General features: G+C 44.8%; 118 protein-coding genes, 1 tRNA gene, 1 other RNA gene and 3 riboswitches (1 of these 123 only partly in view). Of the genes, 28 read left to right on the top strand and 92 right to left on the bottom strand.

Annotated features, from left to right (window positions below; genetic code table 11):
* The 13 genes from sufB to SFC25_RS12450 form a co-directional block, all read right to left on the bottom strand.
* Positions 1 to 1386, bottom strand: a 1386-nt coding sequence (gene sufB, locus SFC25_RS12510) for a Fe-S cluster assembly protein SufB (protein WP_411215593.1), incomplete at its 3' end; no start/stop codon positions are given.
* A gap of 53 nt (positions 1387 to 1439) precedes the next feature.
* Complete coding sequence (gene sufU / locus SFC25_RS12505) at positions 1440 to 1874, bottom strand: Fe-S cluster assembly sulfur transfer protein SufU (RefSeq protein WP_411215592.1); 435 nt, start codon at positions 1872 to 1874, stop codon at positions 1440 to 1442.
* Positions 1864 to 3090 carry a cysteine desulfurase gene (locus SFC25_RS12500; protein ID WP_411215591.1) on the bottom strand — a complete coding sequence of 409 codons (1227 nt, stop codon included), beginning with the start codon at positions 3088 to 3090 and terminating at the stop codon, positions 1864 to 1866. The genes sufU and SFC25_RS12500 overlap by 11 nt, the downstream gene beginning before the upstream one ends.
* Positions 3090 to 4394, bottom strand: coding sequence for a Fe-S cluster assembly protein SufD (gene sufD, locus SFC25_RS12495; RefSeq protein ID WP_411215590.1), 1305 nt, complete (start codon positions 4392 to 4394; stop codon positions 3090 to 3092). The genes SFC25_RS12500 and sufD overlap by 1 nt, the downstream gene beginning before the upstream one ends.
* A gap of 17 nt (positions 4395 to 4411) precedes the next feature.
* Complete coding sequence (gene sufC / locus SFC25_RS12490) at positions 4412 to 5191, bottom strand: Fe-S cluster assembly ATPase SufC (protein WP_095224341.1); 780 nt, start codon at positions 5189 to 5191, stop codon at positions 4412 to 4414.
* A gap of 232 nt (positions 5192 to 5423) precedes the next feature.
* Positions 5424 to 6251 (bottom strand): MetQ/NlpA family ABC transporter substrate-binding protein, encoded by an 828-nt coding sequence (locus tag SFC25_RS12485; protein ID WP_411215589.1) that lies wholly within the window; start codon positions 6249 to 6251, stop codon positions 5424 to 5426.
* A 14-nt stretch (positions 6252 to 6265) separates the two neighbouring features.
* Complete coding sequence (locus tag SFC25_RS12480; RefSeq protein ID WP_411215588.1) at positions 6266 to 6934, bottom strand: methionine ABC transporter permease; 669 nt, start codon at positions 6932 to 6934, stop codon at positions 6266 to 6268.
* Positions 6927 to 7949, bottom strand: a complete 1023-nt coding sequence (locus SFC25_RS12475; protein ID WP_411215587.1) for a methionine ABC transporter ATP-binding protein — start codon at positions 7947 to 7949, stop codon at positions 6927 to 6929. The genes SFC25_RS12480 and SFC25_RS12475 overlap by 8 nt, the downstream gene beginning before the upstream one ends.
* 95 nt (positions 7950 to 8044) lie before the next feature.
* Positions 8045 to 8146: riboswitch (SAM riboswitch) on the bottom strand.
* 59 nt (positions 8147 to 8205) lie between these two features.
* Positions 8206 to 8535 carry a hypothetical protein gene (locus tag SFC25_RS12470; RefSeq protein WP_411215586.1) on the bottom strand — a complete coding sequence of 110 codons (330 nt, stop codon included), beginning with the start codon at positions 8533 to 8535 and terminating at the stop codon, positions 8206 to 8208.
* A gap of 86 nt (positions 8536 to 8621) precedes the next feature.
* Positions 8622 to 8867: a thioredoxin family protein gene (locus SFC25_RS12465; RefSeq protein ID WP_411215601.1), complete on the bottom strand. Its 246-nt coding sequence runs from the start codon at positions 8865 to 8867 to the stop codon at positions 8622 to 8624.
* 72 nt (positions 8868 to 8939) lie between these two features.
* Complete coding sequence (locus tag SFC25_RS12460; protein WP_411215585.1) at positions 8940 to 9290, bottom strand: toprim domain-containing protein; 351 nt, start codon at positions 9288 to 9290, stop codon at positions 8940 to 8942.
* Positions 9291 to 9433: 143 nt separating this feature from the next.
* Positions 9434 to 9823, bottom strand: coding sequence for a glycine cleavage system protein GcvH (gcvH, locus tag SFC25_RS12455; RefSeq protein WP_175074628.1), 390 nt, complete (start codon positions 9821 to 9823; stop codon positions 9434 to 9436).
* Positions 9824 to 9906: 83 nt separating this feature from the next.
* On the bottom strand, positions 9907 to 10266 hold the full coding sequence (locus SFC25_RS12450) for an arsenate reductase family protein (protein WP_411215584.1): 360 nt from the start codon (positions 10264 to 10266) through the stop codon (positions 9907 to 9909).
* 110 nt (positions 10267 to 10376) lie between these two features.
* Between SFC25_RS12450 and SFC25_RS12445 the strand changes: the two genes are divergently transcribed.
* The 8 genes from SFC25_RS12445 to SFC25_RS12410 all read left to right on the top strand — a co-directional run bounded on the left by SFC25_RS12445 (position 10377) and on the right by SFC25_RS12410 (position 15100).
* Positions 10377 to 10616 carry a hypothetical protein gene (locus SFC25_RS12445; RefSeq protein ID WP_411215583.1) on the top strand — a complete coding sequence of 80 codons (240 nt, stop codon included), beginning with the start codon at positions 10377 to 10379 and terminating at the stop codon, positions 10614 to 10616.
* A 12-nt stretch (positions 10617 to 10628) separates the two neighbouring features.
* Positions 10629 to 10952 carry a spore coat protein gene (locus SFC25_RS12440; protein ID WP_411215582.1) on the top strand — a complete coding sequence of 108 codons (324 nt, stop codon included), beginning with the start codon at positions 10629 to 10631 and terminating at the stop codon, positions 10950 to 10952.
* Positions 10953 to 11081: 129 nt separating this feature from the next.
* The gene (locus tag SFC25_RS12435) at positions 11082 to 11504 is read left to right on the top strand and encodes a MarR family winged helix-turn-helix transcriptional regulator (RefSeq protein WP_411215581.1); all 423 of its coding nucleotides are present in this window, start codon (positions 11082 to 11084) and stop codon (positions 11502 to 11504) included.
* 53 nt (positions 11505 to 11557) lie between these two features.
* Positions 11558 to 12628 carry a YhgE/Pip domain-containing protein gene (locus tag SFC25_RS12430; RefSeq protein ID WP_411215580.1) on the top strand — a complete coding sequence of 357 codons (1071 nt, stop codon included), beginning with the start codon at positions 11558 to 11560 and terminating at the stop codon, positions 12626 to 12628.
* A 269-nt stretch (positions 12629 to 12897) separates the two neighbouring features.
* Positions 12898 to 13626: a metal ABC transporter ATP-binding protein gene (locus SFC25_RS12425; RefSeq protein ID WP_411215579.1), complete on the top strand. Its 729-nt coding sequence runs from the start codon at positions 12898 to 12900 to the stop codon at positions 13624 to 13626.
* On the top strand, positions 13623 to 14489 hold the full coding sequence (locus SFC25_RS12420) for a metal ABC transporter permease (RefSeq protein WP_411215578.1): 867 nt from the start codon (positions 13623 to 13625) through the stop codon (positions 14487 to 14489). The genes SFC25_RS12425 and SFC25_RS12420 overlap by 4 nt, the downstream gene beginning before the upstream one ends.
* A 1-nt stretch (position 14490) precedes the next feature.
* Positions 14491 to 14907 carry a Fur family transcriptional regulator gene (locus SFC25_RS12415; protein WP_411215577.1) on the top strand — a complete coding sequence of 139 codons (417 nt, stop codon included), beginning with the start codon at positions 14491 to 14493 and terminating at the stop codon, positions 14905 to 14907.
* 13 nt (positions 14908 to 14920) lie between these two features.
* Positions 14921 to 15100 carry a 2-hydroxymuconate tautomerase gene (locus tag SFC25_RS12410; RefSeq protein ID WP_411215576.1) on the top strand — a complete coding sequence of 60 codons (180 nt, stop codon included), beginning with the start codon at positions 14921 to 14923 and terminating at the stop codon, positions 15098 to 15100.
* A gap of 37 nt (positions 15101 to 15137) precedes the next feature.
* Here SFC25_RS12410 and SFC25_RS12405 read toward each other — a convergent pair whose 3' ends face one another.
* Positions 15138 to 15932: a VLRF1 family aeRF1-type release factor gene (locus SFC25_RS12405; protein WP_411215575.1), complete on the bottom strand. Its 795-nt coding sequence runs from the start codon at positions 15930 to 15932 to the stop codon at positions 15138 to 15140.
* A 150-nt stretch (positions 15933 to 16082) separates the two neighbouring features.
* Here SFC25_RS12405 and SFC25_RS12400 point away from each other — a divergent pair, with 150 nt between their 5' ends.
* Positions 16083 to 16520 carry a GtrA family protein gene (locus tag SFC25_RS12400; protein WP_411215574.1) on the top strand — a complete coding sequence of 146 codons (438 nt, stop codon included), beginning with the start codon at positions 16083 to 16085 and terminating at the stop codon, positions 16518 to 16520.
* 28 nt (positions 16521 to 16548) lie between these two features.
* On the opposite strand, the gene SFC25_RS12395 is transcribed toward SFC25_RS12400, so the two are convergent.
* A complete protein-coding gene (locus SFC25_RS12395) occupies positions 16549 to 17991 on the bottom strand; it encodes a SulP family inorganic anion transporter (RefSeq protein WP_411215573.1) in 1443 nt (480 codons plus the stop codon).
* A 127-nt stretch (positions 17992 to 18118) separates the two neighbouring features.
* Between SFC25_RS12395 and SFC25_RS12390 the strand changes: the two genes are divergently transcribed.
* Positions 18119 to 18565: a DUF2512 family protein gene (locus tag SFC25_RS12390; protein WP_095224362.1), complete on the top strand. Its 447-nt coding sequence runs from the start codon at positions 18119 to 18121 to the stop codon at positions 18563 to 18565.
* Between the two features lie 48 nt (positions 18566 to 18613).
* Here SFC25_RS12390 and SFC25_RS12385 read toward each other — a convergent pair whose 3' ends face one another.
* From SFC25_RS12385 to SFC25_RS12345, 9 genes are all read right to left on the bottom strand, one after another.
* A complete protein-coding gene (locus SFC25_RS12385; protein WP_411215572.1) occupies positions 18614 to 19600 on the bottom strand; it encodes a ketoacyl-ACP synthase III in 987 nt (328 codons plus the stop codon).
* A gap of 71 nt (positions 19601 to 19671) precedes the next feature.
* Positions 19672 to 20811, bottom strand: coding sequence for an acyl-CoA dehydrogenase family protein (locus SFC25_RS12380; protein WP_411215571.1), 1140 nt, complete (start codon positions 20809 to 20811; stop codon positions 19672 to 19674).
* Between the two features lie 89 nt (positions 20812 to 20900).
* On the bottom strand, positions 20901 to 21221 hold the full coding sequence (gene qoxD / locus SFC25_RS12375; RefSeq protein ID WP_038564835.1) for a cytochrome aa3 quinol oxidase subunit IV: 321 nt from the start codon (positions 21219 to 21221) through the stop codon (positions 20901 to 20903).
* A gap of 1 nt (position 21222) precedes the next feature.
* Positions 21223 to 21834 carry a cytochrome aa3 quinol oxidase subunit III gene (gene qoxC / locus SFC25_RS12370; RefSeq protein WP_095218366.1) on the bottom strand — a complete coding sequence of 204 codons (612 nt, stop codon included), beginning with the start codon at positions 21832 to 21834 and terminating at the stop codon, positions 21223 to 21225.
* A gap of 16 nt (positions 21835 to 21850) precedes the next feature.
* Positions 21851 to 23800: a cytochrome aa3 quinol oxidase subunit I gene (gene qoxB, locus SFC25_RS12365; RefSeq protein ID WP_411215570.1), complete on the bottom strand. Its 1950-nt coding sequence runs from the start codon at positions 23798 to 23800 to the stop codon at positions 21851 to 21853.
* Between the two features lie 20 nt (positions 23801 to 23820).
* Complete coding sequence (gene qoxA, locus SFC25_RS12360; RefSeq protein ID WP_411215569.1) at positions 23821 to 24843, bottom strand: cytochrome aa3 quinol oxidase subunit II; 1023 nt, start codon at positions 24841 to 24843, stop codon at positions 23821 to 23823.
* Between the two features lie 364 nt (positions 24844 to 25207).
* On the bottom strand, positions 25208 to 25768 hold the full coding sequence (locus SFC25_RS12355; RefSeq protein WP_411215568.1) for a GNAT family N-acetyltransferase: 561 nt from the start codon (positions 25766 to 25768) through the stop codon (positions 25208 to 25210).
* Between the two features lie 65 nt (positions 25769 to 25833).
* Positions 25834 to 27018: an MFS transporter gene (locus SFC25_RS12350; protein ID WP_411215567.1), complete on the bottom strand. Its 1185-nt coding sequence runs from the start codon at positions 27016 to 27018 to the stop codon at positions 25834 to 25836.
* Positions 27019 to 27252: 234 nt separating this feature from the next.
* A complete protein-coding gene (locus SFC25_RS12345; RefSeq protein ID WP_411215566.1) occupies positions 27253 to 28317 on the bottom strand; it encodes a methyl-accepting chemotaxis protein in 1065 nt (354 codons plus the stop codon).
* A gap of 138 nt (positions 28318 to 28455) precedes the next feature.
* On the opposite strand from SFC25_RS12345, the gene SFC25_RS12340 reads away from it, so the two are divergent.
* A complete protein-coding gene (locus tag SFC25_RS12340) occupies positions 28456 to 29523 on the top strand; it encodes a nitric oxide synthase oxygenase (protein WP_411215565.1) in 1068 nt (355 codons plus the stop codon).
* 43 nt (positions 29524 to 29566) lie between these two features.
* On the opposite strand, the gene SFC25_RS12335 is transcribed toward SFC25_RS12340, so the two are convergent.
* The 4 genes from SFC25_RS12335 to SFC25_RS12320 form a co-directional block, all read right to left on the bottom strand.
* A complete protein-coding gene (locus SFC25_RS12335; protein WP_411215564.1) occupies positions 29567 to 30508 on the bottom strand; it encodes a siderophore ABC transporter substrate-binding protein in 942 nt (313 codons plus the stop codon).
* Positions 30509 to 30602: 94 nt separating this feature from the next.
* The gene (locus tag SFC25_RS12330; protein ID WP_411215563.1) at positions 30603 to 31358 is read right to left on the bottom strand and encodes an iron ABC transporter ATP-binding protein; all 756 of its coding nucleotides are present in this window, start codon (positions 31356 to 31358) and stop codon (positions 30603 to 30605) included.
* A complete protein-coding gene (locus tag SFC25_RS12325) occupies positions 31355 to 32305 on the bottom strand; it encodes an iron chelate uptake ABC transporter family permease subunit (protein ID WP_411215562.1) in 951 nt (316 codons plus the stop codon). Before SFC25_RS12325 ends, SFC25_RS12330 begins: the two co-directional genes overlap by 4 nt.
* Positions 32298 to 33248 (bottom strand): ABC transporter permease, encoded by a 951-nt coding sequence (locus SFC25_RS12320; RefSeq protein ID WP_411215561.1) that lies wholly within the window; start codon positions 33246 to 33248, stop codon positions 32298 to 32300. The genes SFC25_RS12325 and SFC25_RS12320 overlap by 8 nt, the downstream gene beginning before the upstream one ends.
* Positions 33249 to 33402: 154 nt before the next feature.
* Here SFC25_RS12320 and SFC25_RS12315 point away from each other — a divergent pair, with 154 nt between their 5' ends.
* Both SFC25_RS12315 and tlp read left to right on the top strand, forming a co-directional pair.
* Positions 33403 to 34137 carry a YqcI/YcgG family protein gene (locus SFC25_RS12315; protein WP_411215560.1) on the top strand — a complete coding sequence of 245 codons (735 nt, stop codon included), beginning with the start codon at positions 33403 to 33405 and terminating at the stop codon, positions 34135 to 34137.
* Positions 34138 to 34192: 55 nt separating this feature from the next.
* Positions 34193 to 34426 (top strand): small acid-soluble spore protein Tlp, encoded by a 234-nt coding sequence (gene tlp / locus SFC25_RS12310; protein WP_411215559.1) that lies wholly within the window; start codon positions 34193 to 34195, stop codon positions 34424 to 34426.
* Positions 34427 to 34455: 29 nt separating this feature from the next.
* On the opposite strand, the gene SFC25_RS12305 is transcribed toward tlp, so the two are convergent.
* The 6 genes from SFC25_RS12305 to SFC25_RS12280 all read right to left on the bottom strand — a co-directional run bounded on the left by SFC25_RS12305 (position 34456) and on the right by SFC25_RS12280 (position 37288).
* Positions 34456 to 35070 carry a spore coat protein gene (locus SFC25_RS12305; RefSeq protein WP_411215558.1) on the bottom strand — a complete coding sequence of 205 codons (615 nt, stop codon included), beginning with the start codon at positions 35068 to 35070 and terminating at the stop codon, positions 34456 to 34458.
* Between the two features lie 67 nt (positions 35071 to 35137).
* A complete protein-coding gene (locus SFC25_RS12300) occupies positions 35138 to 35305 on the bottom strand; it encodes a YfhD family protein (RefSeq protein WP_411215557.1) in 168 nt (55 codons plus the stop codon).
* Positions 35306 to 35318: 13 nt separating this feature from the next.
* On the bottom strand, positions 35319 to 35540 hold the full coding sequence (locus tag SFC25_RS12295) for an alpha/beta-type small acid-soluble spore protein (protein WP_411215556.1): 222 nt from the start codon (positions 35538 to 35540) through the stop codon (positions 35319 to 35321).
* Complete coding sequence (locus tag SFC25_RS12290) at positions 35537 to 35707, bottom strand: hypothetical protein (protein WP_176465816.1); 171 nt, start codon at positions 35705 to 35707, stop codon at positions 35537 to 35539. Before SFC25_RS12290 ends, SFC25_RS12295 begins: the two co-directional genes overlap by 4 nt.
* Before the next feature lie 96 nt (positions 35708 to 35803).
* Entirely contained in the window at positions 35804 to 36655 is an 852-nt protein-coding gene (locus tag SFC25_RS12285; RefSeq protein WP_411215555.1) for an undecaprenyl-diphosphate phosphatase, read from the bottom strand.
* 12 nt (positions 36656 to 36667) lie between these two features.
* The gene (locus SFC25_RS12280; RefSeq protein WP_411215554.1) at positions 36668 to 37288 is read right to left on the bottom strand and encodes a DedA family protein; all 621 of its coding nucleotides are present in this window, start codon (positions 37286 to 37288) and stop codon (positions 36668 to 36670) included.
* 234 nt (positions 37289 to 37522) lie between these two features.
* On the opposite strand from SFC25_RS12280, the gene SFC25_RS12275 reads away from it, so the two are divergent.
* From SFC25_RS12275 to katA, 4 genes are all read left to right on the top strand, one after another.
* The gene (locus SFC25_RS12275) at positions 37523 to 38650 is read left to right on the top strand and encodes a conserved virulence factor C family protein (protein WP_411215553.1); all 1128 of its coding nucleotides are present in this window, start codon (positions 37523 to 37525) and stop codon (positions 38648 to 38650) included.
* 1 nt (position 38651) lies between these two features.
* Positions 38652 to 39080: a BrxA/BrxB family bacilliredoxin gene (locus SFC25_RS12270; protein ID WP_411215552.1), complete on the top strand. Its 429-nt coding sequence runs from the start codon at positions 38652 to 38654 to the stop codon at positions 39078 to 39080.
* A gap of 156 nt (positions 39081 to 39236) precedes the next feature.
* Entirely contained in the window at positions 39237 to 40640 is a 1404-nt protein-coding gene (locus tag SFC25_RS12265) for a GGDEF domain-containing protein (RefSeq protein ID WP_411215551.1), read from the top strand.
* 327 nt (positions 40641 to 40967) lie between these two features.
* Positions 40968 to 42419 carry a catalase KatA gene (gene katA, locus SFC25_RS12260; protein ID WP_411215550.1) on the top strand — a complete coding sequence of 484 codons (1452 nt, stop codon included), beginning with the start codon at positions 40968 to 40970 and terminating at the stop codon, positions 42417 to 42419.
* A 120-nt stretch (positions 42420 to 42539) separates the two neighbouring features.
* Here the strand turns inward: katA and murB are convergent, their stop codons facing one another.
* Both murB and SFC25_RS12250 read right to left on the bottom strand, forming a co-directional pair.
* Positions 42540 to 43457 (bottom strand): UDP-N-acetylmuramate dehydrogenase, encoded by a 918-nt coding sequence (murB, locus tag SFC25_RS12255; RefSeq protein WP_411215600.1) that lies wholly within the window; start codon positions 43455 to 43457, stop codon positions 42540 to 42542.
* Between the two features lie 152 nt (positions 43458 to 43609).
* Positions 43610 to 44227: a nuclear transport factor 2 family protein gene (locus SFC25_RS12250; RefSeq protein ID WP_411215549.1), complete on the bottom strand. Its 618-nt coding sequence runs from the start codon at positions 44225 to 44227 to the stop codon at positions 43610 to 43612.
* A 189-nt stretch (positions 44228 to 44416) separates the two neighbouring features.
* Here SFC25_RS12250 and SFC25_RS12245 point away from each other — a divergent pair, with 189 nt between their 5' ends.
* Complete coding sequence (locus SFC25_RS12245) at positions 44417 to 44578, top strand: hypothetical protein (protein WP_367544459.1); 162 nt, start codon at positions 44417 to 44419, stop codon at positions 44576 to 44578.
* Between the two features lie 125 nt (positions 44579 to 44703).
* Here the strand turns inward: SFC25_RS12245 and map are convergent, their stop codons facing one another.
* From map to smpB, 3 genes are all read right to left on the bottom strand, one after another.
* Positions 44704 to 45444 carry a type I methionyl aminopeptidase gene (gene map / locus SFC25_RS12240; RefSeq protein WP_411215548.1) on the bottom strand — a complete coding sequence of 247 codons (741 nt, stop codon included), beginning with the start codon at positions 45442 to 45444 and terminating at the stop codon, positions 44704 to 44706.
* A 167-nt stretch (positions 45445 to 45611) separates the two neighbouring features.
* Positions 45612 to 45977, bottom strand: a transfer-messenger RNA (tmRNA) gene (ssrA, locus tag SFC25_RS12235).
* A 95-nt stretch (positions 45978 to 46072) separates the two neighbouring features.
* Positions 46073 to 46537: an SsrA-binding protein SmpB gene (gene smpB, locus SFC25_RS12230; RefSeq protein ID WP_095224394.1), complete on the bottom strand. Its 465-nt coding sequence runs from the start codon at positions 46535 to 46537 to the stop codon at positions 46073 to 46075.
* Positions 46538 to 46656: 119 nt separating this feature from the next.
* On the opposite strand from smpB, the gene SFC25_RS12225 reads away from it, so the two are divergent.
* Complete coding sequence (locus tag SFC25_RS12225) at positions 46657 to 47517, top strand: GNAT family N-acetyltransferase (protein ID WP_411215547.1); 861 nt, start codon at positions 46657 to 46659, stop codon at positions 47515 to 47517.
* 35 nt (positions 47518 to 47552) lie between these two features.
* Here the strand turns inward: SFC25_RS12225 and rnr are convergent, their stop codons facing one another.
* The 3 genes from rnr to secG all read right to left on the bottom strand — a co-directional run bounded on the left by rnr (position 47553) and on the right by secG (position 50995).
* The gene (gene rnr / locus SFC25_RS12220; RefSeq protein WP_411215546.1) at positions 47553 to 49841 is read right to left on the bottom strand and encodes a ribonuclease R; all 2289 of its coding nucleotides are present in this window, start codon (positions 49839 to 49841) and stop codon (positions 47553 to 47555) included.
* Positions 49842 to 49885: 44 nt separating this feature from the next.
* Positions 49886 to 50641 carry an alpha/beta hydrolase gene (locus SFC25_RS12215; protein WP_411215545.1) on the bottom strand — a complete coding sequence of 252 codons (756 nt, stop codon included), beginning with the start codon at positions 50639 to 50641 and terminating at the stop codon, positions 49886 to 49888.
* 120 nt (positions 50642 to 50761) lie between these two features.
* A complete protein-coding gene (gene secG, locus SFC25_RS12210) occupies positions 50762 to 50995 on the bottom strand; it encodes a preprotein translocase subunit SecG (RefSeq protein WP_038564772.1) in 234 nt (77 codons plus the stop codon).
* 213 nt (positions 50996 to 51208) lie between these two features.
* Between secG and SFC25_RS12205 the strand changes: the two genes are divergently transcribed.
* From SFC25_RS12205 to ptsP, 5 genes are all read left to right on the top strand, one after another.
* Positions 51209 to 51961, top strand: a complete 753-nt coding sequence (locus SFC25_RS12205) for a DeoR/GlpR family DNA-binding transcription regulator (protein WP_411215599.1) — start codon at positions 51209 to 51211, stop codon at positions 51959 to 51961.
* Complete coding sequence (gene pfkB, locus SFC25_RS12200; RefSeq protein WP_411215544.1) at positions 51958 to 52869, top strand: 1-phosphofructokinase; 912 nt, start codon at positions 51958 to 51960, stop codon at positions 52867 to 52869. Before SFC25_RS12205 ends, pfkB begins: the two co-directional genes overlap by 4 nt.
* Positions 52870 to 52883: 14 nt before the next feature.
* Positions 52884 to 54794, top strand: coding sequence for a PTS fructose transporter subunit IIABC (locus SFC25_RS12195; RefSeq protein WP_411215543.1), 1911 nt, complete (start codon positions 52884 to 52886; stop codon positions 54792 to 54794).
* 74 nt (positions 54795 to 54868) lie between these two features.
* Entirely contained in the window at positions 54869 to 55135 is a 267-nt protein-coding gene (locus SFC25_RS12190) for a phosphocarrier protein HPr (RefSeq protein ID WP_038564763.1), read from the top strand.
* 5 nt (positions 55136 to 55140) lie between these two features.
* Positions 55141 to 56856: a phosphoenolpyruvate--protein phosphotransferase gene (ptsP, locus tag SFC25_RS12185; RefSeq protein ID WP_411215542.1), complete on the top strand. Its 1716-nt coding sequence runs from the start codon at positions 55141 to 55143 to the stop codon at positions 56854 to 56856.
* Positions 56857 to 56994: 138 nt separating this feature from the next.
* Here ptsP and SFC25_RS12180 read toward each other — a convergent pair whose 3' ends face one another.
* The 17 genes from SFC25_RS12180 to metX all read right to left on the bottom strand — a co-directional run bounded on the left by SFC25_RS12180 (position 56995) and on the right by metX (position 77330).
* Complete coding sequence (locus SFC25_RS12180; RefSeq protein ID WP_411215541.1) at positions 56995 to 57825, bottom strand: sugar phosphate isomerase/epimerase family protein; 831 nt, start codon at positions 57823 to 57825, stop codon at positions 56995 to 56997.
* A 55-nt stretch (positions 57826 to 57880) separates the two neighbouring features.
* On the bottom strand, positions 57881 to 58921 hold the full coding sequence (iolG, locus tag SFC25_RS12175; RefSeq protein ID WP_411215540.1) for a bifunctional inositol 2-dehydrogenase/D-chiro-inositol 1-dehydrogenase: 1041 nt from the start codon (positions 58919 to 58921) through the stop codon (positions 57881 to 57883).
* A 206-nt stretch (positions 58922 to 59127) separates the two neighbouring features.
* Entirely contained in the window at positions 59128 to 59841 is a 714-nt protein-coding gene (locus SFC25_RS12170) for a 3-ketoacyl-ACP reductase (protein ID WP_411215539.1), read from the bottom strand.
* A gap of 265 nt (positions 59842 to 60106) precedes the next feature.
* Complete coding sequence (locus SFC25_RS12165) at positions 60107 to 60850, bottom strand: alpha/beta hydrolase (protein WP_411215538.1); 744 nt, start codon at positions 60848 to 60850, stop codon at positions 60107 to 60109.
* 145 nt (positions 60851 to 60995) lie between these two features.
* Positions 60996 to 62282 carry a phosphopyruvate hydratase gene (gene eno / locus SFC25_RS12160; protein ID WP_411215537.1) on the bottom strand — a complete coding sequence of 429 codons (1287 nt, stop codon included), beginning with the start codon at positions 62280 to 62282 and terminating at the stop codon, positions 60996 to 60998.
* A gap of 16 nt (positions 62283 to 62298) precedes the next feature.
* On the bottom strand, positions 62299 to 63837 hold the full coding sequence (gene gpmI, locus SFC25_RS12155; protein WP_411215536.1) for a 2,3-bisphosphoglycerate-independent phosphoglycerate mutase: 1539 nt from the start codon (positions 63835 to 63837) through the stop codon (positions 62299 to 62301).
* Positions 63834 to 64592: a triose-phosphate isomerase gene (tpiA, locus tag SFC25_RS12150; RefSeq protein WP_366247541.1), complete on the bottom strand. Its 759-nt coding sequence runs from the start codon at positions 64590 to 64592 to the stop codon at positions 63834 to 63836. Before tpiA ends, gpmI begins: the two co-directional genes overlap by 4 nt.
* Before the next feature lie 23 nt (positions 64593 to 64615).
* Positions 64616 to 65797: a phosphoglycerate kinase gene (locus SFC25_RS12145; protein WP_411215535.1), complete on the bottom strand. Its 1182-nt coding sequence runs from the start codon at positions 65795 to 65797 to the stop codon at positions 64616 to 64618.
* Between the two features lie 351 nt (positions 65798 to 66148).
* Positions 66149 to 67156 carry a type I glyceraldehyde-3-phosphate dehydrogenase gene (gene gap, locus SFC25_RS12140; protein WP_411215534.1) on the bottom strand — a complete coding sequence of 336 codons (1008 nt, stop codon included), beginning with the start codon at positions 67154 to 67156 and terminating at the stop codon, positions 66149 to 66151.
* Positions 67157 to 67195: 39 nt separating this feature from the next.
* Complete coding sequence (locus tag SFC25_RS12135; protein ID WP_411215533.1) at positions 67196 to 68218, bottom strand: sugar-binding transcriptional regulator; 1023 nt, start codon at positions 68216 to 68218, stop codon at positions 67196 to 67198.
* A 228-nt stretch (positions 68219 to 68446) separates the two neighbouring features.
* Entirely contained in the window at positions 68447 to 69811 is a 1365-nt protein-coding gene (locus tag SFC25_RS12130; RefSeq protein ID WP_411215532.1) for an MATE family efflux transporter, read from the bottom strand.
* 286 nt (positions 69812 to 70097) lie between these two features.
* On the bottom strand, positions 70098 to 71783 hold the full coding sequence (acsA, locus tag SFC25_RS12125; RefSeq protein WP_411215531.1) for an acetate--CoA ligase: 1686 nt from the start codon (positions 71781 to 71783) through the stop codon (positions 70098 to 70100).
* A complete protein-coding gene (locus tag SFC25_RS12120; protein ID WP_411215530.1) occupies positions 71743 to 72495 on the bottom strand; it encodes an ABC transporter ATP-binding protein in 753 nt (250 codons plus the stop codon). Before SFC25_RS12120 ends, acsA begins: the two co-directional genes overlap by 41 nt.
* Positions 72496 to 72511: 16 nt before the next feature.
* The gene (locus tag SFC25_RS12115; RefSeq protein WP_411215529.1) at positions 72512 to 73288 is read right to left on the bottom strand and encodes an ABC transporter permease; all 777 of its coding nucleotides are present in this window, start codon (positions 73286 to 73288) and stop codon (positions 72512 to 72514) included.
* Between the two features lie 6 nt (positions 73289 to 73294).
* Positions 73295 to 74296: an aliphatic sulfonate ABC transporter substrate-binding protein gene (locus tag SFC25_RS12110; protein ID WP_411215528.1), complete on the bottom strand. Its 1002-nt coding sequence runs from the start codon at positions 74294 to 74296 to the stop codon at positions 73295 to 73297.
* Positions 74289 to 76079, bottom strand: a complete 1791-nt coding sequence (locus SFC25_RS12105; protein WP_411215527.1) for a PLP-dependent aspartate aminotransferase family protein — start codon at positions 76077 to 76079, stop codon at positions 74289 to 74291. Before SFC25_RS12105 ends, SFC25_RS12110 begins: the two co-directional genes overlap by 8 nt.
* A 73-nt stretch (positions 76080 to 76152) precedes the next feature.
* Positions 76153 to 76261, bottom strand: a riboswitch (SAM riboswitch).
* A gap of 1 nt (position 76262) precedes the next feature.
* On the bottom strand, positions 76263 to 77330 hold the full coding sequence (gene metX, locus SFC25_RS12100; RefSeq protein ID WP_411215526.1) for a homoserine O-acetyltransferase MetX: 1068 nt from the start codon (positions 77328 to 77330) through the stop codon (positions 76263 to 76265).
* A gap of 74 nt (positions 77331 to 77404) precedes the next feature.
* A riboswitch (SAM riboswitch) is annotated at positions 77405 to 77516 on the bottom strand.
* Between the two features lie 649 nt (positions 77517 to 78165).
* Here metX and SFC25_RS12095 point away from each other — a divergent pair.
* Both SFC25_RS12095 and SFC25_RS12090 read left to right on the top strand, forming a co-directional pair.
* The gene (locus SFC25_RS12095; RefSeq protein WP_411215525.1) at positions 78166 to 79377 is read left to right on the top strand and encodes an ammonium transporter; all 1212 of its coding nucleotides are present in this window, start codon (positions 78166 to 78168) and stop codon (positions 79375 to 79377) included.
* 20 nt (positions 79378 to 79397) lie between these two features.
* Entirely contained in the window at positions 79398 to 79748 is a 351-nt protein-coding gene (locus SFC25_RS12090) for a P-II family nitrogen regulator (RefSeq protein WP_411215524.1), read from the top strand.
* 187 nt (positions 79749 to 79935) lie between these two features.
* Here SFC25_RS12090 and SFC25_RS12085 read toward each other — a convergent pair whose 3' ends face one another.
* Entirely contained in the window at positions 79936 to 80232 is a 297-nt protein-coding gene (locus SFC25_RS12085; RefSeq protein ID WP_411215523.1) for a hypothetical protein, read from the bottom strand.
* 19 nt (positions 80233 to 80251) lie between these two features.
* Positions 80252 to 80608 (bottom strand): hypothetical protein, encoded by a 357-nt coding sequence (locus SFC25_RS12080; protein WP_411215522.1) that lies wholly within the window; start codon positions 80606 to 80608, stop codon positions 80252 to 80254.
* Between the two features lie 130 nt (positions 80609 to 80738).
* Here SFC25_RS12080 and SFC25_RS12075 point away from each other — a divergent pair, with 130 nt between their 5' ends.
* The gene (locus SFC25_RS12075) at positions 80739 to 81296 is read left to right on the top strand and encodes a GNAT family N-acetyltransferase (RefSeq protein ID WP_411215521.1); all 558 of its coding nucleotides are present in this window, start codon (positions 80739 to 80741) and stop codon (positions 81294 to 81296) included.
* Positions 81297 to 81324: 28 nt separating this feature from the next.
* On the opposite strand, the gene SFC25_RS12070 is transcribed toward SFC25_RS12075, so the two are convergent.
* From SFC25_RS12070 to SFC25_RS11995, 16 genes are all read right to left on the bottom strand, one after another.
* Entirely contained in the window at positions 81325 to 81651 is a 327-nt protein-coding gene (locus tag SFC25_RS12070) for a hypothetical protein (protein ID WP_411215520.1), read from the bottom strand.
* A gap of 59 nt (positions 81652 to 81710) precedes the next feature.
* Positions 81711 to 81995 (bottom strand): holin, encoded by a 285-nt coding sequence (locus SFC25_RS12065; protein ID WP_366247555.1) that lies wholly within the window; start codon positions 81993 to 81995, stop codon positions 81711 to 81713.
* Between the two features lie 110 nt (positions 81996 to 82105).
* Positions 82106 to 82942 (bottom strand): manganese catalase, encoded by an 837-nt coding sequence (locus SFC25_RS12060; protein ID WP_411215519.1) that lies wholly within the window; start codon positions 82940 to 82942, stop codon positions 82106 to 82108.
* Positions 82943 to 83035: 93 nt separating this feature from the next.
* Positions 83036 to 84241, bottom strand: coding sequence for an MFS transporter (locus SFC25_RS12055; RefSeq protein WP_411215518.1), 1206 nt, complete (start codon positions 84239 to 84241; stop codon positions 83036 to 83038).
* A 165-nt stretch (positions 84242 to 84406) separates the two neighbouring features.
* Positions 84407 to 85600, bottom strand: coding sequence for a CaiB/BaiF CoA transferase family protein (locus SFC25_RS12050; RefSeq protein ID WP_411215517.1), 1194 nt, complete (start codon positions 85598 to 85600; stop codon positions 84407 to 84409).
* Positions 85601 to 85616: 16 nt separating this feature from the next.
* Complete coding sequence (locus SFC25_RS12045; RefSeq protein ID WP_411215516.1) at positions 85617 to 87380, bottom strand: thiamine pyrophosphate-binding protein; 1764 nt, start codon at positions 87378 to 87380, stop codon at positions 85617 to 85619.
* 32 nt (positions 87381 to 87412) lie between these two features.
* A complete protein-coding gene (locus tag SFC25_RS12040; protein ID WP_411215515.1) occupies positions 87413 to 88840 on the bottom strand; it encodes an aldehyde dehydrogenase family protein in 1428 nt (475 codons plus the stop codon).
* A 6-nt stretch (positions 88841 to 88846) separates the two neighbouring features.
* Positions 88847 to 89674, bottom strand: a complete 828-nt coding sequence (locus SFC25_RS12035) for a citryl-CoA lyase (RefSeq protein WP_411215514.1) — start codon at positions 89672 to 89674, stop codon at positions 88847 to 88849.
* 26 nt (positions 89675 to 89700) lie between these two features.
* Positions 89701 to 90531 (bottom strand): sugar phosphate isomerase/epimerase family protein, encoded by an 831-nt coding sequence (locus SFC25_RS12030; protein ID WP_411215513.1) that lies wholly within the window; start codon positions 90529 to 90531, stop codon positions 89701 to 89703.
* 62 nt (positions 90532 to 90593) lie between these two features.
* A complete protein-coding gene (locus SFC25_RS12025) occupies positions 90594 to 91868 on the bottom strand; it encodes a TRAP transporter large permease (RefSeq protein WP_411215512.1) in 1275 nt (424 codons plus the stop codon).
* Positions 91869 to 91899: 31 nt separating this feature from the next.
* The gene (locus SFC25_RS12020; RefSeq protein WP_411215511.1) at positions 91900 to 92415 is read right to left on the bottom strand and encodes a TRAP transporter small permease; all 516 of its coding nucleotides are present in this window, start codon (positions 92413 to 92415) and stop codon (positions 91900 to 91902) included.
* A 19-nt stretch (positions 92416 to 92434) separates the two neighbouring features.
* The gene (locus SFC25_RS12015) at positions 92435 to 93436 is read right to left on the bottom strand and encodes a TRAP transporter substrate-binding protein (RefSeq protein WP_411215510.1); all 1002 of its coding nucleotides are present in this window, start codon (positions 93434 to 93436) and stop codon (positions 92435 to 92437) included.
* 36 nt (positions 93437 to 93472) lie between these two features.
* Positions 93473 to 94519 carry a Gfo/Idh/MocA family protein gene (locus tag SFC25_RS12010; protein ID WP_411215509.1) on the bottom strand — a complete coding sequence of 349 codons (1047 nt, stop codon included), beginning with the start codon at positions 94517 to 94519 and terminating at the stop codon, positions 93473 to 93475.
* 59 nt (positions 94520 to 94578) lie between these two features.
* Positions 94579 to 95280, bottom strand: coding sequence for a GntR family transcriptional regulator (locus SFC25_RS12005; protein ID WP_411215508.1), 702 nt, complete (start codon positions 95278 to 95280; stop codon positions 94579 to 94581).
* A gap of 184 nt (positions 95281 to 95464) precedes the next feature.
* A tRNA-Arg gene (locus tag SFC25_RS12000) sits at positions 95465 to 95540 on the bottom strand.
* Between the two features lie 98 nt (positions 95541 to 95638).
* Positions 95639 to 96445 (bottom strand): manganese catalase, encoded by an 807-nt coding sequence (locus SFC25_RS11995; protein ID WP_411215507.1) that lies wholly within the window; start codon positions 96443 to 96445, stop codon positions 95639 to 95641.
* A gap of 298 nt (positions 96446 to 96743) precedes the next feature.
* On the opposite strand from SFC25_RS11995, the gene clpP reads away from it, so the two are divergent.
* On the top strand, positions 96744 to 97331 hold the full coding sequence (gene clpP / locus SFC25_RS11990; RefSeq protein WP_038564644.1) for an ATP-dependent Clp endopeptidase proteolytic subunit ClpP: 588 nt from the start codon (positions 96744 to 96746) through the stop codon (positions 97329 to 97331).
* 25 nt (positions 97332 to 97356) lie between these two features.
* Here clpP and SFC25_RS11985 read toward each other — a convergent pair whose 3' ends face one another.
* From SFC25_RS11985 to ppaX, 15 genes are all read right to left on the bottom strand, one after another.
* Positions 97357 to 97992: an RDD family protein gene (locus tag SFC25_RS11985; RefSeq protein ID WP_411215506.1), complete on the bottom strand. Its 636-nt coding sequence runs from the start codon at positions 97990 to 97992 to the stop codon at positions 97357 to 97359.
* Positions 97993 to 98005: 13 nt separating this feature from the next.
* Complete coding sequence (gene sppA, locus SFC25_RS11980) at positions 98006 to 99013, bottom strand: signal peptide peptidase SppA (protein ID WP_411215505.1); 1008 nt, start codon at positions 99011 to 99013, stop codon at positions 98006 to 98008.
* Between the two features lie 121 nt (positions 99014 to 99134).
* Positions 99135 to 99401 (bottom strand): HPr family phosphocarrier protein, encoded by a 267-nt coding sequence (locus SFC25_RS11975; RefSeq protein WP_411215504.1) that lies wholly within the window; start codon positions 99399 to 99401, stop codon positions 99135 to 99137.
* A gap of 109 nt (positions 99402 to 99510) precedes the next feature.
* On the bottom strand, positions 99511 to 100461 hold the full coding sequence (whiA, locus tag SFC25_RS11970; RefSeq protein ID WP_411215503.1) for a DNA-binding protein WhiA: 951 nt from the start codon (positions 100459 to 100461) through the stop codon (positions 99511 to 99513).
* 30 nt (positions 100462 to 100491) lie between these two features.
* Positions 100492 to 101436 carry a gluconeogenesis factor YvcK family protein gene (locus SFC25_RS11965; protein WP_411215502.1) on the bottom strand — a complete coding sequence of 315 codons (945 nt, stop codon included), beginning with the start codon at positions 101434 to 101436 and terminating at the stop codon, positions 100492 to 100494.
* Positions 101436 to 102317: an RNase adapter RapZ gene (gene rapZ / locus SFC25_RS11960; RefSeq protein WP_411215501.1), complete on the bottom strand. Its 882-nt coding sequence runs from the start codon at positions 102315 to 102317 to the stop codon at positions 101436 to 101438. Before rapZ ends, SFC25_RS11965 begins: the two co-directional genes overlap by 1 nt.
* A gap of 13 nt (positions 102318 to 102330) precedes the next feature.
* Entirely contained in the window at positions 102331 to 102798 is a 468-nt protein-coding gene (locus tag SFC25_RS11955; RefSeq protein ID WP_411215500.1) for an NUDIX hydrolase, read from the bottom strand.
* 291 nt (positions 102799 to 103089) lie between these two features.
* Positions 103090 to 104043: a thioredoxin-disulfide reductase gene (gene trxB / locus SFC25_RS11950; RefSeq protein ID WP_411215499.1), complete on the bottom strand. Its 954-nt coding sequence runs from the start codon at positions 104041 to 104043 to the stop codon at positions 103090 to 103092.
* A gap of 92 nt (positions 104044 to 104135) precedes the next feature.
* Positions 104136 to 105143, bottom strand: coding sequence for a tetratricopeptide repeat protein (locus SFC25_RS11945; protein ID WP_411215498.1), 1008 nt, complete (start codon positions 105141 to 105143; stop codon positions 104136 to 104138).
* 123 nt (positions 105144 to 105266) lie between these two features.
* Positions 105267 to 106949, bottom strand: coding sequence for a glycerol-3-phosphate dehydrogenase/oxidase (locus SFC25_RS11940; protein ID WP_411215497.1), 1683 nt, complete (start codon positions 106947 to 106949; stop codon positions 105267 to 105269).
* A gap of 198 nt (positions 106950 to 107147) precedes the next feature.
* Positions 107148 to 108638 carry a glycerol kinase GlpK gene (gene glpK / locus SFC25_RS11935; protein WP_411215496.1) on the bottom strand — a complete coding sequence of 497 codons (1491 nt, stop codon included), beginning with the start codon at positions 108636 to 108638 and terminating at the stop codon, positions 107148 to 107150.
* Entirely contained in the window at positions 108638 to 109480 is an 843-nt protein-coding gene (locus SFC25_RS11930; protein WP_411215495.1) for an MIP/aquaporin family protein, read from the bottom strand. Before SFC25_RS11930 ends, glpK begins: the two co-directional genes overlap by 1 nt.
* A 275-nt stretch (positions 109481 to 109755) precedes the next feature.
* The gene (locus SFC25_RS11925) at positions 109756 to 110298 is read right to left on the bottom strand and encodes a glycerol-3-phosphate responsive antiterminator (protein ID WP_411215494.1); all 543 of its coding nucleotides are present in this window, start codon (positions 110296 to 110298) and stop codon (positions 109756 to 109758) included.
* Positions 110299 to 110329: 31 nt separating this feature from the next.
* A complete protein-coding gene (locus SFC25_RS11920) occupies positions 110330 to 110839 on the bottom strand; it encodes an acyltransferase (protein ID WP_411215493.1) in 510 nt (169 codons plus the stop codon).
* Positions 110811 to 111310, bottom strand: the 3' portion of a protein-coding gene (gene ppaX / locus SFC25_RS11915) for a pyrophosphatase PpaX (RefSeq protein WP_411215492.1). It continues 172 nt past the right edge of the window; the window shows 500 of its 672 coding nt (coding positions 173-672); its start codon lies off the right edge, out of view; it ends in the stop codon at positions 110811 to 110813. The genes SFC25_RS11920 and ppaX overlap by 29 nt, the downstream gene beginning before the upstream one ends.

The raw sequence follows: 111310 nt of genomic DNA, 5'->3' as shown, positions 1-111310 counted from the left end.
ACCTTCCATTTCGAACTTGATCAGACGGTTCATTTCAACGGCATATTCCATTGGAAGTTCTTTCGTAAATGGCTCGATGAAGCCCATTACGATCATTTCTGTAGCTTCTTCTTCAGAGATACCACGGCTCATCAAGTAGAACAATTGCTCTTCGGATACTTTGGAAACTTTCGCTTCGTGTTCCAAAGAGATGTTCTCATTGAAGATCTCGTTGTAAGGAATCGTATCGGAAGTGGATTTGTTATCCAGGATCAGCGTATCACACTCGATGTTAGAACGAGCGCCGTCTGCTTTCTTACCGAAGTGGACGATTCCGCGATACGTTACTTTACCACCTTGTTTAGAGATGGATTTAGAAACGATCGTTGAAGAAGTGTTTGGTGCCAAGTGAAGCATTTTCGCACCAGCATCCTGATGCTGTCCTTTACCTGCAAGTGCGATGGACAATGTCATACCGCGAGCGCCTTCGCCTTTAAGGATGACTGCTGGGTATTTCATTGTAAGCTTGGAACCGATGTTACCATCGATCCATTCCATCGTACCGTTAGCGTCCACTGTCGCACGTTTTGTTACTAGGTTATAGACATTGTTCGCCCAGTTCTGGATAGTCGTGTAACGGCAGTAAGCATCTTTTGCTACGAAGATTTCGACTACTGCACTGTGCAGGGAGTTCGTTGTATATACAGGAGCTGTACAGCCCTCTACATAATGTACAGACGCGCCTTCATCAACAATGATAAGCGTACGCTCGAACTGACCCATGTTTTCAGAGTTGATTCGGAAATATGCTTGCAGCGGAGTATCAGTCTTAACGCCCTTCGGTACATAGATGAAGGAGCCGCCGGACCATACTGCCGAGTTCAAAGCTGCGAATTTATTATCGGAAGGCGGAATAAGCTTACCGAAGTATTCGCGGAACAAGTCTTCATTTTCTTTAAGTGCAGTATCTGTATCCTTAAAGATGATACCCATCTCTTCCAGGTCTTCTTTCAGGTTATGATAAACAACCTCGGATTCGTACTGTGCGGAAACACCGGCAAGGTATTTCTGTTCAGCTTCCGGAATACCTAGTTTATCGAATGTGTTCTTGATTTCTTCCGGCACCTCGTCCCAAGAACGCTCAGAACGCTCGGATGGTTTCACGTAATATGTGATTTCATCGAAGTCAAGCTCAGCAAGGTCTCCACCCCACTGCGGCATTGGTTTCTTATAGAATTGCTCTAAGGATTTAAGACGGAAGTCCAGCATCCATTGTGGTTCTTCTTTCAATTTAGAGATTTCTTCAACGATTCTAGGTGTAAGGCCTTTTTCCGTACGGAAAATGGATACATCACGATCGCTGAAGCCATACCGGTAATCTCCAATTTCAGGCGCTTTTTTAGCCATGGTAAAACCTCCTTGTAGGATTACATCTATTTCACACGACAGTGTTCAAAGTCTTAGTTCTTTTCGACGCCTTGCTCCATTGCCTTCCAAGCGAGTGTTGCACATTTGATACGTGCCGGGAATTTCGCAACCCCCTGGAGTGCTTCCACATCGCCCATTTCCAGATTGCCAGGATCGATTTCCTTACCTAGCATCATGTCGGAGAACAGCTGAGACATCCGGAGTGCATCTTCAATGGATTTACCTTTGATGGCTTGTGTCATCATAGAGGCAGAGGACATGCTGATAGAGCAGCCCTCTCCTTCGAATTTCGCATCCTTCACCTTGCCATCCTCCACCTGGAGCTGCAGCTGGATACGGTCTCCGCAAGTCGGATTATTCATATCGACTACAAGTGCGCCTTCTTCCAGCTTACCACGATTCCTCGGATGTTTATAGTGATCCATGATCACTTGCCGGTAGAGTGTATCAAGGTTATTAAAAGACATTTCCGAAAAACTCCTTCGTTTTTGCCAGTCCGCTGACAAGTTTGTCGATATCGTCTTCGGTATTGTAAACGTACATGCTTGCACGGGCAGTAGCTGTCACGTCCAGCCAGCGCATAAGCGGCTGAGCACAATGATGTCCGGCACGGACAGCGATACCTTCTGTATCGAGTGCAGTCGCTGTATCATGCGGATGGACACCATCAATATTGAAAGTGACCACTGCAGAGCGTTTGTCCTTTGAAGGACCATAAATAGTCAATCCTTCTATCTCGCTCATCCGTTCCATCGCATATGCAGTCAGCTTCTTATCATGTGCTTCAATATTATCCAGACCGATTTCAGTCAAGAAGTCAATCGCAGCGCCAAGACCAATTGCTCCTGCAATGATCGGAGTTCCTCCCTCAAATTTCCAAGGAAGCTCCTTCCATGTCGAATCATAAAGATGTACGAAATCAATCATTTCACCGCCGAATTCAACAGGTTCCATATTTTCCAGCAGTTCCTGCTTACCGTAAAGGACACCGATTCCGGTCGGTCCGCACATCTTATGACCGCTGAAGCAATAGAAATCACAATCAAGATCCTGCACATGCACCTTCAAATGCGGAGCGCCTTGTGCTCCGTCTACGAGAACGACAGCATTCTGCCGATGAGCAAGCTCGACGATTTCTTTTATAGGGTTAATGGTTCCCAGCACATTGGAGACATGCGTCAAAGCGACGATCTTCGTTTGCGGACCGATCGATTTTTTCACATCTTCCATGTTCAGTGTACCATCTTCATTCAGTTCAAAGTATTTCAGTGTTGCTCCGGTCGCTTTGACCGCCTGCTGCCACGGGATGATATTACTATGGTGCTCCATCGGTGTGATGATCACTTCATCACCAGGCTCCAAGTTTGCGCGGGCGTAACTATTCGCAACCGTATTGATTGCCGTTGTTGTGCCGCGTGTGAAAATCACTTCCTTGGTGCTTCTGGCATGGATGAATTGCTGCACCTTTTCTCTTGCACCTTCATACTTGTCCGTAGCCCGGGTTCCCAGCGTATGCACACCGCGGTGTACATTGCTGTTGTCATTCCGGTAGTAGGCATCCACAGCTTCCAATACCTTGATCGGCTTATGGGAAGTTGCAGAGGAATCCAAGTAAACAAGCGGATGTCCGTTGACTTCCTGATGCAGGATCGGGAACTGTTCACGGATAGAGCGGGCATCCATTAGTTTACTTTCCCTTCGATTACCTGAGTCAGCTGATTTTTTACCGTTTCAATCGGAAGCTGATTTACAACAGGTGCAAGGAATCCATGGATGATCAAGCGTTCAGCTTCATGCTTCGTGATTCCGCGGCTCATCAAGTAATAAAGCTGAAGCGGATCAACACGGCCTACAGAAGCTGCGTGTCCTGCCACTACATCATCTTCATCAATCAAAAGAATCGGGTTCGCGTCACCGCGTGCACCTTGGCTAAGCATTAAGACACGTGTTTCTTGCGTTGCATCCGATTTGCTGGCACCATGTTCGATTTTACCGATACCGTTGAATACAGAGCTCGCCTGGTCTTTCATGACACCATGGGACAAGATGCTTCCGACGGAATTCTTACCGAAGTGAACGATATTCGTAGTGAAGTTCTGGATTTGTTTTCCGCGTCCAACAACTACACTTTTCGCTTCGGAACCGGAGTTATCACCGATCAAGTGTGTGATATGCTCACTGATTGTATTGCCATCGTTCATTTGGCCGATCGCCCAGTCAATGCGAGCATCACGGTAAGCTACACCGCGGCGTTTTGCATAAACAGTCGTACCTGCAGCATAGTTATCAACCGCACCATAAGAAACGTTGGCATTATCCGCTGCAATGACTTCTGTCACCACGTTGGCGAATGTTGCTTGGTCTGCGTTATGGGAGATACTGTTTTCAACGTATGTTACAGCACTATTCGCTTCAGCAACGATCAAAATATGATTGAAGGAAGCTACTTTATCATCTTCCTGCCAGAAGATGGTTTGAAGCGGCTCATCCACTACAACGTTTTTCGGAACATATACGAATACGCCGCCGTTCATCAATGCTGCATGAAGAGCAGTCAAACGATCTTCATCGATGTTTACAGCATCCTTCATATAGAACCGTTTCACCAAGTCACCATGCTGCTGCAGGGCAGTGAAGATATCTGTGAAGATAACACCTTGTTCGCTCCATTTTTCGCTTAGGGCAAGGTATGCTGCACTATTATTGCGCTGAATGTAAAGGTTTGGAGCATTATCCGCATCGATTAGCGCAGCCACGCTTGCCGGCAGGCTGTCCAATGCAGTGATTTTCTCCCCTTCCACTTCATGCACGTACGTATCGAAATCCCAGTTCTTGATCCCAGTTTTATCGGGTTTTGGCATGTCCAAAGATTCCGATTGGGAAAGAGCTTGCTGGCGAAGTTCCTTCATCCATTCAGGCTCATTGCGGGAACTGGAAAAACGGCTGATATATTCATCATTATATTGTTGCTTCGTTTCAACAGTCATAAGATCCCTCCTCCAGTTTACGCGTTAATTGTTTCGTCTTCGATGTTCAGCTCTTGTTTGATCCAATCGTAGCCTTCTGCTTCCAAACGCTGGGAAAGCTCGGAACCGCCGGATTTTACAACACGGCCTTGCATCATAACGTGTACGAAGTCAGGCTCGATGTAGTTTAGCAAACGCTGATAGTGGGTAATAATTAGGCAACCAAAGTTTTCGTCGCGCAGTTTGTTGATACCTTTTGCAACAACTTTCAGTGCATCGATATCAAGACCGGAGTCGATCTCGTCAAGGATACCAATTTCAGCTTTCATCATTAGAAGCTGAAGGATTTCATTACGCTTTTTCTCCCCACCGGAGAAACCTTCGTTCAAGTAACGCTGTGCCATGTTCTTATCCATTTCAAGGAAGTCCATCGCTTCGTCCATTTCTTTGATGAATTTCATCAATGGAATCTCATCGCCCTCTTCACGGCGGGCATTGATGGAAGAACGAAGGAAGTCAGAGTTAGTTACACCGCTGATTTCACTTGGATACTGCATTGCAAGGAACAGACCAGCACGAGCGCGCTCGTCCACTTCCATCTCCAACACATCTTCTCCATCCAAAGTGATGCTTCCGCTTGTCACTTCGTATTTAGGATGTCCCATGATCGCTGATGCCAGTGTGGATTTACCAGTACCGTTTGGCCCCATAACCGCGTGGAATTCCCCGCTCTTTATCGTAAGGTTTACACCTTTTAGAATTTCCTTATCTTCAATCGAAACATGTAGGTCTTTAATTTCTAAAACTGAACCTGCCATTTATAAACCCTCCGATAGCTGCTATTTTATAAGTTTCGATAACACGTTATTTAAACACATTATCAATTTATTCTCATTACAATCTTAAAGCATTATTCGACCATTATCAACTTTTTTACTGGATAAATACACAGTTTTAACATGATCTTTTCCTATTGTATCACACATCCATTTCAAGCCAAAAACAAAGCCTCTGCTGAGAATTCCAGCAAAGGCATGAGAATACTGCTTCTTATTTATCGACAGGAAGGATTGCTCCGTCGTAATTGTCTTCGATGAACTGTTTGATTTCATCTGAATGAAGGACATCCATCAATTTTTTCAATGCTTCATTATCTTTATCTTCTGCACGAGCAGCTACGATGTTTCCGTATGGAGAATCCGTACCCTCAAGGATCAATGCGTCCTCAGAAGGTGTAAGACCCGCTTGCAATGCATAGTTCGTGTTGATGACAACAAGTGCATCTTCTTCTGATTCATACGTATCAGGAAGGAATGCTGGGTCAACATCCATGCTGAATTTCAAGTTTTTCGGGTTATCGCCAATATCCTCCAACGTAGCATCTACAGGTTCTACACCATCTTTGATCGTGATAAGACCAGCTTCTTGGAAGATGGATAGGATACGTCCTTGCTCTGCTACGTTACGACCCATGATCACTTCTGTACCATCCTTGATATCATCGACTTTCTTGATATTTTTAGAATATACACCCATTGGCTCCAAATGAACTGCTCCAAGACTGATCAGGTCATAGCCAGTATCTGCGTTTGAAGTTTCTAGGTAAGGGATATGCTGGAAGTAGTTCGCATCCAAGTCTCCGCTTGCCAAGTCATCGTTCGGAAGAACATAATCCTGATATTCTTCGATCTCAAGATTCACGCCCTCTTTTTCAAGAATCGGTTTTGCTTCTTCAAGAATTTCCGCGTGCGGTGTGCTGGAAGCACCAACTTTGATTGTTGTTGTTTCTTCGTCTCCTGAGCCGCTGCCAGATGAACCGCAAGCTGCCAGGAAGATCATGAAAGCTGCTGATAGAATAACTAATAATGTCTTTTTCAAATGAATCCTCTCCTTTATCGTTTATCTAATTTGTTTGAAATCAAGTCTCCAATGAATTGGAAGACGAATACCACAATAACGATCAATAGCGTACAGATGAATACAACATCAAATTGACGGCGCTGGAAGCCGTAGAAGTAAGCAAAGTCACCTAAGCCGCCCGCTCCGATAACACCTGCAACTGCCGTAGAGCCGATAAGGGCGATTGCTGTTACCGTAAGTCCAGAAACAAGTGCTGGCATGGATTCTTTCAGCAGTACTTTGAACATGATTGTACTGTTTTTAGCACCCATTGCCTTCGCAGCTTCCACTACGCCATTGTCCACTTCCTTCAATGCAATCTCGACTAATCGTGCATAGAAAGGTGCTGATCCGATGATAAGCGCAGGCAATGCTGCCTCCGGGCCGCGGATCGTACCGACTACAAAATCGGTGAATGGGAACAAAAGCAATATCAGGATGATAAACGGTATTGCCCTGAATATGTTGACGACTGCTGCCACTATGCCGTAGACCACTTTATTTTCCCACAGCTTTCCTTTACTGGTCAGATAAAGCAAAAGACCAAGGATTATACCGATGATGAATGTACCAATCAAGGAAAGAATCGTCATATAGAATGTCTCATAGATGGCTGTATTCAAATCTGCAATATCTACATTCGGGAACCACTTCTCAAACAAGTTCCTGCACCTCCGCTCTTACGTTCGCCGCGCGGATGAAGTCCAGTGCCTTCTCCACTTCCGTTTCACTGCCTACCAGCTGCAGGAACAGATTACCGACTGCTCCGGTTTGTGTCTGCAGCACATTTCCTTGCAGGATATTGATATCAACATCAAATTTTTTCGCGGTCTGGCTGACAACAGTCTGATTCACGTTTTCTCCAGAGAAGGAAAGCTTCACGATGGTGCCTGTACCTTCTTTTACTACTGCTGCAGACAAAGAGTCATACTGTTCGCTTCCATCCAGCTGCTGTACGAATCGCTTCGTAATTTCCTTCTGCGGGTTTTGGAACACATGGGCTGCATCGCCTTGTTCCACAACCTTACCTGTATCCATAACTGCTACACGGTGGCAGATTTTGCGGATTACATTCATCTCATGCGTAATCAATACAATAGTCAGACCGAGTCGTTTGTTGATGTCCACCAGCAAATCAAGGATGGAATCTGTTGTTTCCGGATCCAGTGCGGATGTTGCTTCATCACAAAGCAGCACTTTCGGATCGTTAGCCAATGCCCTCGCAATGCCGACACGCTGCTTCTGACCACCACTCAGCTGGGAAGGATAGGCATTTTCGCGTCCCTTCAATCCAACTAGTTCGATCAGACGATCAACTTTTGCTTTTCTTTCTTTCTTCGGCACACCTGCAATCTCCAATGGGAAAGCAATATTTTGGTGCACAGTACGGGACCATAGCAGGTTGAAATGCTGGAAGATCATCCCGATTTCTTGTCTGGCAAGTCGAAGTTCATTTTTTCGCTGTTTGACGATATCCTTGCCATTGATTATTATTTCACCAGCAGTCGGTTCTTCGAGACGGTTCAGCAGTCGTACGAAGGTACTTTTCCCAGCACCGCTGTAGCCGATCACGCCGAAGATTTCACCTGAATCGATCGTAAGATTAAGCTGATCGACCGCTGTAATATTCTGCTTTTTCGTGCGATATGTCTTGGAGAGGTTTTTGATAGTGATCAATTTCCGCTCCTCCTTCCTCGTGTTGCTTTATAAGCATAAAAAAAGCGTCTTCTTGTCCAGAGAACAAAAAGACGCAGCTGCGTTCGATAATTGTTCTCTCATCTGTACAGGTTTCCCTGCAGGAATTGGCACCATACAGGAAAACCTGTGGTTGCCGGGCTTCATCGGGCCAGTCCCTCCGCCACTCTTGATAAGAGTTAGATATATGATTGCTAAAAGGAGTTTAGCATCTAGTCAATATTTTTGTCAACATATTTTACATACTTCCTTGAGCTCCCAGAAACAGAAGAGCCTCAACAAGCAGGATATGCTGATAATCGCCGTCCACGACTTGTCTGTTGCGGATACTGCGAAGCTGTACCTCGCCGGTAAGGAGCCCTTCCAGTGTCTGCTCATCGGTGCGTATATGTAAAATGCCATAAGGCTTGGAAGCTGGTGTCGTGAGGCTGCTTTTATCTATATGCAAATCAAAATGGGCATCTTCCCATTCAATGAAAACTTTCAGCCGCTTGTCATTGCATAAAGGCAGCAAATCCTCCCTCACCTCGATCTGATGCTTGAGCTTTGCCAGTTTTTCGATGATCATCCGCCATCCCCTCCCTACACTGTATTTAGCTCTTCTTGTTCAGATTTCCTGCAAGAAAAAACAGCTTTCCAAATTGGAAAGCTGTTTTATTCACTCAGGGCCTTCGCCAGCATATGCTGGACAGAATGAAACGCATATATTTTTTCCTGAACTTCCCCATCCTTGAAAATGATGAGGCAAGGTACACTTTCTATCTGATTTTCCTGCATAAAATCAGGAAAAAGAGAGGCGTTCAGTTTATGATAAAATTCCTGGTCTGTTATGGCCTCCACTGCAAGAAGCATTTTTTCGGCAAGCTGGCATGTACCGCAAAAAGGTGTATGCACGAATATGCTTGCTTGCTCCTGCTGTGTTACTGACTTGACCGCTGTTTTGATAACGTTGATAATTCATCCCTTCTTTCTTCAGACAAGGAAGAATGGATGCACCATGATACTTCTGCTAAGCAGGGCTGTGGCCAATTCCGGAGCCGGGGTCGCCGCTACCTCTCGATAGGTTCTGTCTACGTAAATATGCTGGGCATGCGGCAGCTCCCGGGCCAACTGTTTTCGCAGCTTATGACCAGCACTGTCCTCATCCACCATAATATATACTTGCTTGTGATCTAAGTCATAGTCATACAACAGCTGTTCCAGCCGCTCGATGCCCAATGTACCATTGGTGCAGATGATCGTTACTTCCTCATCGATGATCTTCTTAATCTGCTCTTTATCCGAGCGTCCTTCTACGATAATGACCTTTTCTTCATCACCCATACTGGCATCACCTATTCTGATCGATATTTGATTGCTTCCTTGCCCGCGCCCCTATTAAGGCAGCTTCGCAATGAACGCTTGCCATAGTATATGAAAAGAGACCGCCGCCCTTGCTAACAGATATCAACAAGGACATAAATAAATTAGTCCTCTTTAATCCGTCCTTCGTAATCCTCTACAGATAGCAAGCTTTCATACGCCGCTTCATCGTCTGCCTCCACTACGATCATCCATGCTTTCTCGTATGGGGATTCATTTACGAATTCAGGGCTGTCGTCTAAGTCTTCGTTCACCGCTACGACTTTACCACTGATCGGAGCATACAGCTCAGACACTGTTTTGACAGATTCGACGCTTCCGAATGGCTCGTCTGCTTTCAGTTCGTCACCGACGGATGGAAGTTCCACGAATACGATGTCCCCGAGTTCATCCTGGGCGAAGTCGGTAATACCGATCCGGTACTGATTGCCATCTTCTTTTTTAATCCATTCATGTTCCTCAGTGTAACGTAGATCTTTCGGTAAGTTGCTCATTATTATTCCTCCACCTATTTTCTACAAGAATAGCTAACATATTTACTATAAGAGGTAATAGATAAAATTACCACTGTTTCAGCTTAATTTGAAGCAGTTGCAGCCTCGTATGCTTCTGGCTTGTAACCGACCGCTGCTGACTTCTCTCCAATTAAAAGCGGGCGCTTGATCAGCATCCCATTTTCGGATAGCCATGTCTTGAGCTGGGCATCATCCGCCTCTTTGATTTTCTCCTTATAGCCGCCCTCCCGGTATACCTTTCCGCTTGTATTGAACAGCTTGGTAAGCGGTAATCCGCTTTTATCCGCGGCTTCCTGCAGCGTCTTTGGACTAGGCGGGTTCTCTACGATATGTATCGCTTCATAGGATACGTCATTCGCATCCAGCCATTTCTTTGCATTTTTACATGTACTGCAATTCGGGTACCAATAAAATCGGAACATAGAGATCTCCTTCCTTTTCATACTGCTATTTTAGCATAGTCCTTTACATCTTTCGCACAGAATAATCAGCAGGATCCCGGGTACGATAAAAAGGAAAAAGGAGGGATCCCATGTCAGCAGAAAATCCGCAAAACGTTATGCTGCAGCCGCCAGAGATGATTTCAGGAAAAGATTTATTGTACTTGAGTGATATGCTGAACTGGAACTTGAATGCAGCTAAAAAAGCACAGCACGCAGCCGGTGAAGTGCAGCTGACAGATGCCCAAGAGGCGCTGCATACTATCGGACAGATGCATCAGCGCCATTATGATATGTTATTGGAGCACCTGAAGACAAAACCGCTCAATTAAGGAGGGAAAGCTATGCCAGAGAACCAAAAGATACAGAATCCGCAGACACCAGTCCCGACAACGCAAAGTATGAACGACCGGGATCATGTAACTGACCTGCTTGCTACCGAAAAGTATATGACCGCTTCGTACTCAACGGCGCTTAACGAAATGAGCAATCAGTCGTTATATGAAACAGTAGCGCGTATATTCAAGGAAACACAGGATTCCCAGCGTAATTTGTATAATCTGATGTTCCAGCATGGATGGTACAGCCTGGAACAAGCGCCGCAGCAAAAAGTGGACCAAGCTTATCAGCAATTCAGTAAAATGCGACAAGAACTTCCTTATACATGAGTCAAACGGACAATCAGCTGCTGGTTGTCCTTTTTTGTGTTATATCCAAAAAAAATATTGACGTGCCGATAACAAATCTGTAATATACTTGCATGTGCAACTATTTGAGCTATCTGAAAGGAGCGGACCATGAGCAGGACACAAGATGAACTAGGACTGCTTCTATCCCGGACCTACCTATCTCTGAAACGGGAAACATCCCGCATGCTTCAGGAGTTTGAGCTGACACCGGAACAATTCTCCCTTATTGCAGAGCTCGACAAGCAGGATGACATCACCCAAAAAGAGCTCGCCGACTTAACGGAAAGAGAACAGACTACCGTTACGAAGATAATTGACAAGCTTGTCAAAAAGGAACTGGTCACCCGCGGACATGATATACACGACCGCAGGGCAATCCGTTTGCAAATTACAGCAGAAGGACGGGAACTGGTCAAAGACATCAAACCAAAGATAGAAGAAATCGAAAATCATGCTTATCTAGGTTTTCAACCGAGAGATATAGAATTGCTGCATAATCTGATTCGAAAGCTGCATCAGAATTTGCAGTGATTTTTTTCGCTAAATACATGCACGTGCAACTAATATAGATAGGAGTTTTTATTTTGAATTTACAGCCTTTGCGGGAGATGTTCAAGATCCCGAATACGAAAGTCGGCATTGCCTTTGCCATTATTGTCCCGTTACTTTTTTCCATCATCTGGCTGACAGGCTATCATGATGCAACTGATCACCTGGACCGTTTGCAGGCTGCAGTTGTCAATGAAGATGGGGAGCAAGCAAATGCAGTAGCTGAACAGATGATCGACAATTTGCCATTCGATGCAGAACTTACCTCTTTTGAGGATGCGAAGAAGCAGCTTGATCAAAATGACATCACGATGCTGATTGTCATTCCTGATGCATTCACTGAAAGCTTAGCAAAACAAAGCGATACTTCCTTACAGTTTTATATGAACAGCTCTAATTCCCAGGTCGCTCTGTCCATAGCTGAAAGTACAGCAAGACAGATGACAGCTTCTATGAGCGGCTCGCATGTACAAGCGGACATCATCAAAGAAAATCATATCAGCAACTTCGCTACTTCCATGGTTCCCATGATTCTTGGTTTCATCGTATTCATCGCTGTCATGACCATGAATATCCAAATGAACATCGTTACACAAATCGTGAACCGTAAATTCAGCAAATGGCAGGTCTTTTGGAACAAACAGCTTCTATTGCTGATTATCGGGCTTGTCGTCTCGACAATCACTGTTACCATTCCCTATTTTGCTAATGATACAGCCGCTTCCTATATGCAGCTATGGGGATTCGAACTGCTAGTCGTTTTTGCCTGCATCAGTTTCACCCAAATGAGCTTCGCTATCTTCGGCAATGCTGGCGCTTTATTCAACGTTGCTATGATTCCGTTCCAATTGATGGCTGCAGGGAATATCATTCCGACAGATCTATTGTCTCCGGTATTCCGTGTCATAGGCGCTGCTCTGCCAGCTTCTAATGGAGTGCAAGGCTTCACTCAGCTAATCTATGCTGGAGAAAGTGTTTCATCAGCAATCCTTCATCTTGGATTGATTCTGGTTATTACATTCTTACTTACATGTGCAGCATTAATGCTCAAAAAACAGCAGCCTGTCCAATTCGTCAAAAAGGACGAAAAAGCTGCAGCAGTATAAATAAATCCTCCGCATTCAGAATGCGGAGGATTTTCTTATGCCATTACCTCATGGTCTTGTTCTTCTATTGCTTCTTTCATGTCATTTTTCGTGCCAAGCGCGTTATTATACACGATATCAACTCTGCCGCTTCATACCCTATACGGGTTAATGTGATGGATTAATTTTTCATCCATCTTTAAATCGAAACGATTATGATTTACAAATCGAAATGATTACGATAGAATAGTTCTTTGTGAAGAAGTACGTGATTAGAAAGGTGATAGAAAATGACATCTATCCTTCAAATAGATACTATTAATTTCTCATATGAACAGAAGGCTGCCTTGCGTGAGGTATCTCTTCAAGTTAAAAAAGGTGACTTCCTCGGTCTGATCGGTCCAAACGGCGGAGGCAAAACAACATTGATCAAGCTGGCTCTGGGGATGCTGCAGCCGAACAAAGGCTCCATCGAGCTATTCGGGCAGTCTATTTCTTCCTTTAAGGATTGGAATAAAGTCAGCTTTGTTTCCCAAAAGGCAAATGCCTTCAATAAAGGATTTCCAGCAACTGTTTTCGAAGTAGTCTCCATGGGGCTTACCCCAAAGATCGGTTATTTCCGCAGATTCTCCGCGAAGCACCGGGCTGCTGTAAAGCAAGCTGTTGCTCAAGTGGATATGAGTGATTATCTGCATGAAAATATCAGCAGTTTATCTGGAGGCCAGCAGCAGCGCGTTTTCATCGCCAGAGCACTTGTCAGCCAGCCGGAACTGATCATACTCGATGAACCGACTGTTGGAATCGACCATGCCAATGTAAAAGGCTTTTACGAATTATTGCAGCGGCTGAATGAGGAAAAAGGACTTACTTTGGTTATGATCACACATGATTTGGCCGGTATTGCACAATACGCATCCAAGCTGGTTTATTTGGATCAGCAAGTACAATACGAAGGCAGCCCGGACCAATTCAGCCTGCCTGAATCCGATTTACATGTATTGCGAGGTATTCATGCATGATTGCTGATTTTCTTCAATTTGAATTTTTACGAAATACACTATATACGGGTCTGCTAATCGGCTTGATAGCACCCTTACTGGGCTGTTTCATCGTTGTACGCAGACTGTCCCTGATTGCGGATGCACTATCGCATGTAACACTAGCCGGTATCGCATTCGGTCTCTTACTCGAGAAAAAGCTTGCAACACCTGTGATCTCACCGTTTTATGCAGGTCTTGGTTTCTCGGTTGTTGCTTCTCTGCTAATCGAGAAGCTTCGCAGTATGTTCCGAAATTTCCAGGAAATCGCGATTCCGATCATCCTTTCCGGAGGAGTCGGATTGAGTGTCATTTTCATATCATTGGCCAATGGCTTTACGACAGATCTGTTTTCTTATCTGTTCGGCTCTGTGTCTGCTGTCAGCAGTGAAGATTTGCGTGTTATCGTGATCATCTCGATTATTGTCCTGATCGTAATCGGAGTTCTTTATAAGCAGCTGCTCGTGCTTTCCTTTGATGAAGAGCATGCGCGTGTCAGCGGCTTGCATGCAAGAGCTATCCATTTCATTTTCATGCTGCTGACTGCCCTTGTCATTGCAGCAAGTATCCGGATCGTTGGTGTATTGCTCGTCTCTGCCCTGATGACAATACCTGTAGCTGCAGCAATCCGATTGGCTAAAGGATTCAAACAGGCAATGATACTGGCTATCCTCTTCGGAGAGACATCCGTTATTGTCGGCCTGTTCTCAGGTTATTATTTTGAAATACCGCCAGGTGGTACTATTGTAGTCGTATCTATCCTGATTCTTCTGTTAAGTTTCATCGTTCAAAAGCTGCTGCTTGCGAACAAACGAAAAACTGCATTCGAGAAAGGAGTTTCCTGATATGCAAGTAGATGAAGGCATTGCGATTCTGAAGGAAAATGGTCATAAATATACCGACAAAAGGGCGGATATCCTCTCCTATTTCATTCATGCCAAAGGCTATCGAAGTGCTAAAGCCCTCCTTGCATTCATGGAAACCAGCTATGCTGGTATCAGCTTGGATACGATTTACCGCAATCTCCGCCTTTTCGAACAGCTGGAGCTGCTCGAATCCCGTGAAAAAAATGGAGAGAAGCTGTTTAAGATCGCTTGTAAAAGTGGTACGCATCACCACCACTTCATCTGTGAAAGCTGCGGCTTGACCAAACCGCTCCAGAAATGTCCGCTCCCGGTTTACACAGAAGAGCTTGCGGATTATCATGTAAATACACACGCTTTCGAGCTTTATGGTCTTTGCCCGACGTGTCACAATAGCTAAGGAGTCGATATATATGCCAATCATCACAGTTAAAATGCTGGAAGGCCGTACGGATAAACAGAAAGAACAAATGATAAAGAAAATGACCGAGGTGATGGTCGAAACTACAGGCGCCCGTGCCGAAGCAGTCTCAATCGTCATCGAGGAAATGAACAAAGCAAATTACGGTGTCGCAGGAAAACGCCTATCCTAATGAAAAAGCAGCATGCCCGTGTGGCATGCTGCTTTTCTTATAGAATCACTTCCTCCAGCACTTTCCGTTCCTCCTGCTCGAAAAGATTCTTCCCTTCCGTCTGCTGGACCTGCTTTTGCATATAGCTTTCAATCAATCTTGCTTCCTCTTTATTTCCAACAAGGTGGATGCTCTTCCATTCATTCTCTTTTGCAAGCTTATCAAGATCTGGTGCAAGCGATTTATACCAGCGCTTCTGGTTGGCTTCCAAGCGGTTCTCGATCGTGTCCTTCTTCGATCCTTTCCCGCCCTTTCCCTTGATGGATAATGCTCGCTGCGGACTTGCCTGCACCTTCCATTTCTCTGTGTCCAAATCCATTTCATATAGCTTTGTATCATTTATTTTTCCTAAAACGGCATCAATTACTTTAACTTGATTTTTCTGAACGAGAATAACCCCTGATTCCGGGAATTTTTCATACAATGCCTGAAATTGCCCAAGCTTTGGTTCATCTTCCCAATGGAATTCTGTCGTCACTGGCATCTGGAGGCATTCCGCAAACCAAATGTCATCCGCTGATGCAAACACGACGCAGCTTTTCTTCATGCTCTGTCCGTTATCCTCAAGGAACGCTTTCACCTTTTCTTTCACTTTTAGGAATTGCTCCAGCTCCTGAGGGTCATTCTTAAGATATGTTTCGAAGTTCTTCAAACCATTCTTAACGTGAATCTTCCATTCGCCACCTGTTTGATCACGGTTGGCTGGATCCGTATTCACATACATGCTAAGTACTTTCTGAGGGTGGCTCTTGGCTTTTTGTGCGAGTTTCTCCATGTCCTTTGCGTAACACAAACTGCAATCACTCCTCTTCCAAATTTGCTTAGTAAAGTAAAACTAGCATATAGCACTACATACCACACATAAGCAGCTTGAAACGTTAAAAAAGAAGGAAATAAGGGAATGATGTTAAGATCGAACTATGTAACTTGAAGGCTGTGATAAATGATGTTAAAGAGGACCCGTACTCAAATCCTCCAATTTACGTCTATTGGCGTATTAAATGCGGCAGTGGACCTCGTCGTGCTCAATATATTACTACTTATCTGGCCGACAAAAAATAATCTTTTGCTGCTGCTTTTCAATACAATCAGTTATTTAGTATGTATATGGAACAGTTATTATTGGAACACGAGATTTACGTTCCGCAAGCAAAAAAGATCCAGTAAAGCTGAAAAAGGTCTGTTCTTCGCTCAAGCATTAGTTGCTCTAGTAATCAGCAATATTGTCTTTATAGCTGGTCTTGCAGTTTTGCGAGAAATGACATTTGTTACCATTCCGGCATATGTAGAAAATAATATAGCCAAAGGCGCAGCTATGTTCCTCTCGTCTGCAAGCAGCTTCCTGTTCATGAAGTACGTTGTGTTCAAACGAAAAAAATAGGCGTATACCAAATGGTATACGCCTATTTTCATGCCTGGGTATAAGCTGCACGCCGATCGACCAATGCCTGGCTTGCATGGTCGAGATTTCGAACATCCACCCGAATCCCATATTCCCGATATTTCATTACCAGTTTGTCCAATGCTCCCACAGCTGAATCGTCCCATAATCTTGCTTCTTGGAAATCCAGAACGATATGCTTGGCATTTTCCTGTTTCGGCTCAAAGGAAGCTAGGAAGTCGGTCACAGAAACAAAGAACAGCTGTCCTTTTACCATATATACCTTTTGTTCTCCTTGTGTTTCTTTGACATCCACCTTTGATATTTTAGCTGCAAAGAACACAGCGCTCATCAATACTCCAATAATAACACCGACAGACAGATTATGCGTCCAAAGCACAGCTGCTACGGTCACAATCATGACCGCTGCATCCGTCAATGGCATCCGATGCAGGTTACGTACCGATGACCAGTCAAACGTTCCGATACTGACCATGAACATAACCGCAACAAGTGCTCCCATCGGAATTTGGACCAAGACATCCTGGAAGACGATAATAAGCAGCATTAGGAAAGCACCAGCAATAAAGGTAGATAAACGTGTCCGGCCGCCAGCTTTCACATTGATGACAGATTGTCCGATCATAGCACAGCCAGCCATCCCGCCGAAAAAGCCTGCGGCAATATTAGCAATACCTTGCCCGCGTGCTTCACGGTTTTTATTACTGCTTGTATCTGTATACTCATCCAGCAGCTGTGCAGTCAGGAATGTCTCCATCAGTCCTACTATGGCTAAAGCGATAGCATAAGGAAAGATAATCTGCAGTGTTTCCATGTTGAATGGAACATCTGGGATAAAGAATGACGGCAAAGCCTGCTTCAGTTCTCCCATGTCACCCACTGTTTTTGTTGAACTATGTGTGACTGCGGCGATTATAGTCATAATGACAATTGCAACAAGCGGCGATGGGATAGCTTTCACAAAACGCGGCAGCACATAGATGATCACTAGTGCCCCCGCCACGAAAGCGTAGATTTGCCATGACTCGCCCTCGAAATGAACGAGCTGCGCAATAAAGATTAAAATAGCTAAACTATTAACAAAGCCTATCATGACCGGCCGCGGAATAAAGATCATCAACCTCGCTACTTTAAAGATACCGAATAAGATTTGGATGAACCCTGTCAGTATGGTTGTAGCGAAAAGATACTGCAATCCATGATCTGCAACAAGACTTCCCATCACAAGTGCCATCGCACCAGTGGCAGCAGATATCATCGCTGGCCGTCCTCCTGCAAACGCAATGACAACGGCGATACAGAAGGAGGCATATAATCCAACCATCGGATCGACGCCGGCAATAATGGAAAAAGCGATTGCTTCCGGAATAAGTGCTAAGGCTACTAAAACTCCTGATAAAACATCCTTTGGTACATTAGAAAACCATGCTTCTTTTATGTTTGTAATCATGTACGACATAAACTCCTATCTCTAAACTTACAGCAGGTTATTATACCATATTCTTTAGAACTGTTGCAGCTGTGTATACCAGTAACCGAAACTGGACATATTGTATAAAAAAAGCAGCAGGTGAACAATGATGAAACATGTCAAAGCCATACTTCTGAAAGGAATATTCGCATTCGCGATCCTTTATCTTTTCGCAGGTTTAATCTATCAATTATCCTTTACCAAGGTATTCCAGCTTACAATGATCCTCACTGTAATAGGCTATTTGATCGACATGCTATTACTGCCGAGCAAAGCAAATAAGACAACAGGATGGCTTGATTGCATTTTCTTCACCATTGTCAGCTGGATGCTTATCGTTCTGGCAACTGATGGTCCTGTACATCCATTGGTAAGTGCGATACCAGCAAGCTTGATTCTTGCATGGTTGGATGGGACGTTTTTGCATGCTTACGTACGTAAATATGTGATCCGAAATGGCAAAGATCAGTATTATAATGTTATTTTTTTGGATCAGTTTCGTGCGAAGATCGCTGGGGATTTGCCGATACGCGGACCTCATAAGGATTCCTGAAGCCATTGCATGAAGAAAGCCCGTGGAGATTTCTCCACGGGCTCTTTTTTATGCTTTTGGATCCCATTTGATGATGATACCGCATTCGGTCAGTCCGCCGCCGAATCCATAAAGCAGCATTGTATCGCCATCTTTGACCTTGTTTTCCTGTAAAGCGAAATCAAATGCCAATGGTATTGTCGCTGAAGATGTATTGCCGGCATAAGCCATGCTTGTCAGTGTTTTCTCGACTGGATAGTCCAAACGATCACAAATAGATTCAACCATCCGCATATTGGCACTGTGCGGGATGAACCAATCGATATCATCCAGTGACATATTTGCTTCTTCCACTAGTTTCTTAACGCCTTTTGGCACACCAGAAACAGCCCATTTATACACTTCGCGACCGTTTTGAACCAGTTTTCCTGGGTTGGTAAGCTCTTCCCCGTTCAATGTAGTGGACAAACCTGTTTGGTAGAGATGACGGCCGCCTTCTCCTTTTGTACCCATATGGAAACCAAAGAAGCCTGGATTTTCAGCATCATATTCTACTAGTGCAGCTCCTGCACCGTCACCAAATAGAATACAGCTTGTACGATCCGTATAGTCGGTGATTTTGGACAAAGTCTCTCCGCCCAAAACAAGTACTTTCTTATGCAAACCAGATGAAACCAATCCGTTTGCCATATGCAGACCGTAAACAAAGCCTGCACATGCGCCTCCCAAATCGAGTGCACCTGTTTTTTTCAATCCAAGTCTTGCTTGAAGCTGACTGGATACACTTGGGAATTTGTATTCACCTGTCACTGTAGCGACAAGAATCAAATCCACATCATCCAGGGATTTGTTGAAGTTCTTCGCAAGGTTTCTTGCAGCATTCTCACATAGATCTGTTACATACTCATCTTCAGCAGCGATTCTTCTTTCTTTGATACCTGTACGCTGCACAATCCACTCATCGGAAGTGTCGACCATTTTCTCAAAATCTGCATTGGTCAATACCTTTTCCGGGATATATGTTCCAATCGCTGTTACACGTGCTTTGGATTCCATATTATCTGCCTCCTTCACATCTGCCTCCATTATACCATCTAGTTTTAATACCTGGTACTAAAAAGAGAAATTTAATTATCTTTTTTCTCGGCATGGGAAGCCAGCAGTTCCAAGACAGCATCGTCCATCGGCGGGTTATGCAAGCCTGCACGTACGTCCCTATAATGCTGTTCAAAGGGTTGAGTCTTTGAAAGTCCTCTGCCCCCAGCAATCCGCATTGCCAGATCAACTACTTTAGCAGCCGCTTTTGTTGCGTTCACTTTTACTGCTGCAAGCTCCGGCCCCATAAGTTGCCGCTTCTCAGGATAGCTATCCCACAAGCTGGCAACATGATACATAAAATGTCTTGCTTGCATTAGCTCCAAGTCCATTTCACCAATTTTTTCCCGGATATGAGCTACACTGATAATCGGTTTATCCAATGTGTTTGGCTGAAAGTCTTTAGCAAACGACACAGCTTCTTCACGTGCACTTTTAGCAATGCCTAAGTAGCAAGCAGGAATATGCAGCAATGACCCCTTTGGTCCGGTTTTCTTACGAGCTCTTTCCACGTAACAATCTGCTGGTACCCTTACTTGGTCCAGAATTAGATCGTCACTCCCAGTTGCACGCATACCCATCGGGTTCCAAGTTTTTTCGACATGTACTCCATTTATTTCCCTGGCAATTAAAAAGCTTCCGACCGTCTCGTCTTCTTCCACATATGCTGTAACGAGATAATAATCCAAATCAGCAGCCATGGATGTAAATGTCTTACGCCCAGTAAGTATATAATCATTGCCGTCCCGCACAGCTTTTGTTTCAGGAACACCGCCTCGAGTAGGACTTCCCGTTTTTGGCTCAGATGCTGCACGATTGACAATTTTACGCGCTTGAATAACTTCGTTCAAGAATGTATCGAACATACCCTCTGGCCAATCTGCACTTTCGCATAAGTCCTGCATCGTACTCAAGTGCCACCCTATCGACAATGCAGCTGCTCCATCACCAGCGGCTACAATTTCCTGCGCCATTAAGAAATCATGGAGATTCGCTCCGTCTCCTCCTTGTGCTTTCGGTACAGTAAGCAATGTATAAGCTGTCGTTCGAAAAGCATCTACTACTTGCGGCGCCAAACGTGCCTGTTCATCACCAAGCTGTTTGTATTTTTTTGCAACCTCAGATACTTGTTTCGCTTTTGTAAGAATATGTTCATCATTTGCAATAATCATGCCGAACCTCCTCTTCTATCTTCTTTATTTTAGTGAAAAGAAGAAAAGAATACAAAAAAACCCGCTCAGGAGAGCGGGTTTTATGTGTGTTACATACTCATACCCATGTGCATATGACCAGAAGTCATCAGCCAGTAAGTACCGACAATGATGACGATAGCGATAAAGAATCCGAAAAGTGTGTTCCCGGAAATCAAACCGCCGTCTTCTCCTTCCGTCATGTGCATGAACATAACGAGCTGCAAAGCAGCCTGGATTACAGCGAAAATCAAGATGATGATGAAGATCGTTGTTGATGACCAGTCTGTCCACAGCGCTGTTGCGAAGGCTACAAGTGTCAACGCGATTGAGATCAAGAATCCGATGATATGCTTCCAAGGGAAATGTCCTTTTTTCGTTTGTTGACTCATATTAATTCACCATCCCCATCAAGTAAACGCATGTGAAGATAAAGATCCACACAACATCTAAGAAGTGCCAATAGAGACTAGAGATAAAGACCTTTGATGCCGTTTTTGGTGTAAGTCCTCTTCTTGCAAGTTGGATCAGAAGAAGAATGATCCAGCCGATACCAATTGATACGTGAAGACCGTGTGTACCAAGCAAGATGAAGAACATAGACCAGTGTGCACTAGTTCCTAGTGTAACACCTTCGTGTACATAATGTACGAATTCGTATAGCTCATAGCCGATGAATCCTGCACCTAGGATAAGTGTGATGATCATCCAGCCAATAACACCTTTTACATTGTTCGCACGCATTTCGTGAATCGCAAGTCCGCAAGTGAAGCTACTTGTAAGAAGCAGCATTGTCATAATCATGACTAGGCCAGCTTCGAACATCTCGATGGATGTTGGTCCGTCGCCTACACGTGATTGTAATGCGAAATAAGACGCGAATAGTGTCGAGAACAAAGCGATCTCTGCACCAAGGAAGGTCCAGAAACCGGTGATGTTCAACCGGCCGGCTTCTGATTGGTATTCCAATGGCGCGTTGGGGTTCACATTGTGATCATGTGCCATTTCTTCACAACCTCCTTTATTTATTCGCTTTCGCTTCTGTTTCTTTTATTTCTTCTACGCTGACGTAGTAGCCGTCATTGTAATCGAATGAACGAACGATCATAGTAATGAAGATACCGACAGCACCTACAATACCGATCCAGTACCATTGGAATACAAGTCCGAATGCTGCCATACCCATCAATACTGACATGATTGCCGGTATGGAAGAGTTGCTAGGCATGTGAATTGGTTTATAATCCGTGTTCTTCTGTTGATCAAGACCTTTTTCCTTCATATCCCAGTAAGGATCAAGACCTGTTACTTCAGGAAGAACAGCGAAGTTGTAATGCGGCGGGATAGACGAAGTTGTCGCCCATTCCAAGTTACGTCCAAGACCCCAAGCGTCACCAGTTTTCTCTCTTGGTGAATATCTCCAGCTATAATAGATGTTGTAAACGAAGATGATGAATGCAAGACCCATCAAGAACGCACCGATTGTGGAGATCATGTTCAGTCCTGTCCAGCCATCTTCCGGCAAATAAGTGGAAATACGTCTTGGCATACCGTCCAACCCTAGGAAATACTGAGGGAAGAAACATACGTTGAAGCCGATAACGAAAATCCAGAAAGCCCATTTGCCGATTTTTTCGTTCAATTTATGTCCGAACATTTTCGGATACCAGTAAATCAGACCTGCGAAACAAGCAAATACAGTACCCGAGATCAGCACATAGTGGAAGTGAGATACTAGGAAGTACGTATTGTGATACTGATAGTCAGCCGCAGCCATCGCAAGCATTACCCCTGTTACACCACCGATTACGAAGTTCGGGATGAAAGCGAGGGACCAAAGCATCGGAGTCGTAAAGGTAATACGCCCTCGATACATCGTGAATAACCAGTTGAATATCTTAACCCCGGTTGGAATCGAGATAGCCATTGTTGTAATAGAGAAGAAGCTGTTCGCTTCAGCGCTATTACCCATTGTGAAGAAGTGGTGAACCCATACAAGGAAGCTCAATACAGAAATCGTCACAATGGACACAACCATCGCTTTATAAGCAAATAGCTGTTTTCTTGCAAATGTCGAGATAATCTCAGAGAAGATCCCGAATGCAGGAAGAATAACGATATATACTTCAGGGTGACCCCATACCCAGAATAGGTTGACCCAAAGCATTGGGTTACCATCACCTTGCAAGGTGAAGAGTACGGAACCGAATAGACGGTCAAATGTCTGCATAGCAAGTGCAACTGTAAGCACTGGGAATGCGAAGATGATAATCAGCATTGTGATCAAAGTAGTCCATGTGAACATGGACATTTTCATTAGTGTCATACCTTTCGTACGCATCTTAAGGATGGTAACGAAGAAGTTGATACCTGTCATCAATGTACCGATACCAGCAATCTGGATTGCTAGCAAGTAGTAGTTCTGACCAGGACCTGGGCTGAATTCATTTGTCGCAAGCGGCGTATAACCAGTCCAGCCAGCGTCAGGTGAACCACCGATGATGAAGGAGATGTTGAATAGAGCCATACCGACAAAGAATGTCCAGAAGCTCAAGTTGTTCAAATACGGGAATGCAACGTCACGTGCACCGATTTGCAAAGGTACGATATAGTTGATCAAACCGATCAAGAATGGCATCGCCATGAAAAGGATCATGATAACACCGTGTGTCGAGAATACCTCGTTGTAGTGTTGCGGATCCAGGAATTCCATTCCTGGCTTAGCAAGCTGCGTACGGATCATCAAACCATCGATACCGCCGCGGAAAAGCATTAATAGGGCACTAAGGATATACATGATACCCAGTTTCTTATGATCAACAGAAGTCAGCCATTCTTTCCATAGCCAGCTCCATTTTTTAAAGTAAGTAAGGGCAGCTACAACGGCGATTCCACCGAGCAAGATGCTGATCTGTGCGCCCAGGATCAATGGATCGCCGGTAATGATAAACTCATTCCATTTTAAGTCCAAAACTCTTCCCCCTCTCTCTGTTACTCATGACCCGCATGTGCATGTTCTTCAGAGTCCATGTCTTCATCCGAGTTGTCTACAGTATTGTCTTGCTGATAGTACGGAATTTCGTCTTCAGGCAAGATGTTTTGAGATTTGTCTTTCGCATGCGGATTTTTCGGCTCATAGCCTAGTCGATCCCATGCTTCCAATGTGTAGTCTGCATTTTGTGAATGGTCGATCCATTGCAAATGCGTACCATTGAATTCAGCTGTTCCGTCATAAACACCAGGAATCAGAAGATTGTCATACTCGTATTGTGTCAGTTCTGGAGCGGAGTTTTGTACGTCTTCCACCCACTGTTGGTAATCAGCTTCTTCATCGGCGTAGACTTTGAATCGTTGTTCATTGAAGCCTTCACCTGTGAAGTTAGCGTTTCGTCCATCGTACGTGCCAACGTGGTCTGCTTGCAGATAAAGCGTTGTCTGCATGCCTGCCATGTTATATTTCTGACCGCCTAGGCTTGGTATCCATAGAGCAGCCATGGAATCAGCAGATGTCAATTTGAATTCCACCGGACGGTGAATCGGAATGTGCAGATAGTTCACTGTTTCGATGTCTTCCTCTGGATAGGTGAATACCCATTTCCAGTTGATGGATGTTGCATGTACTACTAGAGGATCTTCATTCGCTGCTTCAGCGGTTTTCGGCTGAGGCGCTTCCTCTAATGAATAGATCGTTCTGACAGTTGGAACAGCCAAAATGACTACGATGATGATCGGGATGATCGTCCAGATCGTCTCAAGCAGCATGCTGCCGTGTAGCTCAGGGCTGTACTTGTCGTGATCCTTTCTTTCTCTGTACTTGACAAGGATAATCGTCAAAAGTACGAATACAACCGCAACGATTGTAAGCATAAAGATGATTGATAGAATAATAAGGTCACTCTGCTGACTTGCCACTGGTCCTTTCGGATCAAGCACTTCCGGTGTAGAACAGCCGGCGAGCATTAGCGGCAGGGCAAGGAACAATAGAAGACTTAAGGGTTTCAATTTTTTAAGCATGCGCCTGCTTCCCTTCCTTTCTTTACCTGAATTCACGAAAACGCTTGTTTTCCCTCTGCATAGGAAAACAACCATATCCGCTATAATAGGGTTTTGATAAGTATTTCACAATGAGGCTTCCGTATCTCCCGAAGGAGTGACAGAATCCCAGTCAGAAACACACTATCACACTATCGAATAGACAGTGTCTGACAACAATCCAGAAACTAGTGTAATACAAAGCAGCCAAAAAGACCAGACTTGCCTGGTAAGTAAACAGTTCATTTTTCATTCTAACACCGGCAAAAAGCGAGAATAAGAATAAGTAGTGAACAAAATTTGAACGTTTTATGTAAATCCGCAACAATTTGTGGTTTACCGCCCATTATCTGGTCTTGCTGTAATACGCAGTATTACGCACAGTCTTTCCATCTACATGGAGGCTGTCAGCATAATGTATTCCTTCCAGCTTGTAGCCGAGCCGTTCCGGAACTGCCCGGCTTGCACTGTTTTCTTCGTCACAGAGTATCTGGACCCGCCGGACACCGAGCTCTGTAAAGGCATATTCCGTTTGTGCTTCAACGGCCTCTGTCATGAAACCTTGGCCGGTATGGCGGGTATCCATCCAATATCCGATTTCGACTTTCGGAACATCCCAGTCTATCCCGTGAAAACCACTGGACGCAATAAATTCTCCAGTATCCTTGCGGAATATAAGCAAGCGTAAATTAGTCCGGTTGATCCAATTTGCCACTGCTTCCCGGATATTTTCCTCCGTGTCTTCCGGTGTCGGCAGTTCCTGCGCGAATGGCATCCAGCGCTGCAGCTCCGGAAGAGAAGCTTTGATAGCTTCATTCACCGCTTTGCCATCGCCGATCTTAGGTGCCCTGATAATAAGACGGTCTGTTTCGATACTAGTCTTGAAATCTCTTAATATTGGATTCATGCTCTGCTTCCCCTCCTAGAAATTTATTCTAGTATGAAGGAAGATTCTGGGGCTTGCAATAGAATTCAGGCTGCCTCTGGATGCTTTTTCTCTTCTCGATAAGATATTGCAGATAATAGAATTCCTATGATGGAAATACCTGCTCCGATAATCGAAAGCCATGTATATCCAAGATTTGCATCCAGTACAAGACCACCTATATAAGCACCGCCTGCATTTGCCAGATTGAACGCTGACACACTTGCGGCCGCCGCAATTGTCGGCCCCTCTTTTGCAGCCATAACGATTTTCGACTGCAATAATGGTGTTGTTCCGAAAGCCCCGGCACCGAATAGCCCAATTATCAAGACAGCGGTGATAGCATATGGTGTTGCCAGCGGGAACAATAATAGAATGGCAGTCAATGTCGCAAACACATAGATCAGTGTTCTGGTCACATTGCCGGCTGCTAGACGCGGCGTTGAAAAGTTACCGATTACGCTTCCCATTCCGAAGAAGAAGAGACTGATCATGATACCAACGCCTCCAAAGCCAGTAACAGACCGCAGCAGCGGTTCAATGAAAGTATAGGCAGTAAATACACCGGAGTAGCCAAAGATGATGATAGCTATCGTCAGCAGCACCTGTTTATGCTTGAATACACTAAGCTCCTGCTTGATGCGCGGTGTTTCTGCCGGTTTGGTATTCGGTGCGCAAATAAGCAGCCCGATGAGTCCTATCACTCCAAGAACGGCAATCATCCAGAATACGAGACGCCATTCAATCAGGGACCCGAGATAGGCTCCAAATGGTACGCCGATCATGATGGCAATTGTAAGACCGCCATTAACAGCTGCAATTGCCTGGACCCGTTTGCGTGGTTCGACAAGATCGCTGGCCATTACAAAAGCAAGCGCAAAAAAAGGTCCGTGCATGAAAGCGGAAGCGACGCGCGATATAAGCAGCACAGTAAAGTTCGGCGCTGCCGCACTGATGACATTACTGATGATGAAAAGCAGCATGAATAATAGCAGCATCGGCTTCCTCGGCAATTTCACAGATAAGGTTGTCATCAGCGGACCAAATACTGCTACTCCAAGAGCATACATACTTACCACAAGACCAGCTGATGCGATTGTCACTCCAAGATCGGAGGCGATATGAGTAAGTACGCCAGTGACGACATATTCTGTCGTTCCGATTGAGAAAGCACAGATCATCAGAACCGCAATCACTGTCGCAGGTTTAAATTGTCTGCCTGCAAGAGACATGATAACTCCTCCTTTTTTCTGACATAATCATCCGCTTACGATACAACAGAAAAGCTATCTATTCAAACCATAACCCAGTCAATCAACAAAAAAATTATAGGAAGCGCATCCAAAAAAATTAACAGGTTTTAAGCTTTGTCAGAATGGGTATTTCTCCTGAGATGAATAATGTTTATTGCTGCAGGGACGTTCAATGTTTCCATAAAAAAAAGCGGCTCGCAGGCCGCTTTTGGATCATTTGTTGAAGTTTTGCTGTATATCCTGCGTGATCGCAGTCACTTCCTGCATGCTTGCTGCATTTTGTTCCGCAACAGATACAATGCTATTGATACTGTCTGTTACACCTCGTGTATTATCGAGAACTTCATACATCGCTGTCGCAATGGCTTCGATTTGATTACTGGTTATAGTTATCTCCGCCTGCAGCTGTTCAAATGTGCTTTGGGTCGTCGTGATCTTATCTGAACCAGCAACAACCGCCTCTTTACCAGCACCAAGAGCGTCGACTGCTTCCTTTGATTCTGTTTGGATAGCTTGGAAAACACCAGTGATATCCGTTACAGCAACCCGTACTTGGTCGGAGAGCTTCCGTACTTCATCTGCCACCACTGCGAATCCGCGGCCCTGATCCCCTGCCCTAGCCGCCTCGATCGCAGCATTCAACGCAAGCAGATTCGTCTGTTCCGCAATATCCTTGATTGCCTTCAGTAAAGCACTGATTTGGTCGGTTTTGCCATTCAAGCCTCTGACTTTATCATATGAAAAAGCTATTTTAGACGTTATCGTTTCCATATGACTGACAGAATCATTCATATGTGATGCACCTTCTTTTGTCAATGCATCCATTTCGACAGCAACCTGCTTTGCATCTTCCCCTTTTAATGCTACCATCATGACGTTCTCAGCGAACTTCTGCATTGTTGCTGCCAGCTCTGCTGAAGCATGGGATTGATTCTCTGAACCGATAGTCACTTCCTCTAAAGCAGTTACAATTTGCTGCAATGCATCACCCGTCTGTTCCAGCTTAATCAATGCTGCATCATTTTCATGTTTTATAACAGGCTCAACCGTTGCGGCTGCTTCTTGTGGAATCTGAATTTCAACTGTATGCTCAGCTGTCGGTTCCATCACTTCCTTCTTATATAGAAGGATATATGTGAGACTTCCCCCTGCCAGTATAAGTCCAATGATAAGATTGATCCACCACTCCAGTAAGAAAACCCTTTCATTTTGAAGGAACAGCAATACAGCATAAAGATACCCTAGGCTCATCATACTAATGATATGTCTTTTGTTCATTATTCTTCCCCCTTCCCCTCTTTTCTTTATATCGGCTGATACGCGCCATTCATGAACCTTTTTCTACAATTTCTTCCTCTTAACGTCTTTTCACTTTCCACATGCTATACTCAAGCTGATTAAAGGAGGCAGCTGCCTATGCAAGAACTATTACAAGAAGCAACAGAATTTATTCGAACAAGTTATCAGGAACTCGGAAAGTCCGATATAGAAATACAGCAACGCTTATCCGAAATCAGTAATGACATTATTCGAAACTCTACATATACCCATACAACAGAAGAACTGGAGCATGGCGCAAGAATGGCGTGGCGGAATTCGAACCGATGTATAGGCCGCTTGTTCTGGAACGGGCTTCAGATAAATGATGCACGGGGAGCATTGGATGCAGAAGAAGTAATACAGAAGCTGTTCCGTCATATTGAACAAGCAACAAACGGCGGGAAAATAAAGCCGATGATCACGATCTTTGCACCAAATGATAATATCCGGATCTGGAATCATCAATTGCTTCGTTATGCCGGGTATGAGACAGAGCATGGCATTATTGGAGATCCTGCTTCTGTACGTTTCACCAATGTATGCAAAGCTCTTGGCTGGGAAGGCAAAGGAACCGCATTCGACATTCTGCCGCTAGTCGTCCAAGTTGGTGACCAGCCACCGGTACTTCAAGAAATTCCAGCAGATATCGTGAAAGAAGTCCGTATCGAGCATGATGCATATCCCGCAATAGCTGATATGGACTTACGCTGGTACGCGGTTCCGATCATTTCAGATATGAAACTGGAAATCGGCGGCATCACCTATAACGCAGCCCCCTTCAATGGCTGGTATATGGGAACCGAAATCGGCGCACGAAATCTGGCCGATGAGGATCGCTATCATATGCTGCCGAAAGTGGCAGAGGTTCTTGCACTTGACCAAAGTAAGCTATCCTCACTTTGGAAAGATCGTGCATTAGTTGAATTAAATGTCGCAGTCCTTCAATCGTTCCAAAAAGCAGGTGTGACGATTGTCGATCACCATACAGCTGCTAAGCAATTTGCTCATTTTGAAAAGCAAGAACAAAAAGCCGGGCGTGATGTGACAGGCATGTGGAGCTGGCTCATTCCACCAATGTCGCCTGCGGCAACTCATGTCTTCCATAAACCTTATAAGAATACAATCATCAAGCCAAACTACTTCCACCAAGAGGATATATACTGAAAAAGCGCAAATGCTTCACAGCATTTGCGCTTTTATTTCTTTCTTATTTAATTGCATCAGAAATTTCTTTCACTTTCTCCATTTCAGATTCCAGTCCACCACCAGATAGATACCAGTAATCTGGGCTCAAGTAAGTAATATGGTTCTCCTTCGCTGCATTCGTACCATTTACCAATTCATTATCCAACACTTTTTCTGCTGAAGATGTACCATTTGCTACAACTGCTCCACGATCGACTACAAACAGATACTCCGGGTTCTTTTCTGAAATATACTCAAAACCGATGCTCTGACCGTGTGTAGAGGATTCAATTGTTTCATCAACAGCAGGCACACCATAAACATCATGAATGACACCAAAACGGGAAGCTTTGCCGTATGCACTCACACTGCCATCATTCACTAGTGTGATCAATGCTTTACCATCCATGCTCTCTGCTTTCGTCTTCAAATCAGCAATTGCATCATCAATTTCACCAAGTGCTGTTTCCGCTTCTTTTTCTTTACCTACGATTTGTGCAATTATCTCTGTATTCTTCTTGAATGAGTTCATATAGTCTGTTGTATCAACACCAATGTAAATCGTTGGTGCAAGTTCACTAAGCTGTTCATAATAATCGCTTTGACGCCCAGAGATGAAAATGACATCCGGCTGCATTTCAGCGACTTTCTCTAAATCTGGCTCTTTCAGACCGCCGACATTTTCATACTCGTCACCACTGTACTTGGAAAGATAATCAGGAAGATTCTCTTGTGGAACACCAGCTACATCAACACCAAGCTTGTCCAAGGTATCCAGAGCACCCATATCGAAAGTAACGATCTTCTCAGGATTCTTCGATACTTCTGTTTCACCCAATTCATGCTTGATTGTTATTTTTTCATCCTCTTTATCTGCACCGCTTGCACTATCTGCATTGCTTCCGCATGCTGCTAGTAAAAGAACGAATAGTAGACCTGTCATCAGCAAAGTTAGTTTTTTCATTTTATCTAATCTCCTTTTTCTTTTTTGTGTAAATTATGCTGGCCATGAAAGGCAGTTAGCTTCATAACGGCATCACCCCTTTAACCAGTACGTTTTAGAAGTAGACACAAATACGGTTGCAGCTTATATTGTGGACATCGATATCTAAATCATATATCGATTTAAGAACATCAGATTGAATGATATCGTCTGTAGGACCTTCCGCTATAATCTTACCGTCTTTCATCGCCACGATCCGATCTGAATAAACAGAAGCAAAATTGATATCATGGATAACAAGCAATATCGTCTTGCCAAAGTCCTCCACTAGCTTACGGAGCAGTTTCATCATTTGGACAGCATGCTTCATATCTAAATTGTTTAGCGGTTCATCGAGCAGGATATACTCTGTATCCTGCGCCAGCACCATAGCAATGAATGCTCGCTGCTTCTGCCCCCCGCTGAGTTCGTTCAAGTACTTATTTTCCATTTCCTCCAGATCCACGTATGCAATAGCTTCTGTTACCTTCTGTTCATCTTCGGGAGTAAGACGCCCGCTGGAATAAGGAAAACGGCCAAAGCTTACCAGTTCACGGACTGTCAGCTTCATCTGGATAACATTTGACTGGCGCAGAATTGCGATTGTCTTTGCCAGATCCTTGCTCTTTTGTTTCTGTACGTCTTTTCCATCAAGGTAGACGATACCATCATCTTGTTTTAACAATCTGCTTACCATGGAAAGCAAGGTGCTCTTCCCCGCCCCATTCGGACCAATGAAAGAAGTGATCGCACCGCGTTTCACCTCGATGGAAACATCCTGAATGACTTTCTTGGAACCGAAATACTTCGAAAGCTTTTCTGCAACGATCATATCTTCTTACTCTCCTTTACTAATAAATAAATGAAGTAAACACCACCGACAAAATTGATGATGACACTTATTGGTGTTGAGAAGGAAAAGATTCTTTCCACCACCAGCTGACCGCCGAGCAATGCGATGATACTGAGCAGGCTTGCTGCTGTCAGCAGGTACGTATGCCGGAACGTCTGGAGAAATTCGCGTGCCAGATTTGCTGTAAGCAAGCCGAGGAAAGTAATGGGCCCGACTAGGGCGGTCGACACAGCAACGAGTACCGCAATCACCAAGAACATCCGTTTGACGATTTTTTCGTATGGCACTCCCAGGTTCACTGCATGATCGCGACCGATAGACATGACGTCGAAATAGTGGCGATAACGGAATATGTAAATGCAAAGCACAATAATGATCACTGCTGAAATGAGCAGGAGATCTGTATTTACATCCGTGAAGCTCGCGAACATACTGTCTTGAATCAGAAGAAACTCATTCGGATCGATAATCATCTGCATAAAGGAAGACAAGCTGCTGAAAAATGTTCCCAGCACCAACCCGACAAGCAGCAGCAGAAACAAATTATTTTGTCCTCTGCGGAACAGCAGCTGATAAAGCCCGAAAGCAAATCCGACCATCAGCAGAATGGTAAGGAAGAAATACGAATCACTCTGCATGATTGCAAATGTTCCTGAACCGAATAAAAAGACGACAATGGTTTGAATGAACATATAGACACTATCCAAACCCATGATGCTCGGGGTCAGGATTCTATTATGTGTGATCGTCTGGAACACTACAGTCGAAACGCCAATCGATACAGCACATAAAATCATGGCCAGGATTTTTTCCAGCCGTGTGCGCAGCAGATACTCCATGGCTTGGAAATTCATATGGATGAAAAGGTACAGACCAGCCAAAGACAAAGCGATCACGATCAGTAAGGTGATTTTTCGTTTAAGCATAGGCCTTCCTCCTCAACAGCATATAAAGGAAGATACCTGTGCCAATGACGCCTACCATGAGTCCTACCGAGATTTCATATGGATAGATGATCAAACGTCCTGCGATATCACATAGGAGCAGGAATGCTGCACCAAGTACGGCTGTATGCCATATACTGTTCTTTAAATTGTCGCCGCGATACATGCTGACGATATTTGGCACAATCAAACCTAGAAACGGTATGACACCTACTGTTAAAATGACAACAGCCGTAATGATTGCGACAATAATCAATCCAACATTGACGACATATTTGTAAGGAAGGCCAAGATTCGTAGCGAAATCTTCTCCCATACCAGCAACAGTAAACATATTGGCAAACAGAAAAGCGATGATCAGCAGCGGTACACTTATGTAAAGAAGCTCATAGCGCCCTTCCATGATCAAGGAAAAGTCTCCTTGAAGCCATGAGGACATATTTTGAACGAGGTCAAACTTGAGTGCAAAAAATGTTGCAATCGAACTGACAACATTCCCCAGCATGATCCCGACCAGCGGTATAAAAATTGTATCCTTCTGCTTCAGCCTTTGAAGGATTCCCATAAAGAGCAAGGTGCCGAATAAAGCAAACGCAGCAGCGATGCACATTTTCCATATCGGACTGGCATCTGTGAAGAACAGCAAGGAAACAAGAATCCCCAATCTCGCCCAATCCATCGTCCCCGCAGTTGTCGGAGATACGAATTTGTTTTGCGTCAGCTGCTGCATGATAAGCCCGCATATGCTGAGGCTTACCCCAGCCATGACAATGCTGAGCATCCGCGGCAGCCGGCTGATCATGACGATATTCCAGGCTTCCTCATGCCTATTCCATAAAGCAGAAAACGACACGTTTTCCACCCCGACAAACAGGGAACAAACAGCTAATAGAACAGTAATTATAAGCAAGTAAATTAACTTCATAAGCGTCAAACCTCTTCGGCAGCATCGATGATACTGATATTCATTATCAATTAGATTCTCATTTTAGTATAGTAAATGGAAAAAGCCTCGTCAATAGGAGTTTTGAACTGACAAAAAAATATAACAATTTCTAACATACATAAGGAGTGTATACATGCTACCGCTTTTAAAGAAAGAAGACATACATACCGCAAATCAACAACTGCCAGACTGGGCTCTTGACGCCTATCAGCCTTTTGCTGAAACAGTCGCCAAAAAGGACTTCCCCTGCTACTTCGGCATTGCCGCCCAGAAGAGAGGCGACTTGCGTTATGGCTTTGTACCTCACGATAACTGGGATAATGCGCTTCAAATTATCAATGATTTCACGAAACTGATGCATACGCAGGAAAAAGCCATACGCAGAGGATTATTCCTCTTTTTTGAGCCTGAGGAAACAGAACATGATTTAGAATATTACCGAGATTACTTCTGGCGTTTCCTTCAGCGGCTGCACGAAGTGGATGAAATAGCATGGCCCGCCGAACGACCTCGGGATCCAGAGCATTTCCTCTTTGATTATCATATCGGCGGCGAGGCTTATTTCTTATTCGGAAATGCTCCTGCATATAAGCAGCGGATAACACGTGACTTAGGTCCTTCCCTTGTTATCGGACTGCAGCCGCGCAGTATTTTTGATGGTCTGGAAGGGGACAGACCTGCCGGGACGAAATCACGAGGTTCTGTCCGGGATCGAGTGGAAAAATGGGACAAGCTGCCGAAACACCCCGATATCGGTCATTTCGGTGATCAGACCCACCATGAATGGAAGCAATACTTCATCGGTGATGACGCAGAGCCTATCCAAGGGGGATGTCCTTTCCATCATAAGGAGTTAAAGCATACATAACTTCTCTTTCCAGGCAGATACTACATTATATCTGTCCTGGAAAGGAGGTCCATGCATGCCGAACCCAGATAATCGCGCAGATAATGCTGAGCGCATCGAAGATACGATTCAGCACACACTGCAAAATGTTCATCAAACAGAAGACTTTGTCAAAGCGAACAGTGAGCATTTAACAGATGAAGAAATTTCATTTTTGAAAGAGAAAAACGAGCGACGCGCTGCAAGTGTAGAGAGTCTCCGTCACGAACTTAAAGAAGAAGCAAATTACCAGCAGCAAAAAGACAAATAAAAAAGTCCGCCATTAGGCGGACCTTTTTATTAATGCGTTTGAGTTATTGGAGCTGCATCATAACTTTGCATCATCGCAGCCATATCACTTGGCTGTAACTGTGCCACTTGGTAATAATGATGTTTGTTTTGATACAGGAAGATTTCGTAGCTCATTTCGATTAAGTTCGGTACGGAATCAGCAACAATCCTTCTTAAGACTGGATTGGTGATTTCACAAGCACCTCGAGTGCTCATGGCAGCAAGACTTTTCATCTGCGTAAGCATATAGGTGGAAACACATTCATCCGTAAGTTCATTAACGGAAGTAATCGGCTTCTTAGGCTGGGAAGTCTTCACACCATATACAACATCATTTCCTTGCTGCATGCTGTAAGAAGTAGTTGGCACTGTTGGATCCTGGCCTGTTTTGAATGTTTCCACCATCGTGTTGTACGTTTGTGTAAGGAAATCACCTTGGCGCTGAGCAACCGTCTTTAGTTCTGGATCCTGAATGAACTGATCAAAAATTTTATATTGATCAATTACACTGATCATCCCCGTAAGGATTTCATGTGTGTCAAAAATTTCATGTCCACCATGGTTCTGCTTGCCATGTAAAGTTGTCGGCTGGTTCATCTGCGCAGTCTGAATTTGATTTTCCAAAGTGATAACCCCCTAAAATATTGTCGTGCCTTGTTAGTATGCGATCTGGTACAGTACTTATGACCGGTTATTTATGCCTTTTCGCAACACGGGCATCAGCAGCGTCTGAACGGGCTTGTGCTTCTAAATCATCGATATCCGCTTCTTCCTGTGAAAAGGAAATATCCTTGCCATCCCTATCCAAATCGGTATAACGCATATAATAATCTTCCAAAGCTTTATCGTTGTCGTTCACGGACTTTCCCTCCTTAACGGTGCTTCAGATTTTCTTCCGCCATCCGCACGAGTTCACGGACCATATTACCACCGATGCTGCCACCTGTTTTACCGTTTTCTCTGCTCGTCCTGTTGCCTAAATCATCTGCCTGTTCAGTCTGGTAAGACTGGTTGGCATCCTGAATGATTTTATATTTCAGCTGATCAAGACCTTCCCGCGCCTCGGGCACGAGTATTTTATTTCGCCTTGTCATCGATAATGCCCTAGCGTATGTGCGTCACCCGTCTCGCCTTCATAGTCGGCACGCACATGCTTCTTGTTTGGATCCTGTTCATCCCGATTGGCTGTAAGCCCTTCTTCCATGCCTGGCTGATACGTATCATCAATCCAGATACCGCCATCAACACGATTCTTTTTCATGATGCTTCTCCTCCTTTCTGCATTAGTTTCTGTCTTTGGCGTCATAATATGAAAGGCACTTCTAGCCAAAAAAAAGACCCCTGTACGAGACAGGGATCATTTGTTGATGATCAAGAAGATTACGATCACGATCGCCAAAGCTATACGGTAGTAAGCGAAAGGAACGAGTTTATATTTGGAAATGATTTTCAAGAATGTACGGATAGCAATCAGTGCAAAGATAAACGCGCTGATGAATCCGACAATGAAAAATGGAATCACATCAGGTGTAAAAGCATGCAAGTGATTCCGCAGCGAGACAAGACTAGCTCCAGCCATGATAGGCACTGCCATGATGAAAGTGAAGTCTGATGCAACACGGTGATTCAACCCGAGAATGACACCGCCGGAAATTGTTGCTCCAGAACGGGAAAAACCGGGCCATAAAGAGATACACTGGAATAGCCCAATCAAAAAGGCTTTCTTATACGTAAGACCATCCAATGAATCGATTGTTTCTGTCTTTTTTGACGAAACTTTATCTGCAAAAATCATGAAGAAAGCCCCGACGACCAATGCTACGATAACGTACCATACGGAAAACAGATATTCATCAATGATATCATCGAACAATAGTCCAAGTACCCCTGCCGGAAGCAAGCCAACAATAACGATTCCTAAATTGAACTTGTTTTTCTTTCCTGGCATCGATTCTGTTTTTCCTTGGAGCTTGCGAATACCAAGGATCTGCATGAACTTGTCCCAAAATACGATAACAGAAGCCAAGATACTGCCTAGCTGAATGACGATGATGAATGTATTTGCTACTTCGTCGTTGAATAATTCGTGGATCTTCAGCCACATATCATCGACGATGATCAAGTGGCCTGTTGATGATACCGGTGCAAATTCTGTCAATCCTTCGACCAGTCCCATGATCAAGGCCGAAAAGAACTCAATGATACTCATGCCTCTACTCCTCTAGCTACTTTTTTTCTTTTTATTCCGTCTGATGAACAAGATGACGAATAGGACGATAAGAATCGCCAATACTACAATGACGACATCCTGGTAGTACCCAAGATAAGTTTCCACTGTCGTCCAGGATTCACCAAGCCATAGACCGAGCAATACTAATACTGTATTCCAAATCAGTGTCCCTAATGTCGTAAAAATAAGGAACAGCGGGAAATTCATATTGGACATTCCAGCCGGTATGGAAATCAAGCTCCGAATCACAGGTACAAAACGGCAAAGGAATATTGTCCATACGCCATACTTATCGAACCAAGCATCCGCTTTATGTATGTCTTCTTTTTTTATTCGCAAAATATGTCCCCAGCGGTCCACGATTTTCTCCAGTCGTTCTACATCCAAGAGAAGCCCGATGCCATAAAGGATAATAGCCCCAATAACTGCACCGATTGTCGCCGCGATAATAACACCAACTGCAGTGACACTATCAGAGGTGGTTGTCAGGAAGCCGCCGAACAGCAGGATGATCTCTGAGGGGATCGGCGGGAATACGTTTTCGCCTGCCATCAGCAATACGATCGCAAAGTAACCGAATTGTTCCATAAACTGCGTTATCCAATTATCCATTTTACAACTCCAAACGTAAATTATTTACCAAATCATTATAGCATCCTGTACTCGAAAAGGTGGAATTTTTTACGGATAATTAACATTCTAGCAGACAGCACCCAAGAGGTTAATAGAAACAGAGACTTAGTTTTCATTGGGCTGAAGTCCTAGGGTTGCATTGTCGCACCTTTCAGCCTATCTGTGATATAGTCTATAGGAAGAAAATGATTATTTTATATAAGGGGGAATACGATGAAAATCGTGACAATCGAGCCTACCCCGAGTCCATACTCGATGAAGATCGTGGTGGATGACATGCTGTCAATGGGCAGCAGTTTCGATTACAAACGAGAGACACATTCTTCTGGTGATCCCGATTATGTCCAGGCGCTATTCCGAATTGAAGGTGTCAAAGGGATATATCGTGTAGCTGACTTCCTTGCCCTGGAACGAAGCCCGAAAACAGCTTGGGAGACAATACTGCCAGCTGTACGGGAAGCATTCGGAGAAAAAAGCCAAGGTTCATCTGCTGAAGCAGGCGTTCAAGAACCACATTATGGTCAAGTGGACGTTCAGATTCAGACCATTTACGGTGTACCGATGCAAATCAAGCTTCTATTTGATGAACAAGAGAAGCGAATTGGACTTCCTTCTTTGTTCACCGAAGCAGCAATGGAAGCTGCCGGGAACGACAACATTGTATTTGCCCGCAAATGGGAAGAACAATATCCCCGATATGGTGAACCCGATCAGGTAGGACAAGATATTTACGAAGAATTGCTCGCAAGCTACAGTGCGGAACGGCTGCGGGAACTTGTAGCACGTGCCAGGAATCCCCAAGCTCCGCCGATGAAGCAACAGCAGCCGACTATGGAAGTGTGGGATGAAGATGATTGGCGTGCGCGTTACCGGGCATTGGATGCGTTGGAACCTGGCATCGAGCATCTTCCGTTCTTGGATAAAGCTCTGCAAGACCCAAAATCATCCATTCGCCGGCTGGCAACTGCTTATCTCGGTATGATAGAAGATAAAGCTGTTTTGCCGCTGTTATACCAGGCTCTTAAAGATAAGGTCGTAACAGTCAGACGAACAGCGGGCGACTGCCTATCCGATTTAGGCTTTAAAGAAGCTACACCAGCGATGGAAGCAACACTTGCCGATCCGAGCCGGATAGTCAGGTGGCGGGCTGCAATGTTTCTATATGAACTTGGGGACAGCGAAAGCCTTCCGATTCTTGAAGAGGCAGCAAGACAGGAAACTGAATTTGAAGTGAAGCTGCAGCTTAACATGGCAATCGAGCGGATTGCCGGCGGCGAAGCGGCAAAAGGTTCCGTCTGGAAACAAATGACGGAGGCAGCCAAACTTAAGGAGGAAAAATAATATGAATGCATACGAAGAATATATGCGCGGAATCGTCCAGCCAATGCGGGATGAGCTGACACAGGCAGGATTCCAGGAACTGACAGACGCTGCACAGGTTGAAAGCTATGTGGAACAAACAAAAGGAAGTACGCTGGTTGTTGTCAATTCTGTATGCGGCTGTGCAGCAGGTCTTGCACGACCAGCAGTCCGTGAATCCCTGCAGAATGCTAAAAAACCAGAACATCTTGTAACTGTATTTGCTGGCCAGGATAAAGAAGCTACAGAAAAGATGCGGGAATACTTCACAGATCAGCCGCCATCTTCTCCTTCTGTCGCATTGATGCAGGACGGCAAATTGGTCCATTTCATCCCTCGCGAACAAATTGAAGGCTACGATGTAGAAGAAATCGTTGAAAATCTTACAACTGCTTATAATAACCATCTGTAAAGAGCTGCTGCTGCAGCTCTTTTTTGTGTTTGGTTAGCAAGCACAATCATCTCATTACGTTTTGAAACAAAATCGTCAGAATGCTTCGATCAAAGAAAGGTAAAGCTTTCTGTTTGTTTATATAGTAAAATATCTAAAAAACAAAAAGGAAAAACCATGAAGCAGATCCATGATTTCGATAAGTACCATCAGAGCATTTTGTCGCACAGACTGAAACTGAGTTCTTTTACGCTGGTTGCTGGTTATCCCTTATTCTTAATCGCAGATATATCCATGTTAAGATCTCTGGATAATCCGGCTTATGTTTTCCCATTGGCTCTCGTCCATCTGTTAGGCATGCTGATGTCCGTCTGTTATCTCGTCTTTTTTCAAAATCTACACGCAAATATCCTTAGCATCAGTTATATTGCACTGTATATTGTCCAAGGCGCATTCTCCTCCTTCAACAGTTATCAGCAAGAAGGAAATGTGTATGCCTATTTGATAATTCTGCTTGCTTGTGCTGCATTATTGCCGATACGGCCGGGGCTGTATAACATTTTGGCAGGTACTGCGCATGCGCTGCTGCTGAGCGGGCTATACCTCTATTTTCCTGGCGCTTTCTCCATCATCATGCTTATCAATGTCACAGGCGGAATGATAGTAAGTGCTGTTATCAATCTCAGTTTCTATCACTACTTGAGAAAAGACTTTCACAGCCAGATGCAGCTGCAGGAGGAGAAACGTAATTTTAAAAGTCTGTTTTTTGCTAACCCGCAGCCGGTTGTACTGATTTGTTTAGAGACAGAAAATATCATCCTCCATAATAAACAAGCAGGACAATTTTTCGGTATCAATCCTGATTCTTCCGCAAGCTTCTCTCTTACCTCCTTCTTTCCTGATCAAAAGGAACAGGAGGCTTTGCTCGAGCAGCTGAGAAATGAAGTTAAAATAGAAAACTATATCACCCATAACCGCTTTCAGGATGCAAACTGGATGATGCTCAACTTTGAATTACTCAGCTATAACAAGATAGATGCGCTTCTGATCAGTGTGACGGATGTGACTAACTTCAAGCGGATCGAGCAGGAACTGCAAGAGCATGCCAGCCGGGATGCTCTGACTGGAACGTTCAACCGACGTGCCGGTATCCAATATATCGAAAACCTTCTACAGCAGGGAGTGCATCCATTCTGTCTTTGTTTCGTGGATGTGAATGATTTGAAACAGGTAAATGACATCCATGGCCATAATGAGGGCGATCAGCTTATCCAACTGATCGCATCCACGATAGCTTCTACCCTGACAGAAGATGATTGTCTTTTCCGGCATGGCGGAGATGAATTTATCATTCTCCTTCCTGCAAAGGACCGAAGCCAAGCCATGGGATTCGTTTCGATACTGCAATATAAATTAACGCTGTTGAATGACACGAAGATAAAAGCCTATCCGATAGCCGCAAGCTTCGGCATTCATGACTACGCACCTGGATCTACTCTGACAGTAACAGAAATGATTGAGCTTGCCGACCAGGAAATGTACCGGTCTAAACAAAAGCAGAAAGAAGACCTATTCCAATAATTGGGCTTCTTCCTCTATTGAAAACCCTTTCATAATTTGCTAGACTTAAGTTAGCGAAGGAGGGGTGCCAATGTGGAAAACTAACTTGTTGATTAGCAGCAGCATAATAGGATGTGCTTTAGTCACATGGGTAGCTTCTTTATAATAAAATTATTTGAAAACGGTATCATCCAGTTAAAAGGGTCAACCAGCTAAAAGCAGGTTCGCCCTTTTTTTATTTATCGTTATAATAAGTTTATAATTATTATAAATAAGTATTGATTTTTAATAAAAAGATGTTACTATGTTTATAGATTTACAAACACTACATACTCTGAGGTGATTTTCTTGGCAGATAAAAAACTTACTACTAGCTGGGGTGCTCCAGTTGGAGATAATCAGAATTCCCAAACTGCTGGCTCACGTGGACCTACACTGATCCAGGATGTACATCTTCTTGAAAAACTAGCACACTTTAACCGTGAACGTGTTCCTGAACGTGTTGTACACGCAAAAGGCGCCGGTGCACATGGTTACTTTGAAGTCACTAATGATGTTTCCAAATATACAAAAGCAAACTTCCTTTCTGAAGTTGGTAAAAAAACAGATATGTTCATTCGCTTCTCTACTGTAGCTGGTGAGCTTGGTTCTGCTGATACAGTACGCGACCCTCGCGGTTTTGCTGTTAAATTCTACACAGAAGAAGGCAACTATGATTTAGTCGGCAACAATACACCTGTATTCTTCATCCGCGATGCAATCAAGTTCCCTGACTTCATCCATACACAAAAAAGACATCCGCAAACACATTTGAAAAATCCTGATGCGGTATGGGATTTCTGGTCTCTTTCTCCTGAGAGCTTGCACCAGGTTACTATCCTTATGTCTGACCGCGGTATTCCTGCAACATTGCGCAATATGCATGGTTTCGGTTCCCATACATTCAAATGGGTTAACGAAAAAGGCGAAGGCGTTTGGGTGAAATATCACTTCAAGACACAGCAAGGCGTTAAAAACATGGATCCTGCAGTTGCTGCCAAAGTTGCTGGTGAGCATCCAGATTATCATACAGAAGATCTTTTCAACGCAATCGAAAACGGCGATTTCCCTGAATGGAAGCTTTATGTTCAAATCATGCCGCTTGAAGATGCGAACACATACCGCTTCGATCCATTCGATGTAACAAAAGTATGGTCCCAAAAAGATTACCCGCTAATCGAAGTTGGCCGCATGGTATTGAACCGCAACCCAGAGAACTACTTCGCGGAAGTAGAACAAGCTACGTTCTCTCCAGGAACGCTTGTACCTGGTATCGAAGTATCTCCTGATAAGATGCTTCAAGGTCGTCTGTTCGCTTATCATGATGCACACCGTTATCGTGTAGGTGCCAACCACCAAGCACTTCCGATTAACCGTGCGCGCAACGAAGTGAACAACTACCAGCGTGATGGTCAAATGCGTTTCGACAACAATGGCGGAAGCGGCGTTTACTATGAGCCGAACAGCTACAACGGTCCAAAAGAAGACCCAGCAAGCAAAATTGCGCCATTTGAAGTATCCGGACAAGCGGATAGCGTCGGTTACGATGAAAACGACCACTATACACAGCCAGGAGACCTTTACCGTCTAATGACTGACGATGAAAAAACTCGTCTTGTACAAAACTTCGTTGATGCAATGAAGCCTGTTACAAGAAAAGACATTCTTGAGCGCCAAGTAGCCCATATCTCAAAAGCAGATAAAGAATGGGGCCAACGCGTTGCTGACGGCCTAGGCATTGCACTTCCACAGGAAGTTTAATCCGATACAAAGGATAGATGGACAGTCAAGTTCATCTATCCTTTATCTTTTCCATTACTCTTTTTACGTGCTATATCATAAAACAAAAAAAGTACATCACTTATCGTGATGTACTTTTTCTCATTTAGGAGAATCCCCTATAATCCGTACTTCCCGGTGAAGACTCACACCGAACTTCTCTTTCACTGTCTCTTGTACGTGTTTGATCAGATTGATATAGTCTGATGCTGTACCGTTATCTACGTTTACCATGAAACCTGCATGCTTACCAGATACCTCTACACCGCCGATTCGTGTCAGCTGAAGACCTGCATCCATGATCAGCTTGCCTGCGAAGTGGCCAGGAGGACGCTGGAAGACACTGCCGCATGATGGGTATTCCAGAGGCTGTTTCGATTCACGAAGATACGTTAATTCATCCATCTTTGCTTTAATCGCCGTGTGGTCACCATCTTCCAATACGAATGTTGCCTCTACAGCGATGTAATTATTCCTCTGCAGAATGCTGGTACGGTAACTAAGCTCTAATTCTTCACTTGTCATCACTTTACGTTCGCCAGTATCTGTTATAACAACTACTTGCTCCAATACATCCTTCACTTCTCCGCCATAAGCCCCAGCATTCATATACAATGCTCCGCCGATGGAACCTGGAATACCGCAAGCGAACTCCAATCCAGTCAAACTGGCATCCAATGCCATTCTGGAAACATCGATGATCGCTGCACCTGATTGCGCTGTGATCCGGTTTCCCTCTACTTTGACTTCATCGAGTTTCGTCAGGATCATGACCACTCCACGCAGTCCGCCATCCTGAATGATAACATTTGATGCATTACCAAGGATCGTAAGTGGTACTCCATTTTCTTTTGTATAAGCAACGACCTGTTCAATTTCTGCATAACTTCTCGGGAAAACAAGTAGATCTGCTTTTCCGCCTACTTTTGTATACGTATAATCCGCAAGCGGAGCTTCTATAAGTACATCTGTAGCTTCTAAGAATTGCTTTATGTCTCTCTCCAATGCATTCACATTCATCATATAATCCCTCATTACTGTATTAGCCGCTGCAAACGAGCGTGCCCCAACCTGTATTGTATACCACATTTCACACACGTGACAATGCCCTTATTTACCTGTTAGGCCATACACCTATAGTTTATGCAAAAAAATGACTACATGCGCATCCATTACAGCTTAGAACAATGTCCCGCGATCACCTGGTATTGATCACCGATCAGCTGCCATACACGTGAATAGATAAAGTCACCACTGATCTTCTCGTCTCCTTCTTGTCCTTCGAGATGGATACGGGAGATTGTCACTGCGCCATCCTTTGTCGGTTTGATTTGCAGGTCGGAACAAGATACTTCCGTAAAACGCACAGCAAGTGTCCGATGAGCTTCCAAATCCATTTCCTTTGTCACATAGATACCTTCATGATTGATGAAAACAAGATCATCATGCAAAAAAGTATCCAATGCAAATATATCTCTTGTCTGCATTGCTTCCCGGAGCTCCTGCTCCAGAAGTTCAAATTGATTTCGATCCGCTATCTCTTCTGTCTTTTCAAGCTGCACTGTACTCACACTTGTATCTTCCTGTTCGGTTTGAACGGGTAGATGGGTTTCGTTCACCTTGGATTCTATTTTAACTATATGCGCGGTAGCAATATGTACGTCCCCGATCACAACAAAAGCCTTATTCATCATGCCTTGGTTATTCGTTATATGCTCCAGTATTTGCTGTTCAGGTGCTTCTGTACGAATTTGTTCACCTGTTGATAATGTAATAATTGTCTGATTCATGAGTGTTCACTCCGTTCATTTATTCTCTCCGGTAAAAGCAGCTAATATGATTGTATCGCGATACGAGCATGCAAGGAAACTAAAAGGCTTATCTTCGTTGCTGCAACAATGAAAAGCTCTTTAAAACTGTTTAGAGTAAGCCCAAAAGGGAAGGGATAAACTATATATGTAAATCTGGAGGTGTTCAAGATGAGTAATGATACGCGCGAATTCCGGACTGGACAAGGCGTACCGCAAACAGGTGTATATATCTGTCAGTCAGGTGAAAGAGTCGAAATAAAAGAAAATGATGTGTTTCCTGTATGCCCAACTAAGGGCGAGGAAACAACCTGGAAACAAGATAAAGCGTAAAAATGGTGCTGAGAACTTCTCTTTGCACCACTACTTTTATGGAGCAGTTCCTATACAGAACTTGTTAAGCAGATAAAAAGCCGATTCCAATTGGGAATCGGCTTTTATACATACGCTTCAATGCGTTAGAGCGTGACAATAATCGGACCATTCTTCGTAAGGATAATCGTATGTTCCAACTGAGCTACAAAGCTTTTTTCTGTAGCGTAAGTCCAGCCGTCCTCTTTTTGGAATACTTCTTCCTCAGAGGTTGAGATAAATGGTTCGAACGCGATAACCATTCCATCCTTCAGTAATTCATCATCAAATGTATCCTTGTAGTTATAAATATGGTCAGGTGCTTCGTGGATTGTGCGTCCTATACCGTGTCCTGTAAGGTTTGTGATAACAGTTAAATCATTCTGTCTTGCTGTTTGGAATACCGCTCTTCCAATTCCGCTTTTTTTAGATCCAGGTTTTGCTTTCTTAAGCCCTGCTTCAAACGCTTGTTTGGCCACTTCGCATATTTTCGTGAGTATTTCATCTCCCTCGCCTACCACAAACGAGATCCCTGTATCTGCGAAATATCCGTTTTTAGACCCGGAAACATCTACATTTACCAGATCTCCTTCAGAAATGACACGGCTCCCAGGAATACCATGCGCCACTTCATCATTCACACTGATACAAGTATAGCCAGGAAAATCATATTCACTTTTCGGCGCTGAAACTGCGCCTTCTTTCTCAAACATTTCTCCAGCTATTTCATCCAGTTCTTTTGTCGTTATGCCCGGAACCGTTCGTTGCACCAATTCATCTCTGATAGAGGCAACAATCCTGCCGATTTCCTTCAGCGCCTGAAAATCTTCTTCCGTTTTTGCAATCATTTTTTTACCCCGCTATCTTTTATCCTGCTTGAATTTTATAGAAAAACATCATTTGATTATTGTACTCCATACCGTAACATAAGCGTGAATTAAACTTAAATAGAAACAAAAAGGCTTCGAAACACTGTAATCAGCATTTCAAAGCCTTTTTTCCATCCAATATGTAAGGATGGAGACGGTGGGAGTCGAACCCACGTCCAAAGATAACGGCACTCAGGCATCTACGTGTGTAGTCGTTATATTATAGTTCGCACACGCTTCGACCTAACGACAGGCTTTCAGCGAGGCTAGCTTGATTGTCGTCTTCCAATTATCCGCAAGCCGAGAACAATGGCGTAGCCCACTTAAGTTTGAGACCCTCAAATCTGCCACATGGGCGATAGCAGCAAGGATCCTCTAGTGCTACTTACGCAGCTGCTAGAGAGTAGTTGTTGTTAGTTTTGCCAGTTATATTTAGGCGTAACGTTTTACGAGCCGTAACCTCGACACGCAGCCTGAGCTCGAACTATCCCTGTCGAATCCGTAACGTCCCCATGATAATGGGGGCTACAGGAGGTAACCCGTTCAAATCAGGATAATCAAATCCCAGACAACTTCCATTATAACATCTTTATTAGAAAATGCAAGTTTAGTAATCGCGATCGCGCACAGCTCGATCTACATCGCGCTTCATCTGCTTTTGCTTGAGGTCTTCACGCTTATCGTATTTCTTCTTCCCTTTACCGACACCAATTAATATCTTCGCAAAACCATCCTTGATATACAGCTTGATCGGTACCAAAGAATAACCTTGCTGCTGCGTTTGGCCGATCAGCTTATCGATCTGCTTGCGATGCAATAGCAGCTTCCTGGTCCTTGTCGGATCATGATTGAATCGGTTCCCTTGCTCATAAGGGGAAATGTGCATATTGATAATACGGACCTCGCCGCGGTCAATTCTGGCAAAACTATCCTTTAAATTAACCCGTCCGGCACGGATCGATTTGATCTCGGTACCTTGCAAGACAATACCAGCCTCGATTGTCTCTTCGATTGCATAATCGAAATTAGCCTTCTTATTTTGTGCGAGTACTTTACCTTGTCCCTTAGCCATAGACTTCTTCCTCCTAACTACGAGCTTTATTTTATCAGAAACTGTATGATAATCCTAACGATTCATATACTGAAACGGGTATCTACAAGCGAACCCGATTGATTGGAGTGCATACATAGATGACAACCATCAGACAATTGACAATGGATGATTACCGGGCAGTGCTCGATATGCAAACAGGAATCGAGGATGATTACGTTCTTCGGATTTTCCCTCAGCTGATCGAGAATCCAGCCCAAACCTTATTTGGCTTGATAACGGCAGAAGGTATTACTGCAGTTGCTGGGGTATACCGTTTGCCGAATGGAAATGGAATACTCGGCCGGCTGCGAAGTGATGTCCGTTTTCATTCAAGAGGAAATGCTACTGCTTTACTGCAGCATATCATTGCTTCTTGCGAAGAAGATCCAATGATGAATTGGATTGGAGCTATCACCCGCAAGTCAAACCTTCCTGCTCAGAGGGTACTGGATAAATTAAATATGCATGCTGAAAGCAGCTTTATCAGTCTGGTCATGGAAGCTCCTGAAAAGTGTGATATTCCATCAGCTGCTCCATGGGAGATGATGGAAGGAACTGATAATAAACGAGCTGCAATCGAGCAGTCAGCTGTCGATGCAAAAGCAGCTTTCTATCCATATGAGGCATATTTCCCTATTCCATACGCTTCCGCCATATTACAGGATGACTATTTAGAAAAACTGGCAGTATTCCGAAACCCTGACTCAAGCCGGATCATGACAATTCAAGAAGACTATAAAGGTCAGGATATAGCCCAAATCCAATATCTATGGCCTGATGTGTTTCAGCAGGACGGTCTATGGACTACTGTATTCCATTACTTGAACCATTCGGACAAGCAGCTGGTTCCGCAGCTGGATGTGTCCCTTGAGAATGCCGCCAGCATACCTGAAGCTTATCGCAACAGTTTTACTGAGGACGATGATCCATGGCTCATTTATGGAAGATATATCAGATGACAAACGCCCCGACTACATAAGTCGGGGCGTCATTTTTATGGTCTTTTTCTTGTGTTTCGTTTCTTGGTCTTTTTCCCTCTTGCAGGCGGTTTCCGCTTTCCTTTGTTTTTCGGCGGGCGATGATCACCTGGCTTATTTTTCTTTTCGGCTTTGATGATTGTAGGTCGGTCACGATTCTCTCGTGGTTTGCGCGGTTTCATGCCTACCACTTCAAAGTCGATGACACGCTCTTCAATATTCACCTTCACAACACGGACAGTAATTTCATCCCCGATGCGGAATTGGTTGCCAGTCCGTTCCCCAACCATCGCATAACGCTTATCATCGAAATGGTAGAAGTCGTCTGTCAGATAACTGACATGAACCAAACCCTCGATCGTATTCGGCAGCTCGACAAACAACCCGAAGCCTGTGACGGAACTGATGACGCCATCGAATTCTTCACCAATCTTATCTTGCATAAACTCAGCTTTTTTCAGATCATCCGTCTCACGCTCTGCATCGACAGCAGCACGTTCTCTTTCCGAGGACTGTCTTGCGATTTCAGGCATCCGTTCTTTCCAGTGATCCTGCGTCTTTTTATCAAGCTGATTATTGACGATATACGTGCGAATCAGCCGGTGCACGATCAAATCTGGATACCGACGGATCGGTGAAGTGAAATGCGTATAGAACTTCGTCGCCAGACCAAAGTGGCCCAAGCCCTGCGGATCATACTTTGCCTGCTGCATGGAGCGCAGCATAAGCCGGTTGATGATCATTTCTTCCTGTGTGCCTCTTACCCGTTCCACGATCTTTTGCAAGGTTTGCGGATGAATATCAGAGGCTGAACCTCTGACTGTATAGCCTAAGCTTGTGATGAACTCGAAGAAATTCTGCAATTTATCTGGATCCGGATCAGTATGGATCCGGTGAATAGCCGGTACGTCCATCCAGTGGAAATGCTCCGCAACAGTTTCATTGGCAGCAAGCATGAATTCCTCGATCAGCTTCTCTGCAACAGAGCGCTCACGAAGGATGACATCAATAGCCTTGCCTTCTTCATCGACAGCAACCCGCGCCTCTGGGAAATCAAAATCGATTGCTCCCCTATCCATCCGTTTCTTACGAAGAATAGCAGCCAGGTCCTCCATCTGCTGGAACATTGGCACAAGTTCTGCATAACGTGCTTTCAGCTCTTGATCATCCTCCAGCAAGATCCGGTTTACATCGCCATACGTCATCCGTTCATTCGTTTTGATCACACTTTGATAAATCTCATGTTCCACCACTTGACCCTGTGGCGTAATCTGCATATCACACGTCAACGTAAGGCGGTCTACCTGTGGATTCAAAGAGCAAATCCCATTGGAAAGACGATGCGGGATCATTGGAATCACTCGGTCAACAAGATATACACTCGTTGCACGTTCCAAGGCTTCTTCATCAATAGGAGAACCTTCTTCCACATAATAAGAGACGTCCGCGATGGATACGACCAGACGATAATTCCCGTTTTCAAGGAGGCTGACAGAAACTGCATCATCCAAATCCTTTGCGTCTGCTCCATCAATCGTCACAGTCATCATATCTCGGATATCCCGACGGTTCTCAATCTCAGCAGGATCGATCGTATCTGGTGTGTTTGCTGCCTGTTCCAGTACTTCCGGTGGAAATTCTGTAGAAATACCATGCTTATAGATGATGGAAAGTATATCAATGCCCGGGTCATTCTTATGACCAAGTATCCGGATGACTTCTCCTTCTGCACTCATGCGCCCTTCCGGATACTTTGTGATCCTGACAATGACCTTATGGCCATCTGTTGCTCCGCCTGATGCACCGCGCGGTATGAAAATATCATTTGGTATACGTTTGTCATCGGCAATTAGGAAGCCGAATCGGCCATTATCTTCGTATGTTCCGACAACCTCGGCTATGGCCCGCTCCAGAATCCGTACTACTTGTCCTTCCCGGCGCTGTCCGCCTTCAGCCTGATTCTCGACACGCACTAACACTGTATCGTTATTCATGGCAGACTGCAGATCGGAATAGTGGATATAAACATCATCCACACCCTCTTCATCTGGTATGAGGAAAGCAAAACCTTTCGCATGCATCTGAATCTTGCCTCGCACAAGGTTCAATTTTTCCGGAAGCCCGAAGCGGTTGCTTCTTGTCCGAACGAGCTGTCCTTCTGCTTCCAGTTCATTCAGCCCTTTGACAAGGACAGTGAACTCGCTTGCTTCATCGAGCGCCAACTGCTCCTCGATTTCTTCTACTGTTAACGGCTTATCCGCATTTTCTCTGAAATAAGCTAATATCTTCTGCTTGATTTCGTCCATTATTGCTTCACCTTCTTTTCGGCTCTTTTTTCATCTAGTATGAACTATTCCCAATCAAGCGATTCGAGAAACAGATACACATCTTCATGCAGCTGTTCCTTTTCTTTCCCCATCGTGATAACGTGAGAAGAGTTTTCGTACCACTTGATCTCCTTCAAATCAGATTCTGCATTTTCATAAATGAAATTGGCACTGTCTGTGTTGATCATTTGGTCTTCTGTCGCTTGTACGACGAAGAGCGGAGCATAAATTTCGTCTACATGCTTGCTCACATCAGTGATAAAGGCGCCCAGTCGCTGGAACATATCTGAAGTCGCAGGAGCTTCCATCAATTCGGCCAGTTCCTTCTCAATTTCCTGATTATCTTTACCTTGCAGCTGTTTATGCTGTCTTGCATACAACTTGAATCCTTTGTTCAATTGGGTTTCATTATCAAAGAACATCGGTGAACACATTGTTACAACGCCTTTGACCGGATACGAATAGGCAAGCTTTAAACTTAGTACACCGCCTAAGGATAAGCCGGCAACTGCGATTTTTTCATAGCCTTCATCCTTCAGGTGCTGGTAAGCAGCCTGTACATCTTCCCACCATTCATCTGAACTGGAAGCAACGATATCATCAGGTGTTTTCCCATGTCCGCGATAAATAGGAGCATGCGCCGTGTATCCTTTACCTGCAAGAAAACGGCCCATCATCCGTACATCAGCTGAATGACCAGTGAAGCCATGCAGCAGCAGAACAGCGCGATCCCCTTTCCCCTCAAATGTGAACGGCTCTGGCTGTTTCATTGTGACCATATGTATCTCCCCTGTTATTTCTATAATATATAGTAGATTTCCGCACTAGTTTTCCCTTCATTGGGAATAAATAATCCCCCACCACAGAAGTTGTGACGAGGGATGAAGTTGGCTATTCGATTATTGCAGGACGTACGCCAAAAGGAACGTCAAAATGAAAAGAATGACTCCTGTAACGATTGTTCCACGATGGAGGAACAAGTCCAGACCACGAGCTTTTTGTTTACCGAACAATTGCTCTGCACCGCCTGATATCGCTCCGGACAAGCCTGCGCTCTTACCAGATTGTAAAAGGACTAGCGCGATAAGCGCAATGGCATCGATTATTAATAGAACTACTAAAGTTGTCTGCATCCCAGCACCTCCTATAACAGCAAATACCTGTGTCAACTGTAGCATATGTGTCAGATAATTGGCAAGATGTTCTTGTCCAATCGACGATATGCGACAAAATTATGAATTATTTTTGCAGAAAATGAATTTTAATGAAGTTTTTTGAACTTTTTTGGTTGCAAGATGAAACCGTTTCCTCTATAGTGGACTTAAGTTCAGGAGGAGGTCATGCAAATGCTTACACCTGAGCGGCAAAAGATGATCTTACAGATGCTGCAAGAGCAGCGCGTTGTAACGATTCCAGAGTTCGTGAAGGTAACGGATGCCTCCATCTCGACGATTCGACGAGATCTTATTGAACTGGAGAAGCAGAAGCTGCTGCAGCGTGTTCATGGAGGAGCAACGACTGTATCTTCATTAAGCTTCGAAATGAGCTATACGGAGAAGGAGACACAAAACCAATCCGGAAAGCAAAAAGTCGCCGCTTATGCTGCAAGTCTTGTCGGTGAAGAAGAATGCATCTTTTTGGATGCAGGTACGACAACAAATCAGATGATCCCTTTCTTATCAGGCAGAAATGTAACCGTCGTCACTAATGGCTTGACGCATCTGGATGCACTGTATGAAAAGGACATCACCGTGTATGTAACCGGAGGATTAGTAAAGGATAAAACGAGGACTTTGATCGGCAGAGGTGCAATGACAGCACTCGCCCAATATCGTTTTGATAAATGTTTTCTTGGCACGAACGGTGTTCACCCGGAAAATGGCTATACAACGCCGGATCCAGAGGAAGCAGCCGTTAAACGCCAGGCATTGCTCCGATCAGATGAGGCTTTCGTTTTAGCTGACCGCAGCAAGCTCGACAAGACAAGCTTCGCCCATATAGCGGATCTGACAGAAGCGACACTGATCGTGGATACTGTCAGTGCAAACCAGCAGGCTTCATACAAGAAACTTACATCAATAAAGGTTGTGGAATCATGAATTACACATGTACGCTGAACCCATCCATCGATTACATCATGCATGTGGACGGTTTTAAACCAGAAGATTTGAACCGTGCTACACAGACAGCTTATTTTGCTGGCGGAAAAGGTATTAACGTTTCCCGTCTGCTGAAAAGACTGGATGTGGATACGACGGCATTAGGATATATCGGTGGTTTCACCGGAGCCTTCATCAGGGAAACACTTGAAAGTGCTGGAATCGAACATCAATTCATTGAAATAAATGAACCAACACGCGTCAATGTGAAGCTGAAGTCCGGCGGAGAAACAGAAATAAACGGTCCAGGACCAGCTATCACAACAGAACAGCTTGCTTTGCTTTTCGAACAGATAAAAAGTCTGGGAAAACAGGATGCTTTGGTTGCAGCAGGTAATGCACCTGGCTCCGTTCCAGCTGACATCTATGCAAGGATGGCGGACATCTGTGAAGAAAATGGAACTAGATTCATCGCCGATACATCAAGTACGGCACTTCGTGATCTAATCGGCAAAAAGATGTTCCTCGTTAAACCAAACCATCATGAATTGGGTGAGCTTTTCGATACAACCATCTCTTCTATTGAAGATATTGTAAGCTACGCTCGAAAGCTTCACGAAACAGGTATCGAAAACGTCATTGTTTCCATGGGTGGTGAAGGCGCCATCTTCGTGAACAAGGATCATGCTTGGAAAGCTGAGACACCAAAGGGAAAAGTTAAAAACTCCGTTGGCGCCGGCGACAGTATGGTGGCAGGCTTCCTGGCTGCTTATGAAAAATCAGGTGATTACGAACAAGCTTTCACCTACGCAGTAGCAGCAGGAAGTGCTACGGCATTCAGTGACGACCTCGGCGAGAGACAATATATAGAAGAATTAGTCAGCCAAGTCAAACTCACATCTATCTAAGAGGGGTGTTAATCATGCGCATTACAGAACTACTAACAAAAGATACAATCATTTTGCAGCTTCAGTCCCAATCAAAACCTGATGTGATTGAAGAGCTTGTTTCCAAGCTGGACCAAGCTGGCAAATTGAACGATAAAACGGGTTTCAAAGAAGCCATTCTTGCCCGTGAAGCACAGTCCACTACAGGAATCGGCGAAGGAATTGCTATTCCGCATGGTAAATCCGCTGCGGTTAAAACACCGGCTATCGCTTTCGGACGTTCTAAGGAAGGTTTGGATTATGAAGCATTGGACGGACAGCCTTCCCACCTGTTCTTTATGATCGCGGCTTCCGAAGGTGCCAACCAGACACATTTGGAAACCTTGTCCCGTCTTTCTTCTTTCTTAATGGACAGCACGTTCCGCTCTAACATTGAAAGTGCGGAAACGGAAGAACAAATCATGTCTATCATCGATGCCAAGGAAAAAGAAGAATTAGGTGAAGAAGAAGAACAAGAAAATCCAGCTGTGGAATTGGCACAGGATGCACCAGGCACACAAGGCAAAGTGCTTGCCATTACTGCCTGCCCTACTGGTATCGCACATACATTCATGGCTGCGGATAAGCTGAAGCAGACAGCAGCAGAGATGAACGTTCCGATCAAAGTGCAGACGAATGGAGCCGGCGGAGTTAAAAACCGTCTGACCGATGAAGATATCAAGGATGCAACTGCTATCATCGTCGCAGCTGATGTCAATGTCGATCTTAGCCCATTCGAAGGCAAACACGTTCTGCAAGTACCAGTTGGACGTGCACTGAAAATACCGAAGGAACTGATTGAAAAAGCACTTGCACAAGATGCACCAGTTCATCACAACAGCGGCCGCAGTACAGAAGCAGCAGCTGAAGGCGGACAAAAGAAAGAACAGCGTTCCGGATTCTATAAGCACATCATGAATGGTGTATCCAACATGCTTCCATTCGTTGTCGGCGGCGGTATCCTGATCGCACTCAGCATCCTATTTGGAGAATTGTTCCCGGGCAGCCGTTTTGCTGAAATGCTGAATGAAATTGGAAGCAGCCAAGCGTTCTTCCTGATCGTTCCTGTACTTGCAGGTTTCATCTCCAGCAGTATCGCTGATAAACCTGGTTTCGCACCTGGTGCTATCGGTGGTTTGATTGCGGTCACTTATGGTAGTGGTGATGCAACTAGTTCTGGATTCCTTGGCGGTTTGATTGCTGGTTTCTTAGCTGGTTACGTGACACTTGGTATTAAAAAAGCACTATCTGGTCTTCCAGCTGTATTGGAAGGATTGAAAACGATTCTCTTCTTCCCTGTATTAAGTATCTTCATCACAGGCATGATTATGCTATTGATCAATCCATCTTTGACACAAGTATATGTAGCACTTTCTGACTTCCTTGAAGGTCTTGGAGGTACGAACTTAGTATTGGTAGGAATCGTTCTTGGTGCCATGATGGCCATTGACATGGGCGGTCCGATCAACAAAGCTGCATACACATTTGGTATTGCAATGCTTGATGCTGGTAACTTGGAATTCATGGCTGCTGTTATGGCCGGTGGTATGGTACCACCGCTTGGACTTGCACTGGCAACTTCCCTATTCCGTCATAAGTTTACAAAACAGGAAAGAGAAACAGGTAAGACAGCATACGTACTGGGCGCATTCTTCATCTCAGAAGGTGTAATTCCTTTCGCAGCTGCTGACCCGCTTCGCGTCATTCCTGCGACAGCAATTGGTGCCGCAGTAGCAGGAGGTCTATCAGCCTTCTTCGCAATTGGCCTGAATGCTCCGCATGGCGGTATCATTTCAGCAAGTCTTGTTGATGGAAATCCATTGCTTTACTTCCTTTCCATCATTATCGGTTCTTTTGTCACAGCTATTATTGTAGGATTGTTGAAAAAAGACCTAAGAAAAGTATAAAATAAGATAGAATGAAAGCATTCACAAAAATAGGATGAAACCATTCACATAAAAAATCTTTGGAGGTATTTACCATGGCAGAAAAAACAATGACAATCACAGATGAGACAGGCGTACACGCTCGTCCGGCAACAATCTTAGTAAATAAAGCAGGCGGTTTCAAATCCGATATCCAACTTGCTTACAACGGCAAAAGCGTCAATCTTAAATCTATCATGGGTGTTATGAGCCTAGGTATTCCACAAGGTGCTGAGATCACAATCTCCGCTGAAGGCGACGATGCAGAAGAAGCAGTCAACACAATTGCGGAAACAATCAAAAGCGAAGGCCTAGGAGAATAATTCCGATGAGCATGATAAACGGAATCGCAGCTTCAAATGGTATCGCGATTGCTAAAGCATACCATTTGGCTGTACCAGACCTCTCTTTCGATAAAACAACTGTTGCTAATGCGGAAGAAGAGATCAGCCGTTTGGATGCTGCCCTTGAGATCAGCAAAAAAGAGTTGGAGAAAATCCGCGAGAATGCTCGTGTGTCACTAGGCGACGAGCACGCCGAGATTTTCTCGGCTCATTTGCTTGTATTGGCAGATCCCGAACTGATCAATCCCGTTAAAGACAATATCCGCAATAACAATATCAATGCAGAAGCTGCTCTTGACGAGACAGCTACAATGTTCATCGACATGTTCCGCAGCATGGACAATGAATATATGAAAGAACGCGCAGCTGACATCCAAGATGTTACAAAACGTGTTATGGCACACCTTTTACAGGTCTCCTTCCCGGATCCTGCACTTATAGACGAAGAAGTTATCATTATAGCGGAGGACCTGACTCCTTCAGATACAGCACAGCTTAACAAACAGTTTGTGAAAGGGTTTACAACTGATATCGGCGGACGTACTTCCCACTCTGCTATCATGGCCCGCTCACTTGAGATCCCTGCTGTTGTGGGTACGAAGTCCATCACATCTTCTGCTGCAAACGATGTCATGATCATTGTTGATGGTATTGAAGGTACTGTCATCATCGATCCGACAGAAGATGAACTAGCGACGTACAGAGCGAAACAAGAAGCTTTCGAACAGCAAAAACAAGAATGGGCGAAGCTGAAAAACGAACCTACTGTTACAACAGATGGCATTCATGTAGAACTTGTTGCAAATATTGGTACGCCAGAAGATGTTACCGGCGTCCAAAACAATGGCGGCGAAGGTGTAGGCCTTTACCGTACAGAATTCCTTTACATGGGTAAGAGCGAGCTTCCTAGTGAAGAAGAACAGTTCGAATCCTATAAAACTGTTCTAGAAAACATGGGAGACAAGCCTGTCGTAGTTCGTACATTGGACATCGGCGGAGATAAAGAGCTTAGCTATTTGCAGCTTCCTAAAGAAATGAACCCATTCCTAGGCTACCGTGCTATCCGCCTTTGCCTGGAGCGCGATGATATCTTCCGTGTTCAGCTTCGCGCCCTGCTTCGCGCGAGCGTTTACGGCAACCTGAAGATCATGTTCCCAATGATCGCTACACTGGAAGAGTTCCGCCAAGCAAAAGCAATTCTTCTTGAAGAAAAAGAAAAACTTGTAACAGATGGCGTATCGGTTTCTGACTCTATCGAGATCGGTATCATGGTTGAGATCCCTTCTACAGCGGTTGCTGCGAAGCAATTTGCGAAGGAAGTTGATTTCTTCAGTGTTGGAACCAACGACTTGATTCAGTACACAATGGCAGCTGACCGCATGAATGAACGCGTCAGCTACTTGTACCAGCCTTACCACCCAGCTATCCTGAACCTTGTGCATAATGTCATCGAGGCAGCACATGCAGAAGGAAAATGGGCTGGCATGTGCGGTGAGATGGCAGGCGATGCAATCGCAATCCCGCTTCTTCTCGGCCTTGGCCTTGATGAATTCAGCATGAGCGCAACAAGCATCCTGCCAGCTAGAACACAAATCACGAAGCTTTCCAAAGCAGACATGCAGGAGCTAAGTCAAGAAGCCTTGACTCTAAGCACTGCTGATGAAGTGGAACAGCTTGTCCGTCAGCGTACAGGACAATAAATAAGACAAGAAGCTCTCCGTAATCAGAGAGCTTCTTTTTTTTCCTTCTGAGAAACGACATATTCTTGAATACAAAGCAGACTTACTGTAATTATAGGTCAATAAGAAACAGCTCTCCGTTATGGAGAGCTGTTTCTTCTAAAGATATTTGGATACTACTTCCGCTGTAGTTTCCTTAGCCTTCTTTATTACGTCTTCAGCTTTCATCTCATAATACTCTGGTCGAAACAGTTCAACTGTCGCTGGTCCGTCAAAGCCGCTTTCCTTCAGTACAGATAGAATTCCTTCCAGATCTATTACACCTTGTCCAGGCCAGACTCTATCTTCGTCTACTAGGCTTCCAATCGGAAAGTCTTCTGTATCATCCATATGAAGTATGAAGACCTTCGAAATATCTGCCTGTCTTAGAGCTTCTATACTGGAATTCATTGCATGGAAGTGGAAGCAATCCAGTACTAATCCTACGTTTGGGTTATCTACTTTTTGTACGATATCATACGCTTGTTCAAATGTATTGATTGTGCAATCAGGATGGCCGACAAATTCCACTGCCAGTTTAACCCCATAAGGTGCTGCGAGTTCAGCCAGTTCATGCAGTACCGCAACACTGCTCGCTTTGATGTCTTTTTTCAGTATTTTTTCTTTAGTCACTAAAGGCACTACAACGATATAAGGCACTTGCAATTCTTTAGCGTATTCCAGCATCTGTTTGAATTCTTTTAACAGCTGTTGATATTCATCTTCGCTGCGGTTATTGAAGTACACAAGTGCATTCAGTGCATACGGCTTGATATGATTCTCCTGGAAATATGCTGACAGCCGTTGCAGGGAATATTGCTCCAAGTACTCTGGCAGCTTATCCATTGTACGGATCTCAATATAGTCGTAGCCATGCCTTTCACATAATTCAAGATCTGTTGCGAGGTTTGAATTTTCCAAAGTTGTAGCTTGATTAAAACCTAGTTTCATTATGATCCTCCTGATTCATTTAAAAAATCATGTTGTCATTTTGCACTATCAGGCTTTACATGAGCTGGGCTTCTGCTTCTTCCGCCCTATAGAAAGAAGGCATCTCTTCCAGCTCAATCGGTTCTCTTTGTCCTGATTCTTGTGCCTTCACACACGCATCAGATGTCACTGCAGCTACATATCCTTCCCATGAAGAAGGACCCTGCAAAGCCTCTTGTTTGGCTACCTGGTTGATAAATACTTGTATTTCTTTATCATAGGCATCCTGAAAACGCACTTTCCAATCTTGCAGGACATCCGTGCTTTGTTTCCCGTTATGTCTTAATGTAATACTTTCCGTTTCCGGCAGACTTACGATTCCTTCTTCTCCTACTATTTCACATTGAATGTCATAGCCGTATTTTATATTGACCGACACTTCTGCTTGGATAAGGGCGCCTGATTCCGTTTCAAGCAAGATGACTTGCGGATCACGCAAATGCGGGAGGGCATGCTTATTCTTTCGCGGGTATAAAACTTGAACGGATACATAGTTGTCCGCTAAAAGCCAGTGAAGGATATTTATTTCATGGATTAAGGTATCCGTAATCGCCATATCCGTTGTATAGGCCGCATCCACTTCCGGCGCACGATGCGCACACTTGACCATGAGCGGTTCCCCTATCAATTTGGAATCAATGGCTTGTTTCAGCTGCTCGTAGCCTGTGTCGAATTGTCTCATAAAGCCGACTTGCACAATACGCTTACCATATTCCATTTCATCCTGCATGATTGCTTTGCAGCCTTTTGCGGTTACAGAAAGAGGTTTTTCGCAAAAAACATATTTCCCGGCTTCTATTGCTTTCCGTACCGTTGCTTCATGTGCTGGTCCGATACTTGTAACGAATATCGCATCCACTTCCTCTGCATCAATCAATGCCTGATCATCCGGATAAATGGCAGCTTCAATTCCCAGTTCATCGAGTACCTGTTTTGCAGCCGCGGGATCTACATCTGTAACAGCAGTAATCTTCGCTCCGGATAATCGATTTTTCACCCTGTTCATATGCTCTTTCCCAATAGCGCCTGTTCCAATTACTCCAATTCTTACTGACATCTTGTTCTCCTCCTTAATGGCATGTTTCCCTCCGAAAAGGAGGTCATAAGCGGGCAGCACTTTGCCCTGAATATAGGGTATGGCTTCTTATTATTTCTTCCTCTTGCTATACCCGTTTTCGACATCCGGAACACTTGTACCCAGGGTCACATAAGAAAAAGCGGGACATCCGATCAACTCGAATGTTCCGCTTTTTCTTATGTGTTTTATGGATTTGTTGACCACAGTCCAGCAGATTTAATAAATGTGCGGCTGTTTAATTTCAGCTGTGCTACGACAAACTCTGCAATGTCTTCTGACTGCATGACTTTTTCAGGATTGCCATCTGTCAGCTTGTTTTCGTACGCCAAATCGGTTGCCACTGTACTTGGTGTCAAGGCAGTCACCCGAATGTTGTGCTTGCGCACTTCCATAGCTAGAGATTCAGTCAGTCCCAGTACACCGAACTTCGAAGCACTGTAAGCACTTGTAGCAGGAGCACCCTTTTGACCAGCTGTAGATGAAATGTTAATAATGTCCCCAGATTTTTGTTCGATCAAGTCTGGCAATAGAGCCCGTGTGACGTTGTATACACCCATCAGGTTTACATCAATGATATGCTTCCATTCTTCTGGATCAAGATCCATGAATCCGCCAAACTTAGCAATACCAGCATTATTGATTAAAATATCAATGCCGCCTAATTCCTCTTTCACCTTGTTGACTGCTGCTGAGACATCTTCCAGATTGGAAACATCCGCTGCAGCATAAGCTGTTTTAACTTCATTTATACTATCAGCTACTGCTTTTACATGCTCTTCTGTACGGCCTATCAAGCCTATATGCACACCCTCTGCTGCAAGTGCCTCTGCAATAGCTTTACCGATGCCGCGTCCGCCGCCTGTAATGATAGCTCGTTTTCCTTGTAATGATTGTGCCATTATGTAACTCCTCCTTCAATGAAACCATTCGCTTTATATTATCAGCCTGATGAAAGCACAACAAGTGTTATGCTCAGTACTGCATTGTTCACCAAGAACTGCTGTACTAAGGCTCTTATGTATTCTTCTTCATTTTTATCAAGAACATACTTAGCACATTTCTGGATAATTGTAGTTTCGATGTTAACCCATTAAAAGGGGACAAGACCAGCTTTGTACTGCTGGCCTTGCCCGGCTATTCTTCTGGGGCATATGATCTATAAGACTATAAGGTTGAGTTAATGAATTCGAGTGTTTTATCAATAATAATTTGCTGATCATAATCAAGAGTTGCGACGTGATAGCTGTTTTTTAATGGATATACTGTTTTGCTTTCAGACCCAATTCCATCGTAAATAAGCTGTGCATTTACTGGTGGTACGACATGGTCCTCATCTGAAACAAAAATCAGGGCGGGACAGGTGATCTTACTAAGATCTCCTCTTACGTTCTCCATCAATTGCAGGATTTCTTTGACGGACTGAACCGGTGTTTTTTCATATGCCAGCTCTTTGACTTCTGAATCTTTGATATCGGAACCTATGGCATCCAGGTACCTTACATCTTTAAATTCATGTACATTTTCCATTGATGGTACAGTTACTGCTGCATTGATTGGAATGATGGCATGGATGTCCGGATAATTCTCTGCCAAATATAATGTCAGAGTGCCTCCCATTGATAAGCCGGTAACAAAGATCGTATCACAACGTTCCTTCAGCCAGTGATAACCTTCTTCAATCGACGCTATCCAATCTTTATACGTTGTTTGTTCCATATCTTCATAGTGTGTTCCATGGCCTTTCAGACGCGGTCCACATACCGTATAACCTGCTTCGGCATATGCCTCTCCCAAAGGACGCATACTCTGTGTAGATCCTGTAAAACCGTGGGATACGAGGATTCCTATACGGTTTCCCTCGAAGTGAAAAGGTTCCGCATCTTTTAGTACCGGATATTGATTTGACATCTGATCACTCCTATCTGTTTTATCTCAATTATAAAGAAAGCGCTTTCTGCATTTATTCTAGTGCTTGCTATTTTTTAAAGCAACGAAAATCTATTCGCATTAAAAAAGAGGATGAGCTCATATGGGCTCATCCTCTTCTTTTACCTTATTTATTCAAGTTATAGAAAGATGCAAGTCCGCCGTAGATGCCGGATGCTTTCAACTCATCTTCGATACGAAGAAGCTGGTTGTATTTCGCAACGCGGTCGGTACGGGATGGTGCACCAGTTTTGATTTGGCCAGCGTTAGTCGCTACAGCGATGTCAGCGATTGTTGCATCTTCGGATTCACCGGAACGGTGGGAGATGACAGCTGTGTAGCCAGCACGTTTCGCCATTTCGATAGCATCGAATGTTTCTGTAAGTGTACCGATTTGGTTCACTTTTACAAGGATGGAGTTTCCAACGCCTTGCTCGATACCTTGTTTCAAACGTTTTGTGTTTGTAACGAATAGGTCATCACCAACAAGCTGAACTTTGTCGCCAATGCGATCAGTCAATAGTTTGTGGCCTTCCCAGTCGTTTTCGTCCAAACCATCTTCGATAGAGATGATTGGGTATTTGCTAGTCATTTCTTCGTACCAAGCAACCATTTCTTCAGATGTACGGACAACGCCTTCGCCTTTAAGGTTGTATTTGCCATCTTCGTAGAACTCAGAAGATGCAACGTCCATTGCAAGTTTCACTTCTTCTCCTGGTTTGTAACCAGCAGCTTTGATTGCTTCTACGATTGTTTCAAGCGCTTCTTCGTTGGAAGAAAGGTTTGGTGCGAAACCACCTTCATCACCTACACCAGTGTTCAAGCCTTTAGACTGAAGAACTTTCTTCAGGCTGTGGAAAATTTCCGCACCCATACGAAGTGCTTCTTTGAATGTAGGAGCTCCTACAGGCATGATCATGAATTCTTGGATATCAACGTTGTTATCCGCATGCTCCCCACCATTAAGGATGTTCATCATTGGTGTTGGAAGTGTTTTGGCGTTAAATCCGCCAAGGTAAGTGTAAAGCGGTACACCAAGGTGATCTGCTGCTGCATGTGCTGCTGCCATGGAAACACCAAGAATAGCGTTGGCACCTAGTTTACCTTTGTTTTCTGTACCATCAAGTTCGATCAATAGCTGGTCGATGATAACTTGACGTGTAACATCAACACCGATCAATTCTGGAGCGATTTTTTCGTTTACGTTAGCAACTGCTGTTTGAACACCTTTGCCAAGGTAACGGCCTTTGTCGCCATCACGAAGCTCAACTGCTTCGTATTCACCAGTGGACGCACCACTTGGAACGATTGCAGAACCGAAAGCTCCGGATTCTGTTAGTACTTCTACTTCAATAGTAGGGTTACCACGGGAGTCAAGGACTTCACGTGCATATACGTCAGTAATGTATGGCATTATTTTTTCTCTCCTCTTATTTTTGGATTAGGCTTGTGCCTGTCATTTCTTCTGGTTTTTCGACATCCAATAAATCCAGTAATGTAGGGGACAAATCAGCCAGGATACCGCCGCTGCGGAGCTCCACGCCTTCTTTTGTCACAATTACAGGAACCGGATTAGTCGTATGGGCAGTCATTGGCTTATCTTCAAGCGTTACTACTTCATCCGAGTTGCCGTGGTCAGCCGTGATAATGGCATGACCGCCTTTTTCGATAATCTTGTCGACGATTTTGCCGAGGCACTCATCAACTGCTTCGATTGCCTTCACAGTAGGTTCCAGCATACCTGAATGTCCAACCATGTCCGGGTTGGCGAAGTTCAAAATGATCGCTTGGTGTTTGTCCTGATCCAAGTCATCAAGTAACGCGTCCGTCACTTCATAGGCACTCATTTCAGGTTTCAAATCATATGTCGCCACTTTCGGGCTGTCAATGAGGATTCGATCCTCACCAGGGAACTTCTCTTCGCGGCCGCCGCTCATGAAGAACGTCACGTGCGGGAATTTTTCTGTTTCTGCAATACGCAGCTGTTTGATGTTGTTCTGGGAAAGCACTTCCCCAACCGTGTTATCCAAGTTTACTGGCTTGTACGCAACATCGCCGTCTACCGTTTCGCTGAAGTTCGTCATGCAGACGAATTCATTGATCGTTGGCGGGTGTTCACCACGATCGAAGTCACGGAAGTCTTTGTTTGCGAAAGTCCGGGAAATCTGGATAGCTCGGTCCGGGCGGAAGTTATAGAAGATGATCGCATCATCATCCTGTATTTTCGCTACCGGATCCCCGTTTTCCTCTGTAATGACAGATGGAAGCACGAATTCATCGTAGATTTCATTTTTATAGGAATCTTCGATGACGTCATAAGGGCTCTTATAGGCAGGGCCTTCTCCGTAAACCATTGCATCATACGCTTTTTTCACACGATCCCAGCGTTTGTCGCGGTCCATGGAATAATAACGTCCTGTAAGTGTTGCAATCTTACCGACACCAAGTTCCTTGATTTTGGCTTCTGTCTGATCAATGAATTCTTTCGCGCTTTTCTGACCGACATCACGGCCGTCAAGGAAACCATGGATGTACACTTTCTCCAAGTCATGCTTCTTCGCAAGCTCCAAAAGAGCGAACAAATGCTCAATATGGCTGTGTACGCCGCCATTGGATAAAAGACCGAAGAGGTGCAGACTCTTGTCGTTCTTTTTCGCATGGTCGACTGCTTTAAGAAGAACTTCATTATCATAGAAGTCGCCATCTTTGATGGACTTATTCACGCGAGTCAGGCTTTGATACACGATGCGTCCGGCACCGATATTCAAATGACCTACCTCAGAGTTACCCATCTGGCCTTCCGGCAAGCCAACAGCCTCTCCGCTGGCAGTAAGTTCGTTATGCGGATACTTGTTCCAGTAACGGTCGAAGTTCGGCTTTTTGGCATGCTTCACTGCATTACCCTTTTCTTCATCGCGGATACCGAATCCGTCGAGGATGATGAGGGCAGCTAGTTTGTCCTGACTCATTTTGCACCAGCCTCCACAAGCGCTAGGAAGGAATCAGCTTCCAGGCTTGCACCGCCGACTAAAGCGCCGTCGATATCAGATTCTGCAAGAAGTTCGTCCACGTTTGCTGGCTTTACGCTTCCCCCGTATTGGATGCGTACAGCATCAGCTGCTTCAGCGGATACTTTCTCTTTCACAACGTTGCGGATGAAGGTGCAGACTTCATTCGCTTGCTGTGCTGTTGCAGTTTTGCCAGTACCGATAGCCCAGACTGGCTCATAAGCTAGAATCACAGTTGAAACTTGTTCAGCAGACAGACCTTCCAAAGCCTTTTCGACTTGGCCGCCGACTACTTCGTTTGTTTTATCAGCTTCACGCTCTTCAAGCGTTTCACCGATGCAGACGATTGGAGTGATACCATGCTGTAATGCTGCATGTGTCTTCTTGTTTACAGACTCGTCTGTTTCGTTGTAATATTCACGACGCTCGGAGTGTCCGATTACCGCATATTCCACACCAATGCTTTTCAGCGCTGTCGGGCTGATTTCACCAGTGAAGGCACCACTTTCTTCATAGTGCATAGTTTGAGCAGCGATCTTAAGGTCCGTACCCTCTGTAAGCTTCACTAACTCTGTCAAATATAATGCAGGTGCACAAACAATTGCTTCTGCTTTGTCACTGGATGGAATCTTCGCTTTCGTCGCTTCGATGAATTCTTTTGCTTCAGAAATTGTTTTGTTCATTTTCCAGTTTCCTGCGATGACGTTTTTACGCATAGTTCTCCATCCCTTCAGTCTTTTTATTTGTCGTTCAATGCAGCTACACCAGGCAGCTCCTTACCTTCCATGAATTCAAGGCTGGCACCGCCGCCAGTAGAGATGTGATCCATTTTTTCAGCAAGGCCGAATTTCTCTACGGCTGCAGCAGAGTCTCCGCCGCCGATGATAGAGAATCCTTCACCTTCTGCCAGTGCTTCCCCAACTGCTTTTGTTCCGCCGGCAAATGCGTTCAATTCAAACACACCCATTGGGCCGTTCCAAATGATCAATTTGGAATCTTTCACGATTTGCTTATACGTTTCACGAGTTTTTGGTCCGATATCCAATGCTTCCCAGTCAGCTGGAATTTCTTCGATGCTCACTTCGCGCTTATTGGCATCTTCTGAGAAATCATCAGCAACTACAACATCCTCAGGCATTACCATATTAACGCCTTTGTCTTTTGCTTTTTGCATGAATTCTTTCGCCAAATCGATTTTATCTTCTTCAAGCAAGGATTTTCCAATCTCGTAGCCGCGTGCTTTAATGAATGTATAAGCCAAGCCGCCGCCGATGATCAGATTATCAACTTTATCAAGCAAGTTATCGATAACACCGATTTTATCTTTTACTTTTGCACCGCCAATGATGGCTGTGAATGGTCGTTCGGGATCGGATAGTGCCTTGCCCAGTACTTCCAGCTCACGCTCCAATAGCAAACCTGCTACTGCCGGAAGATGTTTTGCTACACCTTCTGTAGAGGCATGCGCACGGTGTGCTGCACCGAATGCATCGTTCACATACACATCAGCCATGCTGGCAAAAGCTTTTGCCAATTCAGGGTCATTCTTTTCTTCACCTGGCTCAAAGCGAACGTTCTCGATAAGAAGTACCTCACCATCAGCAAGCTCAGCTACTGCTTGGTTTACTTCTTCTCCATGCACTTGGTCGACTTTTGCAACTTCTTTGTCCAGCAAGTCGCTTAGACGCTGCGCCACAGGATCCAAGCGCAAGTCATCCTTCACTTCGCCTTTTGGACGGCCAAGGTGGCTTGCAAGAATTACTTTCGCACCTTGCTCTGTAAGATGCTTGATAGTCGGAAGGGCAGCCTTGATCCGTGTATCATCGGTTACTGTGCCATTTTCCATTGGTACGTTGAAATCCACACGGCAGAAAACCTTCTTGCCGGCTACATCGATATCGCGGATTGATTTCTTGTTCATATCTACGCCTCCTCGAATACTTGTTACCTATGTATCTGTTCCTTGCATGCATTAAAAACATCGGCAGATTCTGTTCCTTGTGATGACTCACTAACTATCGGCGTTGGGCTAGCACCAAAAACCGAAGCGGTTTCCTCCGCCTTTCGTTAGATCCAGCTCCGGAAACCAGAAAACTAACAGTATAAGCAGTAGCCCTTCAAGGGTAAAAACACCCTTTACGGTCTCTTGCTTATCCTTCTGTTTCTAAGCGGTTTCCTCCGCCTTTCGTTTTAATACATGTCAAAAGAACAGGCATAGGCCAAAAGGGAGGGAGGTGCACCTCCCTCCCTTTCTACCATTGCTTATCAGAAATTAGATGCCTTTGCTTTTCAAGAATACAGCCAAGTCTACGCAACGAGTGGAGTAACCCATTTCGTTATCGTACCAAGAAACAACTTTCACCATGTTATCTTCCAATACCATTGTGGAAAGTGCATCTACTGTAGAAGAGTTTCTGTTTCCGATATAGTCAGAAGAAACAAGTGGCTCTTCGCTGTAGCCAAGAACGTGGCTAAGTTCGCCTTCAGCAGCTTCTTTCAAAGCAGCATTTACTTGCTCAGCAGTAACGTTTTGATCGAATTCTGCAACCAAGTCAACGATGGAAGCATCAGCAACTGGTACGCGCATTGCCATACCATTCAATTTGCCTTTCAATTCAGGCAATACTAGAGATACAGCTTTTGCAGCACCTGTAGTTGTCGGGATGATGTTTTGAGCTGCAGCACGTGCACGACGGTAGTCTTTGTGCGGCAAGTCAAGGATTTGCTGGTCGTTTGTGTACGCGTGAACTGTTGTCACTAGACCGCGTTTGATTCCGAATGCATCATGAAGTACTTTTGCAACCGGCGCCAAGCAGTTAGTAGTACAAGAAGCGTTAGAAATCACAGTATGCTCGGATGGATCATAGCTGTTTTCGTTAACTCCCATTACGACAGTCAGGTCTTCACCTTTAGCTGGTGCAGAGATGATAACTTTTTTCGCTCCAGCTTCGATGTGTTTCTTCGCATCTTCACCATTTGTGAAAATACCAGTAGATTCAACTACTACTTCTACACCAAGATCTCCCCAGCCAAGGTTAGCAGGATCGCGCTCAGAAAGAACTTTGATCTCTCTGCCGTCAACAACTAGGTTAGAGCCGTTTACGGATACTTCTGCATCAAGGATACCGTGTACAGAATCATACTTTAACAAATGGGCAAGCATATTCGCATCAGTAAGGTCGTTGATTGCAACTACCTCTGCTTCGCTGTTAGTCAGCGCTTGACGGAATACGTTACGTCCAATACGTCCAAAACCGTTAATACCAATTTTTACTGTCATGAAAATTTCCTCCTTGTAATAACTGAATGATTAAAGGGTTTAATGACCCTTTATTAACTGGTTCGCTGCCGCCTCATCCGTCACCAGGAAATTGTTCCTTCCCAGTTTGAAGTATGAGGCGATTGCACGAGCTTTCGAGGCACCGCCTGCAATAGCTATTACATGTTCTGCTCTATCTAAGTCCTCCAGCTGTAATCCGACTGTGCGGACACGATGGACTACATTCCCCTCAGCGTCGAAGTAATAACCAAATGCCTCACTTACTGCAACACCGCTTTTTATCTTCTCGACAAGCGGCGCAGGCGTCCGTCTCCGCTCCGCCATTGTCATGGCGTCACCGATACCGTGAATGACTACATTCGAACGGTTGATGATGGACAGGACTTCCTTAACGGAAGGCTCTTCGATAATTGTCTGGTAAGATTCTTCCCCGATAGGATCAGGAACATACAGCAGCCTGTACTGACTCCTGGCCCGCTTCGCCATAGCAGCACAAATCGTGTTCGCTTCATTTTCCACCTGTTCACCAATACCGCCGCGCGCAGGTACGAACATGACATTTTCAGCTGTATGAATTGGCGGCATCGCTGCTGCCAGCGCGGCCATGGTGGTGCCTCCTGTCACTGCAACCGTATAATTCGGATGCAGCGTCTTTTCCAGAAGCTGGGCACACCTTTTTCCCATCTCTTGTTTTACCCAATCTTGGGTATCACTATTACCGGGGACCACAATACAATTATCTATTCCTAGTGTTTCCCGGACACGCTGTTCCAAAACACTTATTTCAGAGGCTTCGAGCATAAAAGCTTCCAATTGCTCGTGAACTTCCAGGCCGAACTCGGTAATCTGTACCCCTTTTGTCGTGATATAGATCAATCCTTGGTTCTGCAGGAAGTCAATTTCACCTCTGACGACTCGTTCTGCAAGATTCATGTTTTCAGCAAGTGTGCGACGTCCCAGCGGTCCCATTGTTTTGACAAACTGCAGGATTCCGTATCTTCGCTGCATAATTGCCAGCACATCCGGGAAAAGCTTTTTTTGTAGATCTATTATCGATCGCATAACATACCCCTTCTTCATAAAGCTTAGTGGGTCAAAAATGTCCCGGTATGTCATATATTGTCCCACTTGCTATAAAAAAAATTCCTCTTGCACGATTATCATAACAGTAAGGTTCTCTATATTCAACTTAAAACCACCGAAAAAAACAATTTATTTATATATTTTTTTAACTTAACATTTTCATAACAAAAAGGCACCGACTAAACGTCGATGCCTTTCTTCTATATATTATGTTAATGCAGTTTCCGGAACAGCTGCCTGTTCTTTCTTTTCCCAAGGACGGGAACGCCATCTACGATAAGCGAAGAAACCACGGAACCATTCATCAACACCCATTGCGATCCAGACCCCAAGCAGCCCAAGACCGAATGATACGCCAAGTGTGTAGCTGAGAAGAACCGCAATACCCCACATGCTGATGACTCCGATGATCGCTGGGAATTTTGCATCGCCAGCGGATTTGAGTGAGCTCATCAAGACGATATTCATCGCACGGCCTGGTTCAGTGAACGCAACCGCCCAAAGAATCGGGATACCTACTGCAAGAATGGCAGGGTCCTCGGTGAACATTTGCAGAATTGGAGCTCCAGTCAAAGCGAAGCCCATGGAAACGATGAAAGATGCTATCATAGCAATCTTCAATGTACGCAAGCCACGCTTCGATGCTCGATCATACTGCTTGCCGCCGATATAACGAGACACAAGCAGCTGCGTACCTTCTGCAATAGACAACGTGAACAAATAGCATAGCATGGAAATATTATTAATATACACACGCGCAGCCAGTGAAGCATCTCCGAAATTCGCTACAATCGCTGTGATGACAATCTGTGAATATTGGTAGGACAGGTTTTCTGCCGCCGAAGGTACACCGATCACCAATATATCCTTGATATCCTGCACGTTTAGCTTGATCAAATGTGTCCCAGTGAATCGGATTGCCAGATAACGATAAACAAAGTAGAACAAAACAACTACCGCAAAAATACGCGCAATCACGATTGTCCAGGATACACCGACAACGCCAGTGATAGGCATGCCGAACAATCCGAAGATAGCAATCATGTAGCCGAGTACACTCAAAATATTCATCAATACGGCAACAACCATGGAAACCTTTGTCCGGCCATTTGCCCGCAGGATTGCACTAAGTGTCAATGATAGAGATTCCAAGAATAATGATGCACCGCATATTTTTACAAATGTGGTCGCATAAGCAAGTGTTTCACCTTTTAAATCAAAGAAACTTAAAAATACAGAACCGAACAAAACGACAACAGCCGAAACGATCAAACCAAACCAAAAGTTCATACCGAACGCTGTCCGAGCAGTCTGCCGGGCATGCGCCAAATCTTCTGCACCGAGCTTCTGGCCGATGATGATCATAGAAGCAATAGACGTGACATTAAAAACCAAAATAAAAATGCTAATCAGCTGATTGGCTACGCCGACTCCGGCAGCAGCTAAATCTGAGTAATGACTCAGCATCAGTGTAGCAACAATACCCATTCCCATATGAAGTGCCAATTCAATAAACAGCGGCCAAGAGATACGAAACAACGTTTGCTCAGATGTAGAAGTTGGGTTACCCAACAGACATTCTCCTTTTCGTTAAAATCAAACTCACTCTATATTAATCCTTTTTTTGAGAATGTAAAGGGCTTTACCTAAAAAAGCCAAAAATATTTTTTCGACACCAAAACAACTGCCCAACTGTTTATTTTACTGCTGTTTAGTGAGTATTCTCACAATTTTACGGGAAGCGTTTTCAAAGAAAAATAACAAATTCTCTAACTACATCTTTGATTTATATTAAAAAGCCGCGCCCACTTTTGTCATTATATTTCAATGAAGTCCCAAACAACAAAAAACGCCTTCCTTATTTGGAAGGCGTTTTTAATGCTATATGTTTTTCCAGTTCCTGCTGCTTCAATTCGCGACGCAGGATTTTCCCGCTTATTTGTGTTTTCGGCAGCTCATCCATCACTTCGATTTCCCTTGGTGCAGCATGCGCAGCCAGGTTCTTACGGACGAACAATCGTAAAGATTCCAGCAGCTCAGGTGTCTCCTCATAGCCATCACGCAGTGTGATGAAAGCTTTGACGATTTCCCCGCGAACAGGATCCGGTTTCCCGATTCCCCCCGCCTCTGCAACTGCAGGATGCTCAATCAGCTTGCTTTCTACTTCAAATGGACCGATTCGCTCACCGGAACTATTGATCATATCATCATTCCGGCCTTGGAAGAAGATATAGCCTTCTTCATCTTTCAGCGCCAGATCCCCGGAAATATACCAGCCTGGATAAACGAAGTAACTCTCATATTTACCGCGGTCCCCCCAAATATCCTGCATTAGACCCGGCCATGGCGTCTTAACGGCAAGCTGGCCGATTGTATTAGCTGGCAGTTCATTTCCTTCTTCATCGAGGATGCCGACCTGGATACCCGGGAATGCACGCCCCATTGAGCCAGGTTTGATCGGCTCGGACGGCAAATTGACAATGATATGCCCGCCTGTTTCCGTCATCCACCACGTATCGTGAATACGAAGCTGTAAGTTGTCCCATGCCCATGTGATGACTTCCGGGTTGAGCGGCTCCCCTACGCTAAGGATATGACGCAAGCTGGATAAATCATAGTCTTTGTACAAATCGCCTTTTGCCTTGAGCAGACGGAAAGCGGTAGGTGCACTATAAAGTGTTGTAACTTTAAGTTCTTCAATGATCTTGTACCATGATTCTGCTTGGAAGCGTCCTCCTTGGATAACAATTGTTGCACGGTTCAGCCATGGTGCGAACAAACCGTAAACACTGCCAGTCACCCAGCCAGGATGGGACGTGCACCAATACACATCATCATCTTGAACATCAAGCACCCACTTGCCGGACACAGCATGGTGGATGAAAGAACGATGGGCATGCAAGACACCCTTTGGCTTACCAGTTGAGCCACTTGTATAGTGAATCAGAAGACCGTCTTCTCTGTCGACCCACTCCACATCTCCTGATACAGCAGCATCCGTCTCCGCTGCATCGATTTCCTCAATTAAAAGAATTTCCTGCAAGGAAGGGATATCCTCTGCCGGCACGCGGTTGATCAAGTCCTGATCGGTGATGAGCAGCGTACCTCCGCAATCATTGATTCGATCCCGCACAGCATCTTCCATGAATGCTTCGAACAAAGGACCTGCGATGGCGCCGATCCGGATTGTCGCCAGGATGGCAACATAGCATTCCGGATTCTTCGGCAGAAAGATAAAGACACGATCGCCCTTTTCCACACCATGTGAGCGAAGCACCTTCGCATAATGTTCGATTTTCTGCTGCAGCTGTTCAAATGTCAAACTGGATTGCAGCACGCCATCCTTCACATAATGCAGTGCTGTTTTTGCACCATATCCATCTTCCACATGGCGGTCGACAGCTTCATATGATGCATTGCATTTGCCATCTTTCCTGCCGAACAGTTCCTCCTCCAATGCTTTCCAGTCATGGTTTTCCAATGCCTCTCGATAGCTTGGCAGATTATGCTTTCTGTCCGATTTCGGTGACAAGGCTGTAGTCATATGTCTGTTCCTTCCCTTCCAGTAAATCTAGTATGTCTTCCTTCCATTTCCCTAGTGCCGCGCTCCCTCGGGAACGCGGTCTCGGTAAAGCTATTTTTAAATCTTTGGCCAAAGTCGATGGTCGTCCTTGCAGGAGCAAGACCCGATCACTCAAATATAAGGCTTCATCGATATCATGCGTAACGAGGATGATCGTTGTGCCGGTTGTTTCCCAGATCTTCAACAGGAGCTCTTGCAGCTGCATTTTCGTGAATGCATCCAAGGCACTGAACGGTTCATCCAGCAAAAGGATATCGGGCTCTGTCACAAGCGCACGAGCGATAGCCGCACGCTGTGCCATACCGCCGGAAAGCTCTCGCGGATAGAGCTTTTCTGCTTCTTTTAGACCGACAAGATCCAAATAACGCCGTGCCTTTGCTTCATTTCCCTTGCGGTCGCCCTTCAAGCCGAATGTGGCATTGGATAATACCGTCTTCCAAGGCAAGAGGCGTGGCTCCTGAAAGATAAAGCCGACACGCTGATCCGACGGGATGCTGATATTTCCTTCATAGTCCGAATCCAGACCAGCCAGCGCCCGCAGGACTGTACTCTTGCCGCATCCGCTTGTGCCGAGCAGACTTACGATCTCTCCCTTTCTGACAGAGAAATCCACTTGCTGCAGTACTTGTTTATCTCCGAAGCGTCTTCCGAGCGACTTCACTTGTAATGTCATGCTGATTTCCCCCTCATTATTTTGCTAAGGCTGTATCCTGCCAATGAAGCGATCGCTTCTGGATAAGCTTCAGCACCCAATCTGTCAATTTGCCGAGCAGTGCAAACAAGAATATGCTCGCGATGATCACATCAGGAGCGTATGTGTTCTGGCCTAAAATAAGCAGGTAGCCAAGTCCTCGGCTGGCACCCATGATCTCTGCTGCAACGACGAACATCCAGCCTAAACCAAGACCGCTGCGTAAACCGGTAAGGAAAGACGGCAGGGACGCCGGAAGGATAATTCTTCTTACTAGCGCCACCCCATCAAGGCCGTACATTCTGCCTACTTCAATCAGTTTTCGATCAACTCCGCGAATACCATCCACAATATTCAGATATACCGGGAAGAAGACGCCGACTGCGATCAATGTCACTTTTGATGTTTCGCCAATTCCCATCCAGAGGATGAACAGCGGAACCCATGCGAGCGACGGTATGCTGCGGAATGCTTGAATCAGCGGATCAAAAAAACGTTCTGCAAGTTCTGAATAGCCGACAAGCGTTCCCAAAAGAATAGCTGCGATCGTTCCGATGATGAAGCCGATGAACAGCCGGTAAACCGTAAGTAATACATGATCCTGCAGAGAGCCATCCTGCAAGTATGTAATGATGGTCGACAAAATGGCACTAGGCGCAGGCAGCTGATAGGCAGGAATGACTCCCGCCCTGCTCAGAATCTCCCAAGCTGCCAGCAATACAATCGGCAGCAGCGAACCGAGCAGTGCAGGATGTGTCCGAAATTTCTTCCACATAAATCATCATTCCTCTCCAAGTTCTTGTGCGTATTTCGGTTCGATATAAGCATCAACCGTTTCCGCTACATCTTTGTTGCCTTTCCATAAATTCGCTTTTTCCAGAACAGCACCTGACTGATTCAGAATCTCTTGCTGCGTATCGCCTGGGACAGATTCTGAGAAATCATTTCGTTCAAGCTGTTTTGCAGCAACTTCTTGGCTGATTCCTGCCTCTTTGGCAACAATTTCAGCTGTCTCTTCTGGATTCTCTGCAATCCATGCTCTTGCTTTGTCATAAAGTTTCAATACTTCTTTCACTTCTTCGGGGTGATTTTCAGCAAATTCTTCCCGAACATTCAGGAAATTATATGTGTTGAAATCTTCGTTGCGATAGAAAAGCTCTGCATCATTTTCTAATTCAAGCTTCGCCATATGCGGATCGAGTCCTGCCCACGCATCCACATCACCTGAGAGCAGAGCGCTAGCTCCGTCTGCATGCTGCAGATTGACGATTTCAACATCCTGTTCATCCAGACCCGCTTCCTGCAACGTACGCTGAAGGAAGATATATGGATCAGTTCCGACTGTTGCAGCGACTTTTTTCCCTTTCAAGTCTGCCGGCTCTTTAATATCACTATCCTTTGCCGCAACCAATGCAGTCCACTCAGGTTTTGATGCCAAGTAGATACCTTGGATCGGATTGCCATTTGCCTTGGCAAGCAAGGCGGCACTTCCAGCTGTAGATCCGAAATCTACGCTGTTACTGTTCAGAAATTCCAGTGCCTTATTACTCCCTTGACTGAGTGTCCACGTCACTTCGATGCCAGAATCCTTGAACGCTTCTTCTGCCCATCCTTTATTCTTTATCACCAGACTTGCTGGTGAGTAGTAAGCATAATCCAAGCGAACCTGTTTCAAATCACCTGATGCACTGCTTGAGTTTCCGCATGCTGCCAGGAAGACAATGACAACTAAACTAAGTAAAGCTAGCAAACTTCTTTTATCTATAAGGGGAATCCTATTCATCAACCGTTACTCCTTTATTGTCCAGCTCACACGCATACGTGCTGATCGTACCGCGCAGGCGCTGCGCTTCTTTATATGTGCAGCGATTGTGGACGACTTCCAACCCTGCTTCTCTGGCAATTGCTGCGGCTTCCGGTGAAACGACGCCTTCTTGGAGCCAGAATATTTCCGGACGAACTTCTGCAGCTTCCTTAGCCAGCTCTACGGCAGCTTCCGGACTGCGGAAAATCTGGGCGATATCGATTTTTTCAGGAACGCTTGTCAAATCCGGATAAGCTTTTTCACCCAATACGCTCGTTTCGGCCGGATTAACAGGGATGATTTTGTATCCGAGTCGCTGCATCTTGCGAGCCAAACGGTTGCTTGGACGCTGTTCCTTACTGCTCAAGCCTACTACTGCAATTGTTTTTTGACGGCCCGTCGCATCTGTTGCACTGCCTAGTGCTTCGCGTATGACAGCTTCATCATTGATTACGATTTTTCGTGATTCAGAACGGATTCCAGTTGCCTTCTCCAATGCACGATCCAAATCATGAATGAGGTCATCCACTGATTCGATACCAACAGACAAACGAACCAATTCCTCTTTTACGCCAGTAGCTGCAAGTCCTTCTGCATCCAGCTGAAGGTGTGTCGTTGAAGCAGGATGGATAATCAATGATTTGGCATCCCCGACGTTGGCAACGTGTGACCAAAGTGCAACATTGTTGATCAAAGCAGCACCTGCTTTTCTGCCGCCTTTAATACCGAAGTTGACAATCGAACCAGTACCGTTCGGAAGCACTCTCTTACCTATTTCATACGATGGATGGCTGCTGAGTCCTGGGTAGGCAACCCAATCAACTGCAGGATGCTGTTCCAGATAGTTGGCAAGCTTTTGTGCATTTTGGACATGCCGCTCGACACGCAAGTGTAATGTCTCCAAGCCTTGGATCAGCTGCCAAGCATTAAACGGGCTAAGCGCTGCGCCTAAATCGCGAAGCAATTGCACACGCAATTTCGTACTGAAAGCAAGAGTACCGAAATCAAATGCATAGCGGATGCCATTGTAGCTCGGATCAGGTTCTGTGAATGTCGGAAATTTTGGTGAATTCCAATCGAACCTGCCTCCATCTACGATCAATCCTCCTATCGAAGTACCATGACCGCCAATCCACTTTGTCGCACTATGGACGACAATGTCAGCACCAAGTGTGATCGGCTTGCTCAAAATCGGTGTAGCAAACGTGCTGTCAACGATTAAGGGAATGCCTGCTTCGTGTGCCACTGCAGCAACTGCTTCTACGTCCAGTACATGCAAACTAGGGTTTCCGATGATTTCAGCAAATACAGCCTTCGTTTTGTCCGTAATCGCTGCACGGAAAGCTTCAGGATCGGTTGGATCGACGAATTTCACGTTGATTCCGTAGCGTGGAAGTGTTGTTTGGAAAAGATTATACGTTCCGCCATACAAGTTTGTCGCTGCTACGATTTCGTCTCCAGCAGCTGCCAGATTGAGAATGCTATAGCTGATTGCTGCCATACCAGAAGCAACGCCGACTGCTGCAACGCCGTCTTCCAGCAATGCAATCCGTTTTTCCAATACATCTACAGTCGGATTACCAATACGGGAATAGATGTTACCAGGCTCATCCAATGCGAATAGGCGCTCTGCATGATCTGTATCATGGAAAAGGTAGGAAGTTGTTTGATAAAGCGGCACCGCTCTTGAACCTGTTGTCGGATCTGGTGCTTGCCCGCCGTGTAATGCCAATGTCTCTGCTTTATATACTTGATCTGTCATTTTGTCATTCCTCCAATTATATATAGATGAAAAAAGCAGCTTCTCGTAAGAAGCTGCTGCATAAGCATAAAACTTCTTATCTCTCAAACTCTCTGTTTGCTGGAAGTAGCACCTTCCAAGCATTGCTGCTTGCAGGTTGCCGGGCATCATCGGACCAGTCCCTCTGCCTCTCTTGATAAGCTATTATGAAATTTTTATAGGCTGCTGAAGCACCTTGCGGATATGATGTCCCCACTTCTCAAATTCGAGCAGGAAGCCATCGTGACCATAGATTGTCGTTACATCAATATGCCGGGCTCCCGGAACCGCCGCTGCAAATCTGCTAATCTCCTCCGGAGGGAACAGCAGATCCCTGGAGAAGCCGAATGTCAGTACAATCGCTTTTATACTTCCGGCAGCAGACTGCCAGCCTCCTCTTCCCCTGCCAATATCATGGCTGTTCATCGCCTCCAATAATGTCAGATAACAATTGGCGTCAAAGCGACTGACGAGCTTTTCTCCTTGGTAGTTCAAATACGATTCCACCTCGTATGCAGCATCATCCCTGCGGGAGGCAGCGCGGCGAAAGCGTTCATTGTATTGATGATCGGAACGGTAAGTAAGCATTCCTACCATCCTAGCAAGTCCGAGACCCGCGGCAGGTAGTTTGTCTGCTGTGTAATTACCATTGTTCCAATTCGGATCGGAAATGATAGCTGTCTTGGCCAAGTGATTATAGGCAATCGCATAATCACTTACATAAGGAGTAGCTGCCAGGGGAATGAGCACATCCATGAAATCTGGATACATGACGCCCCATTCCAGTACTTGCATTCCTCCCAGTGATCCCCCGATTACAGCTCTCAGATGGGAGATTCCCAGTTTCTGCAGCGCAAGGCGCTGAACCGAAACCATATCGCGGATCGTGATAGCAGGAAAAGCTGCTGCGTACCTTTTACCTGAATCTGGATTTATTGATAAAGCACTTGTTGTCCCATTGCAGCCGCCCAGTACATTGAAGGAAATTATCTGATACCTGTCGGTGTCTATGTACCCTTCTGACTGCAGCAATCCGCTCCACCAGCCTGGAACTGTGCCAGTGCCAGCCGCAAACTGATCTCCAGTAAGCGCATGGCAGACAAGGACCGTTTCTCCTGTTACAGGTCCGCTTTTTTCGTAAGCAACTTCCACCCGTGAAAGGATATTTCCTGATTCAAGCTCTATATCCCCGATAAGAAGTTTTCCTGTTTGGTAAGACTGTTGTGACTCCATGTTCCGTACACTTCCTCCCTCAAATAAAAAAACCACCCTGAGAGGACAGGGTGGCTATATGTACCGACATGTCTCTCTCATCTTTAAAGTACATACGCACTTTCAGGAATTAGCACCTTATAAGCATTGCTGCTTGCAGGTTGCCGGGCATCGTCGGGCCAGTCCCTCCGCCTCTCTTGATAAGAGCTTGCTATTTATTTGTTAAAAGGATTGTAGCATGGACCAAATTGCGAGTCAACTATAAATTCTGAAATTTCCATATATCTTAAAACATCCCTGAAATTTGGACGCCCCGCATCAGCTATTGCCAATGCGGGGCTAAAATGTAACTTTTCTATTGTAAGTAGAGGATACCTAATACATCCTCCTGCCGCGGTACTTGTTCCACATGGTAGTTTACACTTAAACGATGCAATCCCTACCTCTATTGCATCCTCACGGCTCCTAGGCCGCTCCAGTCTGAATAAGTACTTCTGATTAAAACTATAGCAGAATGCCAATGATCTCCGATAAAGTTACCTAAACATCAGAGACGTTAACTATCTTATCATGCTTTACAATTATTGTCAAACTTCCGATGTAGTACTTCTCCGCAGCTGACTATCTATTCCCGCTATCATCCGTTGCAAACCACCCCAAATTTCCCATCTTGGCCAGATCCAGTCCAAATTTAGTAACGCTTTATGACAAAACTGCTGAAAACACTTACACTTTTTGGTCAGAAATATTCACGTAAGATAACCTGACAACTTTGTTACATTTTTTTGCAGGGCACTTATAATGAAAAAAGATTTAAATTTTCAAACAATAAAGATAAACACAGGGGGTAGAGAAAATGGATATGGCTAATACGGTATTCATGTTTGTCGCAACTGTCTTAGTATGGTTGATGACACCAGCACTTGCGCTCTTCTACGGCGGGTTAGTAAGAAGTAAAAACGTGCTGAGCACAGCAATGCACAGTTTCACAACTATGGCAATCGTATCGATTATTTGGATCATCGTCGGTTTTTCCCTGGCATTCTCGCCAGGCAACGGAATTATTGGGGGATTGGATTTCTTCGGGCTGAATAATGTCGGCTTCGAACCGAATGAAGGACACACCATTCCATTCAATCTATTCATGATGTTCCAAATGACATTCGCGATTCTGACAACAGCAATCGTATCTGGTGCTTATGCAGAACGTATTCGTTTCCCAGCATTCATTCTTTTTACAGTTCTATGGGTCCTCATCGTTTACTCCCCGCTAGCACACTGGGTATGGGGCGGCGGCTGGATCGCTGAAATGGGCGCACTCGATTTCGCAGGCGGTAACGTTGTCCACATTTCCTCCGGTCTTGCAGGCTTGGTTGTCGCTATCGTCATCGGCAAACGGAAAAATGCTGGTTCCACTGCACCGCATAACCTGATCTTCACCTTGATCGGCGGAGCTTTGCTTTGGTTCGGCTGGTTCGGTTTCAACGTCGGCAGTGAGCTTGCTTTCGATGACGTCGCAATGTATGCTTTCATCAATACAAATACTGCTGCTGCAGCAGGTATTCTGGGCTGGATGATCATTGAATGGGTTGTCAACAAAAAACCGACACTACTGGGTGCTGTATCCGGTGCAATCGCAGGCCTTGTAGCTATTACTCCGGCTGCTGGTTTCGTTTCCCCGATTGCCAGCATTCCGATCGGTTTCATCGGCGGCCTTGTCTGCTTCTGGGGAGTAGGCTGGCTGAAGCAGAAGCTTGGTTACGATGATGCACTTGATGCATTCGGCCTGCACGCAGTAGGCGGTACATGGGGCGGCATCGCAACTGGATTGTTCGCAAGCGACTCTATCAACGCAATTGTGGAGCACAACGGTCTTTTCTACGGCGGCGGTATTGATCTATTATGGAGACAGGTGGTTGCCATCATCGCGACATTTGCCTTCGTCGGCGTGGTGACATTCATCCTGATCACAATCGTCAATCTTATCTTCAAAGCACGTGCTACGGATGAGGAAGAAGCAAAAGGCTTGGATCTTACGATGCACGGCGAACGCGCTTACCAGGATTAAACTAAAAGGAGGAACGGTATATGAGTGATATGTTCAAGGTTGAGATCATCACGAGGAATTCCGCGGATCTTGAAGCATTCAAAATGAAAATGGCTGAAATCGGGGTATCAGGTATGACTTTCTCCCATGTGCAAGGCTGCGGTTTGGAAGAAGGCTATACGGAGCTATACCGGGGCGTCAAGAAAGTTCAAAATGTATTTGACCGATTGAAAGTGGAAATCGTCGTCAGTGCAGTTCCAGTCGATGACGTCATCAAAGCAGCTACCAGCGCACTCCATACCGGTAAAGCAGGCGACGGAAAAATTTTCGTCTATCCAATCCAGCAGACAATCGATATCAATACTGGAAAACAAGGTCCTGCTGCCTTGTAGGAAAAGCGCTCCCCTCATGGGGGCCTTTTTCAATGCAAAAAAGCCAGCCCATTTTCAGGCTGGCTGGGAGAAGAACATGAGCAGGCTAGTAACATTAGGGCGATTGTTCTCATACGATACAGCAGATAGCTGTAGCAGCAATCCCGCCATTGGCAGCCGCGCCTGGCGGGATGCTACTTTTATATCACTATTTTATTTGATAGATTTTAGCTGTTTCCGGATCATTATCGTAATCATTATCAAGTTCTAAATCATCATACACTAGATTCTTCAATTTTCTGACGGCATTGTTAAATTCATGTTCTGACAGTTGCTTTGTAGCAAGCAAGGAACAAAGCATGGCATATGCAATCGGCATTGTATCCACTTCTACTTTGACATCAACATCTGCGTTACCGCTATGGGTAACTTGGGAGTGGTTATCATTTCTGCTGGCTGAGAACGGATTCGGATTTTTTTTATCGTATTTTCTAATATAGCCCATTATTCTTCTCCTTTATCACTTAGTAGTCGTAATCGTCGTCACACTTATCATGTTTTTTGCACTTATCGTCTTTCTTGTGCTTTTTCTTTTTGCACTTATCGTGCTTGTCATCATCATCATCTTCACTGTCATATTCGAAGTCTTCATCAGCTGTTGCCTTCACTTTGACATGAACGCGAGAGTTTCCGGATTTGTAGACTTTTGCGATGTTGACGTTTTTGGATTTGCTTTCTGCTTCTGTAGTTTCTAGATCTCCATCACCTACATTTACATTTACATCTTCTACATCTAATTCGAAACTATCATCGTAAGAATAACCGCCGTTTTTCTTACCTCCTTTTCCTTTACCTTTTCCACTCCAATAGTGTCCACCCATTTGGGATTCCTCCTTGTGTTTTGTAATCATCTTACAGTTATAAGTTATGCAGGGTAAATGTAAGTGTATGGTGTATATGCCCGGGGGCAAACATGGAATTTGGTGGTATAGTTGTGGAAAGGGGGAAACTATGATGACATTCGATTTCCAAGCCAGCACAGAAGAAATTGTAATTCGTCCGCTATGCAAAGCGGATTACTCCAAATGGTTCAGCGGCTTCAGCAGACGCAAGCTGTCTCAGCATGCCCATGATCCTGGACTGCTCGATATGACTGAATGTACGGACTCTTGGTTTTCTGCTTTAGTGGACAAGCATCAGCAGTTTGCTGCCGAAGATAAAGCCTACATATTTGCAGTCTTCAAAGTAACGGATGGCATGCATCTTGGTATGATCGATTTTTCCACTTTGGCACGGGATGATTTTCAGTGGGGAAGAATCGGTTATACGATCCATAATCAGCACTGGGGCAACGGCTACGGTAAGACAGCAGTACGACTGGCACTGGAAATCGGTGTTTCCCAGCTTCACTATAACCGGATTGAAGCTCATATCAACCTGGACAATCCGCAATCAATCGCACTTGCCAAAAGCGTTGGCATGCATTATGAATGCATCCGCAAAGGCTTCATCTTTGAAAATGGACAATGGACAGATCACCTCGTCTTTATCCATACAGCACAAAAATGACGGGCTTCTGCTGAAGCCCGCCGATTCATTATCTATTTTCTTCTTCATATTCCCTCGTCAGATTTTCTGCTTCTTCCGGCATTCCATCATGCCGCTCATACGTATCTGTACCTGTTTCTTCATATACTGCCTGCTGCTCTTCACCAGCACTATTATCATAACGAATCTCCACATATCCGCCATCAGCAAATATATAAATATCAGATGTATCACGAGTCAGATTCATATCGTCACCTAGTTCAGAAAGATGCTCGTTTTCCAATTCAATCACCTGCTCAATCTCCGGATCATACTGTGATCCACAAGCGGCTAGGAATACTAACAAGAGAGGCAAGGCTAAGAGTAGTTTTTTCATGAGTAAAACCTCCATCAACAACTTTTACTACTCCTTAGCCTATTTGCACCTTTTTTAAACTACCTGTCAGGCGGTTGTTTTCTTGTGAGCAGCGTGTTGTAAATACCCGTGCTGGCCAATCCTGCGATTCCGCCCGCCCAAAGCCTCGCAGCAAGTTCAAAGTCGGTAAATGGATACGCAGCAGCACCCAGCATCGCACCGACTACAAGGCTGAGAAAAGCTTGGTAAGGCACCATACGAGGAAAGCTTCGCTTCAGCAGTTCCATCACGGCTGTCACAATTGGAGCGAGTATCGTCGCAAAGACGAGCACTTGATACATTATTTCATTTTGAATAGGTTCCATATGTCACACCTCCCTCTTGTACTGCATACTATGCGGACAAGAAGAAACGTGCATTTGATAGGAACCTAATAAAAAAAAGACGTACAAGCTGAGCCTGTACGTCTGTCCTATTACATCAGGGATTTTGGCGGCATCGTATCATGATAGAGGAATGGAGCTGGTTTCAGCTTCGGAGCTCCAGCAAATGGTTCCGGCTTTGACACGTAGTTAAACTGACCTCTGCCGTCCATGCTAGGCCCGCTTGCCCAGCGGCCTTTTGAGCTTGCATCTCCCCTGGAGAAGTTAAATAAGGTATACGCCACTTCTTCTTTTTCCAAACTCCTCGGGAAAGTAGTCGGTACAACAATATCTCCTTCTCTTTCCTCCAACTCCCTAATGGCTGCAACCCATTGATTCTGGTGCATAGTGTCACGTGCTATTAAAAACGACAGCATATCTCGAACGCCTGGGTCATCTGTCATTCCGTACAAACGTGTCACCTGAAGACGCCCTTGTGCTTCCGCATTAAGATTTGCTCGGAAATCAGCAAGTAAATTTCCGCTGGCAATGATATATTTAGCATTCCACGGGTAACCGGCAGCATCTGCTGGCAATGCCCCGAGCCCTGATACAATTGCATGCTGAGGGTTTGTTCCACCCATGACAGCAGCAAGGACAGGATCTGTGTCATACGCATTTTTCTGATCTTCAAAAGGGGCATCATCCAGAAGCCTGGCAATCATTGTAGCAAGCATCTCCACATGAGCTATCTCTTCTGTTCCAGTATCGAAAAGCAAATCCCGATATTTCGCATCAGCCCTCGTATTCCAGCCTTGCATAAGATATTGCATCATAACACTGATTTCACCGAATTGTCCGCCTAACACTTCCTGCAGCTGCCTAGCAAAAACCGGATCCGGCTTTGATGGTTTCGCGTGATATTGCAGTTCTTTGATGTGATAAAACATGCGCTGCCCACCTCTTTCGATTTTATCCAACACAGAAATATATGAGTGTCGGGACGAAAGTATGTATAAACCCACAGCAATAAAACCGCGCAATTAACTATCCGATATGGATTCTTGCTGGTTATTGCCTTTCCATAAGAAAGTAATAGTAAGACCAATAATCAAAATCACTGCTGAAAATAGATATGGATAGTGGATGTTTATATCAAATAATATTCCGCCTAATGCCGGGCCGATGATATTACCCAGGCTAGTATAGGTTGAATTCATTCCAGCCACAAACCCTTGCTCCTTGCCTGCAGTTCTGGATAAAAACGTTGTCAACGCCGGGCGCAGCAAGTCAAAGGCAAGAAAAATAAAGCAAGTTACTGCAAGCACTAGCAGGAAGCTGGATATCACAGTGGATACCACTGCTAAAACACCGCCAATTATCAAGCATAGCTGTATCAATTTCTTTTCTCCCATGACATCAACCATTTTCCCGAACAGCAGTACCTGCACGATCACTCCAAAGATCGAACTCACTGTGATGATTAAGGCTATGTCTTTTGGATCAAAGCCGAACTTATGATTCGAAAACAGACTAAATACAGTTTCATAAGCTGACAACCCGAATGCCAGAACAAATACAATGAAAAACGCAATAAAGTAAATCCGGTTCAATGATTTTTTCAAGTCCCCTAGGAAGCTAGATCCTTTTTTACTGACTGCAATTTCCGCCAGCTGTTCCTTGGTCAGTGGTTCTTTTAGTATAAAAATAGATAAAAAGCATGCGAGGAAAGCTATAATCGCCGCTACATAAAATGGTGCTCGAATGCCATATTCAGCAATATAGCCACCAATCCCCGGCCCAATAATGAAACCTGTACTAATCGCAGCCGATAGATACCCCATCGCTTTTGGACGTTCCTTATTTGTCGTTATATCCGCAACATACGCTGTAACACCAGGCATAATGAAGGAAGCACTTATCCCTCCTAAAATGCGCGATACATAAAGCAAAGAGACATGTGCAGCCAAACCGAATATCAACTCAGAAACGGCAAACAGGAACAAACCTGCTGTAATAAGCTTCTTTCTGCCATAACGGTCCACCCATCTGCCAGCAAATGGAGACATGATCAATTGTGCTCCTGCGAATGCAGCAACCAGATACCCCATCGTCTTGCCTGATAAGTGCATAATATCCATAAATGACGGCATCACTGGAATGATAAGCCCCATTCCTAAGAATGCGATAAACAAATTGCTTAATAAAATAATCAATACTGATTTTTGTTCCTTTATCGGCTTCTTCAAAAAATCATTCTCCTTCTGCTGCAATACTGCACAAGAACCAAAAAGTTAAGTTAAGTTAATTAATCTATCCTCATTATAATTGTTTCCTTTACTTTGTAAAGCAGCTCCTTGCAGATTCCGAACAGGAAAAAAGCAAGGCTGGCAAAATGCCAGAACCTTGCTGCTTTAAATAACTTCGTTTTGCTTCAGAGCTATTATTTCTTCTTGGGAATAACCTAAGCTCTGTAATATCTCTTCATTATTCTCGCCCAAATCAGGTGCAACCGATCGAATGCTGCCTGGTGTCTTTTCGAATTTAGGGACAATCCCGGGTACTTTTATTTTCCCCAATCTCGGATGCTTCACTTCGACAATATTTTCGCGGGCTTGGTAATGTTCATTTTCAAAGATATCAGCGATGCTCAGTACCGGACTGATTGGCACCCCGTGGTCATCCAGCTTATTCAATAACACTTCACGTGGATGCTTACCAATCCATTCTGCGACAATTTGATTCATACTATCATTGTTTTCCAGCCGGCTTGCATTGGTATGATAACGCGTATCTGACAGCAAATCCGTACGGTCCATGGCTGCTGCCAGTCGATTGAAGGTCGTATCGGTGCTCGTAACAAGCACGACCCAATGGTCATCCTTGGTTTTAAAGGTTCCTGAGGGAGAGGAATGTCCAGCTAACCCAGGTGAACGTTCCCGTATTTTCCCGAGCTGATCGTATTCAGCTATAAGAAATTCCATCATCCGGAAGACCGATTCATACAGCGCAACATCTATCATCTGCCCTTCGCCTGCTTCCTTTGTATCTCTGTGATAAAGAGCAGTCACAGCTGCAAAGGCTACATAAATGCCGCATATATAATCCGTCAGCGAAAATGGCGGACTTACCGGGTGACGATCGGTGAACCCCTGTAAATACGTATAACCGCTGAATGCTGTTGCTGGTGTGCCGAAGCCGGCTTTTTCGCGGAATGGTCCTGTTTGGCCATAACCCGACACACGAATCATGATTAAATTTGGATTGATTTCTTTTAGCACATCATATCCTACACCCCATTTTTCCAATGTTCCAGGGCGAAAATTCTCTACTAAAATATCATGTGTCGCTGCAAGCTTTTTCATGATTTCCACGCCAGCTGATTTATGCAGATCAAGCGTCAGCGATTTTTTATTACGTGACAGACCGGGCCAGCGCAGCGGTTCATCTCCTTTAAATGGCCCTACACTTCTTGATGTATCCCCTCTTCCTGGTATTTCAACCTTGGTAACCTCGGCGCCAAAATCACCAAGCAATGCCGTTCCGAACGGCGCCGCGATCATTGTCGATACATCCAGCACTTTCACACCTGCCAAAGGTGTTGGCATGTTACTCCCTCCTTTCTCAAGGAATGCTTACATGTGATTTAGCTTGATCAGGTGAATAAATATCATTGATATTCCATTTCCCGTCTGTCGGAACAGGCTCATTCTTCATGGCCGCATCGATGACGACAGGTTCATTCGCTTCGATTGCTTCTTTTAGTGCACCTTTGAATTGTTCCGCATTTTCAATTTTGATTCCTTTTACGCCGTATCCCCTCGCTATTGCAGCGAAGTCTGGCGAGTAGCTGTTACCATCAACCTGGAATCGTGTTCCGTAAGTTGTATCATAATGGGCCATCTCCAAGCCGGCGATTGTACCAAAAGCACTGTTGTTCATCACAACCCAAACAACCGGTATATTCTCTTCTTTTGCTGTTGCTAGCACGGAGGGATTTTGGCCAAACCCACCATCTCCTATCAGTGAGACAACAACCTTCTCCGGAGCTGCTATCTTTGCTCCAAGAGCAGCGGAACTGCCGAAGCCCATTGTTGCGAAGCCCCCAGGTGTCAAAATGGAGCCTGGCGTATAAACAGGAAACTGCTGTCCGACACCATTCTTATTCCAGCCAACATCTGTTGTAAGATACGCATCACGCGGAAGCACATCACGAACCTCTGCTAAAATACGCTCTGGCTTCATTGGGAAGGAATCGCTGTGTACATTCTTTGAAATGCGCTTGCGCAATGATTGGCGATAGGATTTGATTTGTTCTTTTAATTGATGATTACGATCAATGCCATCAGGATAGAGACGCCTTGCCACCCTATTCAGTGCAAGGAAGGCTTTTTTCAGATCGGCTACCGCCCCTATCTCTACAGGATAGTTACGACCGATCTCATTTGGATCAATATCGATATGAATCAATTTGGTTTTTGGAAAATGGAAGGTTACGTCATCATACCAACTGCTTGAATCGGCTTCTGAAAAACGAGTGCCCGCCCCTAAAATATAATCCGCTTTTCTTGTTTGCTCGTTAATGAAGCTTGTTCCCCAGAAACCGGTCATGCCTAGCGTCAGTTCATGATCATCAGGCAGGACCCCTTTCCCCATAAGGGAATGGGCTACCGGTATATTCATATGTTCAGCAAATTCCCGCAGCTCTTCTGCTGCATCAGCCAGTACTGCGCCACCGCCTGCATACAGTACCGGACGTTTTGTATCAGCTAATTTTTTCACGATCATTGCTGCTGTTTCTTCATCTAATGCCGGTTTTTCTACCACCTGGGTATGATGCTGAAGCAGCTTGAAGCCGACATCCTCTATTTTCGTCGAGAAAATGTCCATCGGCACGGATATGAGAACAGGACCCGGGCGTCCGCTTTCAGCCAGCTGGAATGCTTTTTGCAGGATTTCCGGAAACAGCTCCGCTTGATCCACACGCCATGCCCGTTTGACGAACGGTCGGTAAATCTCATATTGGGCGCCGTCAGCATGCATATTCACTTCCTGATGCGGATGTTTGCCGTAATAATAACTAGGCACATCGCCTGCGATAACGACCATCGGAGTAGAATCCAATGCTGCATTGGCAACTCCTGTTGCAGCATTCGTCAAACCCGGTCCCAAGTGACTCAGCACTACTGCCGCTTTCTTCGTCACTCTTGCATAACCATCTGCTGCATGTGACGCAATTTGCTCATGACGTACATTGATGAACTGAATCGAGCTTTTTTCTAATTCCGCTAAAACCGCAATATTTGTATGTCCGCACAGCCCAAATATATGTTTTACACCGCGGGACTCCAGGTATTTGACTAACTGCTCCGATATGAGTTTCTTCATATAAAATAACCTCCTAGTTCTCCATTTACTGCTTACAGCAAATCCTGAAGCACGACCATCTTCATCTCTGTCATTTCTTCGGCTGCAAATCGTGGACCTTCTCTGCCTATGCCGCTGTTTTTGATGCCGCCGTACGGCCAGTGATCCAAACGGAAGTTAGATGAACCATTGACGATCACACCGCCGACCTCCAGTTCTATTACTGCTTTACGAATCACTTCAAGAGAGTTGGAAAAAATGCCGGCTTGCAGGCCGAAATCGGAATCATTTACATCCTTGATTGCATCATCTATATCGTGATAAGGCAGTACACTGACTACCGGTCCGAACACTTCCTGACAGACAACTTTGCTTTGCTTTTTCGGACGCAGAAGGATAGCCGGCTCTACAGAAGCGCCATTCGCTTTCCCGCCATGAATGAGCTCCGCTCCCTCTCTCACCGCTTCGTCGATCCAATCACTGATCCGCTCTGCTGATTGTCTATCCACGACACACCCAACATCCGTTTTCTCTTCTTCTGGATTGCCAACTATGAGCTCCGCTGTCCGCTGCTTCAGCTCTGTAACAAATGCACCTAAGATCTGTTCATGGACATAAATACGCTGGACAGAAATACAGCTTTGCCCGGAATTACTGAAGGCTGTTTTTGCACAAATGGCCGCAGCCCGCTCGATATTGGCATCTTCATGAACAATGGTTCCCGCATTCCCGCCAAGCTCCAGCAGCACTTTTTTCATACCGGCGGTCTTGCTGATTTGTCTGCCGCCCGGAACGCCTCCAGTGAACGAAACAAGGTTGACCCGATCATCCTGGACGAGCTGCTCACCTATTTCTTTTCCGCCTAGAATCATATGAATTGCTTGCGCTGGCATACCAGCCTCAAGCAGCAGATCTACAAGTGCAGCCGCAACCAAAGGTGCTTGCGGTGCTGGTTTCAGAACAGTTATATTACCTGCAGCAAAACTTGGTCCGATTTTATGACATATCAAATTGAGAGGCGCATTGAAAGGTGTAATAGCCGCAACGACACCTACTGGAACACGGAACGTCAACGCCATGGAAGACGTTCCCCGCTCTGAAGCTCCTCCGGGAATTGTCTCGCCAAAAAGCCTTTTCGCTTCCTCTGCTGACAGCTGCAATGTTTCGATCGACCGCGCCACTTCATCCCGCGTGTTCTTCAACGCCTTTCCTACTTCTTTTGAGATCAAATTCGCAAATTCTTCTTTACGCTCCTGCAGCAATGCAGCAGCCTGGTACAGCACCCTCGCCCGGAACGTCTGTGAAAGAGCAGCGATTTGCTTTTTATTGCTGTACGCTGCTGTCAGTGCGTGATCAACCTCAGCATGACTCGCTGTCAATTGAACGCCAACTTGTTCATTTTTATAAGGACCCAGCACCGGAATCGGTTCACGATCGTCATCTATCCATACACCATTTACAAAAGGCCTGGCCTTTCGCATTCGCTGTCACTCCTTTTGCGTCTCTTTTGGCATATCCCCTGTATATTTCACAAGTTTTTCTTCATTAGGACACGGCCCTTTGATCAATGTGCCTTGCATTAATTCTTCATAAGCATGTGCAACGATTCCAATCCCCCGTGAGAGAGAAAAGATTCCTTTTGCTGCTTCTGCCGGGATACCGAGTTCACACTGGATAGCTGCACTAATACCATCCACATTAATCGTAAACGTCCGTTTCTTTGCAGCTGACATCGTTTTTTTGTAATCTTCCAGAATCGCAAGATAATCTCCGGAGATTTCTCCGCTGTCAATTACCTTCTGCGCCAACTCATACAATCTATCGACACGCGGATCCTGATCATGCAGCTGATGACCGAAACCTGGAAGCTTCTTGCCTTCAGAAAGGAACCGCTGCAAGGTATCTGCCACAGCATTTTTATTAGAAGCCAGTTCTGTCTTCGTTATATATAACAATTCCATTGCACCTTCTACGGCTCCGCCATGAATGTCTCCCAGCATATTGATTCCTGTAGCAACAGCCGAATTAAAACTGACACCGCAGGTAGCTGCCATTCTTGCTGCCGCTATCGAAGGAGCACGCGGACCATGATCTGCCCCGGCTACAAGCACACTTTCGAATAATTTAGCTTGCTGCTCGGTCAGTTCCTTGCCGACTAACAGAAAATACAGCATTTGGCTGTAAGATATATTTCCAATCAAATCCTCAATCCGTTTTCCGCGTAGTATGATTGAGTTTTTCTTTATGTCGCTGATCTCCGTTTCCCACCAGGCACCGCCATTTTTGTAGTGCTCCAATGCACTTCGTCCACTCATCCACTCACCTCGCAAAATCTTGTACACTAGTATATGTTCACGTCATCCAGATTCAGACTGATATATTTCTTGGCCGATTGTAAGCATCTTCTCGCATATTCTTCGAATCCTAGTTCCTTTGTTCGCTGCAAGTGAGGTATCTCTAAAGAATATGGGATTTTCGGAATCTCCCTTAATATTTCTTTTATAGGGATACCGCCTTCTCCGACATAGAGACGTTCCTCTCTCATAATCTTGATCATCTGTTCCTTTGATGCCGGGATGTCTCTACTTGCATCACACAAGTGAAACATATGAAACCAATCTGCGGGTATTCCTTTGATATCGCTTACATTTTCCTTCGAACGATGAAAATGATGACTATCTATCATCAGGCCTGCATTATCCTGCGCAGCAGCTGTCAGCATACTGACAGCATGCGCTAAAGTAGCAACAGATGCTACTGGGACAAACTCCAGTTCTATCGTCAATTGATAGGGTTTTGCTAATTCACACAATTGAATAAAGCGCTCAGTCGCAAATACCAAATCGTCCGTCCAAACGCTGCAAAGCACATGTCGTGCTCCAAGTTCTGCGCCGATTTCAAACGCAGGTTCATACTGTTTTGGATCCATACCGTCCACTATTCTAGCCAGTTCTATATCTAACACTTGAAGTCCAGTTTCACGGAGTGCTGTCTTTGTTTGTCTCAGCATCTTCTTGTTGGCAGCCAAGTTATAATCCGGTTCTTTTTTGAGCCCCATGCAAATCGGTCTGATACTTACAAAATCAAAACCTGCCCTGGCTGCAATATACGTCAGTTTCGGAGGTGGACATGCTAATGCTGTCAGATGCGCTAAAGAAAATTGATCCTTCAACGTGATCAACCTTTCTGTATTCATTCTACTGAGCAAAATCCGCCGATTCTTTTAATTTGAGTTTACCCACCCAATAAGAGAAGCGCTATTTCCGGTATGAGGATGATAAGAATCAGTGCTAAAAGCATGATTGCAATATAAGGGAATATAGCTTTTGAGATTTTCATGATTGACAAGCCGGATATTTCGCTGGCAACAAATAGATTGACTCCGATAGGTGGTGTGATGAATCCTATGACCAGCGTTAAAATGATGATCATCCCAAAATGTACCGGATCGAATCCCAGCTCTACTCCAACCGGCAGCAACAGCGGTGTGAAAATGATGATCGCAGCCGTTGTATCCATTACCATTCCGACGAATAGCAACAAAATCACAATCAAGGAAATCAGAATTATGGGATTGTTGGATATCGACAGCATTCCGCCAGCAATTTTAGCAGGCATTTGTTCAATGATCATGATTTTTCCGAATGCTGTAGCCGCTCCGATAATCAGCATGATAGTTGCTGTCATCAGCGCTGCATTGCGACATACATCATACAAGTCTTTAAGCCGCAATTCTTTATACAGCAGCACTCCAGCTATCAAGCCATACACAACTGCGACAACCGCAGCTTCTGTAGGTGTAAAAAAACCGCCGTATATCCCGCCTAAAATGATTACCGGTACGATCAGCGCCCATTTTGCATCCCAGACAGAACGTAACAAGCGTTTGAAAGAAAAAGCCTCTCCGGTTCCGCTGAATCCTTTCTTCCTAGCATAAAAATATACGTAAAGAAGCATTAAAGCAGCAATCAGAAGACCTGGCAACATGCCAGCAATAAAAAGATCACCAACCGAAGTCCCACTTGATACCCCGTATACAATCATTGGAATACTAGGAGGCACAATCACCCCTAAAGTACCAGCAGCCGCGACGATACCAGCTGCAAACTGCTTGCTATAACCTATCTGAACCATTGCAGGAATCATGATTCCCCCTACTGCTGCAACAGTCGCTGGTCCTGACCCTGATATGGCAGCAAAGAAAAAACAGGTAATAATCGTAGTCATTGCGAACCCGCCAGCAATATTCCCAACGATCGATTCTGCGACATTGATCAATCGTTTTGAAAGTCCTCCCTTTCCCATGATTTCCCCGGCTAAAATAAAGAATGGAATTGCCATGATCGGGAAGGAGTCAACAGAAGTGACTAATCCTTGCGCAAAAAATTCCAGGGGCATATCTTGGGCGTATAACAGTGTAGCGATGGATGACAAAGCAAGCGCAATACCAATCGGGACGCTCAATAACAGCAAGAGGCCAAAGCTGCCAAACATAATGATTGCAGACATTTCTCACTCTCCCAATATCATATTTCCAGCATTAAAATGTAGATGGTTGCTCTTCATCTGAAAGTATTTTTCCGTTCCGGAGTGTTTGAAATTGCTGTAATAGCTGCTGAATTATTCGCCAGGATGTCAGCAGCATACTGACTGGTGCTGACATATATACCAGCCCCATATTTAGTTGCAATGCCGGAGAAATCTGCCCCCATTGATAAATCTGGATACTGATTTTACCGCCATAAATCAAAAGAATAACAGCAAATGTTAAAAACAGCATATTTACAATCATCTGGAGGATGACTCGCTGCTTCCCCTTCAACAATCTGTATATAGCATCAATACTTATATGCCGCTGCTTTTTCACTCCGTAGCTAATCCCGATAAAAACAAGCCAGATAAAGCAGTAACGAGCTAATTCTTCCGACCAGCCAATAGATGATCCCAAGATAAAACGCATCATGATTTGGGCAGAAATGACAACGACCATAACAGAAAGCAAACAAACCATCAGGCATTCCTCAGCGTATCGATTCAACCATCGAATAGATTTCATACGTACCTCCCCCCATCCATCAATCGGTTTCTGCCTCAATCTGACTTAACCACTTATCTCCATACTTTTCGATGAACCTTTCACGGACCGGCCTTGTTGCTTCCCGAAAACGTTCCAGCTCTTCCTCGGTTAACTCCGTAACCTTCATTCCTTTCGCTTCTACAAAAGCAAAGCTGTCTTCTACCTCCTGCTGATTCATCTTTCTCTGTTCCTGCTGCACTTCATCAGCAACTTCCTTAACAGCTTTTTGCTCCTCTGCCGTTAACGACTCCCAAAATGTTTTACTCACCATGAACGGGCTCGCATTGTAAATATGATTCGTGACTGTAAGATTATCCTGTACCTCATAGAAGTGACTGTTCACTACATTACCCACCGGATTTTCCTGCGCATCAACGGTGCCTTGCTCCAGTCCTATATACAATTCACCGTAATTCATCGGGGTTGGATTGGCCCCCAGTTCACTCCAAAGTTCCATGTGCCATTCATTTTCCAACGTCCGTATATCGATCCCATTGACATCATCCACCGTTTTGATTTCACGCACATTGTTGCTGAGCATCCGAAACCCATTTTCCCAATAATTCAAACCAACAACATTCTGATCATCCAGTTCGGCCAAGAGACGTTCACCTATTTCGCCATCCAATACACGATAAGCTTCCTCCTCATCTGCAAATAGAAACGGAAGCTCGAATACGTTGAATGTATCAGCAAACTGGGCGATTGGTCCTGTCGACATGGAAGCTCCCTGGATCGTGTTCAACTGCATTCCTTCAAAGATTTCCCTGTCGCCTCCGATAACACTATTCGTATACACTTCCACATCAATGGAACCATCTGTTTCTTCCTCCAGCTTCTCTTCAAAGATATACAATGCCTTACTCAAAGAACGATCATCAGGTGTAGCGTTTGCAAGACGCATGACTTTCACTTCTTGTTCTGCTGAAGGAATAATGTTGCAAGCGCTTACAAATAACAACATGCTGATCAACGATAAAAACAGAAACAATTGTTTCATCCAACCCCTACTTTCTCCTGAATGGAACGATTGTGTTCATTTACTGATAACCTCTTGGAGTGCCACACTTCTCTTCTCACGAATGGAAAGTTTTATTGCCTCAAGTACTTCTAACGTTCTTAAGCCAGCTTCTCCAGATACACGCGGACCAATTCTTCCCTTCAATACTTCTTCAAAATGTGCTAATTCTGAAGCTATTGGATCCACAGTATCCTCAGGCAAGTATCGCTTCTCAATCAAAGGATGCTTCCAGCCATACGCTTCCTCACTGTATTGATAACAGCGAAAACTTGGAAATGCCAAACTCCCTTTTGTTCCGAAAAAGTAATAGCAATCTTCCTCATAAAAATGATAGATTGGATTTTCCTTCAGATTGAATTCGTAAGACCAAGGAGATGGCACACCATCAGAAAGGAAATATTGGATAACAGTCCCATCTTCAGCCTCCAGGATCGCCGTCACCGCGTCCTCCACTTCTCCAGACCGTATCTTATTCTTCCCAACAGCGTAAACGCTTTCAATTTTTAAATCGGTAACATAGAGCAAGTTATCCAAATCATGAATGCCATTGATCAACAGCGGGCCTCCGCCTGCTTTTACACGCCATGCTTCTTTGTAATAGTCATGATCTTTAGCAAGGGCCCATATCATATTCACACCGATTAAGTCCCCTATGACCTTACTATCCAAAAGGTGCTTCAAATGATTGATCTTTGCTGAATACCGGCGATGATGACCAACTAAAAGCTGTACCTGTTTTTCCCTGCAAAAATCTATCATCTCCTGAGCGGCATCAGGTGTGTCAGCGATAGGTTTTTCCACCAGACAATGTAAACCTTTATCCGCACAGTATTTCACAGCTTCTTTGTGTAAATGATTTGGTAATGTGATAATCACCCCATCCAACATACATTTATCGATGAGTTCCCTATAATCCTCATATAAAGGCACATTCAGTTCCTTTGCCCGCTCTTTTGCACTTGCGTTATTACCAGCTACAGCCACCAATGTAATTCCAGTCATCTTTTTCGCTCGTTGGGCCAATGTAAAGCCATGATTCAAACCGAGTACCGCAATCTTCAACTCCATTCCTCCTTTTGGCATACTAGTATACAAGTTATGGACGGCACATAGCCCCTCTATTAAGGTTGAGCTTCAAAGTAATCGGCATACTTTTCCATTATGTCGCCATAGTGACTGGCAGCTGTATCGAGATGCAGATTCAGCCTTTGTGCAACCCCATCCCTGTCATTTTTCTGGATCAATACAATCAACTCGTCATGATCCTGTATGACACGATCCATTTCCCTTGTCTCAAAAAATTCTAAATAACGGATTCGATTCACATGACCTCTGACCTGACGTACAACAGCTCCCAAAGTCTGATTACCGCATATTTCAAGGATCTTATCGTGGAACACTTCATCATAGTGGTAGAAAGTAATAACGTCCTGCTTTTTAGCTGCATCTCTTTGTTGGTTCATAATATGCAGTAAATCCGCCTTATAGTCACTTACCTGTAAATTGGATTCATCCCATCTGCCAGCTGCTTCCTGAAATGCAACTGCTTCCAGACTTTTTCTAACCTGTATCGCTTCCTGTACCTTTTTCTTTGAAATATACTTCACTCGGATCCCTTTTTGGGGAATGATCTGCAGGAACTCCTCTGAAGCAAGTATTTGAATGGCTTCCCTTACAGGCGTTCTGCTTATTCCTAGTTCTTCGGCAATCGTGTTTTCATAAAACATCTGCCCCGGTTTGTAATCTAGCGTGATAATCTTATTGTATAAGTGTTTATAAACTTCATAAGCCAATGTCTTACGCTGGACAGTAAACTTATTCATTCTCATCAACTCTTTATCCTCTGGATTGTATAAATCGAAAACGATACTAGTATACAAGTGGTTGCGCTTCATGCTTACACTGTATGCTTGTTGATGAGATATATTGCCTGGTCGTTTTTATTTTCAAATAAAAAACAGCAAGAGCGGCATATTGCCAAACTCTTGCTGTTTTTCTATGTATAAGCGCGCTCGGAGGGATTCGAACCCCCGGCAGACGTGGTACCGGAAACCACCGCTCTATCCGACTGAGCTACGAGCGCATATGTAATTAATGTGACAACGATTATTATACGTTAAATAGCTGTTATAAGCAAGTTATTTTTAAATAGAAAAGAAGCCCCACACTGGGGGCTTCTGCTTATTTTGGATACATGTATTCTGGTGCTGGCTGCAGCTCTTGTTTTTCACCGTGTGCAGTTGGTGCTTCCTGATAGTTGAATTGACCGCCATCGGGAGCTGTACCAGTTGCCCAGCTGCCTTCTTTGGAGTCTTCCCCTTCAGAGAAGTTGATCAAGGTATGGCCATAATCTGCCACTTCCAATTCTCTCGGGAAGGAACCAGGTACGATGATACCATTCTTCTCTTCCAATTCACGTGCTGCTGCGATCCATTGATTTTGGTGCATGGAGTCACGTGCAAGCAGGAAGGATAGCATATCGCGTACACCTTGGTCTTCCGTCATTTCATATAGTCGAGCCACTTGCAGGCGGCCTTGTGATTCAGCGTTGATGTTGGCACGGATATCTGCTAGAAGGTTTCCACTTGCGATGATATAGCCTGCATTCCAAGGTACACCGTTACTATCTGTCGGGCGTGGTCCAAGACCTGAAACAATGGCATGCTGTGGATTCATGCCGCCTAGGATAGCGCCGATAACAGGGTCCTTCGCAGCTTCTTCCTGTTCTTTAACAGGTGCTCCATCAAGAAGACGGGCGATCATAGTTGCGATCATTTCAACGTGACCTATCTCCTCAGTCGCTGTATCCATGATCAGATCTTTGTATTTTTCTTCGCCGCGGGCGCTCCACCCTTGGAATAAGTATTGAAGGGCTACAGTGATTTCACCGAATTGTCCACCCAAGATTTCCTGCATTTTCTTCGCAAACAGTGCGTCTGGTTTGTCTGGTCTAGCTGGATATTGTAGTACTTTCGAATGGTTGAACATGTGTTACCTCCTAGAGTTTTTTGCTTTTCGCTGTTTACATTCCACCTTGGAAAATTTTCTAAACCACTTCCTGAAGTTGTAATTTAAATGAAAAATAAACCAGCATGCAGGAGTTTATCTGTTAAAAGTCAAACTTAACGATAGACTCTATTTCCTGCGTTTATTTGCCTTCCAACAAGGGAAGCATGGAATAGGCGAAAGAAAGTAAGTATTTTGTTTGACCTTTATTGACCTTTTAGGTAAGATAAGGTTAGTCATTACTTAGAATAATGAGCTCATATCCAAAGGAGGATCTACCATGAATCTAATCCCTACAGTTATCGAACAGACAAACAGAGGAGAGCGTGCTTACGATATCTACTCCCGTTTGCTAAAAGACCGGATCATCATGCTTGGCAGTGCGATCGATGATAATGTTGCCAACAGCATCGTTTCCCAGCTTCTATTCCTAGCTGCGGAAGACCCAGAAAAAGATATTTCCCTATACATCAACTCACCAGGCGGATCCATTACAGCAGGTATGGCTATCTATGATACAATGCAGTTCATCCAGCCGAAAGTATCCACTATCTGTATCGGTATGGCAGCATCCATGGGTGCATTCCTATTGACTGCTGGTGAAAAAGGCATGCGTTATGCACTTCCAAACAGTGAAGTCATGATTCACCAGCCGCTTGGTGGTACACAAGGACAAGCAAGTGATATCGAAATCCATGCTCGTCGTATCATTGAAATGAGAAAGAAATTGAACGAAATCATGGCAGAACGCAGCGGACAGCCGCTTGAAGTAATCGAGCGCGATACAGACCGTGATAACTTCCTTACAGCTGAACAAGCAGTGAACTACGGCTTGATCGACAAAGTAATGGAGAAAAAACCAGTTTAAGACATAAGAAAAAGCCATTCAGCAATCATGCTGGATGGCTTTTTTCATGGATAACAAGTGTATCAGCGAACATGTCGTGCAAGCCTTGCTTTTTCGGAGTGAAAGCTACTACTGCATAAAGGAAAAATAAAAACAGCAGACGGTGGATGAAACGCCCAACTACTTCCCTGATGAGTGTATCGGACCAGGACAGCCGCTCTCCATCCTTTCGAATGACCCGAAGGCCGAATATCATCTTGCCCAATGTCTGTCCGCGCCATTTGGTCATGAGCAGGAAATAAGCAAAGAATACCAAGCCTCCCAGCAAACCGCTGACACTCCAGATCCAAAGCGTCGCTTCTCGGAAGGAATCAATCATCGTAAATGGCTTGACGATCAAGCCTGTCAAACTGAAAACGATAATAAGGTCAACAAGATATGCCCAGAATCGCATCCAAAATCCTGCATAGCGCCGTTCTTCTGCTAATGAAGACAAAGGAATCCCTGCTTCTTGTCGCTCCTCATGAGCAGCTGGAGTTTCCTGCTGCGTATATTCATAGTCCGCTTCTTTAACCGACGCAGTATGTTCTTCAGTGTCCGTTGTTTCAGGTATCTCTGTTCTGGAATAATCCTGATTGGATGACGTCAGTTCTTCTGGATGCTCACGTCTCTCTTTATCCATATTCCAACGCCCCCTATTCTGTATAAAGATACATAGCTTCAGGTGAATTCGATTTACCCATCAGCTGCTTGATACCGAGCAAATCAGAATCGGATACAAACAGACCTTCGGCTGCTGTTGCCCAGAAGGAGCCCATACCAAAGCCATCTCCTGTATACTCGAATACTTCCGCGTTTTCGAGTCCTTGCTCTTCTTTCATCATCGCGATTGTATCTTCAAGGTCTCCCAGATCATCTACCAAGCCATTTTCCATTGCTTGTTTCCCGGAATACACACGTCCGTCTCCAAGCTCGCGTACTTGATCTTCCGGCATGCCGCGTCCGTCTACGATGACTTGGACAAAGTCTTCATACATGTCATCGATGATGGACTGCAGGATATCGCGTTCTTCATCCGTCATTTCTCTTGCTCCGGACATGATATCCTTATGCTCCGCACTCTTGATCACTTCCTCTTTGATACCAATCTTGTCAGCAAGCTCGGCGTAATTGAGTGTAGACATGATAACACCGATAGATCCTGTCAGAGTAGCTGGGTGCGCGACTATTTTATTCGCACTTGCCGCTAGATAATAGCCTCCCGAAGCTGCTGTATTCCCCATGGAAACATAGACAGGCTTTCCATATTCCTCTTGGATTTCCACAACCTTATCATGAATTTCAGCACTTTCGACGACACCGCCTCCAGGACTGTTCACTTCAATGATGACACCGCCGACTGTATCATCCAAACCAGCCTGCTCCAACTGCTCTAAAAAGGCTGCATGATTATATGTACCGCTTCCCAATAGCGAAGCTTCTTCTCCAGTATCCTGAATCGTTCCTTCCACTTTCAGTACAGCGATCCGATTCGTCATATCTCCATCTTCCACAATTTCTTCACTCAGAAAAGTACTCCCTGTTGCTGTATCAATCGCGTCTGTGAAGTTGCTATTGATCACAGCGAACAGGGTCTGGAAACCGACCGATATGGCAAGCAGCCCCGCTGCGATTCCGATTGCGATCCAACGTTTTGCGTTCAAAATGTAATCTCCTTTCTTTCCTATAAAAATCTTACAATACATAGCCTACACTAGGTTAGCTTCACTTACCACATATTAGCAAAAAAAGCCCTGAATGATTCAGGACTTTTCTGCGGGAAAATCAGCTGGCTGCGGATGGTGCAGTGATGAAGGCCGTTAGCTCTTCCATTGCTTCCGCTTCATCCGAGCCGTCGATTTTCAAGGTGATCAATTCTTCTTGGGCGATAGCCAGGCTCATCAGCCCCATGATGCTTTTGGCATTTACCGATTTGTTCCCTTTTTCTACAAAAACAGAGGCATTAAAACGATTGGCTTGCTGGACGAAGCTTGCTGCGGGTCTGGCTTGCAAACCAGTATCCAGGGTGACACGCAAGGTTTTTTGGATCACATGTGATTCCTCCCATCTTCCAAGTAAGCGCTACCAAATACATGAAAAAGAAAACACCCATTCGAGTGTCTTCTAAGTATACCACATGCTATATCCACTTTATACCTGCTTATGCTTTTTTAATAGATGTCCCATTACGAAGTCTGTCAGCGAATTCATCTATTTTACGGAGGCGGTGATTGATGCCGGATTTACTGATCTTACCGGTGGAAACCAGTTCACCGAGTTCTTTCAGTGAAACATCCTGATGCTGGACTCGAAGTTCAGCGATTTCCTGCAGTTTATCCGGCAATGCCTCGATACCCACCGTATTTTTGATGAAATTGATATTCTCGACTTGGCGAAAAGCAGCGCCAATCGTCTTGTTTAGATTCGCTGTTTCACAGTTGACGAGCCGGTTAACCGAGTTGCGCATATCACGGACAATCCGGACATCCTCGAATTTAAACAGTGCGCTGTGTGCACCTGCGATATTGAGAAATTCCGTGATCTTTTCCGCTTCCTTTAAGTACGTGATAAAGCCTTTGCGACGCTCCGTGCTGCGGGCGTGCAGGTCGAATGTATTCATCAGCTCGCAAAGTGCGTCGCTATGTTCTTTATGCGTATTGAAGATTTCCAAATGGTAGGAAGAAGTCTCCGGATTATTTACCGAACCACCTGCCAGGAAGGCACCACGCAAATACGCTCTGCGCTTTTCAGCAGTATCCGTGAAAGATGTACTGATTGTGCGGACAAAGGTGAATTGATCTTCCAGGATTTCCAGATTGCGCAGCAATTCGTCCACTTGTTTATTCAATCGCACGATATAGACATTGTTTTTCTTCAGCTTCATCTTCTTACGGACGAGCAATTCAATTGGATGCTGATAAATTGCCTTCAGCAGCGTATAAATACGTCTTGCGATAGCCGCATTCTCTGTCTGGACATCCAGCATATATTCCTGTCTCGAATAGGAGACAGAGCCGTTCATCCGGATCAAAGCTGCAAGCTCACTTTTCACGTCCGTCATTTCAATAGGAATGGTCGTCAATTCCTTCTTTATTTCTGATGCAAAGCTCACGAAGCTCTCCCCCCTTCTCGTGCCTCGCTTTTACAGCATCGCGTAAAGCAGCTTAGCGATTTTATGTGTATCATGCCGTAGCTTGCGCTGATGATGGTCGATGATATCTGCTTCGATGACTTCAAGTCCCAAAGACTTTAAGCGGCTGATATCATACACGACCGGTTCGGCGTGCTCTTCTGCATAATTTTCGCGGATATCTTGCTCAATTGCACTATTATTCACAACAATTGACGAGACAATATCGACTCCAATATGATCATGTATGGCTTGAATATGATCTCCTGCTGTATAGCCTGTCGTTTCGCCATATTGCGTCATCACATTGCATACGTAGACAACCTTGCCTGGTGCGTCTCGTAAGGCATTCTCAATCTCTGGAACAATCAGATTCGGCATGACACTCGTATAGAGACTGCCTGGACTGATGACAATCAAATCAGCCTGCTTGATCGCTTCAATCGCGTCCGGCAAGGGCTTGACCGGCAGCGGGCTGACAAATACCCGCTTGATCCGTTTATTCGCAAGCGGAATATTGGATTCTCCCGTTACGATTTCACCATCTGTCATCTCTGCATGCAGCACAACGTTCTGATTGGCAATCGGGTAAATATTGCCCTTTACTTTAAGTACACGTGATATTTCTTTGATTCCATTATAAAAATCCCCGGATATAGAGGTCATCGCTGCCAGCAGCAGATTTCCCATCGAATGACCAGATAATCCATTGCCATCCTTGAACCGATGCTGGAACAAATCAATCAGCATCGGCTCTGCATCAGCCAATGCAGCAATGACATTCCGTATATCCCCTGGTGCCGGCATCGCAAGCTCGGTACGCAGTTTACCTGAGCTGCCGCCATCATCGGCTACTGTGACAATTGCGGAAAGATCAACAGGCAGCTGTTTTAGTCCTCGCAGTAAAACAGGCATCCCTGTTCCGCCCCCGATAGCAACTATTTTTTTGCTAGCCATCAGTGGCTTCTCCTTTCTACATCACGGTGTGTCACATGTGTCGCATAGTTATCACTGTATCGTTTAGCCAAATACTCTGCGATGGCTACAGAACGATGCTGTCCGCCCGTACAGCCGATAGCTATCACAAGCTGACTTTTACCTTCCTTCCGATACTGAGGCAGCATGAAAGTGAGCATATCCTCGAGCTTTTGCAGGAAAGTATGTGTATCTGACCACTTGAATACATAGGAGGAAACAGGTTCATCCAAGCCAGTCTGCGGTCTGAGATTCTCCACATAGAAAGGATTCGGGAGGAAACGGACATCGAAGACGAGATCCGCATCGATTGGAAGCCCATATTTGAAACCAAAACTCAGCATCTGGACCGTGAACTCTTCATAATCGGTATCCTTGAAGCGTTTCATGATTTTCTCGCGCAGCTGCTTCGGCTTCAAAGTTGATGTATCCACGATGTATTGTGCTCTGCCGCGCATTTGATCCAGCAGTGCACGTTCCTGTTGGATTCCTTCAAGCGGCAGTCCTTCGGGTGCCAGCGGATGCGTCCTGCGCGTTTCTTTGTATCTGGTTACGAGCACTTCATCCTTTGAATCGAGGAATAATACTTGCGGTTCCAGCCAATTCTCTTGTGTCAGCTTGTCCAAAGCTTCGAATAAGGAATCAAAGAATTCCCTTCCTCGCAAATCCATGACTAGTGCTACCTTTTTGATATCATTGGCAGCATCACGCATCAGATCAAGGAATGTCGGCAATAGTGCCGGGGGCAAGTTATCCACGCAATAGTAACCCAAGTCCTCAAAGCTTTGAACGGCAACCGTTTTTCCTGCTCCGGACATACCTGTAATGATGACGAGCTTGGTTTCATTCAACTGTTTCTCCATACGTATCCCCCGTTTATTCTGGTGTCGTCGGATCCAGCTTTGATTGCAGCAGCTGGCGATCCTCCGTGTAGACGAATGTGCCGAACAATGGCTCATCTGTGTTGAACATATGGGCGAATATGTCACGATCTCCCTCTGCCATCGGCAAATCCTTGATTTTCTTTTTATCTATCCATTCCAGCTTACCTTCCTGGCTTTCTTCCAGCAGGTCACCGGTATAATCTTCAGCGAAGAAGGTGAACATCATCCACTCATGTACAACTTTTTCGCCTTTTTTTATAACAAAAGTAAACGTCCCGCGAAGCTCAGGTTCATGTATAGTCAATCCTGTTTCTTCCCAGAACTCCCGGACAGCAGTTTCTTTCACGGATTCACCCAGCTCCATTTTTCCTCCAGGTGCTGAGTACCATCCTTTACTTGGTTTCTTCAATAAGAGAACTTTGTCATCAACTGCCAAGATGCAGTTTGCAACACGTTGCATGCTTCCACCTCTTTCTCTGTGTAAGTGGACATGTTGGTTCGTTATACACATCACTCTATATTATACTATTTCTGTTTATCTTCAAACAGTATTATGTTTCCTAAGTCTTTACCAAAAATCGCCGTTAATCCCTAAAAGAACAAAAAAAATGCATAGGTGCCGAGACACCTATGCCAATAACTAATTTATCTATTAAAAGGGGGTCAATTAGTTAAAACCAGTATAGCAAATGATTATGTCGCCCATGTTACAGCAGCATTAAGAATCATTTACAAGGAATGGCCGAGCCTATTACTTGCCGATAGCGTTCAGCTCTTCTTTTAGAGTTTCCACATAGCCTTGAGCAGCTTGAGCAGCAATACTGCCGTCTCCAGTTGCTGTCACGATTTGTCGAAGCTCTTTATCACGAATATCTCCAGCTGCGAAAACGCCAGGTACAGCTGTTTCCATACGTTCATTTGTATGAATATAGCCAAGATCATTTGTGATACCAAGAGATTGGAACGGTTCACTCAATGGTACCATTCCGACATAGATGAACACACCATCAGCAGATTTTTCATATTTTTCTCCAGTACGCTGATTCAAAAGCGTCACGCTGGATACTTTATTGTTTTCGCCATTGATTTCCTCAACAGTCGTATCCCAAATGAACTCAACTTTTTCATTTGCGATAGCACGCTGCTGCAGAATTGGCTGTGCGCGTAATTTGTCCCGGCGGTGTACGATTGTAACCTTTTCAGCGAAACGAGTCAGGTAGACACCTTCCTCGACAGCAGAGTCGCCTCCGCCGACTACGATCAATTCGCGGTTTTTGAAGAACGCACCATCACAAACGGCACAATAAGAAACACCACGTCCGCTCAACTCATCTTCACCAGGTACGCCAAGTTTTTTCCACTTCGCGCCTGTTGTAATGATAAGGGAACGTGTTTTATATTCTTTATTTCCTGCAATAACTGTTTTATATTCCTTGCCGTCCTTTACTTCCTTGATATCTCCGTAAGCATATTCTGCACCGAATTTCTTCGCATGCTCAAACATCTTATTGGAAAGATCAGGTCCCAGGATGGAATCATAACCAGGATAGTTCTCTACATCTTCCGTATTCGCCATCTGACCGCCCGGAATACCTCTTTCCAGCATTAGTGTATCAAGATTCGCACGTGAAGTGTAGACTGCTGCTGTCATACCAGCTGGTCCGGCACCTGCAATGATTACGTCATAAATTCTTTCTTCAGTCATGTAAATTAACCCCTTTCCTCTTTATCAGTCGTTTTATCTACTCGTTAGCATATAGGATTCTGTGCGTAACGTCCATCTTTCTGCCTATAGCTTTAAGAAAGCCAATAAAATTCTTCTTTTGTCAGATGGCTGAATCTACGGCTGCCTTCCTGCCATAGCTTTTCAGCATATGCTCCGTTGCCGGCCTTCTTCGCGGCCAGGCTGAACCACTTATAATAGGAAGCATGTCCTTTCACGCGTCTTTTATCCAGATGGAGGAAGCGTTCGACGGCGTCCTCGTAAAATCCTGTCATGGAGAAAGCACACGCGATACGCAGATGCTGTTCTTCATGAATCGGAAAAATATTGCGAAGCAGCCGCAGATGCTCATCTCTTTGGTCGAATTGATCCATTTCATGATAAAACATAGCAAGATTCACGTGTGTGTAAACAGAAACCTGCTCACTCAATAGATGCTCTTCTTCCATTCGTATTGCTTCCTTTTGATTACCGGAGAAGAACAGTGCTTTGGCATACTCATGTTTCGCCAGCATATGTTCCGGAAACATGCTCATCATTTCTTCCAGAATCGGCAAAGCAAACTGCCATTCTTCCCGCTCTAAATAATAAAAGGCCGACTCCTGGAACATGATGAGTTCATCTTCTTCCTCTGTTGTCCAGAGCTCATCATCCTCTTCCTCGGCTTCCACATAAGTCAATAGTTCCTCTGCCTGCTCCCGGAAGTCTCCCTCCGGATCCATTTCCAGGTACAAGTTTGCGTACTTTTCTGCATCGTGCATATATCCTAGCTTGGAATAATTATGGGAAAGCAAATAAAAGCATTCCGCGTAATCGTCCCCATGCTCTTTAATGATGTCATCCAATATATAGATCGCTTTATGGAACGATCCCATTTCCGTAAAAATAACCGACTTCTGGCAGTGGTAAATCACTTCCGTCGGTTCCATTTCGATCGCTTTATTAAGCCATTTCATAGCTTTGTCCAGCTTACCGTTCCGATAGGCTTCTACGCCTTTTGTATAATAGAAATCACCTTCTGGAATGAAGGGGATGATATTTGACGGTCGTGCCTGCTGCTCTGCTGGTTCCAGCGTTTGCATGTGTTTCCTCCTACTGCTTTTAGATATCCCAAGAAGTATACCATATTTCCACATCTGCTCCTACACTTCAAGAAAAAAAGACTGCTCCCCCTAAGGGAAACAGCCTATTCTCGAAGAGAAAGCTTACACAGTTTGCAAGTCGTCTTCTTTAACCGGCACAACTGCCTCTTTCGCCAATACTTCTAGCTCACGCGTATACTCAGCTTTTTGTTCTGCAGAGTAGCCCAATGTTTCAGCCATGTAATCGATAACCGCATCTTTGTTTGTGTGAACAAAGTTGATGTTGAATAGCAATGCACCTGTACGTCGAACGAAGAAATCGACAGGTTTGAATGCAAGCTCTTCTTCAATTGCATAACGCAGCTGAGCGAATACAAGCGGATCGATGTTGGCAGCTTTTGCTTCATCTTTCAGCGTTTCAAAGCGTTCGAAGACTTTATCAACGTTCGCTCCGTAACGGCTCACCATCTTAAGTGCATCCTCAGAAGAAAGACCAATTGCTTTTCCTTCATCCACTTTGCGTTCCTTGAAGCGCTCGAAGCCTTTGGATCCGCCAACTTCCCCGCCAGAGATCGGAAGGTTCTTCGTATCCGCTTGGGAGTATAGGATGCCTTCTTCTTTCTTGAACTGGTCAGCAACAAGATCCACTGCTTCGATTGCCATTTTACGGTAGCCAGTAAGCTTACCGCCGGCCATGGAAATCAGACCGCTGTCAGAAACGAAAATTTCATCTTTACGGGAAATCTCACCAGGTTTTTTGCCCTCTTCCTGGATAAGCGGACGAAGACCTGCCCAGCTGGATTCTACATCGTCTTTCGTAATTTCCACTGTTGGGAACATGTAGTTGATGGAATCGATGATATAGTCACGATCTTCAACAGTCATAACCGGGTGCTTGATGTCACCTTTATATGTTGTATCTGTCGTACCAACATAAGTTTTGCCTTCACGCGGAATGGCGAATACCATCCGGCCATCCGGAGTATCGAAGTATACTGCTTGGCGCAATGGGAAACGTTCGCCATCGAATACCAAGTGCACACCTTTTGTAAGGTGAAGTGTTTTACCTTTTTTAGAACCGTCTTTTTCACGAAGTGTATCTACCCAAGGACCGCCGGCATTTACAATTTTCTTCGCGAAGATTCGGTGCTTTTCACCAGTTGTAAGGTCTTCTGCTACAACGCCAGTCACTTTGCCGCCGGCATCATAGATGAATTCGATTACTTTTGTATAGTTGATTGCATGAACGCCTTTTTCCACAGCCTTCTTCAATACCTCAAGAGTCAAACGTGCGTCGTCTGTTTTATATTCCACATAACGACCGCCGCCCAGCAAACCTTCAGATTTCACCAGTGGTTCTCTGTCCAATACTTCATCACGTTTCAGCATTGTACGGCGCTCTGCTCTTTTAACACCTGCAAGGTAGTCATAGACGCGCAAGCCGATGTTTGTTGTAAACGGACCGAATGTTCCGCCTTTGTGGAAAGGAAGCAGCATCCATTCTGGTGTTGTTACGTGAGGACCGTTTTCATATACGATTTCACGTTCTTTACCAACTTCCGCAACCATTTTTACTTCAAATTGTTTCAAGTAACGCAAGCCACCGTGAACCAATTTAGTTGAACGGGAAGAAGTACCCGCTGCGAAGTCCTGCATTTCAACAAGACCTACGTTCATTCCGCGCATTCTTGCATCAAGAGAGATACCAGAACCAGTGATTCCCCCACCGATTACAAGTACGTCTAGAGGTTTATCAGTTAAATTTGCATAAATTTCATTACGTTTTTTACTAGAGAAAACAGTCATGCATGAACACTCCTTTTTAGATTCAGCGCTCCCATTATTTCTATACCCCAATAGTGTAGAAGTCATGTATAGAAAGCAGAAAGAGACCACAAATAATCCATACAATGTATAGATATTCGCGGTCTCTCCAATGTCTCGGGCCGAATCATTAACTTGTGACTTCAGTATAACATGCTCAGCCCGATTTGAAAAGTTATATTACTTGAAAGTACGTGTCGCTTCCACAGCTTTTTTCCAGCCTGCGTAGAGCTGATCTTTTTCTTCTTTGGAGCGATTCGGTTTGAACGTGCGATCGATCTGCCATTTGTTAGCGATCGCTTCGCGGCTTTCCCAATAGCCGACTGCCAAACCAGCCAAGTAGGCAGCACCTAAGGCTGTTGTTTCCTGAATGACTGGACGTTCTACATCTACATCAAGCATATCGCTTTGGAACTGCATAAGGAAATCGTTTTTCACGACACCGCCATCAACGCGAAGCTGCTTCACATCGATACCGGAATCCTCGATCATCGCGTCAACGACATCTTTGGACTGGAAAGCAAGGGATTCCAAAGTTGCACGCGTGATATGAGCACCAGTTGTGCCGCGCGTGATACCAAACATTGCTCCACGAGCATCACTATCCCAATATGGTGTGCCAAGACCTACGAATGCAGGAACGACATAAACACCGCCATTATCGGCAACACTTGTAGCTAGACGCTCACTGTCCGGAGAGGATTCGATGATCTTCAAGCCATCACGAAGCCACTGCACTGCAGAACCAGCTACAAAGATACTTCCTTCTAGCGCGTATTCTACTTTCCCATCAAGGCCCCAAGCAATTGTCGTCAGCAAGCCATGATCGGATTTTACAGCTTCCTCACCTGTATGCATGAGGACGAAGCAGCCTGTACCGTAAGTATTCTTCACCATACCCGGCTCGTAGCAAGCTTGACCGAATAGCGCAGCGTGCTGGTCACCAGCGATACCAGAGATCGGTACCTCTTCACCGAAGAAGTGATAATCGATTGTGTTGGCATACACTTCTGAGGAAGGTTTTACTTCCGGAAGCATTGATTTCGGTACATCAAGGATTTCCAACAGCTCATCATCCCACTTCAATTCGTGGATGTTGTACATCAATGTACGGGCTGCATTGGAATAATCCGTAACATGCGTTTTACCGCCAGACAGCTTGTAAACCAGCCATGTATCGATTGTACCGAATAGCAAGTCGCCGTTCTCAGCTTTTTCACGTGCGCCTTCCACATTATCCAGGATCCATTTCACTTTTGTTCCAGAGAAGTAAGCATCCAATAATAAACCTGTTTTCTCACGGAATAAATCATTATGGCCTTTTTCAATCAATTCATTCACGATGTCAGCTGTCTGACGGGATTGCCAAACAATCGCTTTATGGATCGGACGACCAGTATTTTTATCCCATACGACTGTTGTTTCACGCTGGTTCGTAATACCGATACCCGCAACCTGTTTCGCATCGATATCCGCTTTGCGAAGTACTTCTGCCATACATGCAGAAATGGAAGTCCAAATTTCATTCGCGTCATGCTCTACCCAGCCGGATTGCGGGAAGAACTGTTCGAACTCCATTTGTGCTGTTTCCACAATGTCGCCATTATGGTTGAACAGAATTGCGCGTGAGCTTGTTGTACCTTGGTCAAGTGCCATGATAAATTTTTCCATTATTTAATCCCCCTTGTTTTCACACCATTATTCGCTGCTGCTTCTGCGTTAGCTTTCGCTAGTTCCCCTCGGACTGCAACGATGATGATAACTAAAATGACAGCAGATAAAATCCAGAAACCTACTTGCAAGTCTTCCTTGAAAAATCCGTTATAGAAATATGCACCATATGCGCCGCCAAGCAGCGGACCTGCAACTGGAACCCACGCATACTTCCAGTTAGAAGAACCTTTGCCTGGTATCGGCAGCAATGCATGAGCGATACGCGGACCTAAGTCACGGGCTGGGTTGATAGCATATCCAGTTGGACCGCCAAGTGCCATCCCGATTACAACTACGAGCAAACCTACTAATAATGGATTGAATCCCTCTGCTAAAGAGTTGCCTCCAATGAATAGAATACCAAGCATTAGGATGAATGTGCCAATGATTTCTGTCAGCATGTTTGAAACAGGACTATCAATTGCAGGATCTGTTGAGAAAACAGATAGTTTTGCCATCGGATCGGACGTTTTCGCCCAGTGCGGCAAATAAACCAAGAATACGAGTACGGCACCTAAGAACGCCCCAAGCATTTCACCTGCGAGGTATGTTGGTACTTGACCCCAAGTGATATCTCCATTGATTGCCAAACCAAGTGTCACAGCCGGATTCAAGTGAGCTCCCGAGAAGCCGCCTACTGCATAGGCACCCATTGCTACTGCAAGACCCCAAGCGATTGTGATTGTGATCCAGCCTGTGCCTTCCCCTTTTGACTTACTCAAGTTGCTTACTGCTACTACTCCTCCCCCGAAGAGTATAAGAACCATTGTGCCGATTGTTTCGGCTGCGAAGATACTCATTGCGATTTTCCCCTTTGTTGATAGATTTTTTTGGAGAGCGCTTTCATTAAGCGTCCAAAATAACTGCACCTCAGAAGAATCATAGAAAATTGCTAAGATCATCCTAAAAATATTACAAGGAAGCGCTGTCTTTTGGATAAGAAAAATCCATCACCTAATATAACATAGTATGCCCCTTGGCGTGTACTAAAAAGGTAATGGATTCTCCGTATCTCCGATCATTAATATTAACTTATAGGTAGACTTTACACCTATTTGAAAGCGGTGTCAACAACTTACCACAAACTTTTTTTAGAAGTTGAAACCGCTGTCGCGCCTGCTTCCAATGCTGCATCCACATCTTCACGGGTCCGAATGAGCCCTCCAGCAATGACCGGGATGCCCACTTGGTCGGATACTTCTTTTATCATATGAGGAATTAACCCCGGCAACACTTCGATATAATCCGGCTGCGTCTTCTTGATCAAAGAAAGATTGTGATCCAATGCATGACCGTCAATCAGAAATAATCGCTGCACTGCAGTTATCTTATATTTTTTAGCTGCGTTGATGACATTGGTCCTTGTCGATATGACACCATCGGGTTTCAATCGCTGACAAACAAAGTCCATCCCTGCGTCATCTGTTTTCAATCCCTGTATCAAATCAACATGCAAAAACACTTTCTTACCCGCCTTTTTCGCATATTTGATTTGGGAAGGAAGCTGTGCGATCCTTGTTTCAAGCAGGACCATCATCTGCATATCTTCCCGCTGAAGCAATTCGTCAAAGTCTCTTTCATTACGGGCTGCAGGCAAAATACGCTGTCCTAAATCCATTCTATTCCTCCTTATAAAACAAGCAGACACACTAGGTTGTCTGCTTGTTCTGTCTTTCTTCTGCTGTATGAATCACTTGCATAGGATTGCCGCCGACCATGGCTCCCGGAGGTACATCCCGATGGACAAGGGTGGCAGCGGAGACAACCGCTCCATCTCCTATTGTGATGCCCGGAAGTATCGTCGTATTGGCTCCTACCATCACATTATCACCGATGACAACGTTGCCCAGCCGGTATTCTGCCGTCAAATACTCATGCGCCAGGATCGTTGTGTTATAGCCGATAATTGTATTCTTTCCAATCGTGATCCGCTCCGGAAAAAGAAAATCGGGCACGACCATGAGAGCAAGTGCTGTTTCATTGCCTATTTTCATCCCTAGAAATGTCCTATACAGCCAATTTTTCATGCTAAGAAAAGGTGTATAACGGCCAATCTGGATAACGATGAAATTTTTTACCACTTTCCAAAAAGAAACGGTCTTGTACATCTGCCAAAGGGAGTTTGTACCTTTAACGGGATAGCTTTCCGTTTTCCGCATGTGCTTCTCCCTTTACGATATCGAGTAAATCACGAATATCCTCAAGCATATAATCCGGTTTATAATCCAGCAAGGACTGCTTGCCTTTGATTGACCAAGCTACGCCTGCCGTTTTCGTGCCGGCATTCTTACCAGACTCGATGTCATGGTAATTATCTCCGATCATGATAGCTTCTCCAGGCAAGCTCCCGAGTGCATCAAGACCCTTCAAAACTGGTTCTGGATGAGGCTTTGCTTGCTTGATATCATCATACCCGATTACCACATCAAACAATCCGCCAAGTCCGCATACACGAAGACCTCGCTCCGCTGTATCGCGCATCTTCGTCGTAACGATACCCAGCTTGAAGCCTGCCTGCTTGAGCTGCTGCAATGTTTCGGCTACATACGGATAAGCCTCAACATATGCATCATGATGTTTTAGGTTGTGCTCCCGGTATGCCGCAATCATGTCTTCCGCTTTTACAGGAT

The organism is Terribacillus saccharophilus (assembly GCF_046592595.1).
Taxonomy (GTDB): Bacteria; Bacillota; Bacilli; order Bacillales; family Amphibacillaceae; genus Terribacillus; species Terribacillus saccharophilus_C.
This window is presented reverse-complemented; position numbering and strand designations above follow the sequence as displayed.

What these genes read in the sequence shown, in the direction of transcription:
- SFC25_RS12115 (WP_411215529.1), bottom strand. Translation starts at nt 73,288, where the DNA reads ATGTGGAAGAAATTTCGGACACATCCTGCACTGCTCGGTTCGCTGCTG.
- SFC25_RS12270 (WP_411215552.1), top strand. Translation starts at nt 38,652, where the DNA reads ATGAATGCATACGAAGAATATATGCGCGGAATCGTCCAGCCAATGCGG.
- tlp (WP_411215559.1), top strand. Translation starts at nt 34,193, where the DNA reads ATGCCGAACCCAGATAATCGCGCAGATAATGCTGAGCGCATCGAAGAT.
- SFC25_RS12330 (WP_411215563.1), bottom strand. Translation starts at nt 31,358, where the DNA reads ATGATCGTTGCAGAAAAGCTTTCGAAGTATTTCGGTTCCAAGAAAGTC.
- SFC25_RS12355 (WP_411215568.1), bottom strand. Translation starts at nt 25,768, where the DNA reads ATGAATCCAATATTAAGAGATTTCAAGACTAGTATCGAAACAGACCGT.
- SFC25_RS12410 (WP_411215576.1), top strand. Translation starts at nt 14,921, where the DNA reads ATGCCAATCATCACAGTTAAAATGCTGGAAGGCCGTACGGATAAACAG.
- SFC25_RS12205 (WP_411215599.1), top strand. Translation starts at nt 51,209, where the DNA reads ATGCTTACACCTGAGCGGCAAAAGATGATCTTACAGATGCTGCAAGAG.
- SFC25_RS12215 (WP_411215545.1), bottom strand. Translation starts at nt 50,641, where the DNA reads ATGGTCACAATGAAACAGCCAGAGCCGTTCACATTTGAGGGGAAAGGG.
- SFC25_RS12315 (WP_411215560.1), top strand. Translation starts at nt 33,403, where the DNA reads ATGCTACCGCTTTTAAAGAAAGAAGACATACATACCGCAAATCAACAA.
- SFC25_RS12190 (WP_038564763.1), top strand. Translation starts at nt 54,869, where the DNA reads ATGGCAGAAAAAACAATGACAATCACAGATGAGACAGGCGTACACGCT.
- SFC25_RS11930 (WP_411215495.1), bottom strand. Translation starts at nt 109,480, where the DNA reads ATGAGTATCTTCGCAGCCGAAACAATCGGCACAATGGTTCTTATACTC.
- SFC25_RS12470 (WP_411215586.1), bottom strand. Translation starts at nt 8,535, where the DNA reads ATGATCATCGAAAAACTGGCAAAGCTCAAGCATCAGATCGAGGTGAGG.
- SFC25_RS11995 (WP_411215507.1), bottom strand. Translation starts at nt 96,445, where the DNA reads ATGTTCAACCATTCGAAAGTACTACAATATCCAGCTAGACCAGACAAA.
- SFC25_RS12500 (WP_411215591.1), bottom strand. Translation starts at nt 3,090, where the DNA reads ATGGATGCCCGCTCTATCCGTGAACAGTTCCCGATCCTGCATCAGGAA.
- SFC25_RS12265 (WP_411215551.1), top strand. Translation starts at nt 39,237, where the DNA reads ATGAAGCAGATCCATGATTTCGATAAGTACCATCAGAGCATTTTGTCG.
- SFC25_RS12070 (WP_411215520.1), bottom strand. Translation starts at nt 81,651, where the DNA reads ATGAAAAAACTACTCTTAGCCTTGCCTCTCTTGTTAGTATTCCTAGCC.
- SFC25_RS12290 (WP_176465816.1), bottom strand. Translation starts at nt 35,707, where the DNA reads ATGAAAAAGAATCGTGTTGATGGCGGTATCTGGATTGATGATACGTAT.
- SFC25_RS12025 (WP_411215512.1), bottom strand. Translation starts at nt 91,868, where the DNA reads ATGTCTGCAATCATTATGTTTGGCAGCTTTGGCCTCTTGCTGTTATTG.
- SFC25_RS12075 (WP_411215521.1), top strand. Translation starts at nt 80,739, where the DNA reads ATGATGACATTCGATTTCCAAGCCAGCACAGAAGAAATTGTAATTCGT.
- SFC25_RS12170 (WP_411215539.1), bottom strand. Translation starts at nt 59,841, where the DNA reads ATGGCACAATCATTACAAGGAAAACGAGCTATCATTACAGGCGGCGGA.
- pfkB (WP_411215544.1), top strand. Translation starts at nt 51,958, where the DNA reads ATGAATTACACATGTACGCTGAACCCATCCATCGATTACATCATGCAT.
- SFC25_RS12420 (WP_411215578.1), top strand. Translation starts at nt 13,623, where the DNA reads ATGATTGCTGATTTTCTTCAATTTGAATTTTTACGAAATACACTATAT.
- metX (WP_411215526.1), bottom strand. Translation starts at nt 77,330, where the DNA reads ATGGAGTCACAACAGTCTTACCAAACAGGAAAACTTCTTATCGGGGAT.
- SFC25_RS12275 (WP_411215553.1), top strand. Translation starts at nt 37,523, where the DNA reads ATGAAAATCGTGACAATCGAGCCTACCCCGAGTCCATACTCGATGAAG.
- SFC25_RS11925 (WP_411215494.1), bottom strand. Translation starts at nt 110,298, where the DNA reads ATGGATTTAGGACAGCGTATTTTGCCTGCAGCCCGTAATGAAAGAGAC.
- SFC25_RS12195 (WP_411215543.1), top strand. Translation starts at nt 52,884, where the DNA reads ATGCGCATTACAGAACTACTAACAAAAGATACAATCATTTTGCAGCTT.
- sufU (WP_411215592.1), bottom strand. Translation starts at nt 1,874, where the DNA reads ATGTCTTTTAATAACCTTGATACACTCTACCGGCAAGTGATCATGGAT.
- SFC25_RS12110 (WP_411215528.1), bottom strand. Translation starts at nt 74,296, where the DNA reads ATGAATAGGATTCCCCTTATAGATAAAAGAAGTTTGCTAGCTTTACTT.
- SFC25_RS12415 (WP_411215577.1), top strand. Translation starts at nt 14,491, where the DNA reads ATGCAAGTAGATGAAGGCATTGCGATTCTGAAGGAAAATGGTCATAAA.
- SFC25_RS12015 (WP_411215510.1), bottom strand. Translation starts at nt 93,436, where the DNA reads ATGAAACAATTGTTTCTGTTTTTATCGTTGATCAGCATGTTGTTATTT.
- SFC25_RS12145 (WP_411215535.1), bottom strand. Translation starts at nt 65,797, where the DNA reads ATGAACAAGAAATCAATCCGCGATATCGATGTAGCCGGCAAGAAGGTT.
- SFC25_RS12120 (WP_411215530.1), bottom strand. Translation starts at nt 72,495, where the DNA reads ATGACATTACAAGTGAAGTCGCTCGGAAGACGCTTCGGAGATAAACAA.
- trxB (WP_411215499.1), bottom strand. Translation starts at nt 104,043, where the DNA reads ATGACTGAAGAAAGAATTTATGACGTAATCATTGCAGGTGCCGGACCA.
- SFC25_RS12080 (WP_411215522.1), bottom strand. Translation starts at nt 80,608, where the DNA reads ATGGGTGGACACTATTGGAGTGGAAAAGGTAAAGGAAAAGGAGGTAAG.
- SFC25_RS12325 (WP_411215562.1), bottom strand. Translation starts at nt 32,305, where the DNA reads ATGCTTAAACGAAAAATCACCTTACTGATCGTGATCGCTTTGTCTTTG.
- SFC25_RS12045 (WP_411215516.1), bottom strand. Translation starts at nt 87,380, where the DNA reads ATGAAGAAACTCATATCGGAGCAGTTAGTCAAATACCTGGAGTCCCGC.
- SFC25_RS11940 (WP_411215497.1), bottom strand. Translation starts at nt 106,949, where the DNA reads ATGACTGTTTTCTCTAGTAAAAAACGTAATGAAATTTATGCAAATTTA.
- clpP (WP_038564644.1), top strand. Translation starts at nt 96,744, where the DNA reads ATGAATCTAATCCCTACAGTTATCGAACAGACAAACAGAGGAGAGCGT.
- SFC25_RS12280 (WP_411215554.1), bottom strand. Translation starts at nt 37,288, where the DNA reads ATGGATAATTGGATAACGCAGTTTATGGAACAATTCGGTTACTTTGCG.
- SFC25_RS12400 (WP_411215574.1), top strand. Translation starts at nt 16,083, where the DNA reads ATGATGTTAAAGAGGACCCGTACTCAAATCCTCCAATTTACGTCTATT.
- SFC25_RS12335 (WP_411215564.1), bottom strand. Translation starts at nt 30,508, where the DNA reads ATGAAAAAACTAACTTTGCTGATGACAGGTCTACTATTCGTTCTTTTA.
- SFC25_RS12380 (WP_411215571.1), bottom strand. Translation starts at nt 20,811, where the DNA reads ATGATTATTGCAAATGATGAACATATTCTTACAAAAGCGAAACAAGTA.
- SFC25_RS12390 (WP_095224362.1), top strand. Translation starts at nt 18,119, where the DNA reads ATGATGAAACATGTCAAAGCCATACTTCTGAAAGGAATATTCGCATTC.
- SFC25_RS12320 (WP_411215561.1), bottom strand. Translation starts at nt 33,248, where the DNA reads ATGAAGTTAATTTACTTGCTTATAATTACTGTTCTATTAGCTGTTTGT.
- SFC25_RS12285 (WP_411215555.1), bottom strand. Translation starts at nt 36,655, where the DNA reads ATGAGTATCATTGAGTTCTTTTCGGCCTTGATCATGGGACTGGTCGAA.
- SFC25_RS12005 (WP_411215508.1), bottom strand. Translation starts at nt 95,280, where the DNA reads ATGAATAAGTTTACTGTCCAGCGTAAGACATTGGCTTATGAAGTTTAT.
- SFC25_RS12065 (WP_366247555.1), bottom strand. Translation starts at nt 81,995, where the DNA reads ATGGAACCTATTCAAAATGAAATAATGTATCAAGTGCTCGTCTTTGCG.
- ptsP (WP_411215542.1), top strand. Translation starts at nt 55,141, where the DNA reads ATGAGCATGATAAACGGAATCGCAGCTTCAAATGGTATCGCGATTGCT.
- SFC25_RS11945 (WP_411215498.1), bottom strand. Translation starts at nt 105,143, where the DNA reads ATGCAAACGCTGGAACCAGCAGAGCAGCAGGCACGACCGTCAAATATC.
- SFC25_RS11955 (WP_411215500.1), bottom strand. Translation starts at nt 102,798, where the DNA reads ATGCAACGTGTTGCAAACTGCATCTTGGCAGTTGATGACAAAGTTCTC.
- SFC25_RS12425 (WP_411215579.1), top strand. Translation starts at nt 12,898, where the DNA reads ATGACATCTATCCTTCAAATAGATACTATTAATTTCTCATATGAACAG.
- rnr (WP_411215546.1), bottom strand. Translation starts at nt 49,841, where the DNA reads ATGGACGAAATCAAGCAGAAGATATTAGCTTATTTCAGAGAAAATGCG.
- SFC25_RS12105 (WP_411215527.1), bottom strand. Translation starts at nt 76,079, where the DNA reads ATGACAGATCAAGTATATAAAGCAGAGACATTGGCATTACACGGCGGG.
- SFC25_RS11920 (WP_411215493.1), bottom strand. Translation starts at nt 110,839, where the DNA reads ATGCGGAAAACGGAAAGCTATCCCGTTAAAGGTACAAACTCCCTTTGG.
- SFC25_RS12460 (WP_411215585.1), bottom strand. Translation starts at nt 9,290, where the DNA reads ATGGGTGATGAAGAAAAGGTCATTATCGTAGAAGGACGCTCGGATAAA.
- SFC25_RS11985 (WP_411215506.1), bottom strand. Translation starts at nt 97,992, where the DNA reads ATGGATAAAGAGAGACGTGAGCATCCAGAAGAACTGACGTCATCCAAT.
- gpmI (WP_411215536.1), bottom strand. Translation starts at nt 63,837, where the DNA reads ATGAGTCAGGACAAACTAGCTGCCCTCATCATCCTCGACGGATTCGGT.
- glpK (WP_411215496.1), bottom strand. Translation starts at nt 108,638, where the DNA reads ATGGAAAAATTTATCATGGCACTTGACCAAGGTACAACAAGCTCACGC.
- SFC25_RS12165 (WP_411215538.1), bottom strand. Translation starts at nt 60,850, where the DNA reads ATGTCAAATCAATATCCGGTACTAAAAGATGCGGAACCTTTTCACTTC.
- SFC25_RS12385 (WP_411215572.1), bottom strand. Translation starts at nt 19,600, where the DNA reads ATGGAATCCAAAGCACGTGTAACAGCGATTGGAACATATATCCCGGAA.
- qoxA (WP_411215569.1), bottom strand. Translation starts at nt 24,843, where the DNA reads ATGCTTAAAAAATTGAAACCCTTAAGTCTTCTATTGTTCCTTGCCCTG.
- SFC25_RS12345 (WP_411215566.1), bottom strand. Translation starts at nt 28,317, where the DNA reads ATGAACAAAAGACATATCATTAGTATGATGAGCCTAGGGTATCTTTAT.
- acsA (WP_411215531.1), bottom strand. Translation starts at nt 71,783, where the DNA reads ATGACTACAGCCTTGTCACCGAAATCGGACAGAAAGCATAATCTGCCA.
- SFC25_RS12090 (WP_411215524.1), top strand. Translation starts at nt 79,398, where the DNA reads ATGAGTGATATGTTCAAGGTTGAGATCATCACGAGGAATTCCGCGGAT.
- eno (WP_411215537.1), bottom strand. Translation starts at nt 62,282, where the DNA reads ATGCCATACATTACTGACGTATATGCACGTGAAGTCCTTGACTCCCGT.
- rapZ (WP_411215501.1), bottom strand. Translation starts at nt 102,317, where the DNA reads ATGGAGAAACAGTTGAATGAAACCAAGCTCGTCATCATTACAGGTATG.
- SFC25_RS12225 (WP_411215547.1), top strand. Translation starts at nt 46,657, where the DNA reads ATGACAACCATCAGACAATTGACAATGGATGATTACCGGGCAGTGCTC.
- map (WP_411215548.1), bottom strand. Translation starts at nt 45,444, where the DNA reads ATGATTGCAAAAACGGAAGAAGATTTTCAGGCGCTGAAGGAAATCGGC.
- sufC (WP_095224341.1), bottom strand. Translation starts at nt 5,191, where the DNA reads ATGGCAGGTTCAGTTTTAGAAATTAAAGACCTACATGTTTCGATTGAA.
- smpB (WP_095224394.1), bottom strand. Translation starts at nt 46,537, where the DNA reads ATGGCTAAGGGACAAGGTAAAGTACTCGCACAAAATAAGAAGGCTAAT.
- qoxC (WP_095218366.1), bottom strand. Translation starts at nt 21,834, where the DNA reads ATGGCACATGATCACAATGTGAACCCCAACGCGCCATTGGAATACCAA.
- SFC25_RS12095 (WP_411215525.1), top strand. Translation starts at nt 78,166, where the DNA reads ATGGATATGGCTAATACGGTATTCATGTTTGTCGCAACTGTCTTAGTA.
- SFC25_RS12350 (WP_411215567.1), bottom strand. Translation starts at nt 27,018, where the DNA reads ATGTCTCTTGCAGGCAGACAATTTAAACCTGCGACAGTGATTGCGGTT.
- SFC25_RS12445 (WP_411215583.1), top strand. Translation starts at nt 10,377, where the DNA reads ATGTCAGCAGAAAATCCGCAAAACGTTATGCTGCAGCCGCCAGAGATG.
- SFC25_RS12395 (WP_411215573.1), bottom strand. Translation starts at nt 17,991, where the DNA reads ATGATTACAAACATAAAAGAAGCATGGTTTTCTAATGTACCAAAGGAT.
- SFC25_RS11965 (WP_411215502.1), bottom strand. Translation starts at nt 101,436, where the DNA reads ATGGCTAGCAAAAAAATAGTTGCTATCGGGGGCGGAACAGGGATGCCT.
- SFC25_RS12060 (WP_411215519.1), bottom strand. Translation starts at nt 82,942, where the DNA reads ATGTTTTATCACATCAAAGAACTGCAATATCACGCGAAACCATCAAAG.
- SFC25_RS12020 (WP_411215511.1), bottom strand. Translation starts at nt 92,415, where the DNA reads ATGAAATCTATTCGATGGTTGAATCGATACGCTGAGGAATGCCTGATG.
- murB (WP_411215600.1), bottom strand. Translation starts at nt 43,457, where the DNA reads ATGAATGTGAATGCATTGGAGAGAGACATAAAGCAATTCTTAGAAGCT.
- SFC25_RS12085 (WP_411215523.1), bottom strand. Translation starts at nt 80,232, where the DNA reads ATGGGCTATATTAGAAAATACGATAAAAAAAATCCGAATCCGTTCTCA.
- SFC25_RS12295 (WP_411215556.1), bottom strand. Translation starts at nt 35,540, where the DNA reads ATGACAAGGCGAAATAAAATACTCGTGCCCGAGGCGCGGGAAGGTCTT.
- tpiA (WP_366247541.1), bottom strand. Translation starts at nt 64,592, where the DNA reads ATGCGTAAAAACGTCATCGCAGGAAACTGGAAAATGAACAAAACAATT.
- secG (WP_038564772.1), bottom strand. Translation starts at nt 50,995, where the DNA reads ATGCAGACAACTTTAGTAGTTCTATTAATAATCGATGCCATTGCGCTT.
- SFC25_RS12450 (WP_411215584.1), bottom strand. Translation starts at nt 10,266, where the DNA reads ATGTTCCGATTTTATTGGTACCCGAATTGCAGTACATGTAAAAATGCA.
- iolG (WP_411215540.1), bottom strand. Translation starts at nt 58,921, where the DNA reads ATGTCAGTAAGAATTGGAGTAATTGGAACAGGCGCTATTGGGAAAGAG.
- gap (WP_411215534.1), bottom strand. Translation starts at nt 67,156, where the DNA reads ATGACAGTAAAAATTGGTATTAACGGTTTTGGACGTATTGGACGTAAC.
- qoxD (WP_038564835.1), bottom strand. Translation starts at nt 21,221, where the DNA reads ATGAGTCAACAAACGAAAAAAGGACATTTCCCTTGGAAGCATATCATC.
- SFC25_RS12245 (WP_367544459.1), top strand. Translation starts at nt 44,417, where the DNA reads ATGAGTAATGATACGCGCGAATTCCGGACTGGACAAGGCGTACCGCAA.
- sufD (WP_411215590.1), bottom strand. Translation starts at nt 4,394, where the DNA reads ATGACTGTTGAAACGAAGCAACAATATAATGATGAATATATCAGCCGT.
- SFC25_RS12435 (WP_411215581.1), top strand. Translation starts at nt 11,082, where the DNA reads ATGAGCAGGACACAAGATGAACTAGGACTGCTTCTATCCCGGACCTAC.
- gcvH (WP_175074628.1), bottom strand. Translation starts at nt 9,823, where the DNA reads ATGAGCAACTTACCGAAAGATCTACGTTACACTGAGGAACATGAATGG.
- SFC25_RS12040 (WP_411215515.1), bottom strand. Translation starts at nt 88,840, where the DNA reads ATGCGAAAGGCCAGGCCTTTTGTAAATGGTGTATGGATAGATGACGAT.
- SFC25_RS12135 (WP_411215533.1), bottom strand. Translation starts at nt 68,218, where the DNA reads ATGCGATCGATAATAGATCTACAAAAAAAGCTTTTCCCGGATGTGCTG.
- SFC25_RS12250 (WP_411215549.1), bottom strand. Translation starts at nt 44,227, where the DNA reads ATGAATCAGACAATTATTACATTATCAACAGGTGAACAAATTCGTACA.
- SFC25_RS12180 (WP_411215541.1), bottom strand. Translation starts at nt 57,825, where the DNA reads ATGAAACTAGGTTTTAATCAAGCTACAACTTTGGAAAATTCAAACCTC.
- SFC25_RS12035 (WP_411215514.1), bottom strand. Translation starts at nt 89,674, where the DNA reads ATGAGTGGACGAAGTGCATTGGAGCACTACAAAAATGGCGGTGCCTGG.
- SFC25_RS12340 (WP_411215565.1), top strand. Translation starts at nt 28,456, where the DNA reads ATGCAAGAACTATTACAAGAAGCAACAGAATTTATTCGAACAAGTTAT.
- SFC25_RS12440 (WP_411215582.1), top strand. Translation starts at nt 10,629, where the DNA reads ATGCCAGAGAACCAAAAGATACAGAATCCGCAGACACCAGTCCCGACA.
- SFC25_RS12050 (WP_411215517.1), bottom strand. Translation starts at nt 85,600, where the DNA reads ATGCCAACACCTTTGGCAGGTGTGAAAGTGCTGGATGTATCGACAATG.